This is a genomic window from Salinicola sp. LHM (assembly GCF_034479735.1).
In the GTDB taxonomy this organism is placed as follows: Bacteria; Pseudomonadota; Gammaproteobacteria; order Pseudomonadales; family Halomonadaceae; genus Salinicola; species Salinicola salarius.
The window spans coordinates 3040657-3154151 of record NZ_CP140261.1 but is presented as its reverse complement, the minus strand read 5'-3'; the positions used below and the strand labels follow the sequence as shown (position 1 = coordinate 3154151).

Sequence of the window (113495 nt, the reverse complement as noted above, 5' to 3'; positions counted from 1 at the left end):
AGTCCGCGCCGTTCGAGCGTGTCACGCAACCAGGTGGCGGCGGTGACATCGAGCTGGCGGTTCATCAGCCGATCGCCGCGCTGCAAAAGCGTGACCGCCAGGCCGCGCTTGCGCAGGCCTTCCGCCGCTTCCAGCCCCAGCAGCCCGCCACCGACGACCACCGCCCGGCTGCCCGGCGATCGGGCGATCAGCCAGTCGACATCGTCGAGATTGCGAAAGCCGCCGACGTTACCCAGCTCGATGCCAGGAATGGCGGGCAGCGTGGGGCGTGAACCGGTGGCAATGACGAGACGGTCGTAGTGAACCGGGTCGCCGAGGTCGGTATGGACAAGTCGATGGGTACGGTCGATCGTCACCACGCGCTCGCCCAGCCGCCACTCGACGCTGGCGGACATCTCGTCGCTCAGCCGGGTGTCGAGGGAGTCGCGTTCGATCTCGCCGGCCAGCCACGGCGACAGCAGGATCCGGTTGTAGGCCGGAGAAGCCTCCGCGCCGATCATGGTGATGCGAGTCGGCCGGGTCGGGCGGTCCTGTAGCGCCTGCAGCAGCCGGTGTCCGGCCATGCCATTGCCGATGATCACCAGGTGTTCCCCGGCATCGGCTGGGGTTCTGGATGGAGCATCGGCTGGTGCTTTGAATGAAGAAAGGGCGGTCCTGCTCATGTTGATCCCCCGTCAAGCGACGTTTTCAAGCGCAGCCGTTTTCCGAGTTCGGAAGAGATGCCTGGAAAACGGCGACGCAACGCAAAAAGGCGCCTGATGACACGGAGTATTGAACTCCGCGGCATCAGGCGCCTTTGCCTGAATATCGATGTGCCTGAATATCGATGCGACGCCCGAGAGCCGACGAATGAAGCGGCATCGTCAGCCTACCGGGGCGTGCCATGGCTATCTGGCGCGACGCTGCCTCGATGCAGCGCCGGCCTGGCGATCGCGACCGCCATTGGTCGCCGATGGTGGAACTCAAGCGAAGGCCATGCCAGCTCACCGATCTTCAAATCGATTCAGTGGGTTGGTGGCAAGGAGCGCTGACGAAAGCGGGCAGGAAGAGGGCGGATGGGCGCTGGCTTGCGCAACGCCGGTGCAGCGTTGCGCGCTTTCGCACCAAAGGTTGGCATGAACGCCCCGAGACCGGGTCTCTCGACTGCCAGGCGCGGGGTGGACGCGGCTGCAGAAGGTTGTCGAAAAAGGAAAAAGCGGCCGGTGGCCTGCTTATTGCTCTGATCCTTTATCCAGGCGTGCCAGTTGCCAACGCCGGCAACGAGCAACGCTCCGGCACGCAACACCGGCAATGATCACAACGCACCGCGGATACCGGCAGGATCACGCGGCAGCAGGCAAAGAGGCCTGACCTCACGTTCAGCGTGAAGTCAGGCCTCTTTGCGTTTCAGGGAGGCGTTCATGCCCAATCCGTACAGCACGACCGATCCACAGCCTCGGCGGACGACGCCCCGCGAGTCGTTCGGCGGCACCGGCTCCTCTTTCGAGCGCACCGCCACCAGATCCTCTCCAGATAGCACCACGACCTGCCCGCCATACAAGGGCACCACGACCTGCCCGTATTGCGGCGTCGGTTGTGGCGTTGTCGCGACGATCGAGGACGGTGCGCTGGTCGATGTCGCCGGGGACCCCGCGCACCCGGCCAACCAGGGGCGTCTCTGCGTCAAGGGCAGTGCGTTGCACGAGACGATGGGCGAGCGGGGGCGCCTGTCGCATCCCGTCGTCGATGGCGAAGCGGTGGGCTGGGAAGAGGCGCTGCAGTGCGTCGCGTCGCGGCTGGCATCGACGCAGCGCGAGCATGGCCGGGAGTCGGTGGCGGCCTATCTCTCCGGACAGCTGCTGACCGAGGATTATTACGTCGCCAACAAGCTGTTCAAGGGCTTCCTGGGGACGCCTCATGTCGATACCAATTCGCGGCTGTGCATGGCCTCGGCGGTGGCCGCCTACAAGCGATCTTTCGGCGCCGACGCAGTGCCTTGCTGTTATGAGGATCTGGAGTGCGCGGAACTGGTCGTGCTGGTCGGCTCCAACCTGGCCTGGAATCATCCGGTGATCTATCAGCGGCTGAAGGCCGCCAAGCAGCGCAACCCGCTGATGCGCATCGTGGTGATCGACCCCCGGGTGACGGACAGCTGCGAAATCGCCGACCTCTATCTCGGTATTGCGCCCGGCAGCGATGCCCGGCTGTTCAACGGACTGCTGGCCTGGATGCACGCCGCTGGCCGGGTCGACCGGATCTATCTCGAACGCCATACCCGAGGCTTCGAAGAGACGATGCAGGCTGCCTGCGAAGACGATGTCGGCATCGAGGCGGTCGCTCGCGACTGCGATGTCGACGCCGAGCGGCTGGAGACCTTCTTCTACTGGTTCGCCACGCAACTGCACGTGGTGACGCTCTATTCCCAGGGCATCAACCAGTCGAGCAGCGGCACCGACAAGTGCCAGGCGATCATCAACTGCCACCTGGCGGGCGGCAAGATCGGGCTGCCGGGCGCAGGGCCGTTTTCGATCACCGGCCAGCCCAATGCCATGGGCGGGCGCGAGGTCGGAGGTCTGGCCAACCAGCTCGCGGCGCACATGGACTACCACACGCCGGGAGCCATCGATCGGGTCACCCGGTTCTGGCGCACCGAGACGCTGACGCCGACCTTGCCCGGTGCGCCGGGTTTCAAGGCCACCGAGCTGTTCGACGCCATCGAGCGAGGGGAGATCCGGGCGGTCTGGATCATGGCGACGAATCCGGTGGTCAGCCTGCCCGAAGCCAATCGCATCAAGCGCATTCTGGCGGCGTGCCCGCTGGTGATCGTTTCCGACTGCATGGCGAATGCCGAGATTCTGGAGGTCGCGGACATCGTGCTGCCGGCCACTGGCTGGTCGGAAAAGGATGGCACCGTCACCAATTCCGAGCGCTGCATTTCCCGCCAGCGCGGGTTGCTGCCGCCGCCTGGAGAGGCGCGTCACGACTGGTGGATCATGACCCAGGTCGCCGCACGTCTCGGCTTCGCCGAGGCATTTCCCTATGTCGATCCTTTCGAGATCTTCGACGAACATGCCCGGCTCTCCGGTTTCGAGAACGCGGTCGAAGGCGAGGGTAGCGAAAGCGACGGCGCCACCTGGCGGCCGTTCGACATTTCGGGGCTGGCGGGGCTGGACCGTGCCGGCTACGACGGCCTGGCACCGGTTCAATGGCCGGTGACCGCCGCGGCCCCCGCGGGCACGCCGCGGCTATTCGAGAACGGCCGCTTCGCGACGCCCGATGGCCGTGCCCGGCTGTTGCCGGTTCGTCCGCAGGCGGTACGCCAGGAACTAACCCGGGAAAGGCCGCTGCGCCTGAACACCGGTCGGGTACGGGATCAGTGGCATACCATGACGCGGACGGCGCGGGCCTCCCGCCTGATGAACCATCGCGGCGAGCCCTTCGTCGACATTCACCCGCTGGATGCCGAACGCCTCGGCGTCGCCGACCAGCAACTGGTCGAGCTGACGGGGGGCGATGGTCTCTATCGCGGCCGGGCCAGAATCGCCAAGTCCCAGCGGCCGGGAGAGCTGTTCGCGCCGATGCACTGGAACGACGCCTTCAGCGGCCAGGCCAAGGTCAATGGCCTGGTGGCGGCGGTCGTCGATCCGATCTCCGGGCAGCCTGAATCGAAGCAGGCTGCAGTCAGCCTTCGTCCGCTGCCGATCTCCTGGGAAGCGACATTGATCGTCGCCGCCGACATCGCGGCCGAGATCGCGCCTGCTATCGAGAGTGGGCGCGAAGACTGCGCCTACTGGGCTCGGATTCCTCTCGCTCATTCCGTGCGCTGGCAGCTTGGCGGCCAGCCGGATGCCGCTGGACGCGACTGGCTGGCGTGGGCCGAGTCCCATCTGCCTGTGCCGGCCTCGCAGTGGAGTCACGACGAAACGCGCGGACGGCTGCGCGCCAGCGGTATCGATAACGGCCGGCTGCGCTGGTGGTTGATGGTCGGGCCACCGGAGGGGCTGCCGTCGTTGCGCTGGCTGGACGACTGCTTCGCCAGCGAAGGCGACCAGTTGCTCGATCGAGAGACGCGGCGTCGCATCCTGGCCGGCTGTGCCAGCGGCGCGCGCAGCGACGGCCCGATCGTCTGCAGCTGTCATCAGGTCGGCCAGAATTCGATCATTGCCGCCATCCGCGCCGGCGATACCAGCGTCGAGGCGCTGGGTGCACGCCTCGCCTGCGGTACCCAATGCGGTTCCTGCCAACCCGAGCTGAAAGCCCTGCTCGAAGAAGAGACACAAGAGGAGATGGCCGATGCCAGCCTATGATGCAACTCAAGGCAATACGCGCGGGAAGAGGCTGGAGACGGCCGGCTGGATGGCTCGGCTCTATCAGGCGGCTCGAAACCGAGTCGTGACCACGAGATCGACGAGAAACGTCGTCGACTCGGCTGACGATGCCGGCCGGGTCTCGCTGGTCGGCGCCGGGCCCGGCGCCGCGGATCTGCTGACCGTGCGAGCCCTGCGACGAATCGAGGCCGCACACGCCGTGGTCTATGATCGGCTCGTCGGCCCCGACATTCTGGCCTTGCTGCCCCGGGGCTGCGAGCGCTACTACGTCGGCAAGGCGCGTGGCAACCACAGCGTGCCCCAGGCGGAGATCGGCACGCTATTGGTGCGGCTCGCCGCCGAAGGAAAGCGGGTGGTGCGTCTGAAAGGTGGCGATCCCGGAATCTTCGGGCGCATGGGCGAGGAGCTGGCAGCGCTGGCCGAGGCCGGCATCACCCCCGACATCGTGCCCGGGATTACCGCCGCGTCCGGCGCCGTTGCTGTCATGGGGCTGCCGCTGACCGACCGCGCTCACGCCCAGCAGGTTCGCTTCATTACCGCGCAGGCGTGCCGGGACGATGTCTCCCTCGACTGGCACGCGCTGGCTCGGCGTGACGAGACACTGGTCTTCTACATGGGGTTGAGTCGTGTCGAGACCATCTGCGAAGGGTTGATCGGCGCCGGGCTGCCGTCCGACTGGCCCATCATGCTGATCGCCAACGCCTCGCTGCCGCAGCAGCAGACGCTGGTGGGCACGTTGGCGGACATGCCGCGAACGCTTGCCGCCAACCCGATGCCGTCGCCGTGCCTGATCGTCGTCGGCAGCGTCGTCGAGATGATCCCTTCTACCGCTGACCGGCTCTTGAGCCTCGAACGCCCGGTTTGACTGGGCAGTTCGAGGCGGGCGGCGTAGACTTCGCGGCTTTCCGAACGCCAGGAGTCTACGCGTGAGCCAGTTACCGCCTTGCCCGCAGTGCGGGTCCGAATACACCTACGCTGACAGCCAGCTTGTCGTCTGCCCCGAATGCGGCCATGAGTGGTCCGAAGCCGAAGCGGCGGCCGACGAAGGGCATGCAAGCGTCGTGACCGACGCCCATGGCACGCCGCTGGCCGATGGTGACAGCGTCACCGTGATCAAGGACCTGAAGATCAAGGGGTCGTCGCAGGTCGTCAAGGTAGGGACCAAGGTCAAGAATATCCGCCTGGTCGATGGCGATCACGATATCGATTGCAAGGTCGATGGTGTCGGCGCCATGAAGCTGAAATCCGAGTTCGTCAAGAAGGCCTGAACCGACGTCAGGCCTTCGGTGGATCCATCGGGCTTCTTTTCGCCGTCGACCGGCTCGGGATTCGTCATCACAGGCGGGGGACCACAATGGCTTGGAAGATCGCGCGGTTGAATCGCGATGACACGCTCGGCATCGAAACGGTGTCGCGTTGGACCTTCGACGCCTGGGGCGGACTTCACCCGCGCACGACGTTCGAGGAGTGGCGGAACGAAACCCGCAACGACTGCGGTGCCAAAGGCGTGCCTTCGATATTCGTGGCCATGAGCGCCGGAAAGCCGATAGCTACCGCGAGCCTGACAGTCAGCGACATGAGCATTCGGCCCGCCATGGGGCCTTGGCTCGCCTCCGTTTTCGTCCTGCCGGCCTGGCGCGGCCGCGGTATCGCCTCGGCATTGGTGGCGACGGTGGAAGCGGAGGCCCGGGCAGCGGGTTGGCGACGACTTCATCTCTATACACCGGACCAGATGGCGCTCTACGCGCGGCTGGGTTGGGTGCCCTCCGAATCTCTGACCTATCGTGGCGAGCGCGTCACGCTGATGCACCGAAATCTCTGAAAAGAGCCGCTACCCGAAGGCAGCGGCGAAGATCGCATGGACACGCGATGGAGAAGGGCGTGATGACAAAGCGTCATCGAAAAGGGGTGTCGCTCAGCCGGCAACGGCCTCCCGCTCGACATCGCGCTCGACGCTGCGCTTGCCGTCGGCCTGATGATAGGCCTGGTGCTCCTCGGCCTCCGTCGCCGGAGAAAAGCGCACCGCCAGGGCGAACAGCGAGGCGGCGATGACCGTCAGCCCCAGATAGAAAAGACCCTGTTGATAGGAAAGGGATTCCGAGCGGAACAGGAAACCGGCTGCCACGGCGCCCGCGTTGCCACCGGCACCGACGATCCCCGCGACGGCACCCAGCGCCTTCCTGTTGATGAACGGCACGACGCCGAAGGTGGCACCTTCCGCCATCTGCACGAACAGGCTGAACACCAGCATGATGCCGATCGCCACGGCCAGGGTCTGCATCTGGGCGAAGCCGGTCAGCGCGATGCCCTCGCACAGTAGCGCGATGAACAGCCAGCGTACCCGTCCCTTGAGCCCGCCGTTGCGGGCGAACAGGTCGGAGAAGATGCCGCCCAGGGTGCGCGCGAACAGGTTCATCATCCCGAACAGCCCAGCGATCAGCCCGGCCGTGGCGAGGTCGAGCGAGAACGTATCGAAGAAGTAGATGGCAGCGATGTTGTTGATCGTGAGTTCGACGCCGAAGCAGGCCGCGTAGACCACGAACAGCGCCCATACGCGGATATCCTTGGCGGCGGCGGCGAAGCTTTGCAGGGCGCCGTGTTCACGGGTGGCTGGCGGCAGTTCGCCGCGGGCCCGCAGATCGCTGAAATTGCCATCGGGTGCATCCTGGGTAAAACGGTAATAGGCCAGTCCGGTCAGGAACAGCACGATACCGGGCACGACCATCGCCAGCCGCCAGCCCAGCGTTTCGCTGACGCCCAGCATCAGCACGCCGGAAAACACCAGCGGCATCAGGATCTGGGTGGTGCCGCCGCCGAGATTCCCCCAGCCGGCGGTCGTGGCGTTGGCGGTGCCGACCACGTTGGGAGCGAACATCATCGTGGAGTGATACTGGGTGATGACGAAGGAAGCCCCGATCGCGCCGATGGCGAGGCGGGCCAGCAGAAAGGTTTCGAAACTGTCCGCCAGGCCGATCGCCATCACCGGCAGCGACCCGAGGCAGAGCAGCCAGGTGTAGGCCTTGCGCGGGCCGATGCGATCACAGAGCAGACCGATGACCAGGCGCACGAGAATGGTGATCGCGACCGAAGCGATGATCGTGTTGCCGATCTGGGTCTTGGTCAGGCCGAGATCGTCGCGGACGACGGCCATGAGCGGGGCGATGCCGAACCAGCCGAAGAAGCAGACGTGGAAGGCGAACCAGGAGAGATGGAAGGCTCGCATCTGAGGGGTGGAAAAGCTGAACAGACGTATCTTGTTGGCTTTGTGACGGATGTCCATGAAGATCACTCTCCGATGGTGGCGACGACACCGGCCGGTGCCGAGGGCATGAAAAAACGGCGCCCATCTCTCGTCATGCGGTGCATGAAGAGCGATGGACGCCGTTGTCCGTTGCGTCAGCCGGTCGACCTTGACCGTGCTTCAGCGAATGTCTGGCTCGGAACCGCTGGAGCAGGCTCCTGTCGGGCCGCCATTGGCCCGGACTTCTCTATCCAAGCAGAAGCCGTACCAGAATCCTCGAAAAGGCGTCGATTCAAGTAGATAAGGTGTGAAGTCGAAGGCGGGCAGGCACCAATGCGCCATGACAGCAGGCAGGATCGCGACCCGACGGTGCAGCATGTGGGAGGCGTGCACCAGCGGGTGGCGTGGAAAGACGATGAGGGCTCAGGAACGCTCTCGAGACAGCATGTCGACGAGGTCGATCACGTTTCGGGCCACTTCGATCAACGGCTTGCTCTGGTCCATGGCGGTCTTGCGCATCAGGCGGTAGGCCTCTTCCTCGGAGAGGCGCTGATGGGTCATCAAAAGCCCCTTGGCGCGGTCGATCTGCTTGCGATCGCGCAGCGTCTTGCGCGTGCTCTCGAGTTCGTCGCTGATCTGCTGCAATCTTGCGTGTTGCGTCTGCACCAGGCCGACCAGCGAACGGCTGAAGCGTGACTCCATGGTGCTGGCCGTCAAGGCTCCCAGGCTTGAGGCCGGCTCTGCGTCCGGCACTTCCAGCAGCAGGTTCACCGGTGCCGCCCAGAGCTCGCCATTGAGCGCTTCGCGCAAGCCGACGCCGTTCTCTATCTCGCGCTCGGCCTGATGAATCCGGTCACGACAGCTGCGCTGCAACTCCTCGACCAGGCGATCCTCGATGTCTTTCATGGCATCGATCCGCTGGGTCATGATGGCGTACCACTGTTCCCCGGGATCATTGAGATCGTTCGGCAGCGGGGTGGCCTGGATGGCCAGATCGCGCAGTTGAGCGATGGCCAGATGGATCGGCTGGTCGAGCTCTTGCTGCCAGTGCGAGAGCAGCTCGGTGCTGGCGAATTCGCCGAAGGTTTCGAAGCAGCGATGTTGGGCATCTATCAACTGCTGCAACGTCTGGCGGTGCGCATCGTCGAACACGCCGAGCGTGAAGCCGAAGGCGCCACAGGCCCGTTCCTGTCCGGCGAGCTCCTTGCCCTGGATGAAATGAAACAGACACACCAGCACGCGGGTGATCTCGGTGTCGCTGGCGGTATCCGCCGCCTCGAAGATGACCGACAACAGGTTGCTGATCAACCGGTTGAACAGGCGCACCGCATCGTCGGCGGTGAGGCGCTGCGCCTCGATGTCGTCGCGAATCGGCGGAAGCGAGTCGAAGCCGTGCCACACCGCCGCGATACGGGTCAGCAGGCGTGCGTTGGCGAGATGGCGTGACGTGCGGTTGGCGTCGTCGAAGGAAGCCCACTCGTCCAGGCGCTGGCGCAATGTCGCTTCCGCCAACTGGCTATCGACGATGCGCTGCCGGCGCTGGTGCGTGAAACGCCGGCCAGCGGAACCGAGATAGATCGTGGAGGCGCCACGCTCCCGCTGCAGGGCGTGGACGAAACGGCAAATATCGCCGACCACCGCAGCGGTTTCCGCCAATCCGGACAGTTGCTCGATTTCCGATAATTTGGCTGCGCGCAGCAGCCGTTCGGTCGCATTCATGAGTCACCGCATCCCGTCTCAACTTGTTATTGTCGATACCGTTTGAGCAGAGCGTACGTTGGCGTGAGGGGAGAGTTCGACCAACGTCGAATATGACTCTACCGCGTACGTCCGATCGACGCACGTGGAGACGGGGACCGACTCGATGAGGCGCCACGCTCGAGGCGCGGCGCTGAAGGCGTTCGAGGGGAAGCGGAGCGCGTCGAGCGCAAGCAAGAGAGCGTGATCGAAAAGCGCGCGATCAAAGCGTGCACGATCAAGCCCCGACGCGGGGAATCGATGCAGGGAAGCGATGCCGGTAGCGTGTTCAGGAGTCTTTCGAGCGCACCTCGTATTCGCCATCGAGCACTTGCTGGGAACGCCCTGCCGAGTGGTTGCCGCCGTCGGGATCGGCGCTGCCGCCGGCATACTGCGCTCGAGAGGCGCGGAACTGTTCGGCGCGCTTTTTCATGCGATGGCGGAGAAACGGCAGCATCGCCCAGCCGACGACCAGGAAAAACAGGCCGAGCAGGGTGCCGACGATCAGCATGACGCCGAAGAGCAGCCAAGTGAACAACAGGCGCAGGCCTCCGGCACCCTGACTGGGACGAGTCTGCTGAACGCGCTCGCGCCATTGCTGCGCGGCACGCCAGGCCGCGTTGCCGGTATCGTGGCGGTTATCGGTCATCCACTTTCTCCTCGGTTGCTGAGAGGGTGTTTACAAAACAGGCGAACGAAGGCAAGACAAGGCAAAATTGGCCGAAAACACGGAGTTTACATGGAGTAAATGAGTATTTGAGGCCGATTTTAACGCTGGATTGTCGAGTGCAGCCCTTTTGTCAACACCCTCTGAGGGCGGCAGCGTTGTGATCATCTGTTCAACTCGTCCCGATGCAGGTCGAGATCGAGTTCGTTCTGCTGCGCGTTGTAGCCTTCTATCTCGATGCGACCATCACTGTCGACTTCGAGTTCCGCGAAATGCTGCATGCCGCGATTCTGGGCCTGGGCCAACGCGTTCTGCAACTCTTCGGCCGTCAGGCTCCAGTCCGGGATGTTCGATTGACGCTGACTTTCCCGCATCAAGGCACCGTCGTCCAGCGCCATCGAGACGTCCAGTTCCCAGCCGTCATCGCGCCACCCTTCGACCTCGAGCCGGTTGTCGTCACGATCCACATCCAGCTTTTCGTAATGGGTGAAGCCATGGCTTTCGGCTTTATCGAGCAGCGTCTTCAATTGACTGTAGGATAGCGTCGCCTCGTCGGCCAAGGCGCTGGCACTGATCCCGCTTCCCAGTGCGACGGCAGGCAACACCCATAGACGGTATTTCATGATCGATCTCCTGAAGTTCGATATCGGTAGACGCGTTCTTCGCGATGGACCGGCCTTGTCGATGTCCATCGTTATACTCGGGGAGACCTTGCCTCGAACTGACAGAGGCATTCATCCGGGGTTCATCATCTGTCGCCCGCGGTATGCCCGGCGGGCAGTGGCGTGTCACGGGCTGACGTATTCATGTCGGATTCATCGCCTTTGCGGCACACTGCCGACATGAAACTTCGCAACCGTCTCTTGCTGTTGACCCTGGTGCTGCTCACGAGCGGCGGGACACTCCCGTTGGCCAGTGCCGGTGACGATGACTGGCGCGATCTTCACCAGGAGGTCAAGGAGGGCCATCTGGTCGGCATCGGCGAGATCATGGATTGGCTGGAAGCCCGCTATGATGGTGAAATTCTGGAGGTCGAGCTCGAGCAGGAAAAGGGCCAGATCGAATATGAAGTGGAGATGATCGGCCCCCAGGGGCAGGTCGTCGAATTCGAGTTCGACGCCACCAATGGCGAGTTGCTAAGTGTCGAAGGGGTGAATATCGAGGCGATGAAGAAATCGCCTTAGACTGTCGTTGATACTGACGACATCTGACCGGAGCCGCGTTTTGGCATGGACGAACTCCGCCAGGGACGATCGTTGCAGTGAAAGATGAGTCTTGAATCAGGGAGTCGGTAATGAAGGTACTGCTGGTCGAGGATGATGCGGCACTGGCCGAGGCGTTGGCAGCTGCGCTGGCCGAGGCCGGCCTGTTGATCGAGTCGACGACCACCGGGCAGGAGGCTGACTTCCTGGTGCGCACCGAGCGCTACGATGCGGTCATCCTCGATCTCGGGCTGCCCGACGGTGATGGGACGCGCTGGCTCTCCCAGTGGCGCGAGGACGCGATCGATCTGCCGGTGCTGGTGCTGACGGCCCGCGAACGCTGGTCCGACAAGGCGGCCGGATTCTCCGCCGGCGCCGACGATTACGTCGTCAAACCGTTCGAGACCGCCGAGGTGCTGTTCCGGTTGCGAGCGCTGGTTCGCCGTAGTCACGGTCATGCTCATCCGGTGATTCGGATCGGGGAGCTGACCCTGGATACCCATTCGGGTAGCGTCTCGCTGGCTGGGCGGCCAATCACATTGACCGCGCAGGAATCCCGCCTGCTTTCGTACCTGATGCATGCCTCGCCGCGTATCGTCAGTCGCGCCGAGCTGGTCGAGCATGTCTACAACCGCGATCACGAGCCCGACTCCAATGTCATCGACGTCCAGATCAGCCGTCTGCGGCGCAAGTTCGGCCGCGCCCGGATCGAGACGCTTCGGGGGCAGGGCTATCGCCTGGTGGATCTCGAGGCCGAGGCTTGAAAGACCAGAACTCGAAAGGCCAGGACTCGAAAGCCCAAAGCTCGAAAGGCCAGAACTCGAAAGGCCAAGACTCGAAAGGCAGCGTCCTGAAACGCTGGCGGCCTCGCTGGATATCGCGCTGGGGGGAGCGGTTGCGGTTGGCGCCGTTGGGGGCGCGCCTGCTGGTGGCCTCGCTGCTGCTGGTCATCGTGCTGCTTCCGCTGGCCGGCGTCGGGTTGAGCTACACCTTTCGGCAGTCCGCGACGGCCTCTTTCGATACCCGTCTCGAATCCCTGCTCAATGCGCTGTTGGCCGGCATTCAGGTCGACAGTATCGGCCAACGTCTGCAATTGAACCGTTCGCTGGGCGATGCTCGCTTCGATCGCGTCTATTCCGGCTGGTATTGGCAGGTGAGCAACGGCAGCGATCTCACCCTGACGTCGCGTTCGCTGTGGGACCAGCGCCTGCCGATTCCCGAGCACCAAAGTGGTTTGGCCGTCTACGAGGTCGAAGGCCCGCGCGATGACGACTTGCGCATGATCGAACGTGGCCTGCGCTTGCCGGGGCACCAGGACGTGATCCACGTGGCCCTGGCCGGATCGACCGCGGAACTCAACCATGAGGTCGAGCGCTTCGAGCGCCTGCTGATCGTGTCGCTGGCCACGTTCGGCGTGCTGCTGCTGGCCGGGTTGGCACTGCAGATGCGCTGGGGGCTCGCGCCGCTGCGGCGGATGTCGGCCAATCTGCGGGCGGTGGAGGAAGGGGATATCGAGCGCCTGGACACGCAACTGCCGGTGGAACTGAAGGAGCTGGCGCTGGCCATGAACGGCGTGCTCGAGCGTGATCGGCGCCTGATCGAGCGCGGGCGCGCGGCGGCCGGCAACCTGGCACATGCGCTGAAGACCCCGGTCAGCGTGCTCAAGACGCTCTCGGAACGTTTTCCCGAGGCCCAGCGCCAGCCCATCAATACCGAATTGACTCGGATCGACGATGCGGTGCGTCACCATCTGGCCCGCGCGTCGGCAGCCGGCGGCGTGGCGTTCTCGGGGCGGGTCTCGATCGGTGAGGCGATCGCGCCGGTCGTTCAGGGGCTGGCCAGGCTGGCCGAACGGCGCGGCATACGGTTCGATGCCGATATCGATCCGAACGCGGCGGCGCGCATCGACCCGCAGGACATTCAGGAGCTCACCGGGAACCTGCTGGAAAATGCGTTGCGCTGGGCGGACAGCCGGGTTTCGTTCCAGGTCTCCCGGGTATCGCAGGGCGTGCGCCTGCGGATCGAGGACGACGGCCCGGGCATGACCCGCGCCCAGGGGGAATCCGCCCTGGCGAGGGGTGTCAGGCTGGATGCCCGCGGCTCTGGTTCCGGCTCCGGGGGTTCAGGGCTGGGGCTGGCGATCGTCGAAGACCTGATGATGCTCTACGGCGGCACGCTGCGCCTGGAGCGTGCCGCCCTGGGCGGGCTGGCGGCGGATGTCTGGCTGCCGGCATCGCCGGTTTCGGCACGAATCGGCGACACGGCCAGCCAGCCGCCGCCAGCCGACTGATCGTTGACCACGCCACCGTCACTCGGCGCTGTCGGGATTCGGCTGCCTCTGCTCCGGAATCAACGAGTACGAAGCTGGCCTCGCACCACGGTGCGGAAGCCGCGCTGTTCCGGTGACTGAATCGCCGCCAGCGCCAATTGCAGCGCCTGCTGTGCGATTTCCGGCAGATTGTGATGAATGCAGGGAATCCGCACCCCGAACACGTCGCTGTGCTCGATGTCATCGATGCTGAACAGCTGGACGTCCCGCTGCGGCACGACTCCTTGCTCGTGGCAGAGTTTCAGTACCGCCATGGTGATCTGGTTGTTGGCACCGATGATCCCTTCCGGCCACGGATGCTCCTGCAGATAATCCCGCAGCGCCTGATAGGCGGGCTCGAAGCTGAAATCGCTGTACACCACGTCGAGCGAGATCGGGCGGCTGCCGATCGCCTCGCGCAGGCCCGACATGCGGCCGATCGAGACCATCGAGTCGGCCGGTCCCGATACGGCAAGCAGTTTTTCCAGCCCCTGCTCGAGACAGTAGCGGCCCGCCTGGTAGCCGCAGTCGAGATTGTCGATGTAGACCCCGCCGTAGTGAGCCGCCTTGAGCTCGCGGTCGACCAGCACGACCGGGATCCCCGCCGCCTCGAGGCGATCCAGGTAGGCCGGGTGGTAATCGATGTCCGACGAGATGACCGACAGGATGACCGCATCGACGGAGAACTCGATCAGCTTGCCGATCGCTTCGGCTTCCAGCGTCTCCGATTCGTAGGAGTCGAAGACCAGCACGGTGTAGCCGCGGGCTCTCGCCGCCAGCGTGATCTCTCGGGTCATGCGACCGAAGAAGGGGTTGTTCATGTTGGGATTGACGATGCCCAGTGTCCGCGTGATGGCGGTCTCGCGCTGGGCCGTCTGTGACGGCGACACATAATTGAGCTCACGAGCGATGCGCAATATCTGATCACGCGTTTCGGCATGAACCTTTTCCGGCGAGGAAAACGTGCGTGAAACGGTGATCTTGCTGACCCCGGCCTGGCGGGCAATATCCGCGAGCGTGGTTCGAGGCATTGACCTCATCTCCCTGATAACACCCGTGATTCCATGAAATCCAGGCGATGACCCTGGCTTTCATGCGCTGAGACGTCAGCAGCCCAGCCGCTGATACGCCATGATCATCGATATCATTTTGTGTCATTTTCTATCATGGAAATCGTACTGTAGAGCTGATTTTTCCGTACTACTTAAGTCTAGTTGAGACATTAAACATTGGTCTAATGTAATTTAAGTCTTTGATTTTTATGGTTTTAGCGAAAATGAAATGACTTGCGTCAATCAGTGTTAACGCTATGATTTGATGCTGATGTCATGGCGTTTGAACATGCATCAATAAAAACGGTCGATCTTCGTCAACTAACGCCAGCCTGGAAAGATCAGGTCCGATCATATCCGCGGGATCGTCCGATACTCGGCGTGACAGCAGTCGAAAACGATAGCCGTCGACAACATAGCAATAACGAGCGCTACGAGAGGAATTCCAGATGAGACTTGCCCTGTTAGTTTCAGGCATCGGTATCGCGGGCCTGGGTGCCTGCTCCGCCGCCATGGCGCAGAGTACGGAGATCACCGTCGCCACCGTGAACAATCCCGACATGGTGACAATGCAGAGCATGATGTCGGCATTCAACGAGGCGCATCCGGACATCAAGGTCAACTGGGTGACGCTGCCGGAAAACGAGCTGCGCCAGAAGGTCACGACCGATATCGCCAGCGGTGCCGGCCAGTACGACGTCGTCACCGTCAGCAACTACGAGACCCCGATCTGGGCGCAGAACGACTGGCTGGCGCCGATGGAAAATCTGCCTGCCAGCTATGATGCAGATGATCTGCTCGCGCCGGTCAAGGAAGGGCTGTCGGTGGATGGCACGCTCTACGCGCTGCCGTTCTATGCGGAGTCCTCGGTGACTTACTACCGCAAGGACCTGTTCGAGAAGGCCGGTATCGAAATGCCGGACAAACCGACCTGGACGCAGATCAAGGACTTCGCTGCCAAGATCCAGTCGTCCTCCGATGGCGTCTACGGCATCTGTCTGCGCGGCCTGCCGGGCTGGGGCCAGAACATGGCGCTGTTCGGCACCATGGTCAACAGCTTCGGCGGTCGCTGGTTCGACATGGATTGGAAACCTCAGTTGACCAGCGACGAGTGGAAGAACGCGGCCAATGCGTACGTCGAGCTGCTCAACAACTACGGCCCGCCGGGCGTGACCTCCAACGGTTTCACCGAGTCCGAGACGCTGTTCGCCAATGGCCAGTGCGGCATGTGGGTCGACTCCACCGTGGCGGCCAGCTATCTCAGCGACCCGGAGACGTCCCAGATTGCGGACAACGTGGGTTTTGCCCAGGCACCGTACGAAACGACCGAGAAGGGCTCCAACTGGCTGTTCACCTGGGCGCTGGCCGTGCCGCAGTCATCCAAGCATCAGGAAGCGGCGAAGACCTTCGTCGACTGGGCGACCTCCAAGGACTACATCCAGGCCGTCGCGGATGACAAGGGCTGGCTGGCGGTGCCGCCGGGAACGCGTCAATCGACCTATGCCAGCGACGACTACGTCAAGGCGGCACCGTTCGCGCCGCTGGTCGAAACGGCAATCAAGAGCGCCAGCCCGAACGATCCCAGCGCGCAGGAAGTGCCCTATACCGGCGTACAGTTCGTCACCATTCCGCAGTTCCAGGCGATCGGTACCCGCGTCGGTCAGCTGATGGCAGCGATGCTTTCCGGTCAGAGCAGCGTCGACGAGGCGCTCCAGCAGGGGCAGACCTTCACCGACCGCATCATGCAGCAGACCGGCAAGCCGCAGTAAGCGATTCGCCTTTGGACACCGCCGGTCGGCCGATCGGCGGTGTCGCTGCGTAAGTCGGACCGTTTGACTGAACCGTTTAGCCGGACCAGTGGTTGCGTCACGCAATCCCAAGCCACGGGAATCACGCATGAAAGCCATTTCTCGAACCGTCTCGACCGCCACGCCCTCCGCCGAAGTCACCGGGGCGCGCTCTTTCGCCCACACTACACGACTGTTGATGGCACCGGCGGTCATCTTCCTGCTGATCTGGATGCTCGTCCCGCTGGCGATGACCATCTATTACTCGTTCCAGCAGTACAACCTGATCATGCCGATGTACAACGGCTTCGCCGGGTTGAACAATTTCGCGATTCTGCTGGGCGACCCCACGTTCTGGAAGTCGCTGGCCAATACTCTGATCATCGTCGCGGCCAGCCTGGTCATCACGGTGTGCCTGGGTCTGGCGCTGGCACTGCTGTTCAATCGCACCTTCGTCGGCCGTGGCGTGGCTCGCACGCTGGCGGTGGCGCCGTTTTTCGTGATGCCGGTAGTGACCGGCCTGATCTGGAAGAACATGCTGTTCCACCCGGTCTACGGGCTGTTCGCCTGGGTGGCGCGGCAACTGGGGCTGGAGCCGGTCGACTGGCTCGCCCACTATCCGATGCTGTCGGTGATCATCATGATCACCTGGGAATGGATGCCGTTCGCGCTGCTGGTGCTGCTGACCGGCCTGCAGTCGCTGCCGGAAGATCAGATCGAGGCGGCCAGGCTCGATGGCGCCAGTGCCTGGCAGGAGTTCCGCCATATCGTGGTCCCGCACCTGGGGCAGGTGCTCTATGTCGTGGTGATGCTGGAGAGCATCTTCTTCCTGACCTCGTTTGCCGAGATCTACACCACCACCAGCGGTGGCCCCGGTACCGCGACCACCAATCTGCCGTACTACATCTTCCAGACCGTGTTCCAGCAGAACGACATCGGCATCGCCTCGGCGGCCGCCATCGGCGCCGTAGTCCTGGCGAACATCTTCGCCATCATGCTGATTCGCTTCATTGCCGGGAACCTCAACGCGGGAGCCGCACGATGAAATCGCAACGGTTTGCCAACACTGCCATGGGCGTGCTCGCGTGGGTCGTGGCGCTGCTGATCTTCTTCCCGATCCTGTGGCTGCTGCTGACCGCGTTCAAGACCGAGCAGCAGGCCTTCACGGTGGTACCGAACTTCTTCTTCTCGCCGACACTGGAGAGCTTCAAGACGGCCCTGGCGCAGGGCAGCGGCTACTGGCACTACGCCTGGAACTCCGCATTGACCGCCGTCGCCTCGACCGTCATCGGGCTGGCGCTGGCGGTACCGGCCGCCTACGCCATGGCTTTCTATCCCAACAAGCGCACCGACTTCCTGCTGGTGTGGATGGTCTCGACCAAGTTCATTCCGGCGGTCGGCGTCCTGATTCCGATCTATCTGGTCTATAGCGCGGTCGGACTGCTGGACAACGCCCTGGGGCTGACGCTTTTGTTCACCGCGATGAACCTGCCGATCATCGTGTGGATGGTCTACTCCTACTTCCGTGACATCCCCAAGGACATCGTCGAAGCCGCCGACATCGATGGCGCCAGCATCATGCAGACCCTGTTCAAGGTGGTATTGCCGCTGGCGCTGCCCGGACTGGCTTCGACCGGTCTTCTGGCGCTGATTCTGGCGTGGAACGAGTCGTTCTGGAGTATCACCATGACTGACCACAGCGCTGCAACGCTGGCGGTTTACATCGCCTCGTTCAAGAGCGCCGAGGGGCTGTTCTGGGCCAAGATGTCCGCCGCTTCGGTGCTGGCGATCGCGCCGATCATCGTGCTCGGCTGGTTCACGCAACGCCAGATGGTCAGAGGGCTGACCTTCGGCGCCGTCAAATGACCGGCGATCGTGCTGGTACCGAATTTCATCGAGAGGGTTAACGACATGGCCATCGTCGAACTCAAGAACGTCGCCAAACAGTACGGTTCAAGCAGCAACAACGCCGTCGACAATTTCAACCTCGTGACGCGCGACGGTGAATTCGTGGTGCTGGTCGGGCCTTCGGGCTGTGGCAAGTCCACCACCATGCGCATGATTGCCGGTCTCGAGCGCAACACCGGTGGCGAGATCCTGATCGGCGGCAAGGACGTCAGCCAGGTGCCGCCGAAAGAGCGCGATATCGCCATGGTGTTCCAGAGCTATGCGCTCTATCCGCACATGAGTGTGGCGGAGAACATGGGGTTCAGTCTGAGACTGAAGAAGCGTCCGGCCGAGGAGATCAAGCAGAAGATCGACGAGGCGGCGCAGACGCTGGGTATCGAACATCTGCTGGACCGCAAGCCGCGCGAGCTGTCCGGCGGTCAGCGTCAGCGCGTCGCGCTGGGACGGGCGATCGTGCGCAACCCGCAGGTGTTCCTGATGGACGAGCCGCTCTCCAACCTGGATGCGAAGCTGCGCGTCGATATGCGCGCCGAGATCGTCAAGCTGCACAAGCGGCTCAACGTGACCACGTTCTACGTCACCCACGATCAGGTCGAGGCGATGACCATGGGCGAGCGTATCGTGGTGATGAAGGACGGTGAAATCCAGCAGATCGATACGCCGATCAATCTCTACGACTTTCCGGCCAACCGGTTCGTGGCCGGTTTCATCGGCAATCCGTCGATGAACTTCCTGCGTGCCCGGCATGCCGACGGCGCGGTCAGCGGACCTGGCTTCGCCTTCACGCTGGACGCGGCCCACACCCAGGCCATGGCATCACGGCGTGTCGTCGATGTCTGGGTCGGCGTTCGTCCGGAACACCTGCGGATCGGCGACGCGGCCGGTGCCAATCGCGTCGAAGGTACGGTGGATGTCGTCGAGACGCTGGGCGCGGTGACCATGGTGCAACTGAGCGTGGGGGAACATGTCGTCACCGCGCAGTTGCCGGGCCATCAGACAGTTCGGATCGGCGACACGCTGACACTGACTTGCGACAGCGACAAACTGCACCTGTTCGACAGCGAAAGCGAGCTGGCCATCGGCCGCGAGTCGGCGGCGGCGTCTTCCGCGACTGCCGAAGCCTAGTCGAGCCTGCGTTGTGCTCAGTATCTTTCCCGGAGCAGTGACTTTTTCAGGAGAAACCCCATGGCATCGCTGAATTCGGCGGCTCTCGACCAACTCGACGGCGCCGTCGCCAAGCCTTCCTACGATCGTAGCCAGGTCACGCCGGGCATCGTCCACTTCGGTGTCGGCGGCTTCCATCGCGCCCACCAGGCGATGTATCTCGACGACCTGATGAACCGAGGCGAAGCGCTGGACTGGGGCATCGTCGGCGTCGGCGTCATGCCGGGCGACCGGCGCATGCAGGCGGCGCTGTCCGCCCAGGATCACCTCTATACGCTGGTGATCAAGCATCCCGAAGGGGAGTATCAGGCGCGAGTCATCGGCTCGATCATCGATTACCGATACGCGCCGGACGACATCGAGGACACGCTGGAGCTGCTGGCGGACCCGAAGATTCGCATCGTCTCCCTGACGGTGACGGAAGGGGGCTACAACTTCCACCATGTCACCGGCGAGTTCGATCTCGGCAACGAGGACATCAAGCACGACCTGGCCTCGCCACAGGCGCCCAGGACGACCTTCGGCATCGTCGCCGAGGCGCTGGCGCGCCGGCGTGAGCGGGGCATCGAGCCTTTCACGGTGATGTCCTGCGACAACATCCAGGGCAACGGCGAGGTGGCGCACAAGATGTTCGTGGCCTATGCCAAGGCGCGGGATGCGGAACTGGGCGACTGGATCGATGCCAACGTCCGTTTCCCCAACTCGATGGTCGACCGCATCACGCCGGTGACCACCGATGCCGACATCGAGGAGATCCACCAACGCTTCGGTATCGAGGACCGCTGGCCGGTGGTGTGCGAACCCTTCACCCAGTGGGTGCTGGAGGACCACTTCAACAGCGGTCGGCCCGCCTACGATCAGGTCGGCGTGCAACTGGTCGATGACGTCATGCCCTACGAGCTGATGAAGCTGCGTCTGCTCAATGCCAGTCACCAGGCGCTGACCTACTTCGGCTATCTGGCCGGCTATCGCTACGCCCACGAAGTGTGCAAGGACCCGCTGTTCGTCGACTTCCTGCTCGACTACATGAATCGAGAGGGCACGCCGACCCTGCGGCCGGTGCCGGGCGTCGACCTCGACGACTACAAGCGCACCCTGATCGCGCGTTTCGCCAACCCGGAGATCAAGGACACCCTGGCGAGACTGTGCGCCGAGAGTTCGGATCGCATCCCCAAGTGGCTGCTGCCGGTGATTCGGGAACAGCTGGCGCAGGATGGCGAAATTCATCGCAGCGCGGCGGTCGTGGCCAGCTGGGCCCGTTATGCCGAAGGCGTCGACGAGCAGGGCGAGCCGATCGTGGTGGTCGATCGGCTCAAGGACGAGTTGATGGCGATCGCCAAGCGCAACCGTGACGAGCCGACCGCGTTCATCGAGAATCGCCAGTTGTTCGGCGATCTGGCCGATGACGAACGTTTCCGCACGGCCTACCTCGATGCGCTAGAACGGCTGTACCGGGACGGCGCGCGTGCCTGCGTCGAACATCTCGTCGCCAATTGACCTCAGCGACTGACGGGGTAAGGTCGGCGTTCACGCCGGCCATGGCGCCGGGCTGGAATCTGAACTGATCGAGGGATGGATGCGATGTATATCGGTGTGGATTGTGGCACGCAGAGCACCAAGGTCGTGGTGGTCGATGGAAGCGACGGCTGCATCGTTGGCGAAGCCTCTCGTCCCCACAAGCTGGAGCAGGGCGATCACGGCCGGCGGGAGCAGCGTATCGAAGAGTGGACCGAGGCATTTCGTGGCGCACTCGGGGAGGCGTTGAGCAACGCCGGCGTGGAGGCGGTCGCGGTCCGTGCCATCGGTATCTCGGGGCAACAGCACGGCATGGTCGCGCTGGATGGCGACGGCGTGCCGGTGCATCCGGCCAAGCTCTGGAACGATACCGAAACCGCGGAGTGGAACGAACGGCTGATCGACCGGCTCGGCGGGGAGCAGGGTTGTATCGACAAGCTGGGCCTGGTGCTGCAGACCGGCTATACCGCTTCCAAGATCGCCTGGCTGCGCGAGACGCATCCACAGGTGTATCGGCGGATCGCCACGCTGTTGCTGCCGCACGACTATCTCAATTTCTGGCTGACCGGGGAACGTGTCGCCGAGCCGGGCGATGCTTCCGGCACCGGCTACTTCGATACGCGCACGCGGACCTGGCGTCGCGACGTGTTCGAGATTATCGCCCCGGAGCTGGATGCCGACAGCGTGCTGCCCAGGCTGATCGATTCCCGCCAGGCGGTCGGCACGGTTCGCCCGGCGCTGGCGCGGGAGCTGGGCCTTGGCGACGACGTGCTCGTCTCCAGCGGCGGTGGCGACAACATGATGGGCGCCATCGGCACCGGCAATATCGAGCCGGGCCGCGTCACGATCAGCCTGGGTACCTCCGGCACCATCGCCGTCCATTCGCCGGATCCGGTGGTGCCGGACAACGCCATGGTGGCGAACTTCTGCGCCAGCCACGATGGCTGGCTGCCGCTGATCTGCACCATGAACGTGACCTCGGCCACGACGACGCTGCGGGAACTGGTCGGGCTCGATATCGAGGGTTTCAATCGTGCCGTCGCCAAGGCCGAGCCGGGGGCGGGCGGCATCACCCTGCTGCCGTTCTTCAGCGGCGAGCGGGTGCCGGCGCTGCCGCAGGCCCAGGCGAGCATGAGCGGCATGACCAGCTTCAATACCACGCCGGAAAACCTCTGCCGTGCCGCCGTCGAGAGCGCGACGTTCGGGCTGCGTTATGGACTCGAACTGCTCGGCCCGCTGGCGAGCCAGGCCACCCAGGTACGCCTGGTCGGCGGCGGCGCGAAAAGCCCGATCTGGCGCCAGATCGTGGCCGACGTGCTCGATGTCGAAGTGGTCTGCCCGGAAGTGACCGAGGCGGCAGCCTTCGGCGGCGCGATTCAGGCGCGCTGGTGCGACGATCGCGAGTCCGAGGTGGCACTGGACACGCTCTGCCGGGACTGGGTCAAGCTGGACGAATCCACCTTGACCCGACCCCAACCGGAAACCGTGGCCAGCTATCACGGTATCTATCGGCGTTACCGCGACGCGCTGAGCCGCGAGCACGGTATCGCTTGAAACCTTCGTTGCCTGGCGGTGGGTGACGACCGCCGGACCTTGAAATCGGGGCATTGCCCCCTCATCGAAGAGCCATGGCACGACGTTTTCCGATGACCGTTTTCCGATGGCGTTTGCCCCGTGCAGGTCGCGATCCTGATCCGGTGCCGTTGGGTTGAACGTACCCACGCCGAATGGCCCGAAACTCGGCAAGGTCCACGGCGTGAGCCGGGCATCGGTGTTATGCTTTCAGGATCAGGATTGCGACGGGATGCAATCACACGCCACGACGATGGAGCGACTCATGACACAGCAACTTGAATCTCTCAAACAACTTTCCATGGTGGTTGCCGACACGGGCGATCTGGATGCCATCCGCCGCTATCAGCCCCATGATGCGACCACCAACCCGTCTCTGATCCTCAAGGCGTTCGATCTCGAGGGCTATCAGGATCTGATCGAAGAGACCCTGAGTGCGGTCAAGTCGGAAATTTCCGATCCCGATGCCCGTATCGAAGAGGCGGTCGATCGTTTGTCGGTCGCCATCGGCACCGAGATCACCAAGCTGGTGCCCGGCCGGGTATCCACCGAGGTGGCCGCCAAGCTCTCGTTCGACGAGCAGGCGAGCATCGACAAGGCCCACCACCTGATCGATCTTTACGAAAAGCGCGGCGTCTCCAGGGATCGTGTGTTGATCAAGCTGGCCTCGACCTGGGAAGGCATTCGTGCCGCCGAGAAGCTGGAGAAGGAAGGCATCAGTTGCAACCTGACGCTGCTGTTTTCCGACGCCCAGGCCCGTGCCTGCTTCGAAGCCGGCGTCTATCTGATCTCGCCATTCGTCGGCCGTGTCACCGACTGGTACAAGAAGGCGACCGGCACCGAATCCTACGCGCCGGACGAAGACCCGGGCGTCAAGTTCGTTCGCGGCGTATGCGACTACGCCAGCCGTTACGGCTATGACACCGTGGTCATGGGCGCCAGCTTCCGCAATACCGACCAGATCCTGGCACTGGCAGGCTGCAACCGCCTGACCATCTCGCCGGCGCTGCTCGAGGAACTCTCCTCGGCGGAAGGGGAAGTGACCCGCAAGGTGACCGATACCGGTAGCGGCAGCGAGCATCTCGACCCGATCGGTGAAGCGCAGTTCCGTTGGGAGCACAACGAGGACGCCATGGCGACCGAAAAGCTGGCCGAAGGCATTCGCACCTTCGCCGCCGACCAGAAGAAGCTGGAAGGGCTGTTGGCCAAGCGTCTCGGCTAAGTCTTTTCTTTCAAGCTCGACGCAGAGACACCCGGCCATGTGCCGGGTGTTTTTTATTGGTGGACCGGACTTGGTGGTGGACCGGACCTGGCTGATTCTTGAGTGAAGAGGGCATCACTGATCGTGAATCAGCCATCCTCACCGTTGGTTGACGAGGGGGCTTAACGCTCGCCCCCTCGCCGCTCCCCCTCTTTTTGACGCCGCCGGTCGGCGAAACCCTGGTCGCTCGAGTGTCGATCTCGGGTCGGCGCGAAAGGGCATCCTGCCCAACGCGCCTCTTGCGTCATCCATGACGCAAGACCCGGTTCGACACTCGATTGCCCAGCGCCGTCCGGGAAAGGCGTCATCGGGTGGCAGTCGACAGGCTTTGAGGTCGAAATCTACCCGAGGCGTCTTCTGTCGATCGGAGGAGTTACGCCTTCTTCCAGACATCCGCCAGAATCTCGTAGGACTTCACCCGATCGGCGTGATCAAAACAGTCGGTATTGACCATAATCTCGTCGGCACCGGTGCGTTCGAGCAATTCGTCCAACTGCTGGCGAATGCGCTCCGGGCCACCGACCACGGCGGCGCCGAGATTCTGCGCGACCATCGCTTCTTCCTGCAGCGACCAGTCGAGTCTTTCCACCGGCGGCTGGGTGCGCGTGCTCTTGCCGCGAATCAGGTTGAGGAATTTCTGCTGCTGCGTGGTAGCCAGGAAGCGGGCGCGCTCGTCGCTCTCGGCCGCGACCAGCGGAATGCCGATCATGGCATGGGGCTTGTCGAGCACGCCGGGCTGGAAGCCTTCGCGATAGAGATGCAGCGCCTCGATCATGTAACCCGGCGCGAACTGGCCGGCAAAGGCGAAGGGCAGCCCGAGCCGGGCGGCAAGCTGGGCACTGTAGCCGCTGGAACCGAGCAGCCAGATGGGCACGTGCGTGCCTTCGCCGGGAATGGCGCGCACGCGCTGACCGGGCACGCTGTCGCCCAGGTAGCGGCGCAGTTCATCGAGACGATCGGGGAAATCGTTGACGCCGGCACGAGGATCGCGACGCATCGCCTGCATGGTCACGCCATCCGACCCCGGCGCACGGCCCAGGCCGAGATCGATGCGATCCGGGTAGAGCGTGGCCAGCGTGCCGAACTGCTCGGCGATCGCCAACGGCGGGTGGTTGGGCAACATGATGCCGCCGCTGCCGACGCGAAGGGTCGAGGTGGCCCCGGCGATATGACCGATCAGGACGCTGGTCGCCGCACTGGCGATCCCGTCGATGTTGTGGTGCTCGGCCAGCCAGTAGCGGTTGTAACCCAGCCGCTCGGTCTGCTGGGCCAGGTCGACGCTGTGGCGGAAAGTCTCCGCCGCTGTGCCGTCGCGCGTGATCGGTGCCAGATCCAGCACCGAGAGAGGTATATCGGCAAGTCGTGACATGAGCGTTCTCGTCGGAGAAATGGGCGGGCGCTCGTTAGCGCCCTCATGATCCTCATCATGAGGGCACTCGGGATGAATGCAACCGATACTCGCTTTTCGCTATGCCTCCGGGCTTCTGGCGCCTGAACGAGGCGTACGCCTAGATTTCGCTCAGCAGGGCCTGGATTTCCTGGCGACGCCCGGCGTCCGCCGTCTCCCTGCCGGGGCGGGGCGCAGCTGCCATGGCTTTCTCGAGCGCCTGGCGGGCTTGCGCATCGTCGCCCTGGTCATGAAGGAAGTCGGCCCAGAAATAGTTGCTGTCGATCCCGTCGGGATTGAGGCTCAGGCCTTTCTGCAGCAACTGGCGCGCCTTGTCGTCGTCACCGAAGCTGATCGGCCAGCCAGGAACCTGATGATAGAGCGTACCCAGACTGGTGTAGGCCGAGCCATCCAGCGTCGTCGGGTCGATCGCTAGCGCCTGCTCGAACTCGGCGCGGGCATCCTTGACCTGGGAGAGTGCGCTCAAACCGCCCTCCGCGCCGGCCTGGGAGCCACGGATGATACCCGCCCATGTGTGCAGCTCGGCGCTCTGCGGCTGCGCTTTCAGCAACGCCTGGGCGCGCTGGTAGAGCTGCTCGAAGGCGTCGGCACGCCGCGCTTCCGGTGTCTGGTACTGAATATTGGCCCAGCGGCTCTGGAGTTCGTGCAGGCCCGCGGCGGCCGTTGCCGAGTCTGCGGTCGAGGCCGAAGGCGTCGAAGAGTCCGACGCCAGGGCTGCTGGAGTGTTGACTGGCGCGAGGCCTGTCATCGTGGCGACAACCACGGCGAGGATCATGGCCTTCGAAGCATGGCGTGCTTTCATGGTGATTTCCCTGTGCGAATCAGGACGATGGGGAAGCGCGGCGCGCGTGCTGCTGGATCGTCGACAGCTGTTTCTTGAGGGCGCGATCGACGATGCCGGGCAGAATGCCGTTCAACCTGACCAGCAGACACTCCGGCCAGCCGAGCTGTCGGTCGGGCGCGTGCTTCTCGATACCGCGGATCACGTCTGCGGCCACCTGAGCGGGTTCGTCCACATGGTTGCCGAGCGCGGCATTGAGGGCATCGGCGCGGTCGCTGTTCATGCCCGTGCGGGTGGCGCGGGGCGAGATGTGAAGCACTTTGACGGGCGTATCGGCCAGTTCCCGGCGCAGCGCCTGGCTGAAACCCCGCAGGGCGAACTTGGTGGTGCAGTAGGCGGTGTAGCCGGGGTGCCCGATCGCTCCGAAGGCGGAACCGAGATTGACGATCCAGGCGCTGTTCTCGTGCAGCAGTCGCGGCAGCAGCGCCTGAGTGAGCAGCAGGGTGGCCGTCACGTTGAGGTCCACCATCGACGAAATCACGGCGGGAGACTGCTCATCGAAGAGCCCGAAGTGATTCACGCCGGCCGCGTTGATCAGCATGTCGACGCGGACGTCTTCCGCCATCTCGACGATCTGGCGACGGTCATCGGGCTGCGTCAGATCGGCGGACAGCGCACGGATATGCCCGGGGGCCAGCGCCGTCAGCTCCTTCAGCACGCTCTCGTTGCGCCCCACGATCAGCAATCGGGCACCGCGTTCGGCCAACAGTGTCACCAGCTCCCGCCCGATGCCGCCACTGGCGCCGGTGATCAGAATGCGGCGATCAGACCAGCGCATGGCTCAACCCCTCGTGACTGGCCGTGTCGCCGGCAGCCCGCTCGAGATTGCGGAACATGGCACCGTAGAGTCGGTAGACCATGTTGGCGGCATCGATCACGGCTTGCAGATCGGCAGGATCGTCGAGCCGGTTTATCTGCTCTTCGAAGAACGCCAGATGCCCGATATCGAGACTGCCGTGGGACTCGAGATAGCGAAAGGCATTGGCCGGGAGCCCTGCGCCGTCGCGCATCTGCTCGGCAGCCTGCGTGGCGATGGCGGTGCTGGTGCCTTCGAGCACGTGAACCATGCCGAAGAAGCCGACCGGGTTGTCATGCTCGATCACGTCGCGAACGTAGCGCACCATCAGCTCCGTGGCCGGTGCGGGCGTGGCAGCGACGACGGCATCGGCGTCGCCGCCCAGGGCGCGGATGTCGTCGAGGATCCAGGCCTGGTGGCCGTACTCTTCCTCGATATATTCCACCAGCGCGCCGCGCAGCCATTCGAGCCGCTCCGGCAGGCGGGCGCCGCACGCCATCATCAACGGGACGGTCTGCTTGACGTGGTGATAGGCCTGGCCGAGAAACGCCAGATACAGCTCGCGCGTGATGTTGCCTTCCAGCGCCTGGCGGATGACTGGCGTGTCGAGCAGCCACTGGCGATGGCTGGCGGTTGCCTGTTGCAGCGTTTCGTAGTGAGTCATGGTGTCGTCTCCTCGGACGAGGGGCGGATATTTCGCGGATCCGCCGAATCGGGAACCGGGCTTTCCAGCCAGGTGGAGTAATGTGCGGCGAGGACATCGCGGCGCAGGCGACCGTTGGCGGTTGCCTGACCGTTCTGTGGCGTGAAAGGCGCGCTGCGTTGCCATCGCGAGACACGGGCATAATCGGGCAGGCGGGCGTTGGCGCGTGCCACCGCCTCTTCGATCTGGCGGTCGTTCACCCAATCCCCGCGCGGGACCAGCAGGGCGCGATTGGCGGTCTGCGCCTCGCCGGTGACCCAGGCCTGGGCGATGGCCGGCTCCGCCGTGAGTTCGGCTTCGACCCAGGCGGGGTCGACGTTGCGTCCGTAGGCCGTGATGAAGACCTGGCGGCGGCGCCCCTTGAGCGTCAGGTTATCGCCATCCCATTCGCCGAGATCGCCGGTGGGCCAGACGTCCGGCGCCGGTGTCTGATCACCCAGATAGCCCAGCATCACGTTGCCCTGGACCAGCACTTCGCCATCCTCGGAGAGGCTGACACGGGCATGGGGGAGCGGTTTGCCGACGCTGCCGGGGCAGCACTCGCCGGGCCGGTTGAGCGTGACCACGGAGGCGCATTCGGAAAGCCCGTAGCCTTCGAAGACCGGCCAGCCGGCGCGTTCTGCACGGGTCAGTAGCGCTGGCGAGACGGCGGCGCCACCAACGGCAAAGAAGCGCCCGAAGTCGAGTGGCTTCTCGCCCTGTTGCGTCAGCAGCGCCGAAAGCAGCTGCGGCACCAGAATCAGGCTGTCCGGCGCCTGGCGATGGATGACTTGCCAGCCGGCGGCGCTGTCGAAACCGCTGGCACCCTTCCAGCCAAGTGTTGCCAGCGACGGCAGGCTGACGCTGCCACCGAGCCATAGCGGCGCGTAGAGGCCGCCGATGTTCTCCAGCAGCGTCGCCAGGGGCAGCAGTGCCAGGTGGCGCCGTACGCCGACGCTGTCGGCGACCTGCGCGAGACTCGCGGCGACCGAGAGCTGGTTGTCGCTGCTCAGGCACACGCCTTTGGGCGTGCCGCTGGTTCCCGAGGTGAAGGTGATCTTGTGCGTGCCTTCCGGCAGTGCCGGCGGGGGAGTAGACATGGGGCGTCGCCATAGCATGGCATCGTGGCCGGCTTCGAAACGCAGCGCGCTTGCCAGCGGCTCAGGGCCGATCAATGTGTCGACGCCGGCCTGATCCACCACGTGAGCCAGTTGTGCCGGCGTGAAGAAGCCGGGCAACGGCACGTTGACGATGGTTTCCTGCATCATCGCCAGATCCCAGAGCGCCCAGTCGATGCCGTTATCCAGCGCCAAACCCACGCGTCGACTGCCGAGCCGGCGCAACTGCCGTGCGCGGGATTCGACGAGCGTCATCAGCTCGCCATATCGGATCGAGCGGGTGTCGTCTTCCAGAGCGACACGATTCGCCTCGGTGCTGCTCAGTGTCCTGAGCTGGTTCAGAAAGCGGTCACGCATGATCGGTATCCTCGAGAAGCGAGACAGCGGCTGGCTCGATGGCAGTGATCAGCCCGCCTGAAGCCGGGGCAAGACGGCGCCAGGCGGCAAGCAGGTCGCCACCCATGACCCAGGGTCGATGCAGGTAGTAATTGCCCCAGTCGTTTCGGGCGTTGCCCAGGCGTGTCGGGTCCGCATCCGCCAGGCGGTGGACGTCCAGACCAAGGCGACGGAATCCGTTGCGAACGGTGGCGGTCGCGGTGAATGCCAGCCAGCGGCACTCTTCAGCCACGAGCGTGTCGATCAACGCGCGAATCAGCGGGACCGTCATGCCGGGGCGGCGTGACGCCAGATTGCCGATTTCCGCCAGGGCCGTGCGCTCGACCGGTTGCGCCAGGACCGTAGAGAGCGCACGTTCGATCGGCACGTCCAGGTAGTGTTCGAGAAAGAGCGAGGTCGCATCGGCGCGCTGAACACCCACGGCCGCCTGCAATCGATCGTGCTCCCACAGGCCGTAAAGACGCGGCGAGAAATGGACGATCGTGGCGCCGTGCTGTTGCCGGTAGGTGGCAGCGATGAAATCCTCGAGCACCCTGCGTTCCCGGTCGTTTCGACTTTCACGCCAGATCAGGTTTGTCGCTGGGGCTGGTAACCCTGGCATCGGATAGCCCTCCGGCAATGCGTTGGAGGGTAGACTGAGGGAGGGGGGCTTAACGGAGTCTTACGCTGGGGCAGCGCTGGCGTGATATCGTGAAATTCCTCGAGAGCATGGCTCGAGACAGGCTGACAGGTAGCGTCGAGGTACAGAGCGTCGTCTACACTGATGATGTCAAAAGGAAATCAGCACAAACAAAAGGGGACGACATGCCCAGACTCGGTAAACAAGGCGTATTCATCGTCTCGGCTGTGGTAATTGCGGCAATCGTAGCCGTTGGCGCCATTTTCCCGACAGGATTTGGCAATATCGCTAACGCCGCATTGGGTGCGACTACGCACTACTTTGGATGGTTCTATCTTATCTCGGTGTTCGGATTCGTCATCTTTCTGGTAGGGCTGGCATTCAGCAAGTATGGAAAGATTCGCCTGGGACCGCAGGATAGCAAGCCAACCTATGGCTTCTTTTCCTGGGTGAGCATGCTGTTGGCGGCAGGGTTCGGTGTCGGCCTGGTGTTCTACGGCATGGCGGAACCGATGACCCATTACATGACGCCGCCCTACGGCGACGTGGCGCCGGAATCCGCCGAGTCGGCGCGCTATGCCATTCAGTACGCCTTTTTCAACTGGGGCATTCATCAGTGGGCGGCTTTCTCGGTCGTCGGCCTGATCATCGCCTACTACCAGTTCCGCAAGGGGCAGGCGGGCATGGTGTCCAACGTGTTGTCTTCGGTGACGGCGAAACGTCCCAAACTGCGCCGTCTTGGGCCGATCCTCGATATCTTTGCCGTCGTCGCGACGGTGATGGGCGTGGCGACCTCTATCGGGCTGGCCGTGTTGCAGATCAACGGCGGCCTGCATTTCGTGTTCGACGTGCCCGAAAACATGATGTGGCAGTTCATCATCATGGGGGCGATGTTCATCTGCTACATGCTCTCGGCGACGTCGGGGCTGGACAAGGGCATCAAGAACCTGTCCAACCTCAATCTGATCATCTGTTTCGCGCTGATGTTCTACATCCTGTTCACGGGACCGACCATCGCGATTCTCGAGACCATCACGCTGGGCATCGGCGACTACCTGCAGAACTTCATCGGCATGAGCCTGCGAATGTCTCCCTTCGATGACAGCCAGTGGGCGTCCAACTGGACGATTTTCTACTGGGCCTGGGTCATCGCCTGGTCACCGTTCGTGGGCACCTTCGTGGCGCGTATCTCGCGCGGGCGCACCATCAAGCAGTATGTCTTCGGCGTGCTCGTCGTGCCGCCGCTGCTGGCCTGCCTGTGGATCGGTGTGTTCGGCGGCGCCGCCATCCAGATGGAAATGAACAGCGATGCGGGTCTCGCCCAGGCGACGGCCGACAACATCACCTCGGCGCTGTTCCAGATGTTCGATCTGATGCCGTTCTCGAACGTGCTGTCGATCGTCGCGCTCTGCCTGATCTTCATCTTCCTGGTGACATCGGCGGATTCCGCGACCTACATCGTCTCGCAGATGACCGATAATGGCTCGCTCAATCCGCCGCTGATGAAGCGGATCATCTGGGGGGTACTGATCGCGGCGATCTGTCTGACGCTGCTTTCTGCCGGTGGCGAGAACGGGCTGAAAGGGTTGCAGTCGGCATCGGTGCTGGCGGCGTTGCCATTCACGTTCATTCTCTACGGCATGATATTCGTGACTCTGAAAGAGCTGCGCGCCGACCGCAAGGCGATGCTGACCGCGCTCTATCGTCGCCATAGCGATACGCCGGTAGGCGCCGATGCATTCGAAGCCGAAGAGCTGGCGGAGGAAGACCGTTACCGCCGCGCGCCGGACATCAAGAACCGTCGCATCAATCCGCGATAGTCGGGCGTGATATCGCGACGGCCCCGGTCCGCCAGGATCGGGGCCGTTTTCGTTGGTGGCATCGTTCTGCCGGCATCAAGTCGAGGGGCGAGGGGCGAGGGGCGAGTGGGCGCGGGGAAAGTGGCGAAGATCGGCGAAAAGACCTAATTTGAAGCTCAATTCAAGAGGCGTGCCGCCGTTAACATAATCATATGACTTGCGGAACTTGCCCATGCGCCCGGCCATGAAGCCCACCAGCCAGCTAGGCCGACACCAACCAGGCCGACACCAGCTACGCCAAGGCGCGACTCGGCGTTCGCTGGTGCCTGCCGAAGCGCCTGTCGACCGGTGGCTCAATCTGCTGGTCAGCGTATCCGTGGTCACGGCGCTGCTCGTCGGCGGCGTGGCGCTGGTCGTTACCTTGCTGTTCCACTGATCGCCGCGATCGTGGTTATCCGGTGAGCCTCGTTCTCGAAGGCTGCCGATCTCAAGACGAACCTTCTGGCGTCGATCGCTCTTCGCGGCGCCGACGCTGCAATCGCTGCATCGATGCCACCAGGTCGTTGAACCGTTCCCCCTGAATCTGGATGTGAGCCTTGATCGCCGCTTCGGCAGCGTCGGCGTCGCCGCGCTCCAGCGCCGCCATGATCGCTTCGTGCTCGTCGAAACTGCTGGCGAGACGGCGGCGGGCATGCAGCTGCAGGCGGCGATAGGGCTTCAGAATGGCGTGCAGGCGCGAGGCTTCCTGCGCCAGGAAGTCATTATGGCTTGCCTGGTAGATCAGGTGATGAAAGGTCCCGTTTTCGTAGTAGTAACCGTCGGCATCGCCGGCAGCCATGCATTCGCGGCAAGCCGCCTGGGCGCGATGCAGCGCCGCCAGTTCTTCCGGTGTCATGCGCCGCGCCGCCAGACGTGCGCACATCCCCTCCAGCTCCGCCATCACTTCGAAACGCTCGACCAGTTCGGTCACGCTCAACTGGGCGACGAATGTCCCGCGCTTGGGCAGCACGCGCACCATGCCGGATGCGGCGAGCTGCTGCAGCGCCTCGCGGATCGGCGTGCGCGAGCAGTCGTACTCCTGCGCCAGTGCCGCCGGGTCCAGCCTGTCTCCAGGCGCGTAATGGCCTTCGACGATGGCATCCTCAAGCAGGTCGCGAAGCCGCTGGGCATGCGGGATGCGGGCCATATTAGACTTTCTCCTATGTTGACACCGGGCTGGCCGGGGCATAACTGTTATATATAACAGAGCGATGACATGTATGTTAACAGTCGGTTTCGGAATTCATGCCGACGTTTTCCTGCCAGACCGCTTCGCTCTGCCGAACGCTCGTCGCTGCCGCCGCTGGTGACAGCCCGAGCTCCAGCCACAGACCCGAGAGGGCCGGCATGAACGTCAACATGAATTTTCTGCAGGATCTTCTCTCCAGCATCGGCCGTCGGACACGGGGCCAGCATCTTGCCGGTAGCGAAGATGGCGGGACGCCGAGCAGTCTGGCGCGACTGACATCGGTATGCGAGACGCTGATGCAGCCCGGTGGTGAGGCGTCGCAGATTCTGATCGCCCAGGAGGCACTGGAGCGCTACGCCTCGCTCGGCGAGAGCGATCGGCTCGCCTTCTTCCAGTTGCTGGGGGAACGCTACGCCGCCGAGCCCGACGCCATTCACGAGGCTTATGCGGCGTATCGCGACAACGGGGACAACGCCAGTCTGCAACGGCTGTTCGCGGCCTGCGAGCCTCGTCGTCAGCACCTACTGCGGCGGCTGAATCTGTGCCCGGGCGGCACCTACGAACTGGTCAAGATGCGCGCGGATCTGTTGCGCTGCCTCAAGGCGAACCCCGAGCTGGCGCCGCTGGATGCAGATTTCGATCATCTCTTCGCATCCTGGTTCAACCGCGGCTTTCTGGTGCTGGAGAGCATCGACTGGAACACGCCGGCGGCGGTGCTCGAGAAGATCATCCACTATGAAGCCGTCCATGCCATCGGCGACTGGTCGGACTTGCGTCGGCGCCTCGACCCCGAGGATCGCCACTGCTATGCCTTCTTCCATCCGGCCACGGGTGACGAGCCGCTGATCTTCGTCGAAGTGGCGCTGTGCCGGGGTATTCCCGACAGCATCCAGACGATTCTGGAAGGTGGCGACGAAGTGCGCCCGGAGGAGGCCGATACCGCCGCCTTCTACAGCATCAGCAACTGCCAGGCCGGCCTGCGGGGAATCTCGTTCGGCAACTTCCTGATCAAGCAGGTGGTGCAGGAACTCAAGCGTAATCTGCCGAATCTCGAAAACTTCGTGACGCTCTCGCCGGTTCCCGGTTTTGCCAAGTGGCTGGCAGCGGAACGCGAAAGTGGAACCTGCCAGCTCGCCGACGAGATTGCCGAGGGGCTCGACGACGGGCGCTGGCTGGAAGATCCCAAACTGCGCGACAAGCTGAATGCCGAACTGCGGGGGCTGGCGGCGCATTACCTGATCGACGTCAAGCGCGACAGCGGCCTGCCGCTGGACCCGGTGGCCCGCTTCCACCTGGGCAACGGCGCCAGCCTGCACCGGCTCAACTGGCCTGGTGATACCTCCGAGAACGGCCGCCGCCAGTCTCATGGGCTGATGGTCAATTATCTCTACGAGCTCGGTCGGATCGAGCAGAACCACGAAGCGTTCAGCCGCGAGGGCACGGTGGTCTGCACCAGCGAGATCCGCCGCGATGCCAAGCAGGGGCGCTCGCGCTGCCGTCATGGCTCCCGGACCGATGCCTGATCGTTCGTGACCTGTTTCATAAAACAGGCCTGACCGTTTCACAAAACAGGCTTGGCCTTTTCAAAAAATAGGCGTGACCGTTTAACAAAGCAGGAGAGGTGGGATGAATCAGAATCTGTATCTGCAATTCTCGGGCAATTTCGAGCGCCGCCCGGACAAGGTGATGATCGATACGCCGAGCGGCGAGCAGTATCGCTATCGCGACGTGCTTTCCACCTCGCGTCGCATGGCGCGGGTTCTTCGCGACAACGGCGTAGTGCCGGGTGACCGCGTCGTGGTGCAGGTCGACAAGAGCCCGCAGGCGATCATGCTCTATCTGGCCTGCCTGCAGACGGGAGCGGTCTACCTGCCGCTCAATACCGCCTACACGGAGGCGGAAGTCGAATATTTCCTCACCGACGCCGAGCCGCGATTCCATGTCTGCCGCCCGGACGACATCGACACCGCGCGGCGGTTGGCACAGCGCTGTGGGGTGGCGGTCGTCGAAAGCCTGGGCGCGGAAGCCGACGGTTCGTTGATGGAACGGGTCGCCGAGGCCGAGGAAGATCCGCACATCGCCGAGCTGGAAGCCAACGATCTGGCGTCGATTCTGTATACCTCCGGCACCACCGGGCGTTCCAAGGGTGCCATGCTGAGCCACGGCAATCTCGCTGCCAACAGCCAGGCGCTGGCGCAGACCTGGCGCTTCAGCGCCGACGATCATCTGCTGCACGCCTTGCCGATCTTTCACACCCACGGCTTGTTCGTGGCGTGCAACATCGTTCTGACCGTCGGTGCTTCGATGACCTTTCTGCCCAGGCTCGATGCCGAGCAACTGCTGGATCTGATGCCACGGGCAACGGCATTGATGGGGGTGCCGACGTTCTATACCCGCCTGCTGGCCAGCCCGCGGCTGAACAGGGAGACCACCGCGAACATGCGCTTGTTCGTGTCCGGCTCCGCGCCGCTGCTGGCGGAAACCCATCGGGAATTCCGCGAACGTACCGGCCATGCCATTCTCGAACGCTACGGCATGACCGAGACCAACATGAACACCTCGAATCCCTACGACGGCGAGCGCCGTCCGGGCACGGTCGGCTTCGCGCTGCCGGGTAGCGAGGTGCGCATTACCGATCGCGAAACCGGCAAGGCATTGCCGGCGGGGGAAACCGGCCTGGTGGAAGTTCGCGGGCCGAACGTCTTCCAGGGCTACTGGCGAATGCCGGAAAAGACCGCCTCCGAGTTTCGCGACGACGGCTTCTTCATCACCGGCGATCTCGGGCTGATCGACGAAGACGGCTATCTGCATATCGTCGGGCGCGACAAGGATCTGGTGATCTCCGGTGGCTACAACGTCTATCCCAAGGAGATCGAGCAGTGGATCGACGAGCTGCCTCAGGTGGTGGAGTCGGCCGTCATCGGTGTTGCCCATCCCGATCTGGGCGAGGGAGTGACCGCGGCGGTGGTGCTGAAGCCGGGGGAATCGCTGGACGAATCTGACGTGCTGGCGGCGCTGAAGGACAAGGTGGCGCGCTACAAGCAGCCGAAGAGAGTGTTCTTCATCGATAGCCTGCCGCGCAACGTGATGGGCAAGGTCCAGAAGAACGCGCTGCGCGAACGCTATGCCGATATCTACCTGAGTGCCGAAACGGCAAATCCGTAGCATTACGGGAGGTTTTTCACCCTCGCCGCGTGGGTAACGCGGCACGGCCGTCACGCCGGGCGTGGCGGTTCCGATACACGCCAAGCTCCGATAACCGGGCCAATCATGACGATGTCTTTGTAAAACGTTCTATAACAATGCCCAAGAGGTGACAACGATGGTGATCTACGGTGTAGCACTCCTGGCCGGCTGCATGCTGGTCGGGCTAATCATCGGCGACGTACTCGGCCAGTTGCTGGGAATCGATGCCAATCTGGGCGGTGTGGGCATCGCCATGCTGCTGCTGATCTTCGTGACCGGCTACCTCAAGGATCGCGGCAAGCTGCCGGAGACGACCGAGAGCGGCATCAACTTCTGGAATGCGATGTACATTCCCATCGTCGTTGCCATGGCGGCCAGCCAGAACGTGGCGGCTGCCTTCAGTGGCGGCATGGTGGCGATCCTGGCCGGAGTGCTGGCCGTCGTGCTGGGGCTGGCGCTGGTTCCCGTGCTGACCGGCAGGAAGGTCGACGATGCGAGCCCGCTCGACTCGACGCCAACAGCCCATAGCGGCCACTGAAAGGGGAGGCTCGCATGAACGATTCCATTGTTTCGCTGGTCGACAAGTATCACCTGATTGCCGCTTTTGCCGTGATCGGCCTGACCATGTACGTGGCGTACTGGCTCAGTCGCCATCTCACCGCGGGCCGTCTGCATGGCTCGGCAATCGCGATCATCATCGGCTTGATCCTCGCCTATGTCGGTGGGGCATCCACCGGCGGCAGCAAGGGGCTTTCGGATGTCACGCTGTTTTCCGGTCTGGGATTGATGGGGGGCGGCATGCTGCGGGATCTGGCGATCATCGCCACCGCGTACGGCGTGCGTCTGCAGGAGGTCAAGAAAGCAGGCCTGCGTGGCGTGATCGCCCTGTTTCTCGGCGTGCTGGTGTCGTTCGTGGCGGGGGCCGTCGTCGCGATCGGCTTCGGCTATACCGATCCGGTCGACATCACCACGATCGCGGCCGGCGCGGTGACCTATATCGTCGGACCGGTAACCGGGGCCACGCTGGGCGCGAGTTCGGAAGTGATTGCGCTGTCGATCGCCGCCGGCCTGGTCAAATCGATCCTGACCATGATCGCGACACCGATGACCGCGAAGCTCATCGGGCTGGACAACCCGCGCTCGGCGATGATCTTTGGCGGCCTGATCGGGACGACCAGCGGCGTCGCGGCGGGTCTCGCGGCCACCGACGCGCGGCTGGTGCCCTACGGTGCGATGACCGCGACGTTCTATACCGGGCTCGGCATCCTGCTGGCGCCGACGGTCCTGTTCCTCGCAGTGCGGGCGATTTTCTGAATCTCTGTCCGAAAGACCGCTTCGGAACGACCCAAGTCCGGGCGCTCGTTCCGGAAAGGCAGCCAGTGGCGACCGCCCGGGGGGCGGTCGTCAGCCCTGAAACGAGGGAAACATTCGAGCGTGGCAGCGCTCTTGGCAGGTGCTGGAAACGGGAGCGATCGAAACACAGCCTCGGCCGGCCGATTTCGCCTGGTAAAGCGCATGGTCGACTTCCTCCAGCAACCTCTTGGACATCTGGTCGCGATACTCGCCCACGCCAGCGGAGAAGCTTACCCGGAGGCGAAATGTGCTCAAGGTACATTGGCGAAGTTGCTTCAGGACACGGTCTATCGTGGTCTGTGCCGAGAAGCGATCGACCCCGGGCAAGATCACCAGGAACTCCTCTCCGCCCCAGCGAACCAGGGTATCGCTCGAACGCAGCGCGCCGATCATGAAGTGGCTGAATTCCGTCAACACCTCGTCGCCAACGGCATGGCCGTAGCGATCGTTGATCTCCTTGAAGTGATCCAGATCGAGCATGGCAATGGCGACCTTTTCGCCATAACGCTGGCTTCGTTCCAGTGTCTGTTCGAGCAGCTCCAGGCCGAAACGGCGGTTGTGCAATCCCGTCAGATCGTCTCGCGTTGCCAGATATTCGAGGCGACGGTTCTTTTCCTGCAGCCGGCGTTCGATATCGCATCGCTCGGTGATATCCACGAGAAAGGCGATCCGCTGGGGGCGGCCCGCTTCGTCGTGGCTGATCGTGTCCTCGATGATGACGGTACGAGATGACCCGTCATGCAGCCGGACCTCCACGGCACGACGTTGTTCCAGTGCCTCGAGGAAGCTGGCTGCGTGCTGCTTCTCGGCAGCCTGATGATGCTGCGAGGGCAAGAGCTTGCGGAAGTGAGCATTGAGCAGCTCGCTTTCCGCATAGCCGAAGAACTCGCAGAAGGCATGATTGACCAGCCGCAGATACCCTTCGAGATCGATGATACACACGCCCATGGGCAAGTTCCCGAGCACCTGGCGTAGATGCGGTTGCGCCTGTGGCAGTAGGCCCGGGGTATCGTCGATAGCGGTGATCTCGCCGATGGCGATGAGCACGTGACGCGTGGCACCCTCGTCGGCTCGTGTTTCCAGCGGAGAAATCTTGAGTTTCAGCGCTTGCAGCGGCTGCGCATGTTGGCGGATGTGAAAGCACTGCCATTGTCTCGAGTTTTCCGACGAGACATTCAGCAATGCCGGATGATCGAGGCCAGCCGCCGGATAGCGATGAGCGTCCAGCCATTGCCAAGGGTCGGCCATGGGGAAGCCATCACCCAGGTGCAACTGACGTTTCGCCGTCTCGTTGGCATCGGCCAGCAGGGGAACGCCGGCATCGAGCCGGTAGATCAGCGCCGCGATATTCAACGTGTCCAGCCCATCCGGCGTGGAAGGACCCTCGGCGGTCTGATGGGATGGCGAATTTTTCGAAGCAACCATAAGCCAGGGTACCGTGATTCGGACGGTGGAAGGAGTTGCCAGTCGTATCGCGGTCGTCAGTGTTCGCCACGAACCAGCGCGAAGCGCGATTCGGGGCAAACCGGTAGTTGTCCTGCGGCCGGTCTGGCAAACCAGTATCCCTGCTGTCTGGCAATACCGTGGCGGTAGAGCCAACGAGCTTCTTCTAGTTTTTCTATACCTTCGGCGATCAGAGTGATGTCCAGCTGATGCGCCAGGGTAATGATGTGTTCCAGAATTCTTTGCTGGCGGGGGGACTGGTGGATATCGCTGACCAGATGGCGATCGATTTTCAGCACGTCTGGCGAGATGTCGACCAGCAGGTCCAGATTGGCGTATCCGGTGCCGAAATCATCCAGCGCCGTCTTCATCCCCATCTCGTGATAACTGGTCACGATGTTCTGCAGATGGCATCGATCCTTGACGCTTTCGGATTCGGTGATTTCGAAGCAGAGCCGGCTTGTCGGCCAGCCGACACGCCTGGCTGTATCAAGCGTGGCCTGGATGCATGCCTGCGGTTCGTAGACCGCGTTGGGCAGGAAGTTGATCGAGAGCATCCCCTCGGCCCCAAGATCGTGGGCCATTTCGATCGCCTTGACCCGGCAAGCCTGATCGAAGCGGTAGAGGTTGGCGTCGTCGACCCGTGCCAGCACCGAACCGGCGGATTCCCCGCCGCTTCCCCTGACCAGCGCTTCGTAGCCATAGATTCGACTCTCGTCGATGTTCACCAGTGGCTGAAATGCCATGGTGAATTCGAAATCCAGCGGTACGTCGCAGCGACCGCAAACGTTCTCGTGTCTGGCACAGCCCGGCATTGTGTCCTCCTTGACGACATGCACGGTAATGATTGTTTTCTGCTCGAATTGAAATGCGTTCGTCAGCATTTCTGCAAGTTAACTAAGCTTAGAATATATGACTACGATCGAATAGCACCGATTTAGCAGAAAAGTGTGAATCGCGCTATCCAATGCGTCGCCGATTACCGACGTCGCGAAAATCCGCTATCAGCTCGCCGGAGTCCATGAAACCTTCCTCAAAACCTTCTTCAAGGCCATCTTCAAGCACCCTGATTTGTCTGATAGCGATCGCTGTTGGTGTCGCTTTCGACAAGGGAGTCTGGCAGATCCCGCGGGAGTGGAACCCGTTCGCGCCGCTGGTCGTGAGCGATCCCGTGACGCCGGTCACGCGCTGGAAGCTGAAAGCGCTATCCGGGGATCGGGAGGCGTGTCTTGCGGCGTTGAAGACGGCGACGGATATCGATTACACCCCGTTGGGGGATTACACCGCGGCGGCCGGTTGCCCGCTCGAGAACGTGGTTCGGCTCTCGAGCACGCAGGTCGCGTTCAGTTCGAGCTTCGTGGCCAGTTGCCCGCTGGCGCTGGCCTGGACCATGTACGAACGACACGAACTGCAGCCGTTGGCTCGGCAGATCTTCGGCGAGGGTGTTTCCCGCGTGCAGCATTACGGCTCTTTCGCATGCCGCAATATCTACCATCGGGAGAACGCCAGACGCAGCGAGCATGCCACGGCGTCGGCACTCGATGTCGCGGCCTTCCGGCTCGAGGATGGGCGTCGGATCAGCGTACTCGAGGACTGGGGGGACGGGGGCGAACGTGGTCGGTTTCTCGAAGCGGCTCAGGCGGGTGCCTGTCACTATTTCGGTACCACTCTGGGGCCGAACTACAATGCCGCGCACGCCAATCACTTTCATCTCGGCATGCGCGGCGTTTCGTTCTGCCGCTAGGCTGAAACAAGTCAGGGAAGTCGCAGCGGCGGCTCAGTCGTCGAGGTCGACATCGTCTTCGTCGGTTGCCGCGCCCGTGGCTGCACCGACACCGCCGCCGATCACGGCACCCTGAGTGACGTCGCCTCCGGTCGCAGCCGCCGCGCCCGCGCCGACGGCGGCACCAACGCCCGCGCCGCTGGCCGCACGCTCGCCGGTCGAGGTTCCGCATGCGGAAAGGCCGAGGGCGAGAAGCAGGGTCAAAAACGTCATCCTTAACATAAGTTATCTCATATCAAGTGTGGTTACAGGCTAGAAACAAACCTGGCACGCTGCAACTCGGGAGCGGGAGCCATCGAATCCAGGCGTATACATCGAAAGTCGACTGTCCCTGTAAATATGATGTATGACAATTTAGCGCCTGATCGTCGACTGCATCGCCTTTTCAGGTCGAGTCGGCACCCTCGATATCCTTGACGTTCCCGGAGAACGCCGATGCCCTCGGACCCGATTGCAGTGCGGTATTCACACGCCATGCTCCCGCTCGACCCGCCGATCCATGTTGCCAGGGTCACGGCTGCGCATCAGACATCGAGAAGGGTGGTGTCATGAGCGCGATGGAGCCCCAGCCCCGTTTTCGAAATGCGGTGAATTCGAACCTCGGCATTTCCTGGTTCGAGCGCTGGTGGTTTCGCCGACGTCTGCGACACATCCTCTGCCTGGCGGATTTCGAGCGTTTCGCGAGGCGGGTGCTGCCCAAGCCCATCTTCGGTTACGTGGCCGGTGCGGCGGAAACCAATGCCTCCTACGATGACAATTTTCGGGCCTTTCGCGAGATCGGGTTCGTGCATCGCTCGCTGGTCAATGTCAGCGGGCGGACGACCAGAACCTCGCTGATGGGGCGCGAACATGCCCTGCCGTTCGGCATCGCACCGATGGGCGTCAGCGCGTTGACCGCCTACCGTGGCGACATTCGCCTGGCCAGCGCTGCCCGGCGGGCCGGTATTCCCATGGTCATCAGCGCCTCCGGACTGATCGCGCTGGAGACGATTGCCGAGGTCAATCCCGATGTCTGGTACCAGGCTTACATGCCACCCGATCCGGCATCCATTCATGCCCTGGTGGCGCGTGTGGCTCGTGCCGGAATCCAGACGCTGGTGGTGACGGTCGACTCCGCCGTGGTGCCGAGCCGTGAAAACAACGTGCGCACCGGGTACAAGACGCCGATTCGCCCCGACCTTCGCCTGCTGTGGCAAGGCGCAACGCATCCCGAATGGGCGCTGTGTACCTTCCTGCGCACGATCCGTCGTCACGGCATGCCGCATTTCGAGCATGTCGGTGCGGAGCGCGGCGTTGCCCTCGTCGCCAAGAACGTCGAGCGGGACTTTTCCGGCCGGGAGCATCTCGATTGGGAGGACATCCGCCGCATTCGTGAGCAGTGGGGCGGCAAGCTGGTGCTGAAAGGCATCATGGCCGTGGAGGATGCGCGCAAGGCCGAGTCCCTGGGTGTCGATGGCATCATCGTTTCCAACCACGGCGGGCGGCAACTGGACGGTGATGTCTCGCCGCTGCGTGTGCTGCCCGATATCGCCGCGGCCGTGAGTCTCGACGTGATGGTCGACAGCGGCTTTCGGCGCGGCTCCGATGTGCTGAAAGCGCTGGCGCTGGGGGCGAAGTTCGTGTTCGTCGGCCGCCCGTTCAACTATGCCGCGGCGGTGGCGGGAGAAGCCGGGGTCGATCATGCCATTTCGCTTCTCGCGACCGAGGTGCACCGTAACCTGGGGATGCTGGGCATCAACTCGCTGGAAGAGATGACCGCCGACCGGCTCTATCCGCTCCCTCGGATATCCTGAGCCGTCAATGCGCCTGGGCGCTATGGGTCGTCACCGCGCCCGATCATGACAAAAGCCGCGAGGGCACTTAAGGTTATCGGTGAATCGTCGGCGTGCGCCGGAGCCGTTTGCGATGGCGCGCCCGTACGGGGATCAATACCTGTTTCACTATCGATGAGGAGTGGCCCATGCGTTTGACCATCAAGGGTATCGAGGAAGGCAAGCCGATTCCGGCGCAGTTCGCTTTCGCCGTACCCGATCCCGAGCAGCACATGCGCCTGAGCGACAACCGCAACCCGGAAGTGCGCTGGCTGGACGCGCCGCAAGGCACGCAGAGCTTCGTGCTGCTAGTGACCGATCCCGATGTGCCGGGCGTGGCGGACGACGTCAATCAGGAAGGCAAGACACTCCCCGCGGACCTGCCGCGCGTCGATTTCTACCATTGGGTACTGGTGGATATTCCCGTCGAGGTCAACCTGATCGAGGAAGGCGAGATGGCCGACGGCGTGGTCCCCAAGGGCAAGACGCCTGGGCAGACCGCCAAGGGCATCAGCGGAATCAACGGCTACACCGGGTTTCTGGCCGGCGACCCGGACATGGCCGGCGTCTACGGCGGCTACGATGGGCCTTGCCCGCCCTGGAACGATGAAATCGTCCATCGCTATACCTTCAGCGTGTTCGCGCTGGATATTCCCACGCTGGGTCTGTCGGGAGAATTTACCGGCGAGCAGGTTCGCGAGGCGATGGCGGGTCACGTGCTGGCGGAATCCAGCATCACCGGAACCTATACCCTCAACCCGGACCTGCGCTGATCCTCATGACGGCGCCAGGCCATGAGGCGAAGCGGCGCCGCGCGATTCGCCTGCAACAGTGCGATGGTTGCCATGGAGAATGATTCTCGCGGTGTCCGTCGAACCGGCATCGGCATGATGGTGCTGTTCTGGATTCTGCTGCTGTTGCTGGCGGGTTGGTGGTTCCGTGGCGTGGAACAGCGGCGCAGCCAGCCCAATGCCGAGTTGGCCGGCGCCGTTTCCGTCGGGCAGGCCCCGGTCACGCTGGAGCGCAACGCCTACGGCCACTTCGTCGCGCCGGGCGAGATCGACGGCCAGAACGTGACCTTCTTGATCGATACCGGCGCTACCTACGTTTCCCTCTCTCGGTCGCTTGCCGAATCCCTCGGGCTCGAGCCGGGGCGCGAGGTCACGTTCACTACCGCCAATGGCCGCGTCGATGGCCATCTGACGACGCTCGACAGCGTCAGGCTGGGTGGCTTGCAGGTCCGCCGTGTGCCGGGATCGATCCATGCCGGTATCGATGACGACGTCGTGCTGCTGGGCATGAGCTTCCTGGGGCGCTTCGATATCCAGATACGCGGTGACCGGATGATCCTCGGCCCGCCTGACGGGTAAACGGATAAGTTGAACCATACTGGGTCAACGTGAGGCCTCGCCGGCAGGCGAGGCTGAACCGGAAGCGTGGCGATATCGACAGGCATCACCGTTCTGCACCAGTATCGACATAGGAAAGCGGCGCGGGATAATCGCCGTCCGGTTTCAGTTCGTCGGGAAACAATGGGCTGACCTGATAGCATCTCTTGCGTTGCGGCCGGTGATTGACAGTCAGGGAGAGAATCGATGGTGGCAGGGAATCTTCGGGTGGGTGTGTTGGCGCTGATGATGCTGGCGTTGGCAGGTTGCGAAAGTCTATCGACGGGATCGTTTCAGATGCCCGATATCTTCGATCGCTCCGGCAGCGATGAGGCCGTGGTGAAACGCCAGATTCCCTTCCCTGCCGAGGAGTATGCCCGGCTCGAAAAGCGCGGGACCTCGGCCGTCCAGGGGCGGTTGACCTATAGAACGTCGGATGGGCAGACGCTCGTGGGTTCCGATGAGACGGTTTCGGTGGCGCCAGCGACGCGCTATGCGGCCGAAGCCGCCGAGGTGGCGCTTTCGGGACGCAAGATCGAACCGGCCGACTCCCGTGCTCGTGAATATACGCACTACGCCAAGACTGACGACAATGGCTATTTCGTCGTCAGAGGCATACCTGCAGGCGTGTTCTACGTTGCCGGCAGCGTGCTGCTTCCCGGTGGCAAATCACGCAGTCCGATCATCATCAAGCAGATCGAACTCGGCAAGGGGCAGACGCGGGACGTGGACTTGAGCCGCTGAGTTCAGGATAGAGTCGGTGAGCGCCAGCAACGCCTGGCGCCTCGAGATGGCTTGCCAAAGCGCTACTGACATTGTCGTTTTTGTAAGCCAACCTTATCGGTCTCTTGTCTGAATTTATCCATTAACCGCGTAGTCCATTGCCGATACCGGGTTACAAAGGGAACAATTCGGGTATGATGCTGTTTAATCCGCTAGGCTCTCTTCAGGCATAGCTGATTATCTAAGACATTAGCGCAGTAACGGTGAATTATATCTGCCTGGCTCTTGAAGCCGCTTGATGCCGTTAGCTGCCAATAATAAATCAAGACCGTGGTATGCAGGGTTTCGAGGCCAACTCAAAGGGATGGATGACAGCTTGGACAGCACTGCACATCAAGATCGCGTATTGATTATCGAAGACGACGAACGTCTGGCGCATCTGACACGCGAATATCTGGAGGCCAACGGCTTCCAGGTCGAGCTCGAGCACGATGGTGCCCACGGGGTGGAACGCATCATCGAGGAGCAGCCGGACATGGTAATCCTCGATTTGATGCTGCCGGGTGAGGATGGATTGTCGATCTGCCGTCGGGCACGACCGCATTATGCCGGCCCCATTCTGATGTTGACGGCACGGACCGACGACATGGATCAGGTTCTGGGCCTGGAAATGGGTGCCGACGATTACGTTCCCAAGCCGGTTCAGCCACGAGTGCTGCTGGCGCGCATGCGCGCGTTGATGCGTCGCGCCGATAGCCTAGTTTCCTCGAGCGGGGCGACGCGCCTGACGTTCGACAACCTGGTCATCGACAGCGCCACTCGCGAGGCGTGGCTGGAAGAGGAGCGTATCGACCTCACCAGCGCGGAATTCGACCTGCTCTGGCTACTGGCCGACAGCGCAGGCCGGGTGTTGACGCGTGAAGAGATCTTCTCCCAATTGCGTGGAATCAAATACGACGGGCAGGATCGTTCCATCGATGTGCGCGTTTCGCGCATTCGCCCCAAGATCGGCGACGATCCCAACCACCCTCATCGCATCAAGACCGTACGGAGCAAAGGGTATCTGTTCGTGAGAGACAGTTGAGGGAGAGCGGCGATCGCGGTCGCCGTCTCCCCCTGCTACTTGCCCGACATTGCCCGCGAGATCCAACATGCGTCGTTCCTTTACCGACAGCACCTTCCTGCGATTCTACGTGTCGCTGCTGGCGGCGTTGGTCATTACCTTTGCGCTGGTACTGTTCGGCTTCCTGGTCGTCGACAAGGTGCGTCAGGAGCACTACCGGGAAAATCTCGTCAGCGGCCCGCTGGCACTGCTTTCCGATCTCGTCTCCCGCCAGCCGTTGGCGCAGCGCGATGACTGGCTGGCGTCGATGGCGTCGACACTGGGCATGCCGTTGGGATTGTTCCAGCTCGATGACCTGTCGCTGAATTACTTCGAGCGGGCGCGACTGCGTGAGAACCGGCCGGTGATCGAATCCATCGATGATGGCTGGCGCTCGCTGTACCAGCTGCCTAACTCCAGTTGGGTGCTGGCGGCGCGGATCAACAGTCTCAACGAGATGCAGCTTCGTGGTATCACCGAAGTGCTGCGTAGCTGGTTGAGCGGCGAAGAGGAGGAGATTCAGGCTCGCCGGCTGGCGCGCGTCCAACAGCAGTTCCATATGCCGGTTGGTCTCTATACTTCGCCGCCGACGGATGTCGATCCTATCCAGGCGACGCGTCTCGACGCCGGCGAAGTGGTGGTGCGTCTCGAAACGGGGCTGAGTGCGCTCTACATTCACGCCCGGGTCGGGCCGGATCGCTGGTTGCGAATCGGCCCGCTGCCCAGTTTCGAGTCGATGCCGCTGTCGCTGGCGCTGGCCCTGCTGATCATGGTGCTGACGACGCTGGCCGGCGCCATCTATCTCATCGTGTGGGGCGTCGAAGGCCGGGTGGGGCGGCTCGAACGGGCCGCGACGCGCATCGCGGCAGGTCATCTCAACTCGAGAGTGCGGGTCGACAGCAACGACTTCATCGGTCGTCTGGGCATGGCGCTCAACGGCATGGCGGCACAGGTCCAGACGCTGCTGCGCAGCCAGCAGGAGATGATTCGGGCCGTCTCCCACGAGCTGCGTACGCCGGTGGCACGCATTCGCTTTGCGGTACAGATGCTGGAAGATCTCAGCAAGGACGAGGTTGCGCAGCGCCAACTGGCGGGGATCGATGAGGATATAGCCGAACTCGACCGGCTGATCGATGAAATCCTCACCTACGCCAAGCTCGACAGCGAGAATGCCCAAGGCGTGACGCTGCAGACGGAAAGCCTGGAGTGTCGCGCGCTCGCCTGGCGAGTACTGGAGACGTTGAGCCCGCTGCACCCGCACCTCGAACTGCGCGTTGCCGATGGCGAAGAGCTCGAGGTGGAAGCGGAGCCGCGCTATCTGCAGCGGGCGGTCCAGAACCTGGTCGCCAATGCCTGCCGGCATGCGGAGCATCAGGTCGTGGTGAAGGTCCATCGCGAACCCCGAGCCGTGCGCATCGATGTCGAAGACGATGGCCCCGGGGTGCCGGAAGAGAAGCGCATCGCCATCTTCAAGCCGTTCGCCCGGCTGGACGACAGTCGCACCCGACGCTCGGGCGGCTACGGTCTGGGGCTTTCCATCGTCCAGAAGATCATGGCCTGGCACGGCGGCAATGTCGTGGTCGATCGCAGCGAGAGCCTGGGCGGCGCTCGCTTCAGCCTGCTGCTGCCGCTACACGGCCGGGAGGCGATTCGGCCGCTGACATTCGACGAAGAGACGGTCTGACGACCCTTCGCGGTTGCCCCATTCGCGGCTTCGGTAAGCGCCCGATCGTCAGGCGTCGTCCGGCGTGCCGGCTGGCTTGACGCCACTGAGCACCGCAAACGACGTGTCTCTTGCGGTGCGGATGAAGTCCTCCATCCACGGCAGTTCCAGATTGTCCTCCCGCACTGCCGCGTAGAGCGTGCTCCACACCCCGTCCTTGCCCAGCGGCAGCGCCTTGACGTAATCCCGCTCCAGATACTCCGTCAGCGCCCAGTTGGGCAGGGCGCACACTCCGCGGCCACTCGCCACCAGCTGCATCATCATCACCGTGAGTTCGGCGCTGCGGATCTCCTGCGGGCGTACGCCGGCAGGATCGAGAAACTGGGTGAAGACATCCAGACGGGCGTGCTCCACCGGATAGACGATGAGCGTTTCCGTGGCGAGATCCGAAGGCTCGACCCAGCTTCGGGTCGCCAGCGCGTGCTGCTTGGAAACGGCGAGCAGGCCTTCGTAGCGGAACAGGGGGGCGTAGTGCACGCCCGGCAGCGGCTCAGGGTTGTCCGTGATGACCAGATCGAGCGCTTCGCGCGTCAGCCCCGGCAGCAGATCGAAATTCTGGCCGCTGGGAATATCGACTTCCACCTCCGGCCAGTGGTCGCGGAAATGGTCGATCGTCGGCATCAGCCACTGGAAGCAGCTGTGGCACTCGATCGCCATGTGCAGGCGACCCTGTTCGTGGCCGGCCAGCCGTGCCAGATCGCATTCCGCCAGACGCAGCTGGGGCAGCACCTGTTCGGCCAGGGTCAGCAGCCGTTCCCCGGCGCGGGTGAACGATACCGGACGCGTCTTGCGGGCAAACAATGGCATGCCGAGCCGCGACTCGAGATCCTTGATCTGGTGCGATAGCGCCGACTGGGTCAGGTGAACGCGCTCCGCCGCTTCGACCAGCGAGCCGGTGTCACGCAGAGCGATCAACGTGCGGAGATGGCGAAGTTCGAGCATGTGATGAACTGTGCTCACGTTGAGGATTAGATAAACGCGTTTGATTCAAGGTGCGTTGCCGGAGAGACTGCCCGCCAAGCCATGATCTTCTCCATTCTAACCGTTAACTCCGAGAGACCCCACAAATGACCACCCTGGTGCACACTCTGGGCTATCCGCGCATCGGCGCGCATCGCGAATTGAAGAAAGCCGTCGAAGCCTACTGGAAGGGCGAGCTGGACCGAGACGGACTCGAAAAGGAAGGCGCGCGACTGCGCAAGGCGCACTGGCAGGACCAGATCGACGCCGGCCTGGGTGTCGTCACCGTCGGTGACTTCGCTTTCTACGATCAGGTGCTCAACGTTTCCGTGCTGATGGGGGCGGTGCCGCCACGCTTCGGCAGCGTCGAAGGGGAGGTCGATCTCGACACCAGTTTCCGCATGGCACGGGGCCGCGCTCCCTCCGGCGAGCCGGCGCCGGCCTGCGAGATGACCAAGTATTTCGACACCAATTATCACTATCTGGTGCCGGAGTTGTACGAAGGGCAGACGTTCCGGATTGCCAGCAAGCGGCTGTTCGAGGAAGTGGCCGAAGCCAAGGCGCAAGGGCATCCGGTCAAGGTGGCGCTGACCGGCCCTGTCACCTGGCTGTGGCTGGCCAAGTCCAAGAGCGAGGGGCTCGAACGCCTTTCGTTGCTCGACGATCTGGTCGCGACCTATGGCCAGATTCTGGCTCGGCTCGCCGACGCCGGCGTCGAATGGGTGCAGCTGGACGAGCCGGCGCTGGTCCAGGATCTGCCGGGCGAGTGGCAGCGCGCGTTCGAATCCGCCTACAACCAGCTGCAATCGGCCCCGGTCAAGCTGCTGGTGGCAAGTTACTTCGGCGGCCTCGGTGACAACCTGGGGTTGGCGGTATCGCTGCCGGTCGAGGGGCTGCACGTGGATCTGGTGCGGGCACCGCAGCAGCTCAGGGCCGTGCTCGATCGCCTGTCGCCCTACAAGGTGCTTTCCGTCGGAGCCATCGACGGCCGCAACATCTGGCGCGCCGATCTCGAACGTCTCGCCAGTGAACTCAAGGATGCCAGATCTCGCCTGGGCGACCGGCTGTGGCTGGCTCCGAGCTGTTCGCTGCTCCATGTGCCGGTGGATCTGAACAACGAAACCAAGCTCGATCCGGAGCTGAAAAGCTGGCTGGCGTTCGCGCGTCAGAAGCTGGATGAAGTCGTGACGCTTGCCCATGTGCTCGACGGCGCGGAAACGGCGGCGGATCGTCAGCGCGTCGAGGATGCCAGTCGCGCCCTGGCGGCGCGGCGCGAGTCACAGCGCATTCACAAGCCGCAGGTTGCCGAGCGTCTATCGAAGGTCGGCGATGCCGACACGCGTCGAGCCAGCGTCTATACGGTTCGGGCCGCGGCACAGCGTGAGCGACTGAATCTGCCGCTGTTCCCGACGACCACGATCGGCTCCTTCCCGCAGACGCAGGAAATCCGTGCGGCCCGCCGCGACTTCAAGCGGGGCGAGCTGGACGCGGCGGATTACGAAGCCCGCATGCGCGAAGAGATCGCGCTGGTGGTCGAACGCCAGCAACAGCTGGGACTCGATGTGCCGGTGCATGGCGAGGCCGAGCGTAACGACATGGTCGAGTATTTCGGCGAGCAGCTCGACGGTTTCGCCTTCACCCAGAACGGGTGGGTACAGAGCTACGGCTCCCGCTGCGTCAAGCCGCCGATGATCTTCGGTGACGTGACGCGGCCTGAAGCGATGACGGTGCGCTGGAGCGAGTACGCCCAGTCGCTGACCGACAAGCCCATGAAAGGCATGCTCACCGGGCCGGTGACGATCCTGCAGTGGTCCTTCGTGCGTGACGATCAGCCGCGAGCCACCACCTGCCGACAGATCGCGCTGGCGCTGCGTGACGAGGTCGCCGATCTCGAGCGCGCCGGTATTGCCATCATCCAGATCGACGAACCGGCGCTGCGGGAAGGGCTGCCGTTGCGCCAGGCCGAATGGCAGGCATATCTCGACTGGGCGGTGGAGTGCTTCCAGCTGAGCGCTGCCGTGGTGGCCGACGAGACGCAGATCCACACCCACATGTGCTATGCGGAGTTCAACGACATCATCGGCGCTATCGCCGCCATGGATGCCGATGTCATCACCATCGAGACCTCGCGTTCCGGCATGGAACTGCTGGACGCCTTCCAGCACTTCGGTGATTCCAGCAAAATCGGGCCCAACGAGATCGGGCCGGGCGTCTACGACATCCACTCGCCGAACATTCCCGAGCGTGCCTGGATGGTCGATCTGATGGTCAAGGCCGCGGAAAAGATCCCGGCCGAGCGGCTCTGGGTCAATCCGGACTGCGGTCTCAAGACGCGGGGCTGGGCCGAAGTGGAGCCGGCACTGGCCAACATGGTCGAGGCGGCGCGCGAGTTGCGCAAGCGCTATACGTGAAGCGATTTTCCAACGATGAACGGACTGTGTTCGGGTCCGCCGCCGGGTCTGGCCAGCCGCTGGGTTTGGCCCATCGATGACGCTGACATGTTAGGCTGAGCGTTGCGCCGCGAGACGATCTCGCGGCGCTTTTTTGTGACCTGCCATCCCTGGCGGTCACCCTCCGGGCCGTCGCTGCGCGACGTCAAAAATCGCTCCCGGCGATTTTTTGTGACGGCTATCCGTGTCCAGACACCTCTCGGGAACCTTGCTCATGTCCAAAGCGCTTCAGGCTGGCAAAGACCGCCGCGCCCTCTATCGTCATCGTTCATCGGTTCGCTGGCTGACGCTGTCGGCCGGCATGCTCATGCTCGCGGGTTGCGCCAGCGGCGGGCATCAAAACGTGTCTTCCACCGCGCCGCCGTCAGGGCTGGATACGCTCAAGTCACCGCTGATGCCAAGCGCCTTCTTTGCCGATGGAGGGGAAACCTTTACCGCCTGGCGCTGCACGCCGTCGCAGGATCTGGTGACGACCACGCCCGACGATCGGCGGCTGCGATTGTGGACGGCGCTGGGGGAAACCGAGCTGCCCAGTGCCGTGGTCGGCACCGGCTCGCGCTACCAGCTCGGGGGCCTATCATTCTGGCGCCAGGGGCGCGATGCCCGCGTCGAGAGCGACAACGGGCGGCTGGTCTGTACCCTGGCCAGTGAGCGCAAGACGACCACGCGGCAGGAACACCCCGAAAGCATTTTCTACGCCAGCGGCAACGAACCGGGCTGGAACCTGTCCCTGGATCGCAACAGCCACTCGCTGACGCTGGTGTCCGACTACGGCCAGGCCGAGGATACCTTCGACTACCGGGTCGCCTCGGTGCAGAACGGTAGCGAGGCACGCATGGTGCTGGTCAGCGACAGCGGACGATACCCCATGGAGCTGGATCTGCGAGCCGGCGCCTGCTTCGATGACATGAGTGGCAAACCGTGGCCGGTCAAGGTGACGCTGCGCTATGGCGACCGGGAGTTCCACGGTTGCGGACAAGGCGTCGAAGCCAGCCGTTGATGGCAGATGGCGGCGGGGCCGTCATGGCGGAGATCGGAAAGAATCGATGCGATCGAACGTTTCATGCCATATTTCGCGGTTTTCATTCCAAAAACCACAATGAATAATGCCTCCCATGTAGCCGTCAGGTAGCGGCATCTCGCTGTAGTGCAACCCACATTGGAGGCAGTTTCATGGCGCAGCGCATTCTTCTCATCACCAGTTCCCTGTTCGGCGAAGGCGGCCAGTCCAGCGCGCTGGCAGCATCCTTCAAGTCGGCTTTGGAAGGCCGTGACGTCGAGCTCGTCGAGCGCAACGTGGTCGAGCAGGCACTGCCGCACCTGACCGGCGCCGAAATGACGAGCTGGATGACCGAGCCCGGCGAACGCAGCGCCGATCAGCAGGCGCTGGCGCGGATCTCCGACGACCTGCTGGCGGAAGTGGTAGCCAGTGACGTGCTGGTGCTGGCCGTGCCGCTCTACAACCTGGGCATCCCTAGCCAGCTCAAGTCCTGGTTCGATCGTATCCTGCGTGCCGGCAAGACCTTCCAGTACACCGCCAACGGGCCGGTGGGGCTGCTCGAGGGCAAGTCCGGTCTGATCCTGGCGGCGCGCGGCGGCATGTACGCCGGCACCGAGATGGACTCCCAGACTCCGCATCTCAAGCACATGCTTCGCCTGATGGGTATTGAGGACGTGCACACGATCTACGCGGAAGGCTTGAATATGGGCGAGGATCGCAAGCAGCAGTCGCTCAAAGAGGCTCAGCAGGCGATCGGTCAGTACGTGGCAAGGCGTTTCTGAACACCTGATGGTCCGGTCGCCATGACGTCGAAGGCCCGATATCGATGATGTCGGGCCTTTTCGTCTGCCTTCCGGAGCGTTCGCCGATGGCGAGATAGGCGGTAGGCCGGTCCACGATTCACCGGACGTCGGTCGTGGTCTACCATAGAATGGTTCAACGTTTTGACGAATCAGGAAGATGTCATGGAATATTTGCACACGATGGTTCGCGTCGCCGATCTCGACGCCTCGCTGCACTTCTACTGCGATCTGCTGGGACTGCAGGAAGTCTCGCGAAAGGAGAGCGAGAAAGGGCGCTTCACGCTGGTGTTTCTGGCAACGCCCAACGATACGCCGCGCGCCAAGGCCGAGCAGTCGCCTATGGTCGAACTGACCTACAACTGGGACCCGGAAGAGTACACCGGGGGGCGCAACTTCGGCCATCTGGCCTATCGGGTCGATGATATCTACGCGCTGTGCGAGAAGTTGCAGGCGGGTGGCGTCACCGTCAATCGTCCGCCGCGAGACGGCCACATGGCCTTCGTGCGTTCGCCGGACGGCATCTCCATCGAACTGCTGCAGAAAGGCGACGCCCTGGCGCCGCAGGAGCCGTGGGCCTCGATGGAAAACACGGGTAGCTGGTAATTGCCGTGAGTCGCTCGAGTCGTCTCTTCTGCGGCTGGTTGCTGCTGGTGGCGATCGCTGCCAGCAGCGGCATTCTGGCGCCGCCCGGCGAGTGGTACGCCGCGCTTGCCAAACCGCCACTGACGCCGCCTGACTGGCTGTTCCCTGTCGCCTGGACGCTGCTGTATCTGATGATGGCCGTGGCGGCCTGGAAGGTGACGCTGGTTGCGCCGCGCGACGAACGCGGAAAGGCGCTGTTGCCTTTCGTGCTGCAACTGATCGCCAACGGCCTCTGGTCGTGGCTGTTCTTCGCAGCCCACTGGATGCTGATCGGCCTGCTCGATCTGCTTCTGCTGTGGGGGTTGATCGTCTGGACGATCGTGACCTTCTCGCGCCATTCACGCCTCGCTGCCGGCTTGCTGTTGCCTTATCTGGTGTGGGCCGGTTTCGCGGCCTATCTGAATGCCGGAGTGCTGGTACTCAACGCGCCATGGAACTGAAGGCCGGCAGCTCGATGGTCGGTCTATTCAGGGCCAGTATTTATCGATGGCCAGGCCCTGTTGATGGCCAGGATCTATCGATGGTCAGAACTATCGGCTAAGAACTATTAGTTAAGGACTATCGGCTAAGAACTCTTGGTTAAGGACTCTTGGCTAAGGACTATTGATGGCTAAGGACAGCGCATGAATCATCAAGCTCAACCCCTGCCGGCCGAGATCGACAAGGCCATGCGCCAGGAAGCCGCCGAACTCGATCGGCTGGATCGCGACGTCTATCGCCAGTTCGATCGCGATCCGCTGGCACCGATCGTCGGCCTCGGGCCCAAAAACGCCAAGCTCGCCGTGTTCGGGCGGGATCCCGGCAAGAAGGAAGTCGAAGTGGGGTTGCCGTTCGTCGGCGCTGGCGGGCAAAAGGTGCGGGAGGCGCTCTATCGTCACCGCCACGGACAACCGCTTCCGGACTTCGAGGCGTCACTGACGGTGGGGGACGACCTGTTCTGGATCAATACCGTTCCCTACAAGCCGGTGGGCAACAAGGCCTGGTCCATGGCCGTAAAGCGCCGCTTCCAGCCATTGGTGGCGGCACTGCTGACTCGACAATGGGACGGTGACCGGGTGATCACGCTGGGGCGAGAGGCGTTTCTCTGGTTTGGTATCGGGCAGTCCCGGGAGGTCCGGGATGCGCTGGAGGCCTTCTGGTCGCGAGAGGACCGCTTCACGGCGACGCATGTCACCCAACTGACTCTGGACGATGGGGAGACCAAGCGCTTCGTTCTCGCGCCGTTGCCTCATCCTTCGCCGCTCAACCAGCGCTGGTTCAAGCGCTTTCCCGAGTTGCTGGCTCAGCGGCTGGCGGATTTGAAGATCGGATGAGGTTGCCCTGCGCTACCCGTCAGTCGGGTCTGGCTGCCATGCGCCCGCTTCCCAGGAACATGATCGCCAGTGCACCGAACAGGAACATGCCCTGCAGTTCCAGCGTCCAGCCGCCCTGGCTGTTGAGAGTCCACAGTTGGGAGGTATGGACGAGAATCAGCGCCACGACCATGTTGACTGCCATCAATAGCCCGCCAATTCTTGCCTGCCAACCGACGATAGCCATCAGCGGCGCGACGATCTCGCCAATCAGCACGCCATAGGCGACGAACGACGGCAGGCCCATCCCCGCCAGTTGCTGGGCAATGCCGTTGAGACTCGTGGGGTCCATCAGCTTGCTGATGCCGTGAAGCAGGATCAGAGCACCGACACACAGTCGTAGCAGCAGTTTGCCCAGATCGTCGTTGTGCAGAAAACGCATAGGAAATTTCCGTATTAGCCAAGTCCAGTGCCGTGTCGGCGCGTCTAGGCTACCAGAACTCGTCCTGATTCACGGCTATAGGAAATGGTTAGCGAATTGTAAGACCTGGACTACAATGTTGTACGTGATTTTGACAATGTTAATTTTTGTCAAAAGCAGTGATACTCGGCCACTCTCTTCCCGGTACTGTGTCAGCCCGCAGCTTGGGTGATTGGCGTTTCGACCAAGCCAGGCCTACGAAGAGCCCCTGCAAAAAACGGGTCATACCCAAGCACAATAATGAGTCGCCAATGCGCAGCTTGTTTCTTTCTATCCGGCAGAAAGGTACCGAGTTCTGGCGGAAATGTACCGAGGCGCCTGATTCTCTCCCGGCAGAGCGTCGGCGTAGCTTCGAGATCATGGCTGAAATCTATCTGCTCGCTTTCTGTCTGCAACTGGCAGTAGCGCCTGTGTTGTATCTGGTCGATCGTCCGCTGCTAGGTGGGCTCAATCTACTCTGTCTGGCAGGTTATGTGGTAGCCCTTGTATTGCATCGTCGGCTCTTCGTGGCCACGGCGTTGACGATCAAGCTATCTACCTTCCTGATCTTCGTCATCATCGGGATCGCCATCACCGCTGACTCATCCAGCTTGATCTACTATCTGCTGTTCGCCGAAGTCGAGCTGATGCTTGCTGATCTCAGAAGACGCACCAAGATCTTGGCTACCGGCTGTTTGATTGCGCTATCTTTTGGCGTACTCCGTCTGCCTCCGCTGTACGGCACGGACGCGACGTTATCGACGGTCGATGTGCTGCTCTCCGATTTGGGGCTGGGGCTGGTCTTCGTCATGCTGTGCGTAGTGATCCTGCGTATGTTGGCGATCACCGATCGCCATGAATATCGCTATCGACGTGATGCCATGCATGATTCCCTGACTCGCGTGCTCAATCGCCGCGCCATCTTCGAGCGTGCCTCGTTCTGCTGGAGAGCCCAGCGTGATTTCGTCGTCGTGCTGGTGGACGCCGATCACTTCAAGAACATCAACGACAATCACGGCCACACTGCGGGTGACGCCGTGCTTCGTCACTTGGCTCGTCTGCTGCGGCAGTCGCTACGTGATGAAGATAGCGTTGGGCGAGTCGGAGGCGAAGAGTTCCTGTTGCTATTGCCCGATACGAGCAAGCACGATGCCATCGCGGCAGTCACGCGGATCCGCAAACGGCTGGCGCTTCATCCTTGTCGGTTCGATGATATCAATCTGCCGGTGACACTCTCGATGGGCATCGCGACGTCGAACGAGGAGTCACAGCTGCAAGATCTGATCGAATTGGCCGATCGCCGGCTCTATGCCGCCAAGGACACGGGACGCGACCGAATGGTGACCGAAGGGTGCACGGACAAGACGGCATCGGATAATGCGGAGCGTCTGGTGCAAGGGGTCGAGCGCGCGCTGGAAACTGGCGATGCCTGAGCGATTCGACGGGTCGGTTAACTGACCGGATTCAACGAGCGATGGGCAGGCGCTGTAGCCCTCGCTGAACCAGCGCCGTCATGCCGGCTGCGAGCGGCGTGCAAAGAATCCACGGTAGCGCGAGCAGGGCGATGCTCAGCGCGCCCATATAGACGTCGCTGAACCAGTGCGCGCCGACCATGATCCGGGGTGCGCTCAGCAGTAGCACGAAGGCACCGCTCCAGGCGGCGGTGCGGCGATCGGCAAAGCGCAGCATGAATCCGGCGAAGATCATCAACATCAGCCCATGGTCGCCGGGGAAACTGTTCGACGCCGAATCCTTGGTGGGTATCGAGACGATATCCGTCAGGCGAGCGGCGTGCGCGAAGAATCGTGTCGGGCTGGGGTGCCCATAGGTAATGGCCTTGTTGGTCACGATCGCGATGACGCCGGCGGTCAGCAGCATCGTCACGCCGATGCTGAACCAGCGACGCAGGCGGTCAGGATGCGGATCCCGACGCATGGCGATGGTGAACAACACCCCCATGACGCCGAACGAGGCGGCGTCGAAGAAGCGCGTGTTGAGCAGCGCCAGCAGATCGTCCCAAAGCCCGTTTTCCGGCGTGATCCACTGGTTGAAGGCCCAGAAGATCCTGTCGTCCAGGTCGGTCCAGGGTAGCCCGTGGGGCAGCGCCCAACTGAGCAGCAAGAGCAGGCCGGTCACATTGAGCCCTAACAGGCGCTTCCACTGTATGTTCATCGAACGCTCGCAGATAATTCGTTTGCGAGGAGTATAATTTAAGAATCACATAAGGAACAGTGTTCTAAAACTTGCCCGTGAATATCCCGCTATGACGTTTCGCCGCGCCGACTCTGGTCTCGCTAGAATGAAAAAAGCCCTCGATGAACTGTCGAGGGCTCGAGGCGCGGTGGTAGCGACAGGTCAGCCGTCGAGTTCGGCGATCTTGGTCCGCTGCTCGACCAGCACCTGACGCGCCGCCAGATACTCCTTGAGCTTGCCGCGTTCCTTCTCGACGACCGCTTCCGGTGCCTTGGCGGTGAAGCTTTCGTTGCCGAGCTTCTTCTCGATGCCGACGATCAGCTTGTCCTGCTTGTCGATCTCCTTGGCGAGTCGCGCAAGTTCCGCGTCCTTGTCGATCAGATCGGCCATCGGCACCAGCACTTCCATGTCGCCGACCAGTTGCGTCGCCGACAGCGGTGCCTGTGCCGGATCGTCGAGCCAACTGACACTTTGCAGCTTGGCCAGCTTGGAGAGGAACAGGCGGTTGGCCTCGAGGCGGTCGCGATCGCCGGCGTCACCCTTGGTCAGCAGCACATCCAGCGGCTTGCCGGGCGCGATGTTCATCTCGGCGCGGATGTTGCGCACCGCAACGATCACGCCCTTGAGCCATTCGATATCGCGGATCGACTGCTCGTCGATGCGCGATGCATCGGCTTCCGGCCAGGGCTGGTTCATCAGGCTTGCGCTGCCGGCATCCGCCGTTTGCGCAAGCGTGCCGGCCAGCGGCGCGACGCGTTGCCAGATCTCCTCGGAGATGAACGGCATCATCGGATGCGCCAGGCGCAGGATCACCTCCAGCACGCGGACCAGCGTGCGGCGAGTGCCGCGCTTTCTTTTTTCCAGCTCGGCCGCTCCCGACATCCTGTCTCCCGCGGCATTAGTACCTCCCTGTACGTCATCCTCCCACAGCACTGGCTTGGAGAGCTCCAGATACCAGTCGCAATACTCGTTCCAGACGAAGTCGTAGAGCGCCTGGGAAGCGTGATCGAAGCGGTACTCTTCCAGCGCCCTGGTGACCTGGGCTTCGGTCTGCTGCAGGCGCGAAATGATCCAGCGGTCGGCCAGCGACAGCTCGACGGGCTCGCCACCAAGTCCGACATCCTGACCCTCGGCATTCATCAGCACGTAGCGCGAAGCGTTCCACAGCTTGTTGCAGAAGTTGCGGTAACCGTCGAGGCGGCCCATGTCGAACTTGATGTCGCGACCGGTGGTCGCCAGCGACAGGAAGGTGTAACGCAGCGCGTCGGTGCCGTGCGACTCGATGCCGTCAGGAAACTCGCTGCGGGTCGCTTTCTCGATTGCGCGCGCCTTCTGCGGCTGCATCATGTTGCCGGTACGCTTGGCTACCAGCGTTTCCAGGTCGATGCCGTCGATCAGGTCGATCGGGTCGAGCACGTTGCCCTTGGATTTCGACATCTTCTGACCTTGGGCGTCGCGCACCAGACCGTGGACATAGACGGTCTTGAACGGCACTTCGCCAGTGAAGTGGCCGGTCAGCATGATCATGCGCGCGACCCAGAAGAAGATGATGTCGAAACCGGTGACCAGCACGCTGGTGGGGTGGAAGGTCTCGAGTTCCGGTGTCTTCTCGGGCCAGCCAAGAGTGCCGAAGGTCCACAGTCCGGAGCTGAACCAGGTATCGAGCACGTCGTCGTCCTGGGTCAGCGTCACATCGCCGGCAATGTCGTATTTCTCGCGCGCTTCCTGCTCGGTGCGGGCCACGAACACGTTGCCGTCGGCGTCGTACCAGGCCGGAATGCGATGACCCCACCACAGCTGGCGCGAGATGCACCAGTCCTGCAGGTCGCGCATCCAGGCGAAGTACATGTTCTCGTAGTTCTTGGGGACGAACTCGATATCGCCATTCTCGACGGCTTCGATGGCCGGCTTGGCCAGCTTCTCGACGGCGACGAACCACTGGTCGGTCAACAGCGGTTCGATGACGTCACCGGAGCGATCGCCGTAGGGCAGGGTGTTGGTGACCGTCTCGATCTGCTCGAGCAGGCCGGCGGCCTCCATGTCGGCGACGATGCGCTCCCGCGCGACGTAGCGATCCAGGCCGGCATAGGCGGCGGGCAGGGTATCGTCGACATCGGGCAGCCGCCGCCCCTGCAGATCGAACGCTTCGGCGCGTTCGAGAATGGTCGCGTCTTTCGAGAAGACATTGATCAGCGCATGATCGTGGCGCTTGCCGACCTCGTAGTCGTTGAAGTCGTGGGCCGGGGTGATCTTGACGCAGCCCGAGCCCTTTTCCATGTCGGCGTGCTCGTCGGCGATGATCGGAATGCGGCGGCCGACCAGCGGCAGCTCGATGAACTTGCCGATCAGCGACGCATAGCGCGGATCTTCCGGATTGACCGCCACGCCGGTATCGCCCAGCAGTGTTTCCGGGCGGGTGGTGGCGACGACCAGGTAATCCTTGCCGTCGGCGGTCGTGACGCCATCGGCCAGCGGATAGCGGAAGTGCCAGAACTGGCCCTGCTGCTCGCGGTTTTCCACCTCGAGATCGGAGATCGCGGTGTGCAGCGTCGGGTCCCAGTTGACCAGGCGCTTGCCACGATAGATCAGCCCCTCGTCATGCAGGCGCACGAAGACTTCCTGCACTGCCTTGTAGAAGCCATCGTCCATGGTGAAGCGTTCGCGGCTCCAGTCGACACTGGCGCCCATGCGGCGCAGCTGGCGGGTAATGTGCCCGCCGGACTCTTCCTTCCACTCCCAGATCTTGTCGATGAACGCCTCGCGCCCCAGATCGTGGCGCGTCTGGCCGGTTTCCGCAGCCAGCTTGCGCTCCACCAGCATCTGGGTGGCGATGCCGGCGTGGTCGGTGCCGACCTGCCATAGCGTGTTGCCGCCGCGCATGCGCTTCCAACGCACCAGCGTATCCATGATCGTGTCCTGGAACGCGTGACCCATGTGCAGGCTGCCGGTCACGTTGGGCGGCGGAATCATGATCGAGAAGGGCTCGCCTTCTCCGCTCGGCGCGAAGCGGTTGTCGGCTTCCCAGCTTTCATACCAGCGGGTTTCGATCTGATCGGGTTGGTACGTCTTGTCCATGGCGGCTATCGGGCTCGAATCGGTGACGACGACACGCGGCACGGCGAAATGCCGCGTAGCGAAAAATGGCGGGGATTATACCTTGTCGACGGCCATGGAGTCAGGTCGGTATGTTGGATACGAAGGCTGGGTGTCAGCCATTACCCGGATCAGAGCTTGTGTGCCTCGACGCGGTATCCCCGATCCTTGTAGGTCTTCCAGCAGGCGCGCTTGGTACGCAGCACGTCCTGATGCTGGTTGATGATCTCGGCGACCCGCTCCACCCGCGAGAACCACTCGGGAATCTCGTCGTGCAGATTCAACATGGCCTGCACACCCGGTTCCGGCACGGTTTCCCAGCCGATCGTCACCGGCGGTGGCGGCTCCATCGCATCGCCCGCCACCCGGTGCGGGACGTAGCTCTCTTCGCGGAAGGTCCACAGCAGCTCGTCCAGCTCGCGGGCCATGGCCTCGTCCTGCGTATGGATGTGCAACTGATACCCCTTGCGATAGATCGTCTCCGCCAGCCGGCAGGCGAAGTCGAGCCGGGCTTCCAGCGTGGTATCGGGCAGAATGTAGAAATCGACCTTGGTCATAAATCCCTTCGGGGAGCGGTAAGCGGTAAGAGCGGCGCTTCGCGCCTGGACGCGGTAGGAAAATCTAATCCCGGCTACGGGCTACGGGCTACGGGCTACGGGCTACGGGCTACGGGCTACGGGCTACGGGCTACGGGCTACGGGCTACGGGCTACGACGCTGCGAGAAAAAGTCGCAGGATATCGAATTCTGTCCTTGGCGGCTCGTCTACGGGCTCGAGTCGGCGCCGAGCGCACCTACTTCCCTGTGCTTCCGAGCGATTGAGCGAGCTAGCCTCAGGCAAGGCGAATCCAGCTAAGCGAGCGCAGTTGAGGGTTCTTCAATGAGCATCGCGAAGCTGGAATCAACGCCGCCTGGGCGACGCGCAGCCAATCGATGGTGACTAGACGCCGCCGTCGATGTCGACGAGTGCACCCGTCGTGAATCCAGCCTCGGCCAGCCACAGAATGCCGTTGGCGATCTCTTCCGGCTCGCCGATGCGGCCCATGGGGATCACCGAGCCGGCCACCTCTGGCTTGTCCGGGTTGCCGCCGCTGGCGTGGATGGTGGTGCGGATGACGCCGGGGCGGACGGTGTTGACGCGAATGCCTTCGCCGGCCACTTCTTTCGAGAGCCCTTCGGTCATCACGTCGATGGCGCCCTTGGAGGCGGCATAGTCGATGTATTCACCCGCGCCACCGAGATGCGAAGCGGCCGAGCCGACATTGACGATGACACCGCCCTTGCCGCCGTGCTTGATCGACATGCGCTTGATTGCCTCGCGGGCGCAGATGAACGGGCCGACGACGTTGATCTTCATCATCCGGTCGACGCGCTCGAAGCTCATCTCGTCGACGCGGCTGATCTGATCGACCACACCGGCATTGTTGACCAGGACTTCGACCCGGCCCAGCTCGCGGTCGACGGTCTCGAACATGGCGACGATGGCGGCTTCGTCGACGACATCGGCCTGGACCGCGATCGCGCGACCGCCATCGGCTTCGATTTCGGCCACGACCTTGTCCGCGGACGCCTTGTCGCTACGGTAGTTCACGGCGACGGCGTAGCCTTTCTGGGCGGCCATGAGGGCGGTGGCGGCGCCAATGCCGCGTCCGGCACCGGTAATGATCATCACGGGTTTCATCACATCATCCTTTCGTGAGTGGGTCGCGAGAATCGCGAGACGAAGCGACCGCCGGTGGGCGGTCGTTCCGGGCTCGGGATGCGATCCCGAGCTCAGCGTCTTGCACGGTTTCAGCGTAGGACGGAACCAGGGCCTGCGCACCAGAGCCTGTCGTATCAAGGCTCTGTCGTATCCAGACCCTGTCGTATCATGGCCCTGTCGTACAGAGACCCCGTGCTTCAGACCCTGAGGGCATTAGGCCAGTCGCATCAGGCCAGCCGCATCAGCCAGCCGCGAGTGTCTTCGCTACGGCCGTACTGGATGTCGAGCAGGCGCTTGCGCAGCTTGGCGCTGACCGCTTCGCCTTCGATCTCCGGTGTGACGATACGGTCGTTTTCGGTCACCAGCTGGCCGATCTGGGTGATGACGGCGGCGGTGCCGCAGGCGAACACTTCGACGATCTCGCCACTGGCCACGCCGTCGCGCCATTCGTCGATGCTGATCGGCCGCTCTTCCGGCGTCAGGCCGGCATCGCGGGCGAGTTCCAGGATCGAGTCGCGAGTGACGCCTTCCAGGATGGTGCCGGTCAGCGCCGGCGTCACCAGGCGGCCATCGCGGTAGACGAAGAACAGGTTCATGCCGCCCAGCTCTTCGATCCACTTGTTCTCCGCCGCGTCGAGGAACGCGACCTGATCGCAGCCGTGGCTTTCGGCCTCGGCCTGGGCCAGCAACGATGCCGCATAGTTGCCACCACACTTGGCGGCGCCGGTGCCGCCCGGTGCGGCGCGATTGTAATGCTGGGAGAGCCAGATCGAGACCGGCTTGCCGCCGCCCTTGAAGTAGGAGGCGGCCGGCGAGGCGATCAGGTAGTAGTCGACCTCGGCCGCCGGCTTGACGCCCAGCGACTTGCCATTGCCGATCATGAACGGACGCAGGTACAGGCTACACTCTTCGGCATCGTTCTTCGGCGTCGGTACCCAGGCGGCGTCCTGCGCCACCAGTGTCTTGAGCGAGCCGAGGAAGGTTTCGTCATCGAGCTCCGGCAGGGCCAGGCGACGAGCGGAGGCGCGAAAGCGCGCCGCGTTCTTCTCGGGACGGAAGGTCCAGACCGACCCGTCGGCATGGCGATACGCCTTGATGCCTTCGAAGATCTCCTGACCGTAGTGCAGCACCGGAGAGGCCGGGTCGATCAGCAGCGGCCCGTAGGGGCGGATCTCGCCGCGCTGCCAGCCGCCCGACTTGGTCCAGCGTACGTGTACCATGTGGTCGGTGAAGTAGCGGCCGAAGCCCGGGTTGGCAAGAATCTCGTTGCGCAGAGCGGCATCGAGCGGGTTGGAGGAAAGATGGGCTTCGAAACCTGAGGTGGACACTGCGACTTCTCCTGACAGTCCATGATGCCTGACGACGCGAGCAGGGCGGCAGGCGGTCGATGACTTCGGTTGGGGGCTGCCCGGTGGACGGGCAGCGGAACATTTAAATTAGCATGCAAATCGTTGGCTGCGAAGAGGGCGGCGGCGGTTATCTCTGGCGCCCGATTCCGCGCCTGTCCCGGCGCCTGCGAGTTTCAGCGCCTGCCTGCGGCGAGCTGATATTTTCCCGCGTGGCGCCGCCGCTCTCCACGGCCAAACTCCACAATGATCAGGCCTCCGGTGTGACCACCAGCTCGCTCTCGCGGTCCAGCAGATAGCGCGTCAGCAATCCTACCGGGCGGCCGCTGGCGCCTTTCTGCTTGCCGCTGTCCCAGCCGGTGCCGGCGATATCGAGATGCGCCCACGGATACTTGTCGGCGAAGCGTGACAGGAAGCAGGCGGCGGTAATGCTGCCGGCCGGACGCCCGCCGATGTTGGCGAGATCGGCGAAGTTGGAGTCCAGCTGCTGCTGGTAGTCGTCCCACAGCGGCATGTGCCAGGCGCGATCCCAGGAGGACTCACCCGCTTCGAGCAGGTCCAGCGCGAGGTCGTCGTCATTGGAGAACAGGCCGCTGGCATGATCGCCCAGTGCGATGACGCAGGCGCCGGTGAGGGTGGCGATATCGACGACGCTGGCCGGTTCGAAGCGCTCGGCGTAGGTCAGCGCGTCGCACAGCACCAAGCGGCCTTCGGCGTCGGTGTTGAGGATCTCGACGGTCAGCCCCTTGAGCGTGGTGACGATATCGCCGGGCTTGATCGCGCGACCATCCGGCATGTTCTCGGCGCTGGCGACGATCGCGATCACGTTGAGCTTCGGCTTCAGTGCGATCACGCTTTTCATGGTGCCGAAGACGCTGGCGGCACCGCACATGTCGAACTTCATCTCGTCCATGCCGGCACCCGGCTTGAGCGAAATGCCGCCGGTATCGAAGGTGATGCCCTTGCCGACCAGAACGTGTGGCGACTCCTCGGCGTCGTCGGCACCCTGGTACTTCATCACGATCAGCTTGGAGGGTTCCGCACTGCCGCGACCCACGGCCAGCAATGAATGGGCACCAAGTGCTTCCAACGCGGCTTCGTCGAGAATTTCGACTGCCAGCGAGCCGGCGGATTCCGCGGCCAGCGTCTCGGCCTGATTGGCGAGGTACGTCGGGGTACAGATATTGCCGGGCAGATTGCCCAGGGTACGGGCCAGATTGATACCGTCGCCCAGCGCGGCGCCGATGCTCGCGCCTGCCTTGGCATTGTCGGCCTGCCCCGGTTCGCTCACTAGCAGTTCGATCCTGCTAAGCTGCGGTGACGGTGCCGAGGTCGACTTGCACTGAGTAAAGCGATAGACCGCGCGAGTCGCGGATTCCAAGGTCATCTGTGCATTCCAGGCGGTGTCGCGATCTTCGACTTCGGCATCGGCAAACGCTACCGCAGCGCTGTCGACCGGCAGCTTGGCCAGCGCGGTGAAGGCGGCATCGAGTGCCTTGCGCAGTGCGCCTTCGTTGAAGGCGTCGCGTTTGCCCAGGCCGACCAGCAGCAGCCGTTCGGTGGCGAGACCCGGCGCAAACGGAATGAGCTGAACATTGGCGAGCTCCGGGGTGAAATCGCCGCGCTCGACGAGTTGCGCGATCAAGCGTTCGCTGGCGTCATCCAGCTTGGCGACGGCGGGCAGCAGGTCGCCATCCTCAAACAGCGGTACGACCAGACAGGCTGTTTCGACCTTGGCTGGATTGACGGTCAGTACGGAAAATTCCATGACATCTCCACACGACAGAGGCTTCATCCACACCACCGACATCTCACGAAGAGACAAGGGCGAGCGGTTTCTGGATAATGCTGGCACGTCGCCAGCCTCGAACGTTTCTCAGTGTACGCAAAGCGGTGCCGTATTGCATGGACCGGCAACCGGCGTCGATAGGAAGACAGGCCAGCAAGGAAGCCATTTCGGGAGACACTTTTGATTATTTTTCGTTATCTGACTCGCGAGATACTCACCACCATGGCCGCCGTTGCCGGCGTGCTGCTATTGGTGATCATGGGCAACCGCTTCATCAGCTACTTTACCGATGTGGCGCAAGGGGACTTTCCCGCCAGGCTGCTCGGCACCTTGATGCTGTATCAGTTGCCGAACTTCATGCAGTTACTGCTGCCGCTGGCATTCTTTCTGGCTATCCTGCTGGCATACGGGCAGCTCTATCTCAACAGCGAAATCACCGTGCTGGCGGCCTGTGGCGTCAGCCCGCGCAAGCTGTTGCATGTGGCATTATGGCCCGCCGCGGTCGTGGCCCTGCTGGTAGGTGTCTGCAGTCTATGGTTGACACCGGCCGGCCTGGTGCATAACGAGAGCATGCTGGATGATCAAAAGCAGAACGCCGATTTCAGTACACTGACGCCCGGACGTTTCCAGGAGCTTGGCGATCGTACGGCATACACCGAGTCGCTCGGCGACGACGCCAGCCGCATGCAGGACCTGTTCATCGCCGAACAGGAGGAGCAGGCCAACGGCCCGCCGAGACAGGTCATCACGCGTGCCCGTAGCGGTTACCAGGCGACCGACCCGGAGACGGGCAGCCGTTACCTGGTTCTCAAGGACGGTTACCGTTACAGCGTCGTGCCGGGCAGTGCGGCGAGTGACCGCCTGCAGTTCGAGACCTATGCCATTCGCCTCGCCGGCGCCGCTACGACGCCGCAATACGACGACGTCGAACTATTATCCACGCCTTCCCTGCTTGCCAGTGACGATCCGGAGGCCCGCGGGGCGCTTCAGTGGCGCGCCAGCCTGCCCTTGATGGTGCTGATCCTGACCCTGATCGCGCTTCCGCTGTCACGCGCCAATCCACGCCACGGGCGTTTTGCCAAGCTGCTGCCGTCGATCTTTCTGTACATCTGCTACATGAGCCTGCTGCTGGCGGCACAGAGCGCCATCGCCAGGGAGCAGTTGTCGGCGACGCTGGGGGTATGGCCGATCCATATCGCTTTTCTCGCGTTCGGTTTATGGCTGAACCGAGGCCGACGTCCACGCAGGAGACGTGTCCTATGAACCTTATCGACCGCTACACTGCGCGAAATGTGCTTGCCGCGATGTTGGTCGTTCAGGTCCTTCTGATGGGGCTGGATCTGGTGATCAACTACATTTCCGGGCTCGATGACGTGGAAAACCATTACGGTGCTTTCGAGGTGCTGTTGTACACCCTCATGCGGCTGCCGTGGCGCTTTTATCAATACGCACCGGTGGGTGTCCTGCTCGGCGGGTTGATCGGGCTGGGTGCGATGGCATCGAATAACGAGCTGACCACGATGCGCGCGGCGGGATGGTCGCTGGCACGCATCATCTGGGCGGTGATGAAGCCGCTCGGAGTGGTGATCCTGCTGACCATGGTGGTCGGCGAATACGTTGCACCGAGTACCGAGCAGTATGCCAAGTCATGGCGGGCGGAGCAGCGCCAAGGGGATAACGGCTTGGCTGAACAGGATGGCGGGTGGCAGCGTGAAGGCAACGATTTCTACCGATTCGCCTCGATGCGCTCCGATAATACCGTGATCGGCGTCCTACGCTACCATTTTGACGGCCAACGCCTGGAGAGTGCCCTGCATGCCGAGCGCGCCGTGCCGATGAAAGGCGGATGGCAGTTGCAGAACGTACAGGAGACCCATTTCGAGCCAGACCGTACCGTAACCGACACCTATGCCAGCGAGCCCTGGCGGACATCGCTCGATCCGAAACTACTCAAGCAGATCATCACCGACCAGGACAGTCAGTCGATCGCCGATCTGTGGCGCTATGGCCGCTATCTCAATGCTCAGGGCACCGACGCCACCGATACTTGGCTGTATTTCTGGCAGAAGCTGCTGCAGCCGCTGGTGCTGGCAGGGCTGATGCTGGTCGCTGCTTCGTTCGTGTTTGGACCGCTCAGAAGCGCTGCCGCCGGCACGCGGGTCTTCTACGGCACCCTCGTCGGCTTGTCGTTCAAATACCTGCAGGACCTGCTTGGCCCAGCCTCGACGATCTTCGGTTTCTCGCCGATCTGGGCGGTACTGACGCCCACCCTGGCCTGTTTCCTGGTCGGGTTTTTCCTGCTCAGGAGAGCGGAATGAGGGTGGTAGCGTGTCATTCCCTGTAATTTCCCATCTCATTTAGCCTTGGCCAGCGAGTGCCACCTTGGGTGGTGGGCTCGCTGGACGCTTTCCTTAGCGGCATGCTGAACTTCCCTTGTGCCTGGAATTTTCATATTTCGGTGTGCCCGTCTGCGCTTATTCCGATATATTAAGAAAATATTAAAATTTTATTAAAGATGGCGAAGGGGCAGGGCAATGGCATTAGGCATCCAGCGGGGAGGTATGCAACGGTGCCGACCGCAGTTCCTGACTGCCCGCTTCGACGGGCCGGTAGCCTTCTCCAACTCGGGATGGCAGTGGTGGCTTGGCGAGGGGCAGGCACATCGGCCAGCGCAGACGATCGATCATCATTTTCATGCCGGCGCCGGGTCCGGCGTTACCCTGTTACGTGAGAAAGTCGCGAGGTCGCGCCGACTTTATTCTCTTGCGCCGCCGAGCTTGCCGGCAACACCGCGTCACTTCGTCAAGCAGATGGCGGTATCGCCGCGCAAGCGGCTGGGAGCGCTGCTGGGGTGCAGCAATGCACTGCTCGGGTTCAGCCACGGCACGGCGGAGCTCGCTCATAACCTGGCATTGCACGAGCGAACGGTGCATGGTGTCCGGACCTTGGCCTTTGGCGAGCGCTTCCGCCACGGCCTGCCCGTACAGCAGGTATTGCTGCAGGAGTATCTGCTCGGTTGGCAGCCGTTCAACGTCGTCTGGCAGGCGCATGAGCACGAGGCAACCCGACGCCACGCGCTACTGTCGAAGTTGATCGCCATGTTGGCGTCGTTGCGCGATACCGGCATCACTCATCTCGATCTTCATCCCGGCAATGTCATGGTATCGCCCGACCCGCTGGCACCGCTGCGCGCAATCGACTGCGGGCAGATGAGCATGGCGGACGATCCCGCCATCTCGGCGGCTATACATCTTGGCGTGTTCCTGCATGAACTCAATGGCAAGCGTCTCTTGCCGTCACCGCAGCTAGAAGAGGGTGCCCGAACGCTGCTGTACCGTCTCGTAGGTGGCGAAGCCGAGTTTGCTGGCGCCGAGCGGCTGGTGTCGCTGCTCGTGCGCTATTCGAGCAAGAAGCCGTTCTCGAGACGTCGGCTGCTGCAGCGCAGACGAGAACGGCTCGATACCAGCATCATCGAGACGCGTCTGCAGGCCCTCTCCCATAGTCGCAGTCTTCCTGCCCAGGTTGCCCACGCATCGTCTATCGGCAGTCGGCAGGAGTTACGGCTTATTGCGTCTATCGAGGACGTGGTGACCATGGCGCCTTGAACCGATCAGGCCGCGCGTCCGAACAGCCCCTTGAGCCTCTTGGTAAACTGCTTGAGTGGGCGGCGTTCGTTGATGACCGCGATAAAGACCTTGCGGTAGTGCCCTGGCGGACAACTGATCTCGCGTACACCATGCCAGGAATTACCACGTCGGGTGAACAGCAAGCTGTAGTTGCCCATCGCATGGGATTCGGTAGCGCTGTCGAAATCCTCGAAGGCTGGCGCACTTTTGCTGTCGAAGCGGCCATTGTCATCGAGCACCACGGTTTGCCCGCCCCAGTCGGGCTGCCAGTCGTCTTCGCCATTGAAGTAGAAGATGTGCGAGCCCAGCTTTTCGCGGGCGTCACAGTGTGGCGAGACCGAACAGCTAGCCGGCGTGTAGTGCCAGTGAAAGCGCAAGCTGAAGGCCTGGGTGCCTAACATGCGTGCCATGAACTGCCGATAGTGCGGTCCGTGCAGTTCCTGCATGAAGGCTTGCCAGTGCGGCGACAGTTCTATGTCCGGCGAGTATTCCAGCGCCAGCCGGTCGTGGGGTTGCTGACCGTAACGACGCGTCTTGCCGAATATTTCCTCGAAGTGCTCGGCGGCGGGCAGGCTGTCGCGCAATGCCGCGTAGCCTTCCTCGGTCAGCAGACCCGCCGGGTTGGCCCATGGATAAGGGGAACGCTGCTGGAACGCCTTGGCATCCATGTGCTCCAGTGCGTCGACATCCAGATAACGCATGACATGTTCCTTCAATAATCACTGATGATCAGTTTCTGTCTGCTGGCGAATCAGCCATGAACTTGAACGTGCGGCCTCAGGATGCCAGGCGGCGCAACAGCGTCGCGGGTAAGCGCCTGGCCAGCGGTGAGCGTATCAGGCGCAGATAGGCGGCGGACCCGAGCTGGCGGCGTGCATGCCAGCACAGGTCTATCCAGCGTTCGGTCATGACCCGTGTCAGCGCCTCGGGCACATGGCGTCGGCTACGCCGGTTGGCGGCGTCGAGCCGAGCCAGCCACTGATCGGCCCAGCCGAGATATTCTTCGTTCAGCGCCGCGCCGAGTTTCTTGGGTCGCGCCAGCGCATAGTGACGATCGAGATCTGCCTCGCTCGGGACGAGTCCCGTCTCGATGAGCGCCCGGCGACAGATTTCACGCTTGCGCTCACGGCCCAGCGCATCGGTCTGCTTGGTGAAGCGTCCGCTGTGTTCGCGTCCGCAGACCAGGATGTCAGCGAGGTTGGCCATCCGCTGCGTGCGCGACAGTCGCTGGTGCAACTCGTAGTCCTGACAGCGCGGAAAATCCTCCCTGTAGCCATGCTCGCGCAAAATAGCCGTGCGCGCCATGATCGTACGGTTGGTCAGTGCGCAGTAGAACGCCAGGCTGGCGGCGACGTCATCGGCCGCCAAGGGCTGGCGCCGCACGCGCTTGAGACGCTGTCCCTGATCGTCCATGAAATCGCAGGCGCTGCCGACCTGCGCCAGCTCCGGATGGCGGTCCAGGGTCTCGACCTGGCGGGCGAGCCGATTCGGCCATGACTTGTCATCGCTATCGAGCAGGGCAATATATTCTCCACGCGCCAGCTCGAGGCCGCGGTTGCGGGTTGCCGGAATGCCCAGATTGCGCGCATTGCCCTCCACGCGCAGGCGTGGATCCCGGTAGCGGGATAGGACCTCGAGAGTGGCATCGGTCGAGCCGTCATCGACGATCAGCAGTTCGAAGTTCTCGAATGTCTGCGCCAGGATGCTGTCGACGGCCGTCGTGATGTAACGCTGGCGGTTATGTACCGGAATAAAGACCGTGACGCGCGGCGTGCTCATCGGCGCTCCCGCCAGTAGTGCTCGCCGGCGCGCAAGCGAATGCTTTCTACCGTGGCCTGCACCTCGTCGGCAATTTCGAGGCGCTGCCGGCCTGGCGTCGCATCGTCCACTATACTGATATCGTCAAGCAGGTTGCGCATGGCAAGTACCTTGTGCAGGCGCTCGGTATTGCGCGGTGCGGTTATCAGACCTAAGCCGAATGCACGGTCGTACAGTCGGCCTTTCCAGTCCTGCTGGCGATGGGTGCCGCGGGTTCCGGTCGCCTGTGTGCGCCCGTGCATGAACGCCTCAAACCGATGCCCGAGACGACTCCATGATGTCGGCGGCAATGCGAGCGGAAAGACATGCACCGGTTTTTTGGTCCGAATGGCTTCGGCCTGCATCGATACGCTGTCGCCTGACACGACGAATGCGTCGCACAAGGCCAGATAGGCCCGGTAGGGGTTGTCTGCACCGTCTTCGTGGTGCCAGGCGTAGCGATAACTGGGAACATCGATGCCAGCGAAAAAGGCGTCCGCCGCGTCGGGTGGCGTGCGCGGGCTGGTGGTGATCAGCAGTGACCCTCCGCGAGCCTTGGCCAGGCGACAGGCGGCCTGAGCCATCGCACGGGCAACGGTGGCATCGAAGTGCTGCGTCTTCGTTGCGCCGCCGACCAGCACGCCGATACGGGGCCGGGGAAGATCGTCGAAGCGCGCTTGCCAATCCGCGGCGGCCTGATCGAGCGCCGCAGGGTCGGGCGCGTTGAGAGGCAGGAGGTTATGGATGACATTGTCCCGTGCCGGCAGGCCATACTGAGGCGTGGTGATGATCAGATCGAACCAGTCCAATGGCGCGCGCGGGCGGCCGAGGAAAATCAGCTGTGTGCGTCCTCCTGACTGCTGCTTGACCCAGCGTGCTGCGCCGACACTGCGCCGGCCCGTGCTCAGGATCAGATCCGGCCAGGGGGGCTCGAGACGATCGGACTGGGTCAGATCGATGTTGGCAAGAGATGGGCGGCTGAACAGCGCGGGTCTTGGCGCAGACGGTTTGAAGTTCAGCCGTTTTTCCTCGCTGGGCCAGCCCAGTCGCTGTGCAAGTAGTGACAGCTGCGCATTGTCACCGTGATGCCGGCCCAGCAACAGCCATACCCGTGGAACGCGACCATGCCCCTGGCGTGCGCCGCTCAGTCCGGACTGGACGCACTCTCTCATGCCGGTTCCCGTGCGCTGGATATCAAGATGCCAGACGAGATCGGGATAGGCCCCGCTGATGCGGCGCAGCTGTTCGCGCCACCAGTGGGTACGGTAGAACGGCTGATCGTCGACGCGCCGGGGATCGGGGAGCTGAATGCCGACATAGAGTAAACGGCGGGCGCGCTGAGCCAATTCTCCCATGAACCAATGGATGTCTTCGGCGGGAAGATGTTCGAGCACCCCTGTGACGGCGACACCATCGAAGGCGGCATCCACCGCAGCGTCGCGCTCAGGATGCCAGAGCTGGCTCGCTTCCAGATTGAGCGGCGAGGGCGGCGCGGTCTGCCGAGCGGGCCGGCACCATAACAGCGAGGCGGCGTCGCACTCGCTTGCCAGCTGTGCGGCGCGGGGGCTGCTGCGCAATGCTTCATCGCTATCATCAGGCGTGTCGAGCGCTTGCAGCGCCTGCTCGAACCAGGGGCTTGGCGCCTGGCGGGAAAAGGGTCCGTAATACTGAGCATCCGCTTCCTGCTCCAGGCGGTGCCATAAATCGCCCAGCGCGTTGGGATGATAAGAGTAGATCCTCGGCGTCGGCTGCCAGGGCTGCTGGTGCAGCGCGGTATAGTGCAGCACATGGGTCCGGTTGTGTTCGTACTCCTCGTCGCGGGCGTTCCAGTGGCCGTCGAGTTCGCCCCACAGGCCGGGCTGTTCGGCCGGCGTGTCGGTCAGCGTCTTCTTGGCGGCCTGCCTGGCCTGATCGAGGTTCCACCACTGCGCCATGCGGGCGCAATCCATCACCATGACCGACGTGTCCTTGGCCGAGATGGCAAGATAGCCATGTTCGGCCATCGGCAGGTCGAACAGCACGGCGGGATCGGTGAAGTAGATCTGGTCGACGTCGTTATAGATGGCGCGCCCTTCGCGGCCGGCGAAATCGGGAATCGCGAAGCGGTAATTGGTGAAGCCGGTGCGCCATGTCGACTGATCGAAACCGGCGATATCCTTCATCAGGTAGATGCGGTATTCCCGTGCAGGATCGCGTACGCGTTCGACCGAATAGAAGAATATGCGCTGGGCTCTTACCTGGGCTTTCTCGGTGCCCAGGAAAATGCGCACCGGAGGACGCGGCGAGGGTGCTGAGGTCAACGCCGGCAGTATCACGCAGTGGGGCTGATGCGAGGTATCGGCGCGCTCGACTCGAATCGGTCGGGCGGCGATGGTCAAGGTCTCCTCGTTGAGACATGAAGCATTGCTTGTCAACGGAAAATCCCCTTCATTAAGCGCGCCTAAAGCGGTTTGTTGGCATGCTACACTACGATAAATCAAAAAGCAGCGTTGGCGCCGATTCGACCATGAGCCCGGTTTTTGCGTGACACAACAACTCCCCAGGATTGCCCTGCTATTGCCTTCGCTTGCTGCCGGTGGCGTAGGCCGTTCGATACTTCATCTGGCTGAAGCGTTTTGCGCTGCCGGCCATCCGGTGGATCTGGTGCTGTGTCGTGCCGAAGGCCCTTATCTATCGGCGATACCGGCAGGCGTCAACATCGTGACGCTCCAGCCACGGAGCGATCTAGTCACACGGCTGGAGCTCGTTCGCATGGACCCCGCCGGCCTCACTGCATTGGCGCGCCCGGTGCTGCTGACGCGGCATCCGGCGCCCGTCCAGCCCTATCTGGCCGATCTGGCTCGTTATCTGGCCAGCGTGCGCCCGGCGGCGCTGCTCGCCGCCAAGACGCCCACCAATCTGCTGGCGCTGTGGGCTCGGCGCTTGAGCGGCGCGCCCACCCGTGTCGTCATCAGCGAGCGTACTCAGCTTTCTCGGTCCATCATGCTCAGCCGCAAGTGGCGCTGGCGTCATATTGCGCCGCTGATCGCACGCACCTACCCACGGGCCGATGCGATCACTGCGGTTTCCGATGGTGTCGCCGATGATCTGGCGATTACCGCCGGGCTGCCGCGCGGCGCCATCGATACCGTCTACAATCCAGTGGTCACGCCGGGGTTGGCGGTCCGTGCCGCCGCGCCGGCACCGCATCCGTGGCTGGAGGATGATGGATCACCGGTCATTGTGGCGGCGGGGCGACTGGTGCCACAGAAGAACTTTACGTTGCTGCTGAACGCCTTCGCCCGGCTGCGTGAACAGCGTGCGGTGCGGTTGATAATCCTGGGCGAGGGGCCCGAGCGGCCCCGGCTTGAAACGCTGACCCATACGCTGGGAGTAAGTGGCGATGTGGCACTGCCCGGCTTCGTGGACAACCCCTATGCGGCCTTTTCCCGGGCGGCGCTGTTCGTGCTCTCTTCCGATTACGAAGGGCTAGGCAATGTCTTGATCGAGGCGCTGGCCTGCGGCTGCCCTGTGGTGAGCACGGACTGCCCCAGCGGTCCGACGGAAATCTTGCAGGGCGGGCGCTTTGGCGAACTGGTGCCGGTAGATGACATCGAGGCGCTGACCGCGGCCATGACGCGCACGCTCGATGCGCCGCTGCCGGCGGAGACGCTGCGCCGGCGCGGTGGCGAGTTCAGCCTGGAACGCAGCGCCAAGCGCTATCTGCAACTGCTGTTGCCGACCGAGTTTGCCCGGACAGAGAAACTGAACCCTGACGGAAAGGCGAGTTCAATGTGACGGCCAGCAGCGAAACGACGGCGCAAGGCATCCTATCCATGCCTACGCCGTCGTCGAATCGGTTCAGGCGGGTTGATATGCAAGATTGTTGTCGCCGATCTCGACCGCCACCAATTGCCCCCGTTCGAGCCGATAGACATGATCGGCGGCCTGCACCAGCGCGGGCTGGTGAGAGACGGCGATAATGGTGAGTTCGCTCTTGAGGCTCTGCAGGGTTTTGCTGATCGCTGCCTCCGCTTCCATATCGAGGGCACTGGTCGCTTCGTCGAGGATCAGCAGCTTGGGGCGATGGGCCAGGGCTCGGGCAATGACAATGCGCTGGCGCTGGCCTCCCGATAACCGCGAGCCGCGCTCGCCTACCGAACTCTGCATCCCTTCGGCCATCTGGCTGACGAATGACCAGGCATCGGCCTGGCGCAGCGCACGTTCGGCGTCCGCCTCGGTCAGGGTAGGGTCGCCAAGGGTGACGTTGGCCAGCACGCTGTCATGCAGCAGCAGCGTTTCCTGCGGGACGTAGCCGATCAGACGCCGCCAGGCGAGCCGGTCGATCCGCTCGATCGGCATACCGTCGATACGGACCTGACCGGTACTGGGCTCCAGCAGCATGCACAGGATGTCGAGCAGGGTGGTCTTGCCGGAGCCGGAGGGACCGATCAGCGTGATGAACGAGCGGGCCGCAATGGTCAGATCGGCCTCGCTCAGAATCGCGTGGTCGCCATAATGAAAGCGCACGCCCTCGAAAGTGATCTCCCGTTCGAGGGTCGGCACCTGATCACCACCGAGGGGTTCGGCATTGTCGCGTGCCGCCTGTACCGCATCCTTCAATGCCCAGTAGGCGCTTTCCTGGGTCTGCATCTGCTGATAGCGACGCTGCAGCTGATTGAGCTGCATGACCACCCGTGCCAGCAGAAATACCATCACCATCACGGACGGTAACGAGAGGCCCCACACGACGAGGGCCAGATAGAGGCCTATGGCGACGAACAGCGTCAGGATCGGCTCCTGAATGGCCTTCATCCCTTCGCGGGCCAGCACCTGACGCTCCATGGCGCGGTTGAGCTTGTGGGTCTGGCGCTTGAGCAGCGCGTCGGCGACATCGTAGCGTGCCATCGCCTTGAGCGGCTTGACCGAGCCCAGCGTATCGGTCAGGCGTGAGAGCAGTTCACGCATCAGTCGGGTCTGCTTCTTGCCGGCGCGCTTGGAGGCGCGGACCAGCCGATACAGCATGATCGACATCAGCACGCCGAGTCCCAGCGAGACCATCGTCGCCTGCCAGCCGATCATCAGCGCGACGATCGCGTAGACGACCACCTGGATGAACAGTGAAATGACGTTGGCGCAGTGCTCGTAGCCGGTGGCGGCGCGGGTAGCCTCGGTAGCCACCGAGTTGGCCATGCCGCCGGTGGGCTGGCGCAGATAGTGCTCCCAGCGGCTGGCCAGCAATGAGTGGATCAATTCGAGGCGCAGATCGGTGGCGACCCGCGCGACCGTGTAGCCGACCTGGCGGTTGGCCAGCAGGACCAGCGCGCTCTTGACCGTCATGCCGATGACGATGATCGTCAGGATTACGCCGACGGTGGTCGGCAGCCCGATGGCGTCCATGATGGCCAGCACCTTCTGTGAGAAGGCGTTAGGGTGCTCGTCCTGGCCGAGCGCCACCGATAGCAGCGGCAACACCGTGGTCAGGCCGATCCCTTCAGCGATGCCTGCAAATAGCAGGCAGACCAACATGATGATCGTGCGTCGGGGATAAAGGCGAAAGAATGCGAAAAGCAGGCGCATGTGCGAATCCGTGGGCGGTCGTGGCGACCGCCGGTGCTCACTCGTGCCCGTGACGGTCGAGCATGGGTTTCAGGGCGGCGAATGCGGCGATGATCTGGTCGATCTGGGCCGTGTCATGGGCCGCGCTGACGCTGATGCGCATTAGCGCCTGGCCGCCCGGCGTGGCCGGCGGCAATACCAGGTTGACATAGATGCCACGGTCGAGCAGCCCGTGCCAGAAGGCGACCCCTTGCTGAGGTGACCCCAGCAGCGTGGCGACCACCGGGCCGGGCTCTGGCCCCAGTTCGAAACCGAGCCGTGCCAGTCCGTGATACAGACGCTCGGCATTGGCCCACAGGCGCTGGCGGAGTTCGTCTCGCGAATGGACGATATGCAGGGCGGTGCGTACCGATGCGATCGTCGCCGGGGACGGCGAGGCAGTGAAGATGTACGGCCGACTGGCGTAGCGGATCATGTCGAGCTGCGGATGATGACTGGCGGCGAAGCCGCCGATGGCGCCCAGGCTCTTGCTGAAGGTGCCGACCACGAAGTCGACGTCGGCCTCGACGCCTTCGGCTTCGGCCAGACCGCGCCCATGGGCGCCCAGCACCCCCAGCGAGTGGGCTTCATCGACCAGCAGGTAACCCCCATGGCGGCGCTTGACGTCGACGATCTCGCGCAGCGGTGCCTGGTCCCCCAGCATGCTGTAGATGCCTTCCACCACGATCAAGGCATTGGCGGTGCGCTCGCCCAGACGGCGCAGGCGTTTCTCGAGATCACTGGCGTCATTGTGACGAAAGCGGATGATGTCGGCACCAGTGAGGCGGCAGGCATCGTAGATGCTGGCGTGACAGTCGGCGTCGAGCACGATGACGTCGTCGGCACCGGCCAGGGTGCCGATCAGGCCGAGATTGGCCATGTAACCGGTGGAGAACACGACCGCCGAGGGGCGCGCGAAGAAGTGCGCCAGCTCTTCCTCGAGGCGGGTGTGGCTGACGTAGCTGCCGTTGGCCATGCGCGACCCGGTGGTGCCGGTGCCTTCTTGATCGAGAGCGTCGTGTGCCGCCGCGATGCAGTCGGGATCGAAAGTCAGTCCCAGGTAGTTATTGGTGCCGGCGAGGATCACTGACCTGCCGTCTACGCGCCCTTCGGTAGGCGACAGGACTTCATCGATGCGCGTGCCGATCGGGCTGGGTTCTGCCTGGATCAAGGCGTGGCGCGCATCGCTCAGAGACTGGAATTTATCGAACAGGGACATCATTGGCTCTCGAGCAGCTTATTGATCGCCTGGGCCAACTGGTTGGGCGTGCGGATATCGGCGAGGACGTTCAGAGGGACGGAGATGTCGAATTCGTCTTCGGCATCCAGCATGAGATCCATCACCTTGACCGAGTCGAGCCCCAGCTCGCTGACCATATCGATGTCGGGATGCAGATTGCTGTCCGGCGGCGCCAGGCGTTCGAGATGCGCCATCAATCGCTCGAGTACCTGTTCATGTTGCGGCATGCGTTCTATGTCCGTTGCTGGCGGCGTGCGCCACGTTGAATGTCATGAAAAAGCAGGGTGGTGGAAAAGCAGGTGGCACGGTCAGTCCACCGCCCACTGCCGACGATCGCCAAGCGCCTGCTCCAGCGTGATCTGAGGGGTCCAGCCAATCGCTCGAGTGAGCGCACTATTGTCGCATGTCCAATCGTGATGTCTCAGCTCGCGAAGCTTCTCGGGTGTCAGCATCGGTGAACGGTTGAGGCCGCGCGCCAGCATCAGGTTGGCCTGCGCCAGCGCGCGCAACATGCCAGCGGGAATTGGCAGGCGGCGCACCGGAGCGCCGCGCACGCCAGCGCCGATCTCTGCAATCCGCGTCCAAGTGTAGCCGCCCGGGTAGCCATCGTGAAGCTCGAACGAACCATCGACGCGCGCTCCTGACGGTGAGTGGTGCAGCCAGGTCTTGGCAGCGGCCACCAGGTCGTCGACATGTAGAAACGATAGGCGGGTCTCGGACGGGCCGGTCATCAGCAACCAGCCGCGCATCAGCGTCTCGAACAGAGGGCGTAGCTCGCGGTCTCCGGGCCCGTAGACGGCAGTGGGGCGAAACACCGTCACCACTGGCTGGGCCGACGAGGCGAGACGTTGCTCCGCCTCGTACTTGGAGGTGGCATACCAGGAGAGTTCGGGATGGCGCGCGGCCAGTGAGGACATCAACAGCAGGCGGGCGCACCCCTGACGCTGCGTCGCCTCGAACAGCCGACGGCTGCCGTCGACATTGATGCGCCGGAACGTGGCCTCATTGGCGCCACGCACCGCGCCGGCGCAGTGGATGACGGCTTCGACACCATCGACGAGCTGATCGAGTGCCGTCGCGTCATCGAGCGACCCGCGGATCCACTCGACCTGCGAGTCTCTCTGCGTTGCCGGCGCGCTACGCGTCAAGGCACGCACCTGGACGCCGTCTCTGACTAGCCCGGCGATCAGTCGGCGACCGATGAAGCCGGTGGCTCCAGTAAGCGCGACACTCGTGGCCATGGGGATCAGGGCGCCCCGGTCCCGGTCAGCGACGCGGCTGGCGGTGCCAGCCCCAGCGACTCGCCACCGTCCTGCAGGTAGCGTCTGCACGCCTCGCTGCGCGAAAGCTTGCCGGACGACGTGCGCGGCAGCGAGCGGGGGGGGAGCAGGACGACACGGCAAGTGACACCGAAATCGCTGCGAATCAGGCTGGTCAGCTCGTTGACCAGTTCGCGTCGACGTTGCGCATCGCTGAGATGGCACTGAACCAGCATGACCACCGCCTCCTCGTCTTCCGCCGCCGCCGTGAACGCGACGACATCGCCATGCCGGATGCCCTGGCAATGCCCGGCGAGATGCTCAAGATCCTCGGGCCAGATGTTGCGGCCGTTGACGAAGATCAGGTCGCGATGACGCCCGGTGATGAACAGCCCATCCGGGGTCAGGTAGCCCAGATCGCCGGTGTCGAGCCAGCCGTCACGGAGCACCTTGGAAGTCTTTTCGGGATTCTGGAAGTATCCCGACATGACGCTGGGGCCGCGCACGGTGACGCGGCCTACCGCACGCTCGGGCAGGGGTTGCCCCTGCTGATCACGAATCACGATTTCATGGCCGGGCAGCGCGTGACCGCAGTTGACGAAGCTGGTAACGGCCATGTCGTCACATGCCGAGGCCGGGCGGGCGTGAGCATGGTGCTCGAGGTGGGCGCGGTCGATGTGCTCGACGGCGATGCCCTGATCGAGCGGCGCGAAGCTGACCGCCAGGGAGCATTCCGCCAGACCGTAGCAGGGCAGAAAGGCCTGCGAATCGAAGCCGGCAGGCGCGAGACATTCGGCGAAACGTTCGAGAACATCGGTACGCACCGGTTCGGCGCCGACGCCGGCGACGCGCCAGCTCGACAGATCGAAGCGTTCGAGATCGCCACTGCGCAGGCGGCGAGCGCAGATGTCGTAACCAAAGGGTGGTGCAAAGGCGATAGTGCCGTGATTGCGGCTGAGCAGCGTCAGCCACTGCATCGGTCGCATGGCGAATTCGCGTGCGCCCAGATAATCCACCGACAGCTGTGATGCCATGGGTCCGAGAACGAAACCGACCAGCCCCATGTCATGGTAGAACGGCAACCACGAGACGCAACGGTCGCCCGGGCGCACCCCCAGGCCGTGGGTGACGATCCCGCGCAGGTTGGCCATTACGGTGGCCTGATCGATCATCACGCCACGCGGAAAGCCGGTACTGCCCGAGGTGTACTGCAGATAGGCCAGCTCATCCGGACGCGATGGCTCGAGAGGCTGGACATTGGCGTCGAGCCGATGAAACGCCTCGTCACCACCGCTGAACAGCAGATCGAGTTCGCTGCAGGCCTCCGTCAGGAAGGACTGCATCTCGGCGGGCGCAACCGCAACGCGGGCCTCGCAGCTGCGCAGCAGGCGCGCGAGGCGTTCGACATAACTGGCATGGTTGCCAAGGCTCATGTTGATCGGCAGCGGTACGGGAACGAAGCCCGCATACTGGCAACCGTAGAAGATCTCCATGAACAGTGGGCTGGTGTCGGCGATAATGGCCACCTTGTCGCCCCGTTTCAACCCCAGGCGACATAGACGGTAAGCCGCCGCCAGGGCGCGCTGACGCAGCTCAGCGTAGCGCAAGGGAGCGGTGAGGCGTCCGCGGCCATCGTGGAAGTTGTAGCCCGTCACACCCTGCGCGGCATAGTCGAGCGCTTCGGCCAGAGTGGTGAAATCGGCCAGCCGCTGGGGAAGCGGGTTCCGTGTTGACGTTTTGGTGATATAGAGTTCGGTCATTATTGAGGAGAGTCTCGATCATCGAAGCAGAGGGGGTTGTTATAAAGACAATGCGTAGCAGTTGGACACACCATAGTCAGTGGTAGTGTCCCGGATGGCCTTGACCGGCTCGATATACCTTTGTTTCTGCGCGCGGTGTGACACAGACCTTCGATCTGCCGGCGGCGATCCTGGAGGCTGCGGCATGTCATACAATGGTCATGCCCAATACTGCATGATCGTTGACTGTATCCGTGCATTGAGCGCAGCGTCGCTGGCATTGACGACATCCAGCCTGGGGGGGCCGGGCCAGCCGGCATCGGCGAAATCATGGCCATCGAACGTGCGTGGCGTCGCGTAGCGAGGGACCACATGAAAATGGACGTGAGGATCAACCATCATCAGCATCAGGTAATTGATCTTGTCGTAGGCAAAAGCCTGGCCCAGAGCGGCTTCGATGTCGGCAGTCACCTCGGCCAGCTCGTTGAATGCCTCGCGGGACAGGTCGGGAAAGGCAGTTTCCGGTCCCTTGGCAATCAGCACCAGCGCGCCCACGGTCACTTGGGCCTCGCGAAACAGCACGCTCCAGTGGCGATAGTCATGCACGATATTGTCGGGAGCACCGAACTTCACCATCGTCGAGTTCGGCTTGGCTTGTGGTTGCGTATGCACGATCCTTGTCTCACCTTTGCTTGCCGTATACCGAGTATAACGAATAAAACCTTAATGACGGCTTAATATATCTAGCCATCTATCGGGAATCACCAGGCAACCTTTCTTCCTTTTTCATGGTAGTCGCAGACGCCTTTCATGGTAACCGCAGACGCCTTCGCGTTGCAGTGATGCGTGAAGATACCTATGATGCGGCATCCGATGCAAAATTCCTGAAGCGATCCGCTTGTCTGGCTACGGCTTTCGATCGCCTCCCATCCCGCCGAATTCCGTTGTCGCGCTGCATCATGCTGCTCGGTGTGAGGCGATGGCATGCTTAAGGCTTCACGTGAATAGTAACGCTCCTTCCGAAGTGCGTGTCTCTTCCGACACTCATCATCACGCCGCCCCCCGTCACTCGCCTGCCGAGATTGACGTCAGGCCGGTCAAAGGGCGCCGGGATCTGGCTACCTTCGTGCGTTTGCCGGGCGACCTGCTGCGGGATGATCCGCAATGGGTTGAACCGCTGCACCTGGAGCGACGCCTGCATCTGACCAAGAACCCGGCCTTCGACCATGTCACCTGGCAGGGGTTCATCGCCTGGTCTGGCGATAGACCGGTAGGGCGGATCAGTGCCCAGACTGACAGCCTCCACCGCCAGTATCACGGCGCTGATAGCGGCCATTTCGGCATGCTCGACGCCATCGACGACCCCGCCGTATTCGCGGCGCTGTTCACCGCTGCGGAGACCTGGCTGCGCGAGCGTGGCGCGCGGCACATAACCGGTCCCTACAACTTGACCATCAACGAGGAGTGCGGATTGCTGGTTGACGGTTTCGAGTGGCCGCCTTCGATGATGATGGGACATGCCGGGCGCTACTATGCCTCCCACGTCGAGGCGCAAGGCTATACGCCCGCCAAGGATCTGCTCGCCTATTGGATGTCGACACGTGGCGTGAATTTTACGCCAACGATGAGGCGCATGATCGATCGTCGGCGCGAGCGAATTCACCTACGCCCCCTGCGTCGCGACCGCTTCGACGAAGAACTCGATATTCTACGCGACATTTTCAACGACGCCTGGGCAAAGAACTGGGGATTCGTACCGTTCACCGAAGCCGAATTTAACGAGTTGGGCACCAGCCTGAAGATGCTGGTGCCGCCGGAGTTGATCCAGATCGCCGAGATCGACGCCAAGCCCGTCGCGTTCATTGTCGGCTTGCCCAACCTCAACGAGGCGATCGCGCCACTGCACGGACGCTTGTGGCCGGTGGGTTGGCTGCGTCTGCTATGGCGACTCAAGGTGCGCAGGCCAAAGACCGGACGCGTGCCGCTGATGGGGGTACGCAGTGAATACCAGTTCAGTCGCCTCGGGCCGACGCTTGCCTTGGTGTTGATCGAGTCGATCCAGGCGTCGCTCATCCGCCATGGCATCGAAGCTGTGGAAATGTCCTGGATACTCGAGGACAACGCTGGCATGCGAAATATCCTCGAGCATATCGGAACCGACCTCTACAAACGTTACCGTCTCTATGAAAAGCATCTCTGAAGGGCAGATTGCGGCCGTGGTGCTGGCGGCGGATCGCGGCGTCGACGACCCGGTCACGCGGGAGGCCGGTGTCGCCTGCAAGGCGTTGACCCCGGTCGCCGGTGTACCGATGCTGCGTCGCGTGTTCGGCGCGCTCGACGGCAGTGCGCGTATCGCGCGTATCTGTCTAGCCGGACCGTCGGCGGCGATCATCGAACACGATCCGGTGCTTGGCGAGCTGCTTAGCCGCGACGATGTGAGCTGGGTGGAGAATGCCGCGACGCCCAGCGCCAGCGTCGGCGTCGCCCTGCGGTCGCTGCCCGATGACGTGCCGGTCATGGTGACCACCGCCGATCATGCCCTGTTGACGCCGACCATCGTCACCGCGTTTGTCGGTCGCGCCTTGGCCAGCGATGGCGATTTCGTGGTGGGCGTGGCACGCCTGGAGACAGTGACGAGGCGCTTCCCCGATACGCGACGCACGGCGATACGGCTGTCCGACGGTCCCTACTGCGGCTGCAACCTGTTTGTCTTCACCACACCGCAAGGCCGCGCGCTCGCCGACTTCTGGCGCCAGGTCGAACAGCAACGCAAGCGGCCCTGGCGGGTCATCGGCGGAGCGCTGGGCTGGGCGGCGGTGCTGCGTTACCTGCTCGGACGTCTGACGCTCGAGCAGGCCCTGGACAGGCTATCCCGCCGTCTCGGCATACGCATCCGGGCCGTAGTGCTGGATCATGCCGAGGCGGCCGTCGACGTGGACACGCCCGCCGACCGGCAACTGGTCGAAGCGATTCTCGCCGGCGAACGCTGATCGGCTAGGAGCCTGGCAGCGCTCGCAGAAGCCGACGGGTCCGAGAAGGAGAAGAGACGTTCAGCCGCGCGCGGCCTCCACCGTCGCGTCGCGGGTCTGCCAGCGAGTCACCAGATCGCGCGCCTGTTCGAGATCCTTGGGAAAGTCGAGTTCCGCCCAGCGCAACCCCTCGATGGACTGGACGAAAATGTTGCCGCTTGCCGCAAGTTCGTCGATCACGCTCAGATACCAGCGCTTGAGCGCCTCAGGGTCGTGCATGATGCGTTCCAGCGTGTCGCGGAACAGCGCCGCGCCTGCGCCGCGGAAGGTCATCATGCCGATCGACTCGCCGTTTACCGTATCCAGATCGAGCGTCTTGCCGACCCGCACCAGGCGATCGCCGTGCAGGCTGACCTTCATGTCGTCGGCGTCATAGCGCGCCTTGCGGTCGATGGCCAGGGTGACCGGATGCTGCGGCGCCTCCAGCAAGCGTTCCACCACCGGCTGGTCGAACAGGGTATCGCCATTGAGCAGCAGGAAGTCTTCCCGCATCGCCTCGCGCGCCATCCAACAGCTGGCCAAGTTATCGGCGACCTCATAGAAGGGGTTGAAGACGATATCGACCAGATCATCTGCATAGCGATCATGCAGGCATTGCGTCACTTGTTCGATGCCATAGCCGAGTACGACGGTGATCCGCTCGAAACCGGCGGCGAGCAGATGATCGATCTGATGTTCGATGACGGTCTTGTCGCCAAGGCGAATGAGACACTTGGGACAATGTTCGGTATAAGGCAATAGACGTTTGCCTTGGCCGGCGCTGAGAAGGATGGCTTGGCGTGGCCGCGAAGGATTCGATTGCTGCATGGTGGGTCGATGTCTCGTCTGTATGGTGCTGTGCATGAAGGCCGGGAAGGCGAGCGCCCGCTCCTTGGTGCTGAGAGCCAGGCGCTGCCTTTCGTTACGGCACTCGACTTTAGCAATTTTACCCTGCTCATTCACTTTTGAATGTATCATCTAGACCTGAACAAAGGCTTACCCGGTGGATACAGCTTCTGAGTGCAACACGGTTATTGAATCGAATCCAGTTTCCATTCGACCTGCCGCTACCCGACTTCTTTCCGCGTTACGGGACCGAAGCCCAGTGCCAAGTCGCGCTCGAACAGACGTGCAAGCGCCCGGCTTCACTCAGGTAGCGGTGCGTTGCCGTCAGGGTCCAGCGATCCACCTGGCGCGCGATGCGGAACAGCGTGTACCCGGCAGCCTTCGTCACGTCGTCGTTCGGCAGCAGCGAGGCCGAGGGCGCTCCGAACACCGCTGCCTGCCCGTGCGGCGTGGGCAGGCAGGCGTCCATGCGGCAATGGGCGTGACCATGCAGGACTAGCTCGACGCCCGCGCGTGCCAGTACGCGACGCAGCGCCGGCGCATCGGTGAGGCGTTTGCGCCAGTTCACGGCGTTGCGCTGTAACGGATGATGGATCAACAGGATACGAAAGCGACCCTCGCGCCCCGCCCGGTGCAGACAGCGCTCCAGGCGCACGAGCTGTGCATCACCAAGCGCGCCGGTAGCCAAAGGCCAGTGCGTGGGTATCGCCGTAGAGACGCCGATCAACGCGACCGGTCCACGATAGCGAACGAAGGGGAAGCGCGGCACAAGCGGTGCATCACTCGGTGCCGTTGCGTCGCCCATCGTTTCACGCATTTCATCATGCATGTAGTCACGCCACAGCCCGACGGTGCCGGCCCATGGCGCCGGTGCATAGGCGTCATGATTGCCGGGGACGACGGAGACGTCATGCGGTGCGCCCAGCGCTTGTAGCCACGTCAGCGCCTGACGACATTCGGCAGGCGTGCCAAGATGCGTCAGGTCGCCGGTCACGGCAATGTGGTCGGGCGCCGCACCGCGCAGGTCGTCGACAAGCGTCGCCAGCACCTCCGCCCGATGCACGTGCCGGCGCTTGCGTCGCCAAGCCCAGTATCCTAAGGCACGCTTGTTGAACAACTCTTTCCATGGCGGCATGTCGAAAGAGGTCAGATGGGGGTCGGAGAGATGCGCCAGGCACAGCGACATATCTTGCCCAGCGAAAATCGGGGGTGCCTTCGTCGTCATCGGCATAATATAATCGCAGGATTTTGAAAGGAAAAGGATCATTGGTGGCATGATGACGATACGCGTATATTTCGAAGAGGATTCGCCTGTCCAGTTATGGGGTCTGACGCCTCGTCAGCGGCTGGTGAAATCGCTGGCACCGCTGTCCAACGTGATCCTCGCGGATGACGCCACGTCCCCCGGGTCCGGCAGCGATCAGCCCGGCACCGATATCCTCGTTCTGCGCGCCGACTACATTTACGATCAACGCGTGCTGAATGGCCTGCTGGATAGCCAAACCGGGCAACTCGCGCTCACTGACCCCAGCGATGACAGCGTAGTCGCCGTACGGGCATGCGCCGATCAGTGGCCGCCGAATACGCGCCCCTCCCTGGCCAATGGGCCATTGTCGGCGTTGAAACGCTTGGCGCCTCCCGCCGTGGCCAGCAGCGAGCAGTCGAAACTGCGCAAGTTCGATACGCCCTGGGTGGCCCGGGTGTCGGCGTCGGCACGCCGACGTCTCGAAAACGCCCTGTTCAGTGCCGCCTACAAGGGCGTGACCGATCTCGTCACCAAATGGGCCTGGCCGCTGCCGGCACGCGCCGTCACCCGGCTATGCGTGCGCTGGGGGCTGCGGCCCAATCACGTGACGTCGCTGAGCTACGTGCTGGCGATCTTGGCCGGGGTGCTGTTCGGGTACGGCGAGTTCGGCGCCGGCCTGCTCGCCGGCTGGATCATGACCTTCCTCGATACGGTGGACGGCAAGCTGGCCCGCGTGACGTTGACGTCGAGCCGCTTCGGCAACGTTTTCGATCACGCCTTGGACCTGGTCCACCCGCCGTTGTGGTACATCGCCTGGGGCGTTGGCCTGGCCGCCGGCACCGCGGATGTGACGATGCTGTTGTGGCTGACCGTGATCGGCTATGTCGGCGGACGCTTGTGCGAGGGAGGGTTCAAGTTCGCGGCGCCATTCTCGATGTTCACCTGGCGCCCCTTCGACTCGGTCAACCGCCTGGTCACCGCGCGCCGCAACCCCAATATGATCCTGTTGACGCTGGCCTGGTGGGCAGGCTTGCCCTATATCGGCCTGGTCCTGGTCACGCTCTGGACACTGCTCTCGACACTGGTCCTGGCGGTGCGCCTCGCGCAAGGGCTGCTGGCCCGCGCCAAGGGCGAGCCGCCTCGGGCCTGGCTATACAGCGACGACCCGCGCGCCGGACGCCATCCGCTGATGGTACGCTGGTTCACCTTTCCCGCCATCCGCTCGGGCGGGTAGGGCACCGCCGATGCTTCATCCCGCTGATCTCCCGCGCCGGGTTGGCGTATTGTGCAATCCGCACAGCGGGCGCAACCGCCGCCATCTGGAGGCGATCCGCCGCATTGCCGAGCAGCAGGCGGCGTTGTTCGTCTATCACGAGGCGACGACGCCGGAGGCGGTTGTCGAGACGTTGCGTGCGTTTCATGCCGAAGGTGTCGAACTGATCGCGGTGGCGGGGGGTGACGGCACGCTGCAGGCGGCCCTGACCGGCCTGCTGCGCGACCTGGCACTACCGGCCGAGACCTTGCCGAAGCTGCTGGTGATTGGCGGCGGCACGACCAACATGAGCGCCGCCGATCTCGGCACGCGCTGCCAGCCGCCTGTCGCGCTGACCAGGCTGGCGGCTTGGCTCGAACGCAGGGGCCCGGCGCCGCACTGCTGTTCCCGCCCACTCGTGCGCCTGGCGCTGGGGCGCCCGGAGGCGGTGCAGTATGGCCTGTTCTTCGGTAGCGGCGCGATCCAGACCGGCGTCGACTACTTCAACAGCCGGGTACGTTGCGGTCCGGTAGCGGGCGCTTGGGGGCCACGCCTGGCCTTCCTGCGGGTGATGGTGTCGATGCTGCGTGGCCGGCCCCATCCGCTGCTGCCTGCTGCGTCGTGCCGGCTGGTGCTGGATCGCGACGAGGTGCTGGAAGGCCGTTACCTGCTGGTACTGGTATCGACCCTCGAGCGGCTGCTGCTGGGCTCGCGACCGTTCTGGGGAGAACAGTCCGCGCCGCTGCATTTTACCGCGGTACGCTACCCACCGCGCGCCCTGTGGCGGCGCTTGCCGGCCATTCTGCGCGGGCGTGGCGGCCGCGCCGTACGCGACGGGGAAGGCTATGTCAGCCGCAACCTGACGTCGCTGCGTCTGGAGCTCGATGCCGGCGGCATCCTCGACGGTGAACGCTTCCGCGCCGAACCTGGCGAGGCCATCGAGCTGTCGGCGACGCTGGCGATCGATTTTCTCGTCTTCCCATGATTTTCTCGTCCATCCTCCGAGGCCCCATGCGTACCCTCCATTTATCTCCGCCCGCGGCGCTGGTCGCTCAGGTGGCCGAACAGGCCGCCCGTCCGCAGCCCGAGGGGGTGGCACCGCTGGTGGCCCGCGTGCAGGAGCGTTTCGGTCAGGCTACCTGCGCGGTGCTCTTCTACGGCTCCTGCCTGCGTAGCCACGATCCGGGTGATGGCGTGGTCGATCTCTATGCGCTGGTCGACCGCTACGCCGCCGTCTACGATCGCCGTCTGCTGCGGCTGGTCAACGCCTGGCTGCCACCTAACGTGTTCTATCTCGAGACACAGGATGCCCAGGGGCGGCGTCTGCGCGCCAAGTGCGCGGTCATCACCCTCGATGACTTCGCACAGGGGGCGACACGCTGGTTCGAAAGCTATCTGTGGGGGCGCTTCGCCCAGCCCTGTCGCCTGGCCTATTGCCGCGATGAAGCCACCCGGATGCGGGTGAACGACGCCTTGGCCGGGGCAGTGCTCGCGTTGTGGCATGCTGCGCTGCCCTGTCTGCCGGACACCTTCGAGGCCGCCGAGGGCTGGCAGCGGGCCCTCGCGCTGAGTTACGGTGTCGAGCTGCGACCCGAAGGCGCATCGCGCCCGGCCTCGCTGCTGGCTGGACAGGAGGCGGAATACCGCGGGCGGCTGGCAGCGGCGGCCGAGGCGCTGCCTGGGCTGTCGGCGACCGGCAACGACCACTATCGCAATGTACTGGAAGCGGCACAGCGCCGCCGGGGACGACGCGTCTGGCGCTGGCGACGCCGACAGGGACATATCCTGCACATCGCCAGACTGATGAAGGCGGTTCTGACCTTTGAAAACGGTGTCGATTACATAGCCTGGAAGCTGGAACGCCACAGTGGCCGGCAAATTTCCGTCAATGACCGCTTGCGCCGCTATCCGTTGCTGTTCGGCTGGCCGCTACTGTGGCGGTTGCTGCGCGAGCGTGTGCTGCGCTGATATACGAGGAGACGAGCATCATGAAAGAGTCCTCACCCCCTCCAACTGAAGCAGGGCCTCCTGCCAAGCGCAGGAAGCCCTGGTACATCAAGACCGGGCGCAGGTTGCTGGTCTCGGTAGATCGCTTTATCGCCCGTCATTCCCGGGTAGGCGATCCCACCTTCTTCGATCCTGCCGAGTTTGCCTGGGTCAGTCCGCTGGAAGCCGAATGGCAGGCCATTCGTACGGAACTCGATGACATCCTGCGCGAGCGTGATGCGCTGCCAAATTTCCAGGACATTTCGCAGGACCAGGCACGCATCAGCCAGGATGATCGCTGGAAGACCTTCTTCTTCTACGGCTACGGTTATCGCATGGATGACAACTGCGCGCGTTGTCCCCAAACGACCCGCCTGATCGAAAGCGTGCCGGGAATGACGACCGCGTTCTTCTCGATCCTCGCACCCGGCAAGCACATCCCGCCGCATCGCGGCCCCTACAAGGGCGTGATGCGTTACCATCTGGGGCTGCGGGTACCGGAACCGCGCGAGCGTTGCCGCATCCGCGTCGGCGACGACACCGGCTACTGGCGGGAAGGCGGCAGTCTGCTGTTCGACGATACCTACGAGCACGAGGTGTGGAACGACACCGACGGCGTCAGGGTGGTGCTGTTTCTGGATGTCATGCGGCCTATGCGCTTCCCGGGCGCACTGGTCAACCGCTTGGTCTTCAATCTGATTCGCTTGTCGCCCTACGTGCAGCGCGCGCGCAGGAACCAGCAGCGCTGGTCGCAGCGCTAGCCTATGCCATGCTTGACGGTACCTGGGAGGGTATCGGCCGGACTGCGCTTTATCGACCGTCTTGACGAATTGATCGCTCTTGGCGAGATCTGGCCCGCCGGGCTTTGAGATTCCTTTGGCTATATCATGATGGCTGCCATGATCTGCGGTGTGCTGGTGCCAGTTGCCGTGCTGGTGCCAGTTGCCGTGCTGGTGCCAGTTGCCGTGCTGGTGCCAGTTGCCGTGCGGGTGCCGGGGGATGCGTCACGGATCTCCTGAACGATGGCGAAGTTGACCATGTTTTTTTCGCGGTTCGGTCTTGCGATTCATTATGAGAATAATTTACATTTCACTTCGTAATGCCAAGCGAGGTGTTTATGTACGTCTGTCTCTGTGTAGGGGTCACCGACCGCGATATCGAAAATGCCGTTTCGGACGGTGCCCGCAGCTGGCGCGAAGTCCGCGAGACGACCGGCTGTGCCGGCCAGTGCGGCAAGTGCGCCTGTACGGGCAAGAGCATCATGCGCGAGGCGATCAGCCAGGAACTGACGATGGATCCGGATCTCGCCTACGCGGTATGAGCTGGATTACGGAATGCTTTCCTAAGCCTGGCTTCGGGCATCGAACTAAATAGCTGTGAACGTCGAGCGTTGGTCGATATTTGTCTTCGCAGCTCGTAACTCGTAACTTCAGGACGCAAGTCATTATCAGCCGCGTTTTCATCTGCCAACGGCTTGCAGATGAGATCTTGTCGTAACCTACTGTAATAGTTGTCATTTATTCTCTCGCTGAGCGATACTGCCTCTATCGGATCGACGCTGCCGATTGTGGTAGCGTGGTCCAGACGGGAGAGCGTGGCCGGAACGTGCCTCCCCATCGCCAGAGACCAATCACTCGATGCGAATCGCTCGAGGCAATGAGGAGAATACGACAATGAAAGGCGACGCCAAGGTCATTTCCTATCTCAACACCGTGCTCGGCAACGAGCTGGTCGCGATCAACCAGTACTTTCTGCACAGCAAGATGTACAAGGACTGGGGCTTGAGCGTGCTGGCCAAGTGGGAGTACGAAGAATCCATCGAAGAGATGCAGCACGCCGACAGGCTGATCGAGCGCATCCTGTTCTTGGAAGGCATTCCCAACCTGCAGGATCTGGGCAAGCTGAACATCGGCGAGAACTGCCAGGAGATGCTCGAGAGCGATCTCAAGATCGAGCACAAGGCTCGCGCCGACCTGCAGGAAGCGATTCCCTACTGCGAATCCGTCCGCGACTACGTCAGCCGCGATCTGTTCATCAAGATCCTCGACGACGAAGAAGAGCACATCGACAAGCTCGAAGCGGAACTGGGCCTGATCGACAAGGTCGGCATCCAGAACTATCTGCAGAAGCACATGTTCACGACGGACAAGGAGTGAGGCGCGACGCCTGATCAGGCACGCACTTTACGCATACGCAAAAGCCCCGATGTCATCGACATCGGGGCTTTTTTGCTGTGGACCGCCGATTTTTCCGGCTCAGCCCAGCTCATTGACCAGCAGTGCCTCGACGGCCTCGATGCGCTGGGTCAGCGTCTCGTCGTCGGCCGCGAGCACCGTGATGTGACCGATCTTGCGGCCGGGGCGGGGCGCCTTGCCGTAATCGTGCCAGCGGGTGCCGGGCAGAGCGAGCACGGCGTCGCGCTCGGGGAAGGCGCCGATCACGTTGAGCATCGCACACGGCGCCAGGCGTGCGGTCTCGCCCAGTGGCAGCCCGGCGATCGCGCGGACGTGGTTCTCGAACTGGCTGGTCACCGCGCCTTCGATGCTCCAGTGGCCGGAGTTATGCACTCGCGGGGCGATCTCGTTGGCGAGCAGCCCCGCCGCGGTGACGAAGAACTCGAACGCCATCACGCCGACATAGTCGAGCTCGTTCATCACCCGGCTGGCGTAGTCTTCCGCCTGTGCCTGCAGCGGATGGGAAACCTGCGGCACCGAGCAGTGCAGGATGCCCTGGCGATGCTCGTTGCGCACCACCGGCCAGTGGCGGATCTCGCCGTCACGGCCGCGCACGGCGATCACCGAGATCTCGTGATCGAAATCGATGAAGCCCTCGAGAATCAGCGGCACGCCGCCCAGCTCGTCGAACGTCCCGGCGACATCTTCCGGCGCGCGCAGCACCTTCTGGCCCTTGCCGTCGTAGCCCATCGTGCGGGTCTTGATCACCACCGGCAGGCCGATCTCGTCCACCGCGGTGTCGATATCGGCCTGGCTGTCGATCCGGGCGATCGGCGGCACGTCGATATCCAGCGAGCGGAACAGCGACTTCTCGAGCCAGCGATCCCGCGCCGTCGCCAGCGCCGAGGCGGGCGGATAGGCCGGGCGTTGTTCGGCCAGACGCTCGACGGCTTCGGCCGGCACGTTCTCGAATTCGAAAGTGATCGCGTCGCAGGTCGCGGTCAGCGTGCTCAGCGCCTGGGCATCCTGCCAGTCGGCCTGCAGGTGCTCTCCATGCGCAGCAGCACACGGCTCGGCGCCGGGATCGAGAAAGGTGAAACGCAGATCCAGCGGCGCGCCCGCCTGGGCAAGCATGCGCCCCAGTTGGCCGCCACCGACGATTCCGATACGCATAGTCACTCCTGGTCTTCGGGTCGAGGGTCGGGATTGTCGAGCACCTGCTGCGTCTGCTCGGCGCGGAAGGCTTCCAACGCCTCGCGGATGCGCTCGTCGTGGTTGGCCAGCATGGCGGCGGCGAGCAGGGCGGCGTTGATCGCGCCGGCACGGCCGATCGCCAGCGTCGCGGTGGGAATGCCGGCCGGCATCTGCACGATGGAAAGCAGCGAATCGACCCCGGAAAGGGTGCTCGACTTCACCGGCACGCCGAGCACCGGCAGCCGCGTCTTGGCGGCGCACATGCCCGGCAGATGGGCGGCGCCGCCGGCACCGGCGATGATCACTTCCAGGCCCCGGTCGGCGGAGGTTTCGGCGTACTCGAACAGCAGATCCGGCGTGCGGTGGGCGGAGACCACCCTGGTTTCATGCTCGATACCCAGCTTTTCCAGGGTCTCGACGGTATGGCAGAGAGTCGACCAGTCCGACTTCGAGCCCATGATCACGCCGACGCGTACGCTCATGCTTCCTCCCGTGGGAAATGGTTCGCCGGTCCTTGGTAGGGGGTTATCGGACCGTCGTTTGGAAAGCAGCGAATTGTACGGGAATACGGAGAATCGATCAGCCGTTAATCTTTTAGCCGACATTGACTGCAGATCTTTTCCGCGCGAACCGCCATCCGCCGGCAGCGTTCAGCGAAACGCCTTTTCCAGGGCAAACCGGGCCACCGGCTCGTCGCTGACGCTGACCTGCTCGCAGAACATGGTGAGCGGGCGCACCCACAAGCCGTAGTCGCCGTAGAGCGCCCGATAGACCACCAGCCACTCCTCGGTTTCGCTGTGCTGGGCCACGTCCAGCACCTCGTAGAGCTGACCCTTGTAGTGGCGATAGATGCCCGGCACGGGCTTGTGCTGTTCACTCATGAGGAGGTCTCCCGGGTAGCGGCCGGCGCTGTCGTTGATGTTGTTGGCGTTGGCGTTGGCGTTGACGTCGTTGAGGTCGTCGTCGCTGTGTTCGATGCCTTTGACGTCGTTGCCGAGGTGGCGGCCGATGTCTGTGCGTCGTCGGCCGCGCGCTTGGTTTTATCGGCGAGCCGGGTCAGAACACGGCCGGCCGCGACGAAACCGAAAGTGCCGGTGACCACGCTCACCGCACCGAAGCCGGCAGCGCAGTCGAGCCGCGTGGCCTGGCCCGGCGCCGGCTTCTGCAGACAGACCTCGCCATCGTCGCCGGGGTAGACCAGTTGCTCGTCGGAGTAGACGCACTCGACGCCGAAGCGGCGCTTGGGATTGCGCGAGAAGCCGTGATCCCGGCGCAGCTTCGAGCGCACCTTGGCCAGCAGCGGATCGTGCTCGGTGCGGCTGAGATCGGCCACGCGCACGCGGGTCGGATCGCTCTGGCCGCCGGCGCCGCCGGTTACCGTGATCGGCAGCTTGCGCCGGTTGCAGTAGTGGATCAGCGCCGCCTTGGCGCCGACGTGGTCGATGGCGTCGATCACGTGATCGGCATCGGCCGGAATCCGCTCGGCCAGATTGGTCGGCGTGATGAAGGCTGCATCGGCGTGAATCTCGATACCCGGCCAGATGGCGCGGCAGCGCTCCGCCAGCACCTCGACCTTGGGCCTGCCGATCTGGCCGTCCAGCGCGTGGAGTTGGCGATTGACGTTGGAAACGCAGACATCGTCCAGGTCGATCAGGGTCAGCTTGCCGATCCCGGAGCGCGCCAGCGCCTCGGCGCTCCAGCTGCCGACGCCGCCCACGCCGATCACCACGACGTGCGCGCGGCGGAACGCATTGGCCGCCCGGGCGCCGTAGAGACGCCGGATACCGCCAAAGCGGAAATCGTAGTCGTCGCTGCCGGCGTCAACGCTGCCAGCGCCGGGAGAGCTGTCGTGGATCATGGAATCCTCGCTCATGGAGTTTCGATCACCGATTTTCGATCACCGGTTTTCGGTCAAGGAATAGCGTCGACCGATTCGGATTCGGCCCGGGCCGCGCTCGTGGCGGGCGTCATCCAGTGGGCGCCATTCTGCGTCAGATGCCTCTGCCAGCCGAACCGGGCCAGCAGGGCGGAAAAGTGATCGTCGGACGCCGCTTCCAGTCTTAGCTGGCGGCCCTCGAACGGGTGGCGAAATTCCAGCGCCACCGCCGACAGCAGCAGGTGCGGGCAGTCCAGATGATCGCGGAAGTAGCGATTGTGAACGCCCTTGCCGTGCTTGGCATCACCGATGATCGGGTGGCCGCAGCGCGCCAGATGACGCCGGATCTGATGGCGCCGGCCCGTCTCCGGCCGTGCTTCCATCAGCGAATAGCGCGACTGCGGATAGCGATCGATCTCCACCGGAATCTCCGCCGTCGCCAGCCGCCGGAAGTGGGTCAGCGCCGGGTGCGCGGGCATCTCCGCCTTGGGCCGGATGCCATCTTCCTCGCGCAGGGGCGCATCGACACTCACCGTCTCCGGCCCCCAGCCGCGAACCACGGCCAGATAGCGCTTGCTCACCCGATGCTCGGTGAACGCCCGCGTCAGCGCGGCGGCGGCGTCGCTGTCCAGCGCGAACAGCAGCACGCCGCCGGTGGGGCGGTCCAGGCGATGCACCGGAAAGACATGCTGGCCGATCTGATCGCGCAACGTCTGCATCACGAACCGGGTTTCCCCGCGGGCCAGTGCCGTGCGATGCACCAGCATGCCGGGCGGCTTGGCGACGGCGATCAGGCGCGCATCGCGGTAGATCACCGGCAGCGGCCCAAGGCGCTCGGTTGGGGTGAGCGGCACGGTCATGGCACTGGCCTGGGTAAACGAACAGGGCGCTATTGTCGGGGCTGGCGAAGGCGATCTCAAGGGGCTGACCGAGTGCCCGGATGTCCGACGCATGCTAGCCTCGGAAACAGTGAAGCAGCGAACATCAGGAAGCCTGTCGCCATGAGTGATACCCGTTCCCCGCATCTGGTCGTGCTGACCGGCGCTGGCATCAGCGCCGAAAGCGGCCTCAAGACCTTTCGCGATGGCGATGGCCTGTGGGAAAACCACCGCCTCGAGGATGTCGCCACCCCGGAAGCCTGGGCGCGCGACCCCGAAACCGTGCTGCGCTTCTACGACGAGCGCCGCGAGCAGACCCGCCGGGCACGGCCTAACGCCGCGCATCTGGCGCTGGCCGAACTCGAGGCCGCCGGGTTTCGGGTCAGCGTGGTCACCCAGAACATCGACGACCTGCACGAACGCGCCGGCTCGCGTCACGTGCTGCATCTGCATGGCGAGATCCTGCTGGCGCGTTCCTCGGTCGATGCCAACCTGCGCTACCCGTTGAGCGATCCCGCGACCGGGGGCCGGATTGCCCTGGGCGATCTGTGCGACAAGGGCAGCCAGCTGCGCCCGGACGTGGTCTGGTTCGGCGAAGCCGTGCCGCGCTATGCCGAGGCGTGCGATATCGTCGCCGGGGCCGACGCGCTGCTGGTCGTCGGCACCTCGCTGGCGGTGATGCCTGCTGCCTTGCTGCTGGATCAGGCGCCGTTCGAGGCGCCGTGCTGGCTGGTCGACCCGCACGCCCGCGATCTGGCGCCGCCGGGCGTCAGCCCGATTGCCGAACCGGCCAGCCGTGGCGTGCCGGATCTGGTGGCGCGCTGGCGGGAGCAGGGCGGCTTCGCCGACTGATTTTCCCGTCTGGCTTTTCCGCCCGGATTTTCGCTCCGATGCGCTTCCTGCCTTTTTGCCTATTTAGTCGCGGCACGCGCTGCGGCAAAATAGCGCGCCCGGTCGATGCCGGATCCGCTGCCGTTTCCGGATCGACCCCAACAGAGCCGCTCGAGCGGCCCCGGTTCGCCAATCGGTGAGCCAAACTATCGCTAGGACACATCATCATGTTTGAACGCATCAACCGGTTGTTCCCGGTCTGGGCCGTCTTGCTGGCCGTTATCGCCGCCTTCGCACCGGAGCTCTTCGTCGGGCTGAAGGGGGATATCAAGACACTGCTCGTGGTGATCATGTTCGCCATGGGCCTGACATTGACCCGCGAAGACTTCGCCCGCGTGATCAAGGCGCCCAAGCCGATCGCCGTCGGTGTCATCCTGCAGTTTCTGATCATGCCGGTCGCCGCGCTGCTGGTTTCGCGCGTGCTGGGGCTGAGCCCGGAGCTGACCACCGGGATGATCCTGGTCGGCGCCACGGCGGGCGGCACCTCTTCCAACGTCATGACCTGGCTTGCCGGCGGCCACGTCGCGCTGTCGGTCTCGATGACCATGGTTTCCACCGTGATCTCGGTCGTCGCCACGCCGTTCATCACTTGGCTGCTGGTCGGCCAGAGCATCGACGTGCCGGTTCTCGGCATGCTGATGAGCATCGCGCAGCTGGTCATCGCGCCGATCGCGCTGGGTGTCATCGTCCATCATCTGCTGGGCGCGCGCATCCGCAAGATCGAACCGGCACTGGCGACGCTCGCCATGGCCGCCATCGTGCTGATCATCGCCATCGTGGTCGCGCTCAACGCCGGCAACCTGGCAACGCTAGGGCCGATCGTGGCGATTGCGGTCATCGCCCACAACGGCATCGGCCTCGCCGGTGGCTACTGGCTGAGCCGAGCGCTGGGCTTCGATATTCGCACCGCGCGCACCATCGCCTTCGAAGTCGGCCTGCAGAACTCCGGCCTGGCGGTCACGCTCGCCAACCAGTTCTTCACTGCCGGCGCCGCGCTGCCGGGTGCGCTGTTCTCGGTCTGGCACAATGTCTCCGGCTCCGTGCTGGCGGGTTACTGGAAGCAGCGCGGCATTCCCGCCCGTGGCGCCACATCGGAAGCTGGCGAAAGCATCAGCCGCTGAGATTGCTACAGATATTGTCTTAATTCCGGGGCTAGGAAAGCGGGGCGAAGTGCTAGAATGCGCGCGCCCCGCTTTTTCGTAGGCCGGAGAGGGCCGATCCATGCGTGATGATGCCGAACTGACGACCGAATCCTGGTCGCCGAGCGAGACCGAATTCTCGAATGCTGATGCCCGGCGTGACATGGCTGGCGGAGACGAGCACCCGCCGCGCCGCGAATTCAAGGCGCGGGGCAGTTTCGTCGAACGCTGCGACGGCTGTCGCCTGCCGGTGCTCAACTGTCTCTGCCCGTACCGCGTGACGGCGACGAGCGACGCCCAGGTGTGGTTGCTGACCCACCCCTACGAGCACAACAAGCCCACCAACACCGGGCGCCTGATCGCCGACGTGCTGCCGCAGACCCAGACCTTCACCTGGTATCGCACCGCGCCGGAGGCACGGCTGCTCGAGCTGCTGGCGGACCGGCGCTACGTGCCGTACGTGGTCTTCCCCGACGATCAGCCGGACTATCAGCATCGCTTGGTCGACGAGCGTGCCGTAGTCGTCGCCAAGCAGGATGGCTTCATTCCCGTCTTCATTCTGATCGACGGCACCTGGCGTCAGGCGCGGCGGATCTTCCGCAAGAGCCCGTACCTGGAAAACCTGCCGGTGCTGCCGCTCCACACGGACCGGCTGACACGCTATCGGCTGCGTAAGCCGGCCTCCGCCTCGCATCTCTGTACCGCCGAGGTCGCGGCCGAGCTGCTGCGCAATACCGGCGACGTCACCGCCGCCAACGTGCTCGACGACTACTTCGACGCCTTCAACGAGAGCTACGCCGCGAGCCGCTTCTATCACAAGATCGAGAAGCCCAACGCCGCCATGCAGCGCCTGCTCGAGCGTCGCGCCTTCGGCGCCGCTTTCTCCTGAATCCGGCTGCCATCGCCGCTTTCCGATACGCCTCGCCCATCGGCGAGGCCGCTTCTGGCAGGGTAGGGGCGATGAAGGGCCGATCTCTTCCGTCTGGTGCGCCGCATTTCGGCGCCGGTGCATTTCCAGCGCCGGTGCATTTCCAGCGCCGACGGCCTCGCATAAACGGCCCCGGTAATGTTATCGTCTGCGCCGTGCGCCCGAGTGGCTCAACTGGATAGAGCAACGGCCTTCGAAGCCGTGGGTTGCAGGTTCGAGTCCTGCCTCGGGCGCCAGATCGACTTCCTAAGCGTTCCAAGATGTTCCAATAAACCGCTGAAACGCATAGATTTTTAGAGAATTTCCTTCCTCGTTGTTCCTCAGTATTCCTACCCAATCTGGCATACAAACGGTATAGTTTTTGGCCTATTGTCTGTTCGAATAGGGTCGCTATACCTGCATGCCGCTAACTGCCCGAAAGATCGAATCAACCAAACCAGCGGACAAGGTGATAACCCTTTCCGATGGATCGGGACTAGAACTCAGGATCACGCCCAACGGTAAGCGTGGCTGGCGCTTTCGCTACGTCCGTCCGGACGGATCAAAACGCCGCAACATGATCAGCCTCGGGGTCTACCCGACCATTACGCTCGCCAGGGCGCGAGAGCTTGCGCTGGACATTCGCCGACAACTCGTCGAGGGGATCGATCCAGCCGAGCACCGAAAGGCCGAGAAGGAGCAAGAACGGAACCCGCACGCCCATACCTTCCGCGTGATCGCCCAAGAGTGGCACGCCGGGAAGGCTCAGCAGTGGAAAGCGTCATCTCGGCGCGCCCAGGGAAGCTGGGCCGCCCTCGAGCGCCACGTTTTCCCCTTCGTCGGTGACAAGGGGATGGATGAAATTACCCCCATGGAGTGGCTAGAGCTGCTGCGCCGTTTGGAGCGAGAGGGCAAGCACGAGCAGAAGCGAAAGGTTCACTTCTTTTGCCGCGATGTGTACCGGCTTGCTGTAGTGACGGACAGGGTGTCAGCGTCGGCGCTATAAGTCCGTAAATCATCAAAACAGATTGTCCCCCCGACCCGCATGACCTTTCCTTGCTGGTGACCAAACCTGTAAGGGCCGCGCCATGCTAAGCCGAGAGGACTTTCTCATGATAAGGCAACTTCATCAGCGAGGCGCCCACCTCGTGGACATCGCGCATCAGATTGGCTGTTGTGAACGGACCGTGCGCCGCCATCTGGCTCGCGAAGAGGCGCCGACCGGGCGGCCAAGCCGGCCGCGAGCCAGCAAGCTGGATCCCTACAAGCCGATCATCGATCAACTGCTGGCCGACAACGTCTGGAACGCCGAAGTCATCTTCCAGTTGATCCGCGAGCAGGGATACTCCGGTGGTCCCACCATGGTGCGGATGTACATCCACCCCAAACGCGCCCTGCGTCCCAGCAAGCGAACCGTACGTTTCGAGACCCAGCCCGCCTTCCAGCTCCAGCACGACTGGGGCGAAATCGAGACCGTCATCGCCAGCCAACGCTGCAAAGTGTATTTCGCGGTCAACACGCTGGGCTATTCGCGGCGTTTCCATGCCTGGGCGGCCTCCAGTCAGGACGCCGAACACACCTACGAGGCGCTGGTGCAGGCTTTGCGCCACTTCGGCGGCGTGCCGCGCACGGTGCTGGTCGATAACCAGAAGGCAGCGGTGTTGAAGCATGACCGCGATCACCGCGTCATCTTCAACGCCGGCTTCCTGCAACTGGCCAATCACTATGGCTTCGCTCCCAAGGCGTGCCGGCCGCAGCGGCCACGCACCAAGGGCAAGACCGAGCGCATGGTGGGCTATGTGAAGCAGCACTTCTTCCAGCGTTACCGGGCTTTCGAGAGCGTCGCCCACCTGAACCAGCTGCTGCTCCTATGGTTGGAACGCGTCGCCGATCAGCGGCCGTTGAGGCAGTTCCGCCAAACCCCGGCCGAGCGCTTTACCGACGAGGTGGCGGCGCTTCAGGCGCTGCCAGCGACGGACTTCGATACTCGCTATCACGATCTACGCCAGGTCGGTTGGGATGGCTACATCGAGGTCCGTGGCAACCGCTACAGCGTTCCCGAGCGCTACTGTGGCCAGGCAGTGGTGATCCGGTTGAGTCTGGACGATGAACTGACCGTTTACTCCGCGGTCGGTGATGTCATCACCCAGCACCGCCTGCAAGTGCCACGGGCTGGATGGCGTACCGTACCAGAGCATCATGCCGCCCTGTGGCAGCAGACCCTGTCGGTTCAACAGCGTGACCTGCGGGTCTACGAGGAGGTGCTGTGATGGCTCTGGAACCGCTACTCCACCGCCTGAAGATGGAACATCTCCAGGCCTCCCTCGACAGCCTCTGCGAGTACGCCAGCAAGCAGGACCTGAACTACCGCGAGTTCCTCGAACAGGCTCTCGCCCAGGAGTGGGGCGGGCGTCATCAGAAGGGCCTGGAGTCCCGCCTGAAGCAGGCTCGGTTGCCGTGGATCAAGACCCTGGAGCAGTTCGACTTCAGCTTCCAGCCCAGTATCGATCATAAGATCGTGCGCGAGCTGGCCGGCCTGAGCTTCGTCGAACGTGGTGAGAACGTCGTGCTGCTCGGCCCGCCCGGCGTTGGGAAAACGCATCTCGCCGTAGCCCTGTCGGTGAAGGCCGCCGAAGCCGGCCATCGGGTACTGTTCATGACGCTGGATCGGCTGGTTAGCACCCTGATGCGAGCCCGTCAGGAGAACCGCCTGGATCGGCAACTCCAGCAACTGACCTACCCCAAAGTGCTGGTACTCGATGAGATGGGCTACCTGCCGATGACCCGCGAAGAGGCTAGCCTGTTCTTCCGCTTGATCAACCGACGCTACGAGCGGGCCAGCACCCTACTCACCTCGAACAAATCGTTCATGGACTGGGGGGAGATCTTCGGCGACCAGGTCATCGCCACGGCGATCCTGGATCGGCTACTTCACCACTCAACGACCCTGAACATCAAAGGCGAAAGCTACCGGCTGAAAGACAAGCGGCGAGCCGGCCTGGTAACGACACTTGCGACAAAGGAGGACAAACCCACAAACGACTCTGAATTGGTTCCGATGAAAGAGCACCGATAAAAACCGGACAATCTGAAACGATGAAAAGCGGACATGCTTCGTCAGCGTTGACAAGGGCGGCCAATAACCCGCTCAACGACCTCGCTGTGGCGCTGGTACGCGGCAAGTCCAAGCATATGGCCCATCTCAACGCCGACGAGGTACCAGAGCTTGTCCAGGCCATAGAAGCCTACACGGGTAACGAACTGGTCAAGCATGGTCTCAAGCTACTGCTGCTCACGGCAGTACGCCCAGGCGAGCTAAGGCTGGCCAAGTGGGAAGAGTTCGACTTCAACAAGGCCATCTGGACGATCCCTGCCGATCGGATGAAGATGGCGCGGCAGCATCGCGTTCCGCTACCACGTCAGGCGATGGCCACGCTACGCCAAATGCAGCGAATCTCTGGCCACTACCCGCATCTATTCCCCAGCCGTAACGACGCCACCAGGATCATGTCGAACATGACCTTCAGCATGGCGCTCAAGCGAATGGGCTTCGAGGGCCGGCACGTGCCCCACGGCACACGCCATACTGTCGCAACCGGGCTCAAGGAGGCTGGTTTCCCCGGCGAATGGATCGAGATGCAGCTCTCCCACAAGCTCCCAGGGATCCAAGGCGTTTATACTCATGCTGAACACATGGCACCGGAACAGCGGCCTGCCATGATGCAGTTTTGGGCGGACTCTCTTTATAAGGATTAGAAATGAAAGGTTTGGGTAGGGGGATTTTCTACTTTTTGGTGTTTATGTTATCTGCTTTTGCGGTAGTCTTCCTAATCAAAGTCTCTGTGGAACAACCCAATCTATTAGGTGGTTACAGCGCAATGGTTGGTGCGTTAGCTACGGTTTCGATCGCCGCCTTGACTTGCGTACTTGCTTTAGAGACGTGGAGAATGAGAAACCAACAGTATGCGCAAATACAAAAACAAAGAACAGATGAAGTAAAGCCTCTAGTGGTTTTTGAGCTCGCTGAAGGGCGAGTCATTAATGACAGAACCATGGTGATTAAAAACCTTGGAAGAGGAATAGCTTATGATGTTAGCTTCGAGATACGTCGCTACAACCCTGGCCTCAAGAGCGAAGACGTGCTAGTCGATAGACTTAATGCGCACGGAGTTATAAAAAAGGGGATCAGAAATCTTGGGATTGGCCAAGAAATCGAGAGCCATGTCGTTTTAATAAATGAAATGGGAAAAGACTTTCTCGAAGCATGCGTTGATGTTGAGGTGTTTTATAAAGATATATTTGGAAATCCATTAAGAAACAGCTTCACTCTCGACTTCTCAGAATATGAGAATGTTAACAGACTTGGTGGAAAGGTTGGCTTTGAAAGAAACGACCATCTTAAGCAGATTGCCGAAACCCTTATCAAGATTGAGAGAAACTTTCCTAAAAGGTGACACTATTTCTTCCACAAGGGCAAATTATTTGCAGCAGGTGTAGGACTTCTAAAACTGGGTATCCGGAATTTCTGGTTGATAAAATGCCAAAGATGTAAAGAAGAAAATCTTTCTCAGCGGATTATCTGATTGATCCTCTTCAGCCTACTCTACTGCCAATTTTCTGTTTCCACCTTCGCCTGAGTCTTCATAGCGATGCTGACTAGGGAGGACAGCGAGAGCTGGGCAAGCGTCAAAGCGGTTCTGGTTCATGCGCAATCCGGACACCTGCACAACATTCCTCTAGTAAGAAACCGATCAAATTCTCTAGGTGCCCATACTCGGGTATACAGACAATCGTGCGGCTATGTTTCTCCTGCCGGATCAGCCCTACCTTGGCCATGCGCGCAAGGTGATGTGATAGCGTCGAAGCAGGAATACCCAGCCCCTTCTGGATATCTCCGACCGAAGCCCCATCATGGCCAGCTTTGACCAGAAAGCGGAACACGGACAGTCGGTGACTATTCCCTAGCTCAGCTAAGCTGGCTGCAACCTTTTCGTGATCCATAGCACGCCCCAATAATTCGATGTTTCTAGAATTATAGTTGACAGGTCGGATAAACGCAAGTAGGCTGCGTACATCATTTCGATAAAACTAGAAATATAGGAGTAATATTGAATGTCACCTCAACTCCAAGACGCTCTAGGCATGTTCGCCTTTCTCGCTATCGAGCTATCGGTTTTATTCATTGGCATTAGCTTGCTGGTCGGAGTTCTTCAACGTCACATCCCACCATCCAAGGTGGAAGCGTTACTGACTTCCAGTGGGAAGCGAGGCTATTTTCTTGCTGCTGGTTTAGGAGCTATAACGCCCTTCTGTAGTTGCTCGACTATCCCCATGTTGAAAGGGTTGATTCGGGCACGGGCCGGTTTTGGGCCGATGATGGTGTTTCTTTTCTCATCTCCGTTGCTGAATCCTATCGTCGTCGGCCTGCTGGTTGCCACGTTTGGATGGACACTTACTGCTATCTATGTGCTCGCCGCTTTGGTGGTCGCGGTAGGTGCCGGATGGCTGCTTCACACGCTTGGCTTCGAGCGTTATGTGCGCCGGACGGCGACACAAGAGAGCAGTGGATGTAGTTCATCAGCAAGCCCGTGCAGTGCTACATCGACCGCATCGAGTTGCGGCACCAACAGCTGCGACACCACTCCGAAGACGGCTTCTTGCGGGGCTGATAGGAAGACAACAGTCTCTACGTCTAGCGAATGCTGTGACAGTCAACCCACTGTCACGGTTAAGAAAGAAGGGAAGTACAGTGGTGTGTGGCGGGAAGCTTGGTCGGACTTTATCGATGTGTTGCCTTACCTGCTCATCGGTATTGCGATTGGCAGCGTGGTCTATGGTTTCATGCCCACTGACTTATTGGAGCAGTATGCAGGCCCAGATAATCCCTTTGCCATTCCAGTTGCCGCTGTCATCGGCGTGCCGTTGTATATTCGCGCTGAAGCCGTCATACCTCTGGCAGCGGCTCTGATGGCCAAAGGCGTGGGTGCCGGGACGGTGCTAGCGTTGATCATCGGCAGTGCCGGAGCCAGCCTGACTGAGCTCATTCTGTTGCGCTCTTTGTTCACGCTGAAGCTTTTAGCGGCGTTTTTAGCAGTCATTTTTGCTATGGCGATGATTGCCGGTTACGCCACCTACCTGTTTTTCTGATCAAGGCGGGAGATGATTAATTCGTTAAGCCTTCCTGGGTACCAGTTGGTGGATTCTGATGAGCAGAATGAAGACATACATTTTCGGCTTGAAGCACCTACACCAGTAGCCTGCGAGGGGTGCGGCGTGCAGGGTGAGTTCGTACGGTTCGGCAAGCGTGACGTTCCCTATCGTGATCTGCCCATCCACGGCAAGCGGGTCACTCTCTGGGTGGTCCGCCGCCGATACACCTGCCGGGCCTGCAAGACAACATTCAGGCCCCAGCTACCAGAGATGGTGGACGGATTCCGTATGACACTGCGGCTGCATGAGTACGTGGAGAAGGAATCCTTCAACCACCCCTACACCTTTGTGGCGGCACAGACCGGCCTGGACGAGAAGACGGTGCGCGACATCTTCAACGCCCGCGCCGAGTTCCTGGGGCGCTGGCACCGCTTCGAGACGCCCCGCATCCTGGGCATTGACGAGCTATACCTGAACAAGCGCTACCGCTGCATTCTGACCAACATTGAGGAGCGAACCCTGCTCGACCTGCTGGCCACCCGCCGCCAGGACGTGGTGACCAACTACCTGATGAAGCTGAAAGACCGGCAGAAGGTCGAGATCGTCAGCATGGACATGTGGAACCCCTACCGGGCAGCGGTCAAGGCTGTGCTGCCCCAGGCCCGTATCGTGGTCGATAAGTTCCATGTGGTGCGCATGGCCAACGATGCCCTAGAGAGAGTGCGCAAGGGCCTCAGAAAGGAGCTGAAACCGTCCCAGAGCCGGACTCTCAAGGGAGACCGGAAAATCCTGCTGAAACGCGCTCACGAAGTCTCAGACCGGGAGCGCCTCATCATGGAGACCTGGACAGGCGCGTTCCCGCAACTGCTGGCCGCCTACGAGCACAAGGAGCGCTTCTACGGCATCTGGGACGCCACCACACGGCTCCAGGCAGAAGCCGCCCTGGACGAGTGGATAGCCACCATCCCGAAGGGCCAAAAGGAAGTCTGGAGCGATCTGGTCAGGGCAATGGGAAACTGGCGCGAAGAGACCATGACCTACTTCGAGACGGACATGCCCGTCACCAACGCTTACACGGAGTCCATCAACCGACTGGCCAAGGACAAGAACCGTGAAGGGCGCGGTTACTCCTTCGAGGTGATGCGGGCACGAATGCTCTACACCACGAAGCACAAGAAGAAGGCACCGACTGCGAAGGTCTCTCCTTTCTACAAGAAAACCATCGGTTACGGACTGCCGGACTTCGCAGAGGAACTCAACTACGGAGTCGATCTATCAACCATCTGATAATGGTATCAGGTTGGTGGGGTAAAGGTGCCCCATCAACCATTAAATCCGTATACCCCTAAAACTTAGTCTGGGGAATACATGCGAGGAATGGACATTCATTGCGAGCACTGCGGATCGAACATGCGCACACGCTCGAGCAAGCAGCTGCATCCAGATTACCGGAAGCTCTATCTCGAGTGCCTGAATCCAGCCTGCAAGGCGAAGGCACAAGCCGAATTCGTCGTTACCGAGACCCTGAGCCCCAGCGGTAGGCCAAACCCCGACTACCAGGAAAGGCTGGCCGCCACCATCCCTTGGCGGCGCACAGACCAGCACTGACTGCTCACCAAACTGGACCCTGCGTAAGCCGCACCCTCCTTGAGGGCTGCGGCTTTTTCGTGTGCGATTCCGAGCCGCGGCCGGCGTGTCTGGCCATCTTGTGAAGGCGCGTTTTACAACGCAGATCGGTCGAAGTCCTCCTTTGGCCCCGGCAAGCTATCCATGTCCTGAGCGAAAACGTCGGGACACGCAATGGAAGCCACCGAGGAACCACCATGGCCAACGTCTCATCGACAGCCGCCCCTTACCGCCAGGTCGAGCGCATCGAACTGGGCAACCGCCTGTTGCGCCGCCGCGAGGTGGAGCTCAAGACCGGCAAGAGCCGATCCGCAATCTATGCCGGTGTCAGAAACGGCACCTTTCCGGCACCGGTGCCCATCGGTGACAAGAGTGTCGCCTGGCTCGAGGAGGAGGTGGATAGCTGGATCGCTGCCCGACTCGCCGAGCGCAACCGCACGCTAGCCGGCCGCCAGATTCACCACTTCGCCAACACCGCCCAGGAGGCCCGCGCATGAAACGCTTCACACTGACCGTGGGCGCGCAGTCGCTCAACTTCACCGAAGAAGATATCCCGGCACTGGACGAGGCGTTGAACGTCGCGACCAACCGCGCCGGCCGCGAAGTGATCCGCCATAGCGCCAGCGGCACCCGCGTGGCGGTGCTGATGGAGCGCAAAGGGAGCGGTGGCCAGCATTCCACGCTGCCGCGCGATCCCAATACCGTTCTGATGCGCGACCTGCATCGCGGCCCGACGCTCGAGACCGACTGCTAGACCGCTCGCACTCCGACCCAACCCGAACCGATTCATACAGCCGCTCGACGTTCACGCCGAGGGGAATAGGGAGGCTTTGTGCCTACGAAACGCGAAAACCCCGGTCAGCGTGGGGCTGCCGGGGCTCTCAAAGACACTCAATGCACCAGCGATCCTACCAAAATCCGGCGCAGTGTCACGCCCCGACACACGCCGATTTGCCGGGGAATGACGCTCGCCATTCGTCATCCTTTGGCCGGGGAGGGCTTGCGCCTTCCCAAAGGATCCGGCTACGATACTCGCGTCACGGCAAAATCCGTGACCGGGCGTGGAAACCCGAATTCACAAAGGCGCAACAGCGCCCCTACCTTTGCAGGCGCTTTTTTTGTGTCCGCAAAGCGTCGTTATGGCGGCTGTGCGTGGGCGGGCTTCGGCCCGGCCGGTTTCCTTTGTGACCGGTTTTCCACCCCGCGTACAGTCGCCACCAATCTTGTGGAAAGGATTTTTGGCGGCTCCGATCACAAAGGAGCTAGTCCCATGGCAGAACACGCCAGTGCGTCCGCACGACCCGATATTACCCTCGATCAAATCGCTACCGCGCTCATCGGCGCGAACCTGATCCGTTTTCGCGTCAACCGCCGCCCCGACCAGCTTCAATACCTGATGGGGCTGTCGCGGATGGCCGCCGAATTGGGCGTGCTGTCCCGTGACGAACATCGCAAGCTGCTCGAAGATCTCGACGCGCTGCTGGCCGAAGAGGTGCGTCATGGATAAGCGCCTCGAGCAAGCCAACTGCCTGACCGAAACCGAGTGCCTGTTGATCGATCCGCGCAGCGACCGCGAGACGTTGCTGGATAACGCGGAGATGCGGCTCGACGCGATCAAGGATCTGATGTTCACGCTCTCGACCATGAACGGCCGGGACAACGATCTGACGTCGGTGGATCTTTCGAATCTGGCCATGGTGTCGCGGTTCCTCCTTGGGGACGCCAGCGATCTGCTGGTGGCGGCCCGGCGCATCGACGCACAGCAGCGCGTGGCGACGAGAGCCCGTGCCCAAGCGCCGGTCGCCCGACGTGCGGGAGGTGGCCATGTCTGAGGTCGTCGCCAAGATCCAGCGGGTTTCCCGCGCTTCGCTCTCCCACGCCGAAACCCTGACCCGTGAGTGGCTGCCGCAAGGCAGCCGCCAGGGCAGCGAGTGGGTCGCCCGCAATGTCGCCCGCGGCGACCGCGCCAGCGGCTCGTTCGGCGTCTCGCTCGTCACCGGCAAATGGAACGACTTCGCCGACCGTAACGCCCACGGTGGCGATCTGGTGTCGCTTTACAGCTACCTGTTCGGCTGCCGGCAGGTCGACGCCGCCATGGCGATCGATCGGCGTCTGGGGCTGGGCGTGTTCCGCTGGGGCGCGGCTCCCAGCGTGTCCCAGCCGGCACCCCATGACGCCGACGCGCACCGGCAGCGCCTCGAGGCCCACGCGGCGGAAAAAGCCATCGCTCGCCAGGAAGCGGCGGCCCGCGCTCGCACGGTGTGGGACGCCGCCAAACCGGCCAGCGCCACCCATCCTTATCTCATGAGTCGGGGCGTTCCGGTCTATGGCCTGCGCCAGTGCCGGCGCGGCTGGCTGCTGGTGCCGCTCTGTGCCGGTGGCGAGCTGGTCAACCTGCAATGGATCCTGCCCAACGGCAAAAAGCGCTTCCTCAAGGGCGGACAGGTCCAGGGCGCGTATTCGCTGATCGGCGAGCCCGTCGCCGGTGGGCGGCTGTTCATCTGCGAAGGCTGGGCCACCGGGGCGACCCTGTATCGTCTCACCGGCGACCCGGTGGCGTGCGCCATGAATGCCGGCAACCTGCGCGCCGTCGCCGAATCCCTGCGCGCTGCCCTGAATGGCTCGCTCGATCTGGTGATTGCCGGCGACGATGACCGCCAGACCGAGGGCAACCCAGGGCGGCAGGCGGCAAACGATGCCGCCCTGGCCGTGGGCGCGATGGTGCTCTATCCCAAGTGGCCGGAAGGCTGCCCGGACGATCTGACCGACTTCAACGACCTGTACCGCTGGCACCGCGCCCGGCTCGATTCCGAACAGGCGGGAGGTGGCCATGAGTGAGTCACAGCCCCATCTGACCGTGGTGGGTGAACCGGCCGCGCCGGAGCGTATCGGCATCGCTCGACCCGGCTTCGAGGTCTACGCCGGCCCGACCACCGTCGATGGCCGCGTGTACCGTGCCGGCGTCTGGTATCACGGCATCAAGCAGACCAGCCCGGACGAACCCGGACAGCCGTTCGACCTGTGGGTATGCGGCCCGCTCCACGTCACCGCCGAAACCGTCGATAGCGACGACGGCAGCATCGGCCGGCTGTTGAAGTTCCAGCACCGGGGCCGCGAGCGCGAATGTGTTATCCCCATGGAAGCGCTAGCCGGGAAGGGCGAGGACGTACTCAAGACGCTGATGCGTCAGGGGCTGGTGATCGAGTATCACCATCGCAAGCACGTACCGGCCTATATCGCCAGCCACCACACGCCATCGGTGGTGCTGGATACGATCACCCGGCCCGGCTGGCACGAACGCAGCGGCGCGTTCGTGCTGCCCCATCGGATCATCGGCAGCGACCGGGTTCGCTTCCACAGTTCCGGCCGGGAGGCGCGGATCTTCGACACCCTCGGCACGCTCGAGGGCTGGCAAAGCGAGATCGCCGAGCCCTGCCTGGGCAACCCGGTACTGATCCTGTCGGTGTGCTGCGCCCTGGCCGGTCCGCTTCTCAAGAAGGTGGGCGTCAACGGCGGCGGTGTGCATCTGGTCGGCGACTCCTCGAGCGGTAAATCGCTGGCCCAGGACATCGCCGCCACGGTGTGGGGGCCGGCGGATCGGTTCAAGGTCTCCTGGGATATGTCGGGCGGTGGTGTCGAGATCGAAGCCTCGTCGCGTAACGACACGGTGATGATCAACGACGAGATGAGCCGCGCCAGCCCCAAGCAGATCCAGGGCCACGCCTACGCCATCGCCAACGGCACGGGCAAGGGGACGATGACCCGCGAACGGGAAGGTCGGCCCAAGAACTACTGGCGCTTGCTCGCGCTATCCAGTGGCGAGCGCTCCCTGGCAGATCACGCCGCCATGGCGGGCAACACCGCCCACGCCGGCGCCGAACTGCGCATGGTCGATATCAACGCTGGCACCCGGAAATACCGCGCCTTCGATGACGTTCACGGCACCAGCGGCGAAGCCTTCCACCGCACGCTGACCGGCGCGGTTGCCCGGCACTATGGCCACGCCGGTCCTGCTCTGGTCGAGAAGCTGCTCGAGGCTGAGATCGCCGACGGCCTGATGTGGCGCTTCGGCGAGATCCGCAAGGCGTTCAACGTCTCGAGCTCCCAGGCGGGCCGCGTGGCGGATCGCTTCGCGGTGATGGCGCTCGCCGGCGAGCTGGCCAGCGACTGCGGCATCCTGCCCTGGCCGGCCGGGACATCGACCGGCGCATGCCGGCTGTTGTTCGCCGAATGGCTGGCCACCATTGGCGACGGCAACGCCGAGGATCGCCAGATTCTGTCCGCGCTGTCCGACTTCATCGCCCTGCACGGGGATAGTCGGTTCTCGAGCATCCATGCCCAGTTCGCCGATCCCAACGTCAGACAGCGGGCGGGGTACTTCGAGATCGAGGGCGACAAGCGCTATTACCTGTTCAACCGCGCCGCGCTCACCGAAGCCGCCGAGGGATACAGCCGCGCCCGCATCCTGCGCACGCTGGGCCAGCACGACGTGCTGGCCAAGATGGACGAAGGCCGCAAGCAGAAGAAATATCGCCTGCCAGGGGGCGGCATGGGGCGGTTCTTCGTCATCGATCCCGAGCGACTCGACCCGGAGGGCGGAGCCTGATGCGACCCGACAACGCCCCGCACGGCCAGAGCGTGCCGACCGAACCACACCCAAGCTACCCACAGCCGGGCGGCCTTGCCGCCGCCCAGGCGAACGCCGACGCCACCGCCGATACCATGACCCAGGAGCCAACCCGCATGACTACGCCGACCGAGAACACTCAGGACACCCAGACCAACGCCCAACCGACCGGAGAGCAGCACGCCATGACCCAGGCCGACGCCAATACCCATGAGACGGATACCCAGGCACAGCCCCCAATCCGGCCGCGCCTGACGGGCCAGTCTCTGAACTTCGTGCCGGAGACGAACGCAATCAGCGCCCTGACGCCAGAACGAGCCCGGAAGCGGATCGAACAGGCCCGTACGGAATACCTCGCCCAGCGTGAACGGCTGGAGCCGGCCGCCCAGGAACTCGAGCGGCTACGCAAGATCCGAAGCGCTGCCGAGCATCAATCCCGGCAGTCCGGCGAAAGCTGGCGCAAGGGCTTTCTGGAAAACTTCGGCAAGCAGGGCAAGACGATCCGGGATCAACAGAAAGCGGAACGGGAATGGCGTCTCGAGGCCGAGCAGACCGACGCCATGATCGAACTGCTAGCGCCCCAGGTGGAATGGCTGCGCCTGCATACCCAGGTCGCCCGAGAGGAGTTCCAGCGCACGCGCAAGGCTGCCCGTGAAGTGCTGAGCCAGCAGACGCTGTTGGCCGCTGCCGAGGCGCTATGCCAAAGCGAAGCGGCCGGGGCGTTCTATGCTGCATTGCCGGCGCTGTTCGACCGGGTGGCGACCGATCTTTGCAACAACGCGTCCTACATGGCGCATCACTTCCAGGTGGACACCTCCGCCGAGCCCGGCACCGCCATCAAGCGCTCGCTGAACAACCAGGAAACCCAGCACCTCGATCACGAGATCCGCAAACGCCAGTACGCCGCCATTGGCGAGATGGTCTGGCGTCTGCGGCCGGACAACCTCGACGCCGCCCAGCCAGAAACCCTGGCCGACATCGCGCCGCTGGGTTGCGAGGACGGGCGCAACGTCTACGGCAGCTCGATCAAGCGCGCACAGCGTCTCAAGGAGCTCCAGGCCCAACTCGAGCTGCCAGCGCACTGACGACGCCCAGCGCCTCGAGAAGCAGACCCGGCAACCAGCCCCGCCCAGTGCGGGGCTTTTTTCGTGGCGCGACGTCCAATCCCGACGTCATCGGGAGATCCGCCACGGTGACCCAGCCGCGAAACCATTCGCTCGCCAGGAGATAGGGAATTTGCCTAATCCTATGATCGGTGGCGTTCGACACGTTCGAGGAAGGAATCAGGAACATCTGGGTCAGTTCTCACATGAACCTGAAAAAAAGCGGGAACACCGGGAACAGTGGGAACACCGCGCTACAACCCGCATGGTTGAGCGGTTCCCTTGTTCCCAGTATTGAGTGTGTAAACGGGAACAAGTGGGTACAACAATGGGTACGGGTGTCGTTTGACCTTGGGAGAGGGCGATTCTGTTCCCACTGTTCCCAAAACCGGGAACGGTGTACCCATCCTGTAACCCGCATGGTTGAGCCTTGTTCCCGGTGTTCCCACTGTTCCCACTAAAAAATCACGTGTGTAATAACGCATTGGGGAGATGAGAAACGTTATCGACTGTGAGACGACGCAGAATTGCACGATCGTGCGGCTGATCATTCGCCCCCTGGCGAGCGAATGGGTTAGGTCTTGGCGTTCACGCTACCAGTTTCTCGACCATCAAGATGATCGAGTGAATCACCTTGATATGTATCTCCTGGATACGGTCGGCGTAGCCGAAGTGAGGAACCCGAATTTCCACGTCGGCGAGACCCGCCAATTTGCCGCCATCCTTGCCGGTCAGCAGTATGACGTTCATGTTCTGGACTCGGGCGGCTTCGACAGCCTTGACGATGGTCTCGGAGTTGCCCGAGGTGGAAATATGCGACGTCAACTACTTTGGCCGCTTGGCGACAATTAAAATGGCCGGTTGGGTGGGGTAGTTGTCGTCAGTCCGACGACCCAGCTTTTCCTCCTTGTAATTGTCGTTGATAAGCACGCTTACGGTAGCTCTCCCCGCTCAGCTCCATCAGCGTGGCGTGGTGCACCAACCGGTCGATGGCGGCCACGGCCATCATGCTGTCGGGGAAGATACTGTCCCAGGCGCTGAACGGCTGGTTGGCGGTGATGATCAGGCTGGCCGACTCGTAGCGATGGGCGATCAGCTCGAACAGCACTGACGTCTCGGCCTCGCTGCGTTGGACGTAGCCGATATCGTCGATCACCAGCACGGCGTACTTGTCGAGCTTGATCAGGGCGTCGCTCAGGCGCAGTGCCTGCTTGGCAGCCTGGAGCTCCTGGACCAGGCTTGAGGCGGTGGCGTAGCGCACCCGGTAACCCTGGTCGACCAGCGTATGCCCGAGCCCGGCCGCCACGTGGCTCTTGCCGACGCCGGAGGGCCCAAACAGCAGCAGGTTGTGAGCCTGGTCGACCCACTGCGTGTCGCCGGCCAAGGCGCTCAGTTGCTGGCGCTGCTCGGCCGCGATGGCGTCGAACTCGAAGGACTCCAGCGTCTTGCCCACCGGCAGCCGGGCCTCCTTGAGGTGCCGGGCCAGCCGGCGTCGCTCACGCTCGGCCAGCTCGTGCTCGCATAGGGCGGCCAGTGTTTGTGGCAGGCTCCAGTTTTCGGCTCGGGCGCGGGTTTCCAGCTGGGGCCAGCAGGCGGCCATGGTGGGCAGGCGGAGCTGTCGCAGTAGCAGCGGCAGCGTCTGGGCATCAGGCATGGCAGCACACCTCTGTGGTCGGCACGCTGGGCACCAGATGGTTGTAGCTGGCGATGTCATGCTGAGTCACCTGGGGGAAAACCAGCGTGGCGCTCGGCGTGGCGGCGAAGCGGGCCTGGAGCTCGGCCAGCGTCGGGCTCTTCCCGCGCGCCAGGGCGCCCAGCCAGTAACTGGCGATCGCCTCGGCCTGGTCCTGCTCGGCGGCCAACGCCAGAGCGCCAACGATGCGCTTGCAGGCCTCGGCGACCGGCAAGGCGGCGGTCAGCCGGGCGTACAGCTCGCGCCACTCCGCACTCGGCAACAGGTCGTCGCGGAACGTCAGCCCCGCCAGCGCCCGGGGCTTGCGGACCAGCCAGCCGATCACATGGCGGTAATCGATGACCCGCAACCGGCCGCTTTCCGGCGTGGCATGCAGCCGCCTCAGCGTCAGCAATGCTTGCTGTGCGTGATGCAGCACCAAGCGATCATCGTAAAGGTGCACCCGCAGGTTCTCGCCGATCAGCCGGGACGGCACCGAGTAGAGCACCTTGCGCACCTGGATGGTGCTGGAGGTAGTGACGCGCACCGTCACCTCGCTGTAGTCGGTACCGGGCCGGCTGGGCAGTGGCTGCAGCGCGCCACGCTCGACGGTGATCCGGGCCGCGTTGCGGCGGTTGATCGCGGTGGTCACCTCATCGAGGAAGGCCTGGTAGTCATCGAGGCTAGCGAAGTCCTGGGAGCCGCGCAGCGTCAGGCGCTGTTGCAGGCGCCGCTTGAAGTGGCCATGTGGCGACTCGATGCTGGCGTTTTCATGGCCGCGCCCTGGGTTATTACGGGTGGCCGTCATGCCGTAGTGAGCGCACAGGGCAGCA

The 113495-nt window shown here is 62.9% G+C and carries 110 protein-coding genes and 1 tRNA gene (2 of these 111 only partly in view); 67 read left to right on the top strand and 44 right to left on the bottom strand.

Features of this window, described 5'->3' with window-relative positions; all coding sequences use genetic code 11:
- On the bottom strand, positions 1-581 hold the 5' end (the start) of the coding sequence (locus R5R73_RS14410) for an NAD(P)/FAD-dependent oxidoreductase (protein ID WP_247643179.1). It extends 655 nt beyond the left edge of the window; only the first 581 of its 1236 coding nucleotides appear in the window; its start codon is at positions 579-581; the stop codon falls past the left edge of the window.
- A 302-nt stretch (positions 582-883) separates the two neighbouring features.
- On the opposite strand from R5R73_RS14410, the gene R5R73_RS14405 reads away from it, so the two are divergent.
- From R5R73_RS14405 to R5R73_RS14385, 5 genes are all read left to right on the top strand, one after another.
- Positions 884-1294, top strand: coding sequence for a hypothetical protein (locus tag R5R73_RS14405; protein WP_139284215.1), 411 nt, complete (start codon positions 884-886; stop codon positions 1292-1294).
- Between the two features lie 106 nt (positions 1295-1400).
- A complete protein-coding gene (locus tag R5R73_RS14400) occupies positions 1401-4286 on the top strand; it encodes a nitrate reductase (RefSeq protein WP_322527882.1) in 2886 nt (961 codons plus the stop codon).
- Between the two features lie 85 nt (positions 4287-4371).
- Complete coding sequence (cobA, locus tag R5R73_RS14395) at positions 4372-5172, top strand: uroporphyrinogen-III C-methyltransferase (protein WP_247643178.1); 801 nt, start codon at positions 4372-4374, stop codon at positions 5170-5172.
- A gap of 61 nt (positions 5173-5233) precedes the next feature.
- A complete protein-coding gene (locus R5R73_RS14390) occupies positions 5234-5575 on the top strand; it encodes a zinc ribbon domain-containing protein YjdM (RefSeq protein ID WP_071229799.1) in 342 nt (113 codons plus the stop codon).
- 86 nt (positions 5576-5661) lie between these two features.
- Entirely contained in the window at positions 5662-6129 is a 468-nt protein-coding gene (locus R5R73_RS14385; RefSeq protein ID WP_071229798.1) for a GNAT family N-acetyltransferase, read from the top strand.
- 93 nt (positions 6130-6222) lie between these two features.
- Here R5R73_RS14385 and R5R73_RS14380 read toward each other — a convergent pair whose 3' ends face one another.
- The 4 genes from R5R73_RS14380 to R5R73_RS14365 form a co-directional block, all read right to left on the bottom strand.
- Positions 6223-7587: an MFS transporter gene (locus tag R5R73_RS14380; RefSeq protein WP_071229797.1), complete on the bottom strand. Its 1365-nt coding sequence runs from the start codon at positions 7585-7587 to the stop codon at positions 6223-6225.
- Positions 7588-7971: 384 nt separating this feature from the next.
- On the bottom strand, positions 7972-9267 hold the full coding sequence (locus tag R5R73_RS14375) for a nitrate regulatory protein (protein ID WP_071229796.1): 1296 nt from the start codon (positions 9265-9267) through the stop codon (positions 7972-7974).
- Positions 9268-9574: 307 nt separating this feature from the next.
- Positions 9575-9934 carry a hypothetical protein gene (locus tag R5R73_RS14370; RefSeq protein ID WP_071229795.1) on the bottom strand — a complete coding sequence of 120 codons (360 nt, stop codon included), beginning with the start codon at positions 9932-9934 and terminating at the stop codon, positions 9575-9577.
- A 182-nt stretch (positions 9935-10116) separates the two neighbouring features.
- The gene (locus tag R5R73_RS14365) at positions 10117-10575 is read right to left on the bottom strand and encodes a hypothetical protein (RefSeq protein ID WP_322527881.1); all 459 of its coding nucleotides are present in this window, start codon (positions 10573-10575) and stop codon (positions 10117-10119) included.
- Between the two features lie 219 nt (positions 10576-10794).
- Here R5R73_RS14365 and R5R73_RS14360 point away from each other — a divergent pair, with 219 nt between their 5' ends.
- The 3 genes from R5R73_RS14360 to R5R73_RS14350 all read left to right on the top strand — a co-directional run bounded on the left by R5R73_RS14360 (position 10795) and on the right by R5R73_RS14350 (position 13444).
- Positions 10795-11136, top strand: a complete 342-nt coding sequence (locus R5R73_RS14360) for a PepSY domain-containing protein (protein ID WP_322527880.1) — start codon at positions 10795-10797, stop codon at positions 11134-11136.
- 110 nt (positions 11137-11246) lie between these two features.
- A complete protein-coding gene (locus R5R73_RS14355; protein WP_071229792.1) occupies positions 11247-11918 on the top strand; it encodes a response regulator transcription factor in 672 nt (223 codons plus the stop codon).
- Between the two features lie 137 nt (positions 11919-12055).
- A complete protein-coding gene (locus tag R5R73_RS14350; RefSeq protein WP_322527879.1) occupies positions 12056-13444 on the top strand; it encodes a HAMP domain-containing sensor histidine kinase in 1389 nt (462 codons plus the stop codon).
- A 59-nt stretch (positions 13445-13503) separates the two neighbouring features.
- Here R5R73_RS14350 and R5R73_RS14345 read toward each other — a convergent pair whose 3' ends face one another.
- Positions 13504-14493, bottom strand: coding sequence for a LacI family DNA-binding transcriptional regulator (locus R5R73_RS14345; RefSeq protein ID WP_322527878.1), 990 nt, complete (start codon positions 14491-14493; stop codon positions 13504-13506).
- A gap of 470 nt (positions 14494-14963) precedes the next feature.
- Between R5R73_RS14345 and R5R73_RS14340 the strand changes: the two genes are divergently transcribed.
- The 7 genes from R5R73_RS14340 (at position 14964) to tal (ending at position 23682) form a co-directional block, all read left to right on the top strand.
- Positions 14964-16283: a sugar ABC transporter substrate-binding protein gene (locus R5R73_RS14340; RefSeq protein ID WP_322527877.1), complete on the top strand. Its 1320-nt coding sequence runs from the start codon at positions 14964-14966 to the stop codon at positions 16281-16283.
- A 217-nt stretch (positions 16284-16500) separates the two neighbouring features.
- Positions 16501-17346 (top strand): sugar ABC transporter permease, encoded by an 846-nt coding sequence (locus R5R73_RS14335; RefSeq protein WP_322529608.1) that lies wholly within the window; start codon positions 16501-16503, stop codon positions 17344-17346.
- On the top strand, positions 17343-18167 hold the full coding sequence (locus R5R73_RS14330) for a carbohydrate ABC transporter permease (protein ID WP_087718443.1): 825 nt from the start codon (positions 17343-17345) through the stop codon (positions 18165-18167). Before R5R73_RS14335 ends, R5R73_RS14330 begins: the two co-directional genes overlap by 4 nt.
- 45 nt (positions 18168-18212) lie before the next feature.
- A complete protein-coding gene (locus R5R73_RS14325) occupies positions 18213-19334 on the top strand; it encodes a sn-glycerol-3-phosphate ABC transporter ATP-binding protein UgpC (RefSeq protein ID WP_322527876.1) in 1122 nt (373 codons plus the stop codon).
- 60 nt (positions 19335-19394) lie between these two features.
- Positions 19395-20870 (top strand): mannitol dehydrogenase family protein, encoded by a 1476-nt coding sequence (locus R5R73_RS14320; RefSeq protein ID WP_087718445.1) that lies wholly within the window; start codon positions 19395-19397, stop codon positions 20868-20870.
- Between the two features lie 84 nt (positions 20871-20954).
- Positions 20955-22442 (top strand): xylulokinase, encoded by a 1488-nt coding sequence (gene xylB / locus R5R73_RS14315; RefSeq protein ID WP_087718446.1) that lies wholly within the window; start codon positions 20955-20957, stop codon positions 22440-22442.
- Positions 22443-22725: 283 nt separating this feature from the next.
- A complete protein-coding gene (gene tal, locus R5R73_RS14310) occupies positions 22726-23682 on the top strand; it encodes a transaldolase (RefSeq protein WP_322527875.1) in 957 nt (318 codons plus the stop codon).
- 412 nt (positions 23683-24094) lie between these two features.
- On the opposite strand, the gene R5R73_RS14305 is transcribed toward tal, so the two are convergent.
- The 6 genes from R5R73_RS14305 to R5R73_RS14280 all read right to left on the bottom strand — a co-directional run bounded on the left by R5R73_RS14305 (position 24095) and on the right by R5R73_RS14280 (position 29563).
- Positions 24095-25090 carry an LLM class flavin-dependent oxidoreductase gene (locus R5R73_RS14305; protein WP_322527874.1) on the bottom strand — a complete coding sequence of 332 codons (996 nt, stop codon included), beginning with the start codon at positions 25088-25090 and terminating at the stop codon, positions 24095-24097.
- A gap of 139 nt (positions 25091-25229) precedes the next feature.
- Positions 25230-25931: a hypothetical protein gene (locus R5R73_RS14300; RefSeq protein ID WP_322527873.1), complete on the bottom strand. Its 702-nt coding sequence runs from the start codon at positions 25929-25931 to the stop codon at positions 25230-25232.
- A gap of 19 nt (positions 25932-25950) precedes the next feature.
- Positions 25951-26748, bottom strand: a complete 798-nt coding sequence (locus R5R73_RS14295; RefSeq protein ID WP_322527872.1) for an SDR family oxidoreductase — start codon at positions 26746-26748, stop codon at positions 25951-25953.
- Complete coding sequence (locus R5R73_RS14290; RefSeq protein ID WP_322527871.1) at positions 26735-27430, bottom strand: iron-containing redox enzyme family protein; 696 nt, start codon at positions 27428-27430, stop codon at positions 26735-26737. The genes R5R73_RS14295 and R5R73_RS14290 overlap by 14 nt, the downstream gene beginning before the upstream one ends.
- Positions 27427-28923, bottom strand: a complete 1497-nt coding sequence (locus R5R73_RS14285) for an AMP-binding protein (RefSeq protein ID WP_322527870.1) — start codon at positions 28921-28923, stop codon at positions 27427-27429. The genes R5R73_RS14290 and R5R73_RS14285 overlap by 4 nt, the downstream gene beginning before the upstream one ends.
- Complete coding sequence (locus R5R73_RS14280) at positions 28916-29563, bottom strand: thermostable hemolysin (protein WP_322527869.1); 648 nt, start codon at positions 29561-29563, stop codon at positions 28916-28918. The genes R5R73_RS14285 and R5R73_RS14280 overlap by 8 nt, the downstream gene beginning before the upstream one ends.
- A gap of 203 nt (positions 29564-29766) precedes the next feature.
- On the opposite strand from R5R73_RS14280, the gene R5R73_RS14275 reads away from it, so the two are divergent.
- Together R5R73_RS14275 and R5R73_RS14270 are read left to right on the top strand one after the other, a co-directional pair.
- Positions 29767-31401, top strand: coding sequence for a BCCT family transporter (locus R5R73_RS14275; protein WP_322527868.1), 1635 nt, complete (start codon positions 29767-29769; stop codon positions 31399-31401).
- A 211-nt stretch (positions 31402-31612) separates the two neighbouring features.
- Entirely contained in the window at positions 31613-31816 is a 204-nt protein-coding gene (locus R5R73_RS14270; RefSeq protein ID WP_071230001.1) for a hypothetical protein, read from the top strand.
- 51 nt (positions 31817-31867) lie between these two features.
- Here R5R73_RS14270 and R5R73_RS14265 read toward each other — a convergent pair whose 3' ends face one another.
- Positions 31868-32566 carry a GntR family transcriptional regulator gene (locus tag R5R73_RS14265; RefSeq protein ID WP_322527867.1) on the bottom strand — a complete coding sequence of 233 codons (699 nt, stop codon included), beginning with the start codon at positions 32564-32566 and terminating at the stop codon, positions 31868-31870.
- Between the two features lie 200 nt (positions 32567-32766).
- On the opposite strand from R5R73_RS14265, the gene R5R73_RS14260 reads away from it, so the two are divergent.
- The 4 genes from R5R73_RS14260 (at position 32767) to madM (ending at position 37108) form a co-directional block, all read left to right on the top strand.
- A complete protein-coding gene (locus R5R73_RS14260) occupies positions 32767-34131 on the top strand; it encodes a malonyl-CoA decarboxylase (RefSeq protein ID WP_244179754.1) in 1365 nt (454 codons plus the stop codon).
- Between the two features lie 103 nt (positions 34132-34234).
- Complete coding sequence (locus R5R73_RS14255; RefSeq protein WP_322527866.1) at positions 34235-35773, top strand: malonyl-CoA synthase; 1539 nt, start codon at positions 34235-34237, stop codon at positions 35771-35773.
- Between the two features lie 157 nt (positions 35774-35930).
- Positions 35931-36332 carry a malonate transporter subunit MadL gene (gene madL / locus R5R73_RS14250; protein WP_087718453.1) on the top strand — a complete coding sequence of 134 codons (402 nt, stop codon included), beginning with the start codon at positions 35931-35933 and terminating at the stop codon, positions 36330-36332.
- A 14-nt stretch (positions 36333-36346) separates the two neighbouring features.
- Positions 36347-37108 (top strand): malonate transporter subunit MadM, encoded by a 762-nt coding sequence (madM, locus tag R5R73_RS14245; RefSeq protein ID WP_087718454.1) that lies wholly within the window; start codon positions 36347-36349, stop codon positions 37106-37108.
- Between the two features lie 90 nt (positions 37109-37198).
- Here the strand turns inward: madM and R5R73_RS14240 are convergent, their stop codons facing one another.
- Together R5R73_RS14240 and R5R73_RS14235 are read right to left on the bottom strand one after the other, a co-directional pair.
- Complete coding sequence (locus R5R73_RS14240) at positions 37199-38572, bottom strand: sensor domain-containing diguanylate cyclase (protein WP_322527865.1); 1374 nt, start codon at positions 38570-38572, stop codon at positions 37199-37201.
- Between the two features lie 56 nt (positions 38573-38628).
- Positions 38629-39405 carry an EAL domain-containing protein gene (locus R5R73_RS14235; RefSeq protein WP_322527864.1) on the bottom strand — a complete coding sequence of 259 codons (777 nt, stop codon included), beginning with the start codon at positions 39403-39405 and terminating at the stop codon, positions 38629-38631.
- Positions 39406-39611: 206 nt separating this feature from the next.
- Here R5R73_RS14235 and R5R73_RS14230 point away from each other — a divergent pair, with 206 nt between their 5' ends.
- The gene (locus tag R5R73_RS14230; RefSeq protein ID WP_322527863.1) at positions 39612-40334 is read left to right on the top strand and encodes an extensin family protein; all 723 of its coding nucleotides are present in this window, start codon (positions 39612-39614) and stop codon (positions 40332-40334) included.
- A 33-nt stretch (positions 40335-40367) separates the two neighbouring features.
- On the opposite strand, the gene R5R73_RS14225 is transcribed toward R5R73_RS14230, so the two are convergent.
- On the bottom strand, positions 40368-40586 hold the full coding sequence (locus tag R5R73_RS14225) for a hypothetical protein (RefSeq protein ID WP_322527862.1): 219 nt from the start codon (positions 40584-40586) through the stop codon (positions 40368-40370).
- Positions 40587-40921: 335 nt separating this feature from the next.
- Between R5R73_RS14225 and R5R73_RS14220 the strand changes: the two genes are divergently transcribed.
- From R5R73_RS14220 to R5R73_RS14195, 6 genes are all read left to right on the top strand, one after another.
- The gene (locus tag R5R73_RS14220; RefSeq protein ID WP_256961118.1) at positions 40922-42166 is read left to right on the top strand and encodes an alpha-hydroxy acid oxidase; all 1245 of its coding nucleotides are present in this window, start codon (positions 40922-40924) and stop codon (positions 42164-42166) included.
- 167 nt (positions 42167-42333) lie between these two features.
- Positions 42334-42957, top strand: a complete 624-nt coding sequence (locus tag R5R73_RS14215; protein ID WP_087718459.1) for a YbhB/YbcL family Raf kinase inhibitor-like protein — start codon at positions 42334-42336, stop codon at positions 42955-42957.
- 72 nt (positions 42958-43029) lie between these two features.
- A complete protein-coding gene (locus R5R73_RS14210; protein ID WP_087718516.1) occupies positions 43030-43554 on the top strand; it encodes a retropepsin-like aspartic protease family protein in 525 nt (174 codons plus the stop codon).
- Positions 43555-43779: 225 nt separating this feature from the next.
- A complete protein-coding gene (locus R5R73_RS14205) occupies positions 43780-44316 on the top strand; it encodes a carboxypeptidase-like regulatory domain-containing protein (protein WP_322527861.1) in 537 nt (178 codons plus the stop codon).
- 343 nt (positions 44317-44659) lie between these two features.
- Positions 44660-45379 (top strand): response regulator transcription factor, encoded by a 720-nt coding sequence (locus R5R73_RS14200; protein ID WP_087718461.1) that lies wholly within the window; start codon positions 44660-44662, stop codon positions 45377-45379.
- A 67-nt stretch (positions 45380-45446) separates the two neighbouring features.
- Positions 45447-47081: an ATP-binding protein gene (locus tag R5R73_RS14195; protein ID WP_322527860.1), complete on the top strand. Its 1635-nt coding sequence runs from the start codon at positions 45447-45449 to the stop codon at positions 47079-47081.
- 48 nt (positions 47082-47129) lie between these two features.
- Here the strand turns inward: R5R73_RS14195 and R5R73_RS14190 are convergent, their stop codons facing one another.
- Positions 47130-48062: a LysR family transcriptional regulator gene (locus R5R73_RS14190; protein WP_322527859.1), complete on the bottom strand. Its 933-nt coding sequence runs from the start codon at positions 48060-48062 to the stop codon at positions 47130-47132.
- Between the two features lie 125 nt (positions 48063-48187).
- On the opposite strand from R5R73_RS14190, the gene metE reads away from it, so the two are divergent.
- From metE to R5R73_RS14160, 6 genes are all read left to right on the top strand, one after another.
- Positions 48188-50491 carry a 5-methyltetrahydropteroyltriglutamate--homocysteine S-methyltransferase gene (gene metE / locus R5R73_RS14185; RefSeq protein WP_322527858.1) on the top strand — a complete coding sequence of 768 codons (2304 nt, stop codon included), beginning with the start codon at positions 48188-48190 and terminating at the stop codon, positions 50489-50491.
- A gap of 253 nt (positions 50492-50744) precedes the next feature.
- Entirely contained in the window at positions 50745-51530 is a 786-nt protein-coding gene (locus tag R5R73_RS14180) for a C-type lysozyme, inhibitor (protein ID WP_322527857.1), read from the top strand.
- A 173-nt stretch (positions 51531-51703) separates the two neighbouring features.
- On the top strand, positions 51704-52312 hold the full coding sequence (locus R5R73_RS14175) for an FMN-dependent NADH-azoreductase (RefSeq protein ID WP_322527856.1): 609 nt from the start codon (positions 51704-51706) through the stop codon (positions 52310-52312).
- A 183-nt stretch (positions 52313-52495) separates the two neighbouring features.
- Positions 52496-52936, top strand: a complete 441-nt coding sequence (locus R5R73_RS14170) for a VOC family protein (RefSeq protein ID WP_303853595.1) — start codon at positions 52496-52498, stop codon at positions 52934-52936.
- Positions 52937-52941: 5 nt separating this feature from the next.
- Entirely contained in the window at positions 52942-53415 is a 474-nt protein-coding gene (locus R5R73_RS14165; RefSeq protein ID WP_322527855.1) for a TspO/MBR family protein, read from the top strand.
- Positions 53416-53598: 183 nt separating this feature from the next.
- Positions 53599-54288, top strand: coding sequence for a uracil-DNA glycosylase family protein (locus R5R73_RS14160; RefSeq protein WP_322527854.1), 690 nt, complete (start codon positions 53599-53601; stop codon positions 54286-54288).
- Between the two features lie 19 nt (positions 54289-54307).
- On the opposite strand, the gene R5R73_RS14155 is transcribed toward R5R73_RS14160, so the two are convergent.
- Positions 54308-54709, bottom strand: a complete 402-nt coding sequence (locus tag R5R73_RS14155) for a DoxX family protein (RefSeq protein ID WP_071229982.1) — start codon at positions 54707-54709, stop codon at positions 54308-54310.
- Between the two features lie 146 nt (positions 54710-54855).
- Between R5R73_RS14155 and R5R73_RS14150 the strand changes: the two genes are divergently transcribed.
- Positions 54856-56160 (top strand): GGDEF domain-containing protein, encoded by a 1305-nt coding sequence (locus tag R5R73_RS14150; protein ID WP_322527853.1) that lies wholly within the window; start codon positions 54856-54858, stop codon positions 56158-56160.
- 31 nt (positions 56161-56191) lie between these two features.
- On the opposite strand, the gene R5R73_RS14145 is transcribed toward R5R73_RS14150, so the two are convergent.
- The 6 genes from R5R73_RS14145 to R5R73_RS14120 all read right to left on the bottom strand — a co-directional run bounded on the left by R5R73_RS14145 (position 56192) and on the right by R5R73_RS14120 (position 64828).
- Positions 56192-56899: a phosphatase PAP2 family protein gene (locus tag R5R73_RS14145; RefSeq protein ID WP_322527852.1), complete on the bottom strand. Its 708-nt coding sequence runs from the start codon at positions 56897-56899 to the stop codon at positions 56192-56194.
- Between the two features lie 183 nt (positions 56900-57082).
- Positions 57083-59995, bottom strand: coding sequence for a valine--tRNA ligase (locus R5R73_RS14140; protein ID WP_322527851.1), 2913 nt, complete (start codon positions 59993-59995; stop codon positions 57083-57085).
- Between the two features lie 149 nt (positions 59996-60144).
- A complete protein-coding gene (locus R5R73_RS14135) occupies positions 60145-60570 on the bottom strand; it encodes a DNA polymerase III subunit chi (RefSeq protein ID WP_071229978.1) in 426 nt (141 codons plus the stop codon).
- 382 nt (positions 60571-60952) lie between these two features.
- Entirely contained in the window at positions 60953-61693 is a 741-nt protein-coding gene (locus R5R73_RS14130) for an SDR family oxidoreductase (RefSeq protein ID WP_322527850.1), read from the bottom strand.
- A 248-nt stretch (positions 61694-61941) separates the two neighbouring features.
- Complete coding sequence (locus tag R5R73_RS14125) at positions 61942-63042, bottom strand: branched-chain amino acid aminotransferase (RefSeq protein ID WP_322527849.1); 1101 nt, start codon at positions 63040-63042, stop codon at positions 61942-61944.
- 268 nt (positions 63043-63310) lie between these two features.
- The gene (locus R5R73_RS14120; RefSeq protein WP_071229975.1) at positions 63311-64828 is read right to left on the bottom strand and encodes a leucyl aminopeptidase; all 1518 of its coding nucleotides are present in this window, start codon (positions 64826-64828) and stop codon (positions 63311-63313) included.
- A gap of 201 nt (positions 64829-65029) precedes the next feature.
- On the opposite strand from R5R73_RS14120, the gene lptF reads away from it, so the two are divergent.
- From lptF to R5R73_RS14105, 3 genes are all read left to right on the top strand, one after another.
- Positions 65030-66112, top strand: coding sequence for an LPS export ABC transporter permease LptF (gene lptF / locus R5R73_RS14115; RefSeq protein ID WP_071229974.1), 1083 nt, complete (start codon positions 65030-65032; stop codon positions 66110-66112).
- Complete coding sequence (lptG, locus tag R5R73_RS14110; protein ID WP_071229973.1) at positions 66109-67167, top strand: LPS export ABC transporter permease LptG; 1059 nt, start codon at positions 66109-66111, stop codon at positions 67165-67167. The genes lptF and lptG overlap by 4 nt, the downstream gene beginning before the upstream one ends.
- Before the next feature lie 243 nt (positions 67168-67410).
- Positions 67411-68454, top strand: coding sequence for an AarF/UbiB family protein (locus R5R73_RS14105; RefSeq protein ID WP_322527848.1), 1044 nt, complete (start codon positions 67411-67413; stop codon positions 68452-68454).
- Between the two features lie 5 nt (positions 68455-68459).
- Here the strand turns inward: R5R73_RS14105 and R5R73_RS14100 are convergent, their stop codons facing one another.
- The 3 genes from R5R73_RS14100 to R5R73_RS14090 all read right to left on the bottom strand — a co-directional run bounded on the left by R5R73_RS14100 (position 68460) and on the right by R5R73_RS14090 (position 72650).
- The gene (locus tag R5R73_RS14100; RefSeq protein ID WP_071229971.1) at positions 68460-69176 is read right to left on the bottom strand and encodes a hypothetical protein; all 717 of its coding nucleotides are present in this window, start codon (positions 69174-69176) and stop codon (positions 68460-68462) included.
- Positions 69177-69252: 76 nt separating this feature from the next.
- On the bottom strand, positions 69253-70254 hold the full coding sequence (locus R5R73_RS14095; protein ID WP_071229970.1) for a glycosyltransferase family 2 protein: 1002 nt from the start codon (positions 70252-70254) through the stop codon (positions 69253-69255).
- Entirely contained in the window at positions 70251-72650 is a 2400-nt protein-coding gene (locus R5R73_RS14090; protein ID WP_322527847.1) for a mitochondrial fission ELM1 family protein, read from the bottom strand. The genes R5R73_RS14095 and R5R73_RS14090 overlap by 4 nt, the downstream gene beginning before the upstream one ends.
- Before the next feature lie 145 nt (positions 72651-72795).
- Between R5R73_RS14090 and R5R73_RS14085 the strand changes: the two genes are divergently transcribed.
- On the top strand, positions 72796-74049 hold the full coding sequence (locus R5R73_RS14085; protein ID WP_071229968.1) for a glycosyltransferase: 1254 nt from the start codon (positions 72796-72798) through the stop codon (positions 74047-74049).
- 63 nt (positions 74050-74112) lie between these two features.
- Here R5R73_RS14085 and R5R73_RS14080 read toward each other — a convergent pair whose 3' ends face one another.
- From R5R73_RS14080 to R5R73_RS14055, 6 genes are all read right to left on the bottom strand, one after another.
- Positions 74113-75831 carry an ABC transporter ATP-binding protein gene (locus R5R73_RS14080; RefSeq protein WP_322527846.1) on the bottom strand — a complete coding sequence of 573 codons (1719 nt, stop codon included), beginning with the start codon at positions 75829-75831 and terminating at the stop codon, positions 74113-74115.
- Between the two features lie 37 nt (positions 75832-75868).
- Complete coding sequence (gene spt, locus R5R73_RS14075) at positions 75869-77068, bottom strand: serine palmitoyltransferase (protein WP_322527845.1); 1200 nt, start codon at positions 77066-77068, stop codon at positions 75869-75871.
- A complete protein-coding gene (locus R5R73_RS14070) occupies positions 77068-77316 on the bottom strand; it encodes an acyl carrier protein (RefSeq protein ID WP_322527844.1) in 249 nt (82 codons plus the stop codon). Before R5R73_RS14070 ends, spt begins: the two co-directional genes overlap by 1 nt.
- 81 nt (positions 77317-77397) lie before the next feature.
- A complete protein-coding gene (locus R5R73_RS14065) occupies positions 77398-78330 on the bottom strand; it encodes an NAD-dependent epimerase/dehydratase family protein (protein ID WP_322527843.1) in 933 nt (310 codons plus the stop codon).
- 5 nt (positions 78331-78335) lie between these two features.
- Positions 78336-80108 (bottom strand): fatty acyl-AMP ligase, encoded by a 1773-nt coding sequence (locus tag R5R73_RS14060; RefSeq protein ID WP_322527842.1) that lies wholly within the window; start codon positions 80106-80108, stop codon positions 78336-78338.
- A gap of 198 nt (positions 80109-80306) precedes the next feature.
- Complete coding sequence (locus R5R73_RS14055) at positions 80307-80759, bottom strand: HIT family protein (protein ID WP_322527841.1); 453 nt, start codon at positions 80757-80759, stop codon at positions 80307-80309.
- Positions 80760-81087: 328 nt separating this feature from the next.
- Between R5R73_RS14055 and R5R73_RS14050 the strand changes: the two genes are divergently transcribed.
- Both R5R73_RS14050 and R5R73_RS14045 read left to right on the top strand, forming a co-directional pair.
- Entirely contained in the window at positions 81088-82287 is a 1200-nt protein-coding gene (locus tag R5R73_RS14050) for a hypothetical protein (RefSeq protein WP_204352986.1), read from the top strand.
- Positions 82271-83077, top strand: a complete 807-nt coding sequence (locus R5R73_RS14045; protein ID WP_322527840.1) for a nucleotidyltransferase family protein — start codon at positions 82271-82273, stop codon at positions 83075-83077. Before R5R73_RS14050 ends, R5R73_RS14045 begins: the two co-directional genes overlap by 17 nt.
- A gap of 60 nt (positions 83078-83137) precedes the next feature.
- On the opposite strand, the gene R5R73_RS14040 is transcribed toward R5R73_RS14045, so the two are convergent.
- Positions 83138-83923, bottom strand: coding sequence for a phosphocholine cytidylyltransferase family protein (locus tag R5R73_RS14040; protein WP_322527839.1), 786 nt, complete (start codon positions 83921-83923; stop codon positions 83138-83140).
- A 259-nt stretch (positions 83924-84182) separates the two neighbouring features.
- Positions 84183-85217, bottom strand: a complete 1035-nt coding sequence (locus R5R73_RS14035; RefSeq protein ID WP_110649994.1) for a metallophosphoesterase family protein — start codon at positions 85215-85217, stop codon at positions 84183-84185.
- A gap of 1 nt (position 85218) precedes the next feature.
- On the opposite strand from R5R73_RS14035, the gene R5R73_RS14030 reads away from it, so the two are divergent.
- From R5R73_RS14030 to bfr, 7 genes are all read left to right on the top strand, one after another.
- Positions 85219-86421, top strand: a complete 1203-nt coding sequence (locus R5R73_RS14030) for a CDP-alcohol phosphatidyltransferase family protein (protein ID WP_322527838.1) — start codon at positions 85219-85221, stop codon at positions 86419-86421.
- A gap of 10 nt (positions 86422-86431) precedes the next feature.
- A complete protein-coding gene (locus R5R73_RS14025) occupies positions 86432-87424 on the top strand; it encodes a diacylglycerol/lipid kinase family protein (RefSeq protein ID WP_322527837.1) in 993 nt (330 codons plus the stop codon).
- 26 nt (positions 87425-87450) lie between these two features.
- The gene (locus R5R73_RS14020) at positions 87451-88407 is read left to right on the top strand and encodes a hypothetical protein (protein WP_322527836.1); all 957 of its coding nucleotides are present in this window, start codon (positions 87451-87453) and stop codon (positions 88405-88407) included.
- A gap of 20 nt (positions 88408-88427) precedes the next feature.
- Positions 88428-89186: an aspartyl/asparaginyl beta-hydroxylase domain-containing protein gene (locus R5R73_RS14015; protein WP_083387136.1), complete on the top strand. Its 759-nt coding sequence runs from the start codon at positions 88428-88430 to the stop codon at positions 89184-89186.
- Positions 89187-89312: 126 nt separating this feature from the next.
- On the top strand, positions 89313-89444 hold the full coding sequence (locus tag R5R73_RS14010) for a hypothetical protein (RefSeq protein WP_322527835.1): 132 nt from the start codon (positions 89313-89315) through the stop codon (positions 89442-89444).
- Between the two features lie 98 nt (positions 89445-89542).
- The gene (locus R5R73_RS14005) at positions 89543-89746 is read left to right on the top strand and encodes a bacterioferritin-associated ferredoxin (protein ID WP_071229958.1); all 204 of its coding nucleotides are present in this window, start codon (positions 89543-89545) and stop codon (positions 89744-89746) included.
- A gap of 352 nt (positions 89747-90098) precedes the next feature.
- Entirely contained in the window at positions 90099-90581 is a 483-nt protein-coding gene (gene bfr, locus R5R73_RS14000; RefSeq protein WP_071229957.1) for a bacterioferritin, read from the top strand.
- Positions 90582-90680: 99 nt separating this feature from the next.
- Here bfr and R5R73_RS13995 read toward each other — a convergent pair whose 3' ends face one another.
- The 5 genes from R5R73_RS13995 to R5R73_RS13975 all read right to left on the bottom strand — a co-directional run bounded on the left by R5R73_RS13995 (position 90681) and on the right by R5R73_RS13975 (position 94529).
- Entirely contained in the window at positions 90681-91772 is a 1092-nt protein-coding gene (locus R5R73_RS13995; RefSeq protein ID WP_071229956.1) for a 5-(carboxyamino)imidazole ribonucleotide synthase, read from the bottom strand.
- A gap of 2 nt (positions 91773-91774) precedes the next feature.
- Positions 91775-92275 carry a 5-(carboxyamino)imidazole ribonucleotide mutase gene (gene purE, locus R5R73_RS13990; protein WP_071229955.1) on the bottom strand — a complete coding sequence of 167 codons (501 nt, stop codon included), beginning with the start codon at positions 92273-92275 and terminating at the stop codon, positions 91775-91777.
- 168 nt (positions 92276-92443) lie between these two features.
- Entirely contained in the window at positions 92444-92674 is a 231-nt protein-coding gene (locus R5R73_RS13985) for a DUF1653 domain-containing protein (RefSeq protein WP_322527834.1), read from the bottom strand.
- Positions 92671-93666 carry a tRNA cyclic N6-threonylcarbamoyladenosine(37) synthase TcdA gene (gene tcdA, locus R5R73_RS13980; protein ID WP_416221196.1) on the bottom strand — a complete coding sequence of 332 codons (996 nt, stop codon included), beginning with the start codon at positions 93664-93666 and terminating at the stop codon, positions 92671-92673. Before tcdA ends, R5R73_RS13985 begins: the two co-directional genes overlap by 4 nt.
- 38 nt (positions 93667-93704) lie before the next feature.
- The gene (locus R5R73_RS13975) at positions 93705-94529 is read right to left on the bottom strand and encodes a pseudouridine synthase (protein ID WP_322527833.1); all 825 of its coding nucleotides are present in this window, start codon (positions 94527-94529) and stop codon (positions 93705-93707) included.
- A gap of 141 nt (positions 94530-94670) precedes the next feature.
- On the opposite strand from R5R73_RS13975, the gene R5R73_RS13970 reads away from it, so the two are divergent.
- From R5R73_RS13970 to R5R73_RS13930, 9 genes are all read left to right on the top strand, one after another.
- Positions 94671-95399 (top strand): SIR2 family NAD-dependent protein deacylase, encoded by a 729-nt coding sequence (locus R5R73_RS13970; protein ID WP_071229952.1) that lies wholly within the window; start codon positions 94671-94673, stop codon positions 95397-95399.
- Between the two features lie 206 nt (positions 95400-95605).
- Complete coding sequence (locus R5R73_RS13965) at positions 95606-96559, top strand: bile acid:sodium symporter family protein (RefSeq protein ID WP_416221195.1); 954 nt, start codon at positions 95606-95608, stop codon at positions 96557-96559.
- 181 nt (positions 96560-96740) lie between these two features.
- On the top strand, positions 96741-97466 hold the full coding sequence (locus tag R5R73_RS13960) for a tRNA-uridine aminocarboxypropyltransferase (protein WP_322529605.1): 726 nt from the start codon (positions 96741-96743) through the stop codon (positions 97464-97466).
- A 198-nt stretch (positions 97467-97664) separates the two neighbouring features.
- Positions 97665-97741: transfer RNA gene (locus R5R73_RS13955), tRNA-Arg, on the top strand.
- 164 nt (positions 97742-97905) lie between these two features.
- Entirely contained in the window at positions 97906-98490 is a 585-nt protein-coding gene (locus R5R73_RS13950; RefSeq protein WP_322527832.1) for a tyrosine-type recombinase/integrase, read from the top strand.
- A gap of 82 nt (positions 98491-98572) precedes the next feature.
- A complete protein-coding gene (gene istA, locus R5R73_RS13945; RefSeq protein WP_322527831.1) occupies positions 98573-99754 on the top strand; it encodes an IS21 family transposase in 1182 nt (393 codons plus the stop codon).
- Positions 99751-100560 (top strand): IS21-like element helper ATPase IstB, encoded by an 810-nt coding sequence (gene istB / locus R5R73_RS13940; protein ID WP_322527830.1) that lies wholly within the window; start codon positions 99751-99753, stop codon positions 100558-100560. Before istA (R5R73_RS13945) ends, istB (R5R73_RS13940) begins: the two co-directional genes overlap by 4 nt.
- A 20-nt stretch (positions 100561-100580) precedes the next feature.
- Positions 100581-101240 (top strand): site-specific integrase, encoded by a 660-nt coding sequence (locus R5R73_RS13935; RefSeq protein WP_322527829.1) that lies wholly within the window; start codon positions 100581-100583, stop codon positions 101238-101240.
- Between the two features lie 2 nt (positions 101241-101242).
- Positions 101243-101938 carry a hypothetical protein gene (locus R5R73_RS13930; protein WP_322527828.1) on the top strand — a complete coding sequence of 232 codons (696 nt, stop codon included), beginning with the start codon at positions 101243-101245 and terminating at the stop codon, positions 101936-101938.
- A gap of 232 nt (positions 101939-102170) precedes the next feature.
- Here R5R73_RS13930 and R5R73_RS13925 read toward each other — a convergent pair whose 3' ends face one another.
- Positions 102171-102485 (bottom strand): ArsR/SmtB family transcription factor, encoded by a 315-nt coding sequence (locus tag R5R73_RS13925; protein WP_068435097.1) that lies wholly within the window; start codon positions 102483-102485, stop codon positions 102171-102173.
- A 111-nt stretch (positions 102486-102596) separates the two neighbouring features.
- Here R5R73_RS13925 and R5R73_RS13920 point away from each other — a divergent pair, with 111 nt between their 5' ends.
- From R5R73_RS13920 to R5R73_RS13875, 10 genes are all read left to right on the top strand, one after another.
- Positions 102597-103631: a permease gene (locus R5R73_RS13920; RefSeq protein ID WP_024602395.1), complete on the top strand. Its 1035-nt coding sequence runs from the start codon at positions 102597-102599 to the stop codon at positions 103629-103631.
- 12 nt (positions 103632-103643) lie between these two features.
- Entirely contained in the window at positions 103644-104921 is a 1278-nt protein-coding gene (locus tag R5R73_RS13915; protein ID WP_222534948.1) for an ISL3 family transposase, read from the top strand.
- Positions 104922-105002: 81 nt separating this feature from the next.
- Positions 105003-105242: an ogr/Delta-like zinc finger family protein gene (locus R5R73_RS13910; RefSeq protein ID WP_322527827.1), complete on the top strand. Its 240-nt coding sequence runs from the start codon at positions 105003-105005 to the stop codon at positions 105240-105242.
- A 215-nt stretch (positions 105243-105457) separates the two neighbouring features.
- Positions 105458-105757, top strand: a complete 300-nt coding sequence (locus R5R73_RS13905; protein ID WP_322527826.1) for an AlpA family transcriptional regulator — start codon at positions 105458-105460, stop codon at positions 105755-105757.
- A complete protein-coding gene (locus tag R5R73_RS13900) occupies positions 105754-106014 on the top strand; it encodes a hypothetical protein (RefSeq protein ID WP_322527825.1) in 261 nt (86 codons plus the stop codon). Before R5R73_RS13905 ends, R5R73_RS13900 begins: the two co-directional genes overlap by 4 nt.
- 207 nt (positions 106015-106221) lie before the next feature.
- Positions 106222-106767, top strand: a complete 546-nt coding sequence (locus R5R73_RS13895; RefSeq protein ID WP_322527824.1) for a hypothetical protein — start codon at positions 106222-106224, stop codon at positions 106765-106767.
- On the top strand, positions 106760-107092 hold the full coding sequence (locus R5R73_RS13890) for a hypothetical protein (RefSeq protein ID WP_322527823.1): 333 nt from the start codon (positions 106760-106762) through the stop codon (positions 107090-107092). Before R5R73_RS13895 ends, R5R73_RS13890 begins: the two co-directional genes overlap by 8 nt.
- Positions 107085-108098 carry a toprim domain-containing protein gene (locus R5R73_RS13885; protein ID WP_322527822.1) on the top strand — a complete coding sequence of 338 codons (1014 nt, stop codon included), beginning with the start codon at positions 107085-107087 and terminating at the stop codon, positions 108096-108098. Before R5R73_RS13890 ends, R5R73_RS13885 begins: the two co-directional genes overlap by 8 nt.
- The gene (locus R5R73_RS13880; RefSeq protein ID WP_322527821.1) at positions 108091-109866 is read left to right on the top strand and encodes a DUF927 domain-containing protein; all 1776 of its coding nucleotides are present in this window, start codon (positions 108091-108093) and stop codon (positions 109864-109866) included. The genes R5R73_RS13885 and R5R73_RS13880 overlap by 8 nt, the downstream gene beginning before the upstream one ends.
- Positions 109866-110972, top strand: a complete 1107-nt coding sequence (locus R5R73_RS13875; protein WP_322527820.1) for a hypothetical protein — start codon at positions 109866-109868, stop codon at positions 110970-110972. The genes R5R73_RS13880 and R5R73_RS13875 overlap by 1 nt, the downstream gene beginning before the upstream one ends.
- A 606-nt stretch (positions 110973-111578) precedes the next feature.
- Here R5R73_RS13875 and R5R73_RS13870 read toward each other — a convergent pair.
- The 3 genes in view from R5R73_RS13870 to istA (R5R73_RS13860) are tightly spaced (at most 55 nt apart) and all read right to left on the bottom strand, a layout consistent with a single transcriptional unit that may run on beyond the window.
- Positions 111579-111815 carry a hypothetical protein gene (locus tag R5R73_RS13870; protein ID WP_322527819.1) on the bottom strand — a complete coding sequence of 79 codons (237 nt, stop codon included), beginning with the start codon at positions 111813-111815 and terminating at the stop codon, positions 111579-111581.
- Positions 111816-111870: 55 nt separating this feature from the next.
- Entirely contained in the window at positions 111871-112644 is a 774-nt protein-coding gene (gene istB, locus R5R73_RS13865) for an IS21-like element helper ATPase IstB (protein WP_322527534.1), read from the bottom strand.
- Positions 112637-113495, bottom strand: partial view of an IS21 family transposase gene (gene istA, locus R5R73_RS13860; protein ID WP_416221188.1) — the 3' portion only. Its footprint extends 665 nt past the window's final position; 859 of the gene's 1524 nt are visible here — the last part of the coding sequence; its start codon lies beyond the right edge, outside the window; the stop codon is at positions 112637-112639. Before istA (R5R73_RS13860) ends, istB (R5R73_RS13865) begins: the two co-directional genes overlap by 8 nt.

Bases quoted from the DNA above. Each gene is read 5' to 3' on its own strand.
- tal (WP_322527875.1), top strand. From the start codon at position 22,726: ATGACACAGCAACTTGAATCTCTCAAACAACTTTCCATGGTGGTTGCC.
- R5R73_RS13985 (WP_322527834.1), bottom strand. From the start codon at position 92,674: ATGAGTGAACAGCACAAGCCCGTGCCGGGCATCTATCGCCACTACAAG.
- R5R73_RS14405 (WP_139284215.1), top strand. From the start codon at position 884: ATGGCTATCTGGCGCGACGCTGCCTCGATGCAGCGCCGGCCTGGCGAT.
- R5R73_RS14190 (WP_322527859.1), bottom strand. From the start codon at position 48,062: ATGCTCGAACTTCGCCATCTCCGCACGTTGATCGCTCTGCGTGACACC.
- istA (WP_322527831.1), top strand. From the start codon at position 98,573: ATGCTAAGCCGAGAGGACTTTCTCATGATAAGGCAACTTCATCAGCGA.
- R5R73_RS14105 (WP_322527848.1), top strand. From the start codon at position 67,411: ATGCAACGGTGCCGACCGCAGTTCCTGACTGCCCGCTTCGACGGGCCG.
- R5R73_RS14025 (WP_322527837.1), top strand. From the start codon at position 86,432: ATGCTTCATCCCGCTGATCTCCCGCGCCGGGTTGGCGTATTGTGCAAT.
- R5R73_RS13910 (WP_322527827.1), top strand. From the start codon at position 105,003: ATGCGAGGAATGGACATTCATTGCGAGCACTGCGGATCGAACATGCGC.
- R5R73_RS14380 (WP_071229797.1), bottom strand. From the start codon at position 7,587: ATGGACATCCGTCACAAAGCCAACAAGATACGTCTGTTCAGCTTTTCC.
- metE (WP_322527858.1), top strand. From the start codon at position 48,188: ATGACCACCCTGGTGCACACTCTGGGCTATCCGCGCATCGGCGCGCAT.
- R5R73_RS14270 (WP_071230001.1), top strand. From the start codon at position 31,613: ATGCGCCCGGCCATGAAGCCCACCAGCCAGCTAGGCCGACACCAACCA.
- R5R73_RS14080 (WP_322527846.1), bottom strand. From the start codon at position 75,831: ATGCGCCTGCTTTTCGCATTCTTTCGCCTTTATCCCCGACGCACGATC.
- R5R73_RS13890 (WP_322527823.1), top strand. From the start codon at position 106,760: ATGGATAAGCGCCTCGAGCAAGCCAACTGCCTGACCGAAACCGAGTGC.
- R5R73_RS14255 (WP_322527866.1), top strand. From the start codon at position 34,235: ATGAATCAGAATCTGTATCTGCAATTCTCGGGCAATTTCGAGCGCCGC.
- R5R73_RS14060 (WP_322527842.1), bottom strand. From the start codon at position 80,108: ATGACCGAACTCTATATCACCAAAACGTCAACACGGAACCCGCTTCCC.
- R5R73_RS14355 (WP_071229792.1), top strand. From the start codon at position 11,247: ATGAAGGTACTGCTGGTCGAGGATGATGCGGCACTGGCCGAGGCGTTG.
- R5R73_RS13900 (WP_322527825.1), top strand. From the start codon at position 105,754: ATGAAACGCTTCACACTGACCGTGGGCGCGCAGTCGCTCAACTTCACC.
- R5R73_RS14345 (WP_322527878.1), bottom strand. From the start codon at position 14,493: ATGCCTCGAACCACGCTCGCGGATATTGCCCGCCAGGCCGGGGTCAGC.
- R5R73_RS13975 (WP_322527833.1), bottom strand. From the start codon at position 94,529: ATGACCGTGCCGCTCACCCCAACCGAGCGCCTTGGGCCGCTGCCGGTG.
- purE (WP_071229955.1), bottom strand. From the start codon at position 92,275: ATGAGCGTACGCGTCGGCGTGATCATGGGCTCGAAGTCGGACTGGTCG.
- R5R73_RS14180 (WP_322527857.1), top strand. From the start codon at position 50,745: ATGTCCAAAGCGCTTCAGGCTGGCAAAGACCGCCGCGCCCTCTATCGT.
- bfr (WP_071229957.1), top strand. From the start codon at position 90,099: ATGAAAGGCGACGCCAAGGTCATTTCCTATCTCAACACCGTGCTCGGC.
- R5R73_RS14335 (WP_322529608.1), top strand. From the start codon at position 16,501: ATGGCACCGGCGGTCATCTTCCTGCTGATCTGGATGCTCGTCCCGCTG.
- R5R73_RS13965 (WP_416221195.1), top strand. From the start codon at position 95,606: ATGTTTGAACGCATCAACCGGTTGTTCCCGGTCTGGGCCGTCTTGCTG.
- R5R73_RS14295 (WP_322527872.1), bottom strand. From the start codon at position 26,748: ATGCGCTGGTCTGATCGCCGCATTCTGATCACCGGCGCCAGTGGCGGC.
- R5R73_RS14030 (WP_322527838.1), top strand. From the start codon at position 85,219: ATGACGATACGCGTATATTTCGAAGAGGATTCGCCTGTCCAGTTATGG.
- R5R73_RS13895 (WP_322527824.1), top strand. From the start codon at position 106,222: ATGACGCTCGCCATTCGTCATCCTTTGGCCGGGGAGGGCTTGCGCCTT.
- R5R73_RS14320 (WP_087718445.1), top strand. From the start codon at position 19,395: ATGGCATCGCTGAATTCGGCGGCTCTCGACCAACTCGACGGCGCCGTC.
- R5R73_RS14215 (WP_087718459.1), top strand. From the start codon at position 42,334: ATGCGTTTGACCATCAAGGGTATCGAGGAAGGCAAGCCGATTCCGGCG.
- R5R73_RS14160 (WP_322527854.1), top strand. From the start codon at position 53,599: ATGAATCATCAAGCTCAACCCCTGCCGGCCGAGATCGACAAGGCCATG.
- R5R73_RS14045 (WP_322527840.1), top strand. From the start codon at position 82,271: ATGAAAAGCATCTCTGAAGGGCAGATTGCGGCCGTGGTGCTGGCGGCG.
- R5R73_RS14210 (WP_087718516.1), top strand. From the start codon at position 43,030: ATGGAGAATGATTCTCGCGGTGTCCGTCGAACCGGCATCGGCATGATG.
- R5R73_RS14120 (WP_071229975.1), bottom strand. From the start codon at position 64,828: ATGGAATTTTCCGTACTGACCGTCAATCCAGCCAAGGTCGAAACAGCC.
- R5R73_RS13950 (WP_322527832.1), top strand. From the start codon at position 97,906: ATGCCGCTAACTGCCCGAAAGATCGAATCAACCAAACCAGCGGACAAG.
- R5R73_RS14205 (WP_322527861.1), top strand. From the start codon at position 43,780: ATGGTGGCAGGGAATCTTCGGGTGGGTGTGTTGGCGCTGATGATGCTG.
- R5R73_RS14195 (WP_322527860.1), top strand. From the start codon at position 45,447: ATGCGTCGTTCCTTTACCGACAGCACCTTCCTGCGATTCTACGTGTCG.
- R5R73_RS14005 (WP_071229958.1), top strand. From the start codon at position 89,543: ATGTACGTCTGTCTCTGTGTAGGGGTCACCGACCGCGATATCGAAAAT.
- R5R73_RS13995 (WP_071229956.1), bottom strand. From the start codon at position 91,772: ATGCGTATCGGAATCGTCGGTGGCGGCCAACTGGGGCGCATGCTTGCC.
- R5R73_RS14240 (WP_322527865.1), bottom strand. From the start codon at position 38,572: ATGGTTGCTTCGAAAAATTCGCCATCCCATCAGACCGCCGAGGGTCCT.
- R5R73_RS14365 (WP_322527881.1), bottom strand. From the start codon at position 10,575: ATGAAATACCGTCTATGGGTGTTGCCTGCCGTCGCACTGGGAAGCGGG.
- R5R73_RS14325 (WP_322527876.1), top strand. From the start codon at position 18,213: ATGGCCATCGTCGAACTCAAGAACGTCGCCAAACAGTACGGTTCAAGC.
- R5R73_RS13875 (WP_322527820.1), top strand. From the start codon at position 109,866: ATGCGACCCGACAACGCCCCGCACGGCCAGAGCGTGCCGACCGAACCA.
- R5R73_RS14010 (WP_322527835.1), top strand. From the start codon at position 89,313: ATGATGGCTGCCATGATCTGCGGTGTGCTGGTGCCAGTTGCCGTGCTG.
- R5R73_RS14140 (WP_322527851.1), bottom strand. From the start codon at position 59,995: ATGGACAAGACGTACCAACCCGATCAGATCGAAACCCGCTGGTATGAA.
- R5R73_RS13970 (WP_071229952.1), top strand. From the start codon at position 94,671: ATGAGTGATACCCGTTCCCCGCATCTGGTCGTGCTGACCGGCGCTGGC.
- xylB (WP_087718446.1), top strand. From the start codon at position 20,955: ATGTATATCGGTGTGGATTGTGGCACGCAGAGCACCAAGGTCGTGGTG.
- R5R73_RS14135 (WP_071229978.1), bottom strand. From the start codon at position 60,570: ATGACCAAGGTCGATTTCTACATTCTGCCCGATACCACGCTGGAAGCC.
- R5R73_RS14225 (WP_322527862.1), bottom strand. From the start codon at position 40,586: ATGACGTTTTTGACCCTGCTTCTCGCCCTCGGCCTTTCCGCATGCGGA.
- R5R73_RS14040 (WP_322527839.1), bottom strand. From the start codon at position 83,923: ATGCAGCAATCGAATCCTTCGCGGCCACGCCAAGCCATCCTTCTCAGC.
- R5R73_RS14340 (WP_322527877.1), top strand. From the start codon at position 14,964: ATGAGACTTGCCCTGTTAGTTTCAGGCATCGGTATCGCGGGCCTGGGT.
- R5R73_RS14170 (WP_303853595.1), top strand. From the start codon at position 52,496: ATGGAATATTTGCACACGATGGTTCGCGTCGCCGATCTCGACGCCTCG.
- R5R73_RS14235 (WP_322527864.1), bottom strand. From the start codon at position 39,405: ATGCCGGGCTGTGCCAGACACGAGAACGTTTGCGGTCGCTGCGACGTA.
- R5R73_RS14175 (WP_322527856.1), top strand. From the start codon at position 51,704: ATGGCGCAGCGCATTCTTCTCATCACCAGTTCCCTGTTCGGCGAAGGC.
- R5R73_RS14285 (WP_322527870.1), bottom strand. From the start codon at position 28,923: ATGCGTGACCGCTTTCTGAACCAGCTCAGGACACTGAGCAGCACCGAG.
- R5R73_RS13935 (WP_322527829.1), top strand. From the start codon at position 100,581: ATGAAAAGCGGACATGCTTCGTCAGCGTTGACAAGGGCGGCCAATAAC.
- R5R73_RS14015 (WP_083387136.1), top strand. From the start codon at position 88,428: ATGAAAGAGTCCTCACCCCCTCCAACTGAAGCAGGGCCTCCTGCCAAG.
- madM (WP_087718454.1), top strand. From the start codon at position 36,347: ATGAACGATTCCATTGTTTCGCTGGTCGACAAGTATCACCTGATTGCC.
- R5R73_RS14305 (WP_322527874.1), bottom strand. From the start codon at position 25,090: ATGTCACGACTTGCCGATATACCTCTCTCGGTGCTGGATCTGGCACCG.
- R5R73_RS14290 (WP_322527871.1), bottom strand. From the start codon at position 27,430: ATGACTCACTACGAAACGCTGCAACAGGCAACCGCCAGCCATCGCCAG.
- R5R73_RS14200 (WP_087718461.1), top strand. From the start codon at position 44,660: ATGGATGACAGCTTGGACAGCACTGCACATCAAGATCGCGTATTGATT.
- tcdA (WP_416221196.1), bottom strand. From the start codon at position 93,666: ATGAGCGAGGATTCCATGATCCACGACAGCTCTCCCGGCGCTGGCAGC.
- R5R73_RS14275 (WP_322527868.1), top strand. From the start codon at position 29,767: ATGCCCAGACTCGGTAAACAAGGCGTATTCATCGTCTCGGCTGTGGTA.
- R5R73_RS14260 (WP_244179754.1), top strand. From the start codon at position 32,767: ATGAACGTCAACATGAATTTTCTGCAGGATCTTCTCTCCAGCATCGGC.
- spt (WP_322527845.1), bottom strand. From the start codon at position 77,068: ATGTCCCTGTTCGATAAATTCCAGTCTCTGAGCGATGCGCGCCACGCC.
- R5R73_RS14370 (WP_071229795.1), bottom strand. From the start codon at position 9,934: ATGACCGATAACCGCCACGATACCGGCAACGCGGCCTGGCGTGCCGCG.
- R5R73_RS13920 (WP_024602395.1), top strand. From the start codon at position 102,597: ATGTCACCTCAACTCCAAGACGCTCTAGGCATGTTCGCCTTTCTCGCT.
- R5R73_RS14130 (WP_322527850.1), bottom strand. From the start codon at position 61,693: ATGAAACCCGTGATGATCATTACCGGTGCCGGACGCGGCATTGGCGCC.
- R5R73_RS14095 (WP_071229970.1), bottom strand. From the start codon at position 70,254: ATGAGCACGCCGCGCGTCACGGTCTTTATTCCGGTACATAACCGCCAG.
- R5R73_RS14300 (WP_322527873.1), bottom strand. From the start codon at position 25,931: ATGAAAGCACGCCATGCTTCGAAGGCCATGATCCTCGCCGTGGTTGTC.
- R5R73_RS13905 (WP_322527826.1), top strand. From the start codon at position 105,458: ATGGCCAACGTCTCATCGACAGCCGCCCCTTACCGCCAGGTCGAGCGC.
- R5R73_RS14280 (WP_322527869.1), bottom strand. From the start codon at position 29,563: ATGCCAGGGTTACCAGCCCCAGCGACAAACCTGATCTGGCGTGAAAGT.
- R5R73_RS14330 (WP_087718443.1), top strand. From the start codon at position 17,343: ATGAAATCGCAACGGTTTGCCAACACTGCCATGGGCGTGCTCGCGTGG.
- R5R73_RS14020 (WP_322527836.1), top strand. From the start codon at position 87,451: ATGCGTACCCTCCATTTATCTCCGCCCGCGGCGCTGGTCGCTCAGGTG.
- R5R73_RS13885 (WP_322527822.1), top strand. From the start codon at position 107,085: ATGTCTGAGGTCGTCGCCAAGATCCAGCGGGTTTCCCGCGCTTCGCTC.
- R5R73_RS13960 (WP_322529605.1), top strand. From the start codon at position 96,741: ATGGCTGGCGGAGACGAGCACCCGCCGCGCCGCGAATTCAAGGCGCGG.
- R5R73_RS14155 (WP_071229982.1), bottom strand. From the start codon at position 54,709: ATGCGTTTTCTGCACAACGACGATCTGGGCAAACTGCTGCTACGACTG.
- R5R73_RS14220 (WP_256961118.1), top strand. From the start codon at position 40,922: ATGAGCGCGATGGAGCCCCAGCCCCGTTTTCGAAATGCGGTGAATTCG.
- R5R73_RS13925 (WP_068435097.1), bottom strand. From the start codon at position 102,485: ATGGATCACGAAAAGGTTGCAGCCAGCTTAGCTGAGCTAGGGAATAGT.
- R5R73_RS14065 (WP_322527843.1), bottom strand. From the start codon at position 78,330: ATGGCCACGAGTGTCGCGCTTACTGGAGCCACCGGCTTCATCGGTCGC.
- R5R73_RS14265 (WP_322527867.1), bottom strand. From the start codon at position 32,566: ATGGCCCGCATCCCGCATGCCCAGCGGCTTCGCGACCTGCTTGAGGAT.
- R5R73_RS14360 (WP_322527880.1), top strand. From the start codon at position 10,795: ATGAAACTTCGCAACCGTCTCTTGCTGTTGACCCTGGTGCTGCTCACG.
- R5R73_RS14145 (WP_322527852.1), bottom strand. From the start codon at position 56,899: ATGAACATACAGTGGAAGCGCCTGTTAGGGCTCAATGTGACCGGCCTG.
- R5R73_RS14035 (WP_110649994.1), bottom strand. From the start codon at position 85,217: ATGCCACCAATGATCCTTTTCCTTTCAAAATCCTGCGATTATATTATG.
- R5R73_RS14385 (WP_071229798.1), top strand. From the start codon at position 5,662: ATGGCTTGGAAGATCGCGCGGTTGAATCGCGATGACACGCTCGGCATC.
- R5R73_RS13915 (WP_222534948.1), top strand. From the start codon at position 103,644: ATGATTAATTCGTTAAGCCTTCCTGGGTACCAGTTGGTGGATTCTGAT.
- R5R73_RS13930 (WP_322527828.1), top strand. From the start codon at position 101,243: ATGAAAGGTTTGGGTAGGGGGATTTTCTACTTTTTGGTGTTTATGTTA.
- R5R73_RS14230 (WP_322527863.1), top strand. From the start codon at position 39,612: ATGAAACCTTCCTCAAAACCTTCTTCAAGGCCATCTTCAAGCACCCTG.
- R5R73_RS13880 (WP_322527821.1), top strand. From the start codon at position 108,091: ATGAGTGAGTCACAGCCCCATCTGACCGTGGTGGGTGAACCGGCCGCG.
- R5R73_RS14070 (WP_322527844.1), bottom strand. From the start codon at position 77,316: ATGCCGCAACATGAACAGGTACTCGAGCGATTGATGGCGCATCTCGAA.
- lptG (WP_071229973.1), top strand. From the start codon at position 66,109: ATGAACCTTATCGACCGCTACACTGCGCGAAATGTGCTTGCCGCGATG.
- R5R73_RS14400 (WP_322527882.1), top strand. From the start codon at position 1,401: ATGCCCAATCCGTACAGCACGACCGATCCACAGCCTCGGCGGACGACG.
- R5R73_RS14375 (WP_071229796.1), bottom strand. From the start codon at position 9,267: ATGAATGCGACCGAACGGCTGCTGCGCGCAGCCAAATTATCGGAAATC.
- R5R73_RS14100 (WP_071229971.1), bottom strand. From the start codon at position 69,176: ATGCGTTATCTGGATGTCGACGCACTGGAGCACATGGATGCCAAGGCG.
- madL (WP_087718453.1), top strand. From the start codon at position 35,931: ATGGTGATCTACGGTGTAGCACTCCTGGCCGGCTGCATGCTGGTCGGG.
- istB (WP_322527534.1), bottom strand. From the start codon at position 112,644: ATGCCTGATGCCCAGACGCTGCCGCTGCTACTGCGACAGCTCCGCCTG.